Here is a 113,392-nt window from a genome sequence, read left to right as displayed (position 1 = left end):
CCATGCCCTGCCCCCGCCGCTCGAACAGCGGATCGTCGAACAGCGTACGAAGCCGCCCCAGCGCGTGGCTGACGGCGGGCTGCGTCAGGTTGAGCTGACGCGCGGCTGCGGTGATGCTGCCTTCGCTGTAGATGGCATCGAACACCACGAAGAGGTTGAGGTCGATCCGGGATAGCTGCATGGCAGGCATTCTGGCATGAAAATGCAGGACATTGATACTGTCCAATCCAGAAAATTCATTTTTCTTATTACGCGCAGTCCGCTAGAGTAGGCCCCAGTCGGCATCCTTCCCAAGCGATGCCTGCCGTCACACCCCCGAATGTAGCGAGGAGACCCCATGCAATTCGAGTACACGCCCAAGGTCAAGGACATGCAGGCCCGGCTGCTGGCCTTTTTCGACAAGCATATCTATCCGAACGAAAAGCGCTTCTACGCCGAGATCCAGGCCAACCGCGAAGCCGGCAACGCCTGGATTCCCACCAAGGTGGTCGAGGAACTGAAGCCGCTGGCACGCGAAGCCGGGCTGTGGAACCTGTTCCTGCCGCGCTCGAAGCGGGCGCCGGAGGGGCTGTCGAACCTCGAATACGCACCGATGTGCGAGATCATGGGCCGCGCGCCCTGGTCGCCCGAGGTGTTCAACTGCGCTGCGCCGGACACCGGCAACATGGAAACGCTGGAGCGCTACGCCACCGAGGAACTCAAGGACCAGTGGCTGGAACCGCTGCTGCGCGGCGAGATCCGCTCGGCCTTCCTGATGACGGAGCCGGACGTGGCCTCCTCGGACGCCACCAATATCAGCTGCCGCATCGAGCGCGACGGCGACCATTACGTGATCAACGGCACCAAGTGGTGGTCGTCGGGCGCCGGCGACCCCCGCTGCAAGGTCTACATCGTGATGGGCAAGACCAATCCCGATGCCGGCCGCCACGAGCAGCAGTCGATGGTCGTCGTGCCGGCGGACACCCCGGGCATCACGATCAAGCGCTTCCTGCCCGTGTTCGGCTATGACGATGCGCCGCACGGCCATATGGAGATCGAACTCAAGAACGTGCGCGTGCCGGCCGCCAACATCCTGCTGGGTGAAGGGCGCGGCTTCGAGATCGCCCAGGGCCGCCTCGGCCCGGGCCGGATCCACCACTGCATGCGCAGCATCGGCGTGGCCGAGCGCGCGCTGGAACTGATGTGCAAGCGCAGCCTGGACCGCGTGGCCTTCGGCAAGCAGATCGCCCGCCAGGGTGTGACGCAGGAGCGCATCGCCGAAGCCCGTTGCGACATCGAGATGGCCCGCCTGCTGACGCTGAAGGCCGCCTACATGATGGATACCGTAGGCAACAAGGTAGCCAAGGCCGAGATCGCCATGATCAAGGTGGTGGCGCCGAATGTGGCGCTGCGCGTGATCGACTGGGCGATCCAGGTGCATGGCGCCGCGGGTGTCTCGGGCGACTTCCCGCTGGCCAACTGGTGGGCGCACCAGCGCACGCTGCGCCTGGCCGATGGTCCGGACGAGGTGCACCGCAACGCCATCGCCAAGCTGGAACTGGCCAAGCACATGAGCCTGAACCCGGACAGCATCCAGATGCCGGTGACGCGCGGCTCCTGAGCCTCGCTGGTAGTCGTAATTCCCCGAAACGCGCGGCCTGTCGGTCGCGCGTTTTTTCATGGGAGCCGCCGCGATGACCGCACCGCCAGCAGGCTTATTTCTTCTGTGCTCTAATCGCTCGGACCCTGGCGACGCTGGTCGCCGGGCCCCTTCCCCATCGGAATTTTCCGAAAGTTTCCGAAGCAGCCAGGAGAGCGCTCCCTCATGATCGACGTCTACACCTGGGCCACGCCCAACGGTCACAAGGTCCACATCATGCTCGAGGAATGCGGCCTCGAGTACAAGGTTCATCCGATCAACATCGGCGCCGGCGACCAGTTCGGCGAGGCCTTCCTCAAGATCAGCCCGAACAACAAGATCCCGGCCATCGTCGACAGTGACGGGCCGGACGGCCAGCCCATCTCGCTATTCGAATCGGGCGCCATCCTGCTGTACCTGGCCGGCAAGACCGGCAAGTTCCTGCCGGAGGACGTGCGCGGCAAGTACGAGGCCCTGCAGTGGCTGATGTTCCAGATGGGTGGCGTGGGGCCGATGCTGGGCCAGGCGCATCACTTCCGCATCTACGCGCCGGAGAAGATCGAGTACGCGGTGAACCGCTACACCAACGAGGCCAAGCGGCTCTACGGCGTGATCGACAAGCAGTTGTCGCAGCACGCCTGGCTGGCCGGCGACAGCTACAGCGTGGCGGACATCGCCACCTTCCCGTGGCTGCGCAGCTGGCAGAACCAGGGCGTGGAGCTGGACGACTACCCGCACCTGAAGCGCTGGTTCAACGAGATTGCCGAGCGCCCCGCCGTGAAGCGCGGCGTGGAAGTGCTCGCCAAGGAGCGCAAGCCTATGCGGACCGACGCGGAGCGCGAGATCCTGTTCGGCGCCACGCAGTACCAGCGCCGCTGATCGCCTGCATCCCGGTCAGCCTTCAGGCCGCCCGGGGCAGCGCGACCACGGGTTCGGCTTCCAAGATTGGCGAGCGCGCGCAGCACAGCAGACCCGCGCCGGGCACCATGGCGTCGATGCAGTAGTCGTCGTGACGGTCCGGCGCGAAAGCCATGCCCGGCTGCAGGTAGACGGTGCGCACACCGGCCGTGCCGCGCGTGGCGCGCCATTGCAGGCACAACGTGCCGCGATAGCAGGTGGCCCACATCGTGTCATGCGCGTGCAGCTGCTGGGCCCAGTCGGGCTCGCCGGGCTCGATCACGACAAAACTCGGCGTGCCGGGCCGGCTGCCGGCCTGCGGCACGGTGCGCACCAGCACGCTGTCCAGCACGGCCTGGAGCATGACCGGCTGCCCCGGCTGGGGCGTGAAGACATCGCCTCCGGCCAGCGCGGCCAGTTCCTGCCCGGAGGACAGCACGCGCAGGCCGCCGCGCAGGCAGGCCCACCATTCGGACGGGGCGGAAACAATGCCGGATTGCACGTCGCCGGCACGCAGGAACACGTGGTGGCAGGCGTGGCCGAGCCCGGCCGTTGCCGGAATGACACATAACTGTAAACCGACGCTCAGGTCCGGAGAGTCCGGCAGGGGCGGCGTTGCACCGCACAACCCGGCGTCGAAAAACGAAAAAATCTGCATGGCATTCCCCAAAACGGAGCCTGGGACGCAGGGGTCCCACGGAATGCGCAATGGCGGCAGGCCCGATGCGGCGCGGATCTCCCGCCCGACGACCTCCCCCCTCACTGCGCGACTGCCCCGTTTCGGTACGGCTTAGGTGCCGTCCGGTAATACCATCGCTCCGTACCCGTTTTGGGCACATCCCTTATGATGCGGATCTGGTACCGATAGAACGACGAACTATAGGTTGTCGTGACGCTTGGGTCAAACCCTTAGGCTCTGAGCGACTTAAAATCCACAAAGCAGCATATGACAGGCGACCCTCTCAAGCTGTTCGGGCGACATCTGACCTGGTTGCGCAAGCAGCGCGGCTGGTCACAAGAAGCCCTGTCGCTGGAAAGCGGTCTGGCAAGATCGTACCTCAGCGGCATCGAACGCGGCACACGTAATGTGGCTCTTTATAACATATGTACTCTAGCTGACACACTCGGCGTGGCTCCGCCCGAGATGTTGGACTTCTCGCGCCACGAAACCGCCGCCGCGCCCGTGGAGGCGCCGCGCTCGCCGTATCAGGCCGACACCTCGCCGGCCGTGCAGGCAACGATGCGCTACATGGCCGAACTGAGCGATTTCGAGCGCGACGTGGTGGCCGGCGTGGCCCGCGCGCTGGCCCGCAAGCAGCCGCGCTGAGCCTTATACCGTCAGCAGGCCCTGGCGTTCGATGAAGGCGATGATCTGATCGAGCCCCTGCCCGGCCTTGACACTCCCCATCACGAACGGCCGCTCCCCGCGCATCTTGCGGGCATCGGCTTCCATGATCTCGAGTGAGGCCCCCACGTACGGCGCGAGGTCAGTCTTGTTGATCACCAGCAGGTCAGACTTCGTGATCCCCGGCCCGCCCTTGCGCGGGATTTTCTCCCCGCCGGCCACGTCGATCACGTAGATCGTCAGGTCGGACAATTCCGGGCTGAAGGTGGCGGCCAGGTTGTCGCCGCCAGACTCGATGAAGACGATGTCGGCATCGGGAAACTTCGCCAGCATACGGTCCACGGCCTCGAGGTTGATCGAGGCGTCCTCGCGGATCGCCGTGTGCGGGCAGCCGCCCGTCTCCACCCCCATGATCCGCTCCGCCGGCAGCGCGCCGGAGATCGTCAGCAGGCGCTGGTCTTCCTTCGTATAGATGTCATTGGTAATAGCGACCAGGTCGTAGCGGTCGCGCATGGCCTTGCAGAGCATTTCCAGCAGCGTGGTCTTGCCGGAGCCCACGGGGCCGCCCACGCCAACGCGCAGGGGCGGATTTTTCTTGGTTCGGGTCATGTTTGTGGCTGGGTCAGGAACGGAACAGCCGGGAGTACTGCGTCTCGTGGCGTGCGGAGAGCAGGCCCAGCATCGGGGAAAAAGTGGACAGGCGGGGCGGATCGGCGTCGGCGCGCTGCGCCGCTTCGTCGACCACGGCCAGCACGGCCGGGTGCAGCCCGCGCAGGATGTGCTGGCCGGCCACCTGGCCGAGCGGCACCGCCTTGAGCGCGGCGGCGACCTGGTTTTCGGCCCAGTTGAAGGCATAGGCCGCGAGACCGTCGCGCGCATCCACGCCAAGCGCCACGCAGGCGGCCGTGAACGCGGTGGGCAGGCAGATCGGCGCCAGTTCGGACAAGTCCGATGCCATGGCGGCCTCGCCCCACCCCATCTGGCCGATCAGTTTCGACAGCGACCAGCCCATCTGCTCGGTTTCAAGCCGAAGCTCCGCCGTCTCGCGCGTGGCGTGAAACCAGTCGTTCCAACGCCGTACAGCAGCCAGGTCGTGCGCCTGCCAGGCACGATGAAGCAGCAGCCAGACCGGCGCCTCGCAGTGCGCCTGCACATGCGTGAGGTTGTCCCGGATCCACCGCTCGGCGCTGGCCGCATCGCTAACCAGCCCGCAGTCGATGGCCGCCTCAAGCCCCTGCGAATAGCTGAAACCGCCAATCGGCAACGCCGGCGACGCCAGATGCAGCAGCGAAATCAATTGGGGGAGCGCGGTCATGGGTGCGGATGCGGTTTGCGCGGAGTGGACTTCGGCACGCGCCGGCCCTCTCCCCCGGCCCGTCTCCCTGAGGGAGAGGGGAGACAACCCACAGCATTTGCCGTGCCGAGGGGCTGCTCCCCTCTCCCGCTTGCGGGAGAGGGGTTGGGGGCGAGGGCGGGCGCGTCTACAAATCCGCGGGCGATCAAAGCCTGATGAATGGCCACCAGCACGGATTCAGTCTGCTGAAGCACCTCATTGTTCCAATACCGCAGGACGACATAGCCCTCGCGGCGAAACCACGCGTCGCGCTTCCGATCCGATTGGCCTCCGTGCTGGCCGCCGTCGGCTTCGAGCACGAGCTTGTATTCCATGCAGACGAAATCGACGATGTACGGGCCAAGCGGCACCTGGCGTTTGAACTTCAAGCCCAGGAAACGGTGGGCACGGAGGTGGTACCACAGTCGTTGCTCTGCCTCGGTCATGCCGGCTCTTAGCGCACGGACGAACGTTGGCTTCGGCGCGCGCCGGCCCTCTCCCCCAACCCCTCTCCCTGAGGGAGAGGGGAGACCACCCACGGCTTGCTCCCCTCTCCCGCTTGCGGGAGAGGGGTCGGGGGAGAGGGAAGGCGCCTCAACCTGCGTCATCGCGATTCAGTGCTTGTGGCCGCAGTGCTCGTCATGGACGTGACCATGGTCGTGACTGTGGTCGTGCCCGTGGGCATGGCTGTGGCCGTGGTCATGCCCGTGCGAATGCCCATGGTGATCCTGGAACACCGCCTGCGCCGCTGCGTAGTCTTCGGCGAAGGTCGCGTCGTGGCCGTGTTTGTGGCCGCCGCCGTAGGCGCCGGCTTCGGGTTCGAAGGGCAGTTCGGCGCGGGTGGCCTGCACGCCGAGGCGGGCCAGCATGTCGGCCAGCACGGCATCGAATTCGAGGCGGAGGTAATCGCGGCCGACTTCCACCGGGGTGTGGCGGTTGCCCAGGTGGTAGGCGGCGCGCATCAGGGCCAGCGGGTCGGCCGCCGTCACTTGCAGCACGGACTCGGGGGCCGCCTGCACTTCGACGAAAGTACCGTCCTCGGCTACCAGCAGGTCGCCGCCGCGCAGCACGGTGCCGCGCGGCAGGAACAGCGCTGCTTCCGCCCCGTTGTCGAGCACGGCGCGCAGGCGGCTCTTGCTACGCTCGCCGAACGGCAGCACGAGCTTCGGGGCGCGGCGCACCAGCACCGGCGCGATGCCGTGCGGGGCGGGGAGGTGTTTGTCGATCTTGATCACAATCCGGGGCCGTCAGAACAGGAAATAGCGCTGCGCCATGGGCAGCACGGTGGCGGGTTCGCACATCAGCAGTTGGCCGTCGGCCACCACCTGGTAGGTTTCCGGGTCCACGGTGACGTTCGGTTGCCAGTCATTGTGGACCATATCGCGCTTGCTCACCGTGCGCGTGCCGCGCACCGCCGCCAGCGTCTTGGCCAGCCCGTAGCGCCCGCCCACGTCCGCCGCCAGCGCCACCTGCGACACGAAGGTCAGCGACGAGCGCGGCAGCGCCCCGCCCGCCGAGGCGAACATCGGCCGATAGTGCACCGGCTGGGGCGTGGGGATCGACGCGTTGGGGTCGCCCATCGCCGCCGCCGCGATCATCCCGCCCTTCAGGATCAGGCTCGGCTTCACGCCGAAGAAGGCCGGCTTCCACAGCACCAGGTCCGCCCATTTGCCGACCTCGATCGAGCCCACCTCGTGCGCGATGCCATGCGTCAGCGCCGGGTTGATCGTGTACTTGGCGATGTAGCGCTTCACGCGGAAGTTGTCGTGGCCGCCGCGCGCGTCGTGCGGATCGCCGGGCAGCTTGCCGCGCTGCGCCGCCATCTTGTGCGCGGTCTGCCAGGTGCGGATGATGACCTCGCCCACGCGCCCCATGGCCTGCGAATCGCTCGAAATCATCGAGAACGCGCCCAGGTCGTGCAGGATGTCCTCGGCCGCGATGGTCTCGCGGCGGATGCGCGACTCCGCGAAGGCGATATCCTCGGCAATCGCCGGATCCAGGTGATGGCAGACCATCAGCATGTCCAGGTGCTCGTCCAGCGTGTTGACGGTGTACGGGCGCGTGGGATTGGTCGACGACGGCAGCACGTTGGCCTCGCCGCAGACCTTGATGATGTCCGGCGCGTGGCCGCCGCCGGCGCCCTCGGTATGGTAGGTGTGGATCGTGCGGCCCTTGAAGGCGGCGATGGTGGCCTCGACGAAGCCGCCCTCGTTGAGCGTGTCCGTGTGGATGGCCACCTGGGTGTCGGTGGCGTCGGCCACGGTCAGGCAGGTGTCGATGGCCTGCGGCGTGGTGCCCCAGTCCTCGTGCAGCTTCAGGCCGATGGCGCCCGCCTCGACCTGCTCGGTCAGCGGGCCGGGCTGGCTGGCGTTGCCCTTGCCCAGGAAGCCGATATTCATCGGGTAGGCATCGGCCGCCTGGAGCATGCGCTCCATGTACCACGGCCCCGGCGTGACGGTGGTGGCGAAGGTGCCCGTGGCCGGGCCGGTGCCGCCGCCGATCATCGTCGTCACGCCGCTCATCAGCGCTTCCTCGATCTGCTGCGGGCAGATGAAGTGGATGTGGCTGTCGATGCCGCCGGCGGTGACGATCATGCCCTCGCCCGCGATGACCTCCGTCCCCGGTCCCACGACGATGGTCACGCCGGGCTGGATGTCCGGGTTGCCGGCCTTGCCGATCGACGCAATGCGGCCGTGCTTGAGGCCGATGTCGGCCTTGACGATGCCCCAGTGGTCCACGATCAGCGCATTGGTGATGACGGTGTCGACGCAGTCCTTGGCCATGCGCTGGCTCTGACCCATGCCGTCGCGGATCACCTTGCCGCCGCCGAACTTCACTTCCTCGCCGTAGATCGTGTAGTCACGTTCGACTTCGATCACCAGCCCGGTGTCGGCCAGCCGCAGGCGGTCGCCGGTGGTGGGGCCGAACATCTCGGCATAGGCCTGCCTGGAAATTTTCACGCTCATTACAGCGCTCCCATGATCTTGCCGTTGAAGCCGTAGACGATGCGGTCGCCGGCAAGCGCCACCAGTTGCACCGTGCGCGACTGGCCGGGCTCGAAGCGCACCGCCGTGCCTGCCGCGATGTCGAGCCGGAAGCCGCGCGCGGCCTCGCGGTCGAAGTCGAGCGCGGCGTTGGTTTCGTAGAAGTGGAAGTGCGAACCCACCTGCACGGGGCGGTCGCCGGTGTTGGCCACCGTGACGCTCACCGTGGCGCGGCCCGCGTTCAGTTCGATTTCGCCGTCGAGCGGCATCAGTTCACCGGGAATCATCGCAAGGCTCCTTGATCGTGACGTCCGCCGCTCAGGCGACCAGCAGGCCGGCGCCGTACAGCGCCACGCCAGCCCCGGCCACGCGGGCGAGCCAGCCCGCATGGCGGCGCAGGAACAGGCCCGCACCGATGCCCAGGCCGTGCAGCGCCATCGTCGCCACGGCGAAGCCGCCCACATAGGCCAGCACCGCCGGCATCGCCCCGGCCGTGGCCGGGAGCTCGGCGCCGTGCGCGTAGCCGTGGAACAGCGCGAAGCCGCCGACGATGGCCATCCCGGCCATGGCCGACAGCCGCGCCCGCACGGCCACCAGCAGGCCGATCACCAGCAGCGACACCGCGATCATCGGCTCCACGGCCGGCAGCGTCACGCCGGCAAGGCCCAGCGCCGCGCCCACCAGCATCATGGCGACGAAGGCCAGCGGCAGGCGCAGCAGGTCGGCCTTGGCCGGCGCGCCTTGCCCGAAGGCGCCGCGCGAATTCGTGGCGAGCGCGCTCCACACGCCCACGGCCGCCATCGCCAGCAGGTGGTCGGCGCCGGTGAACGGGTGCAGCACGCCGGCCCAGAGGCTGGCGCCCACGGTGCCGGCGTCATGACCGGGGTGGGCGAAGGCGGAGGCGGTGGCCAGGGTCAGCACGGCGCCGGTGGCGGCGCGATGGAGGAATCGGTGCATGGTTGCTCTCTTGTTGTGGAATTGGGTGTCAGACGATGGGATGGTGCACGGTGACGAGCTTGGTGCCGTCCGGGAAGGTGGCCTCGACCTGGATCTCGGGGATCAGTTCGGCCACGCCGTCCATGACGTCGTCGCGGGTCAGCACGGTGGTGCCCTCGTGCATCAGGTCGGCCACGGTGCGGCCGTCGCGCGCGCCTTCCATGATCGCGGCGGTGATCAGGGCCACCGCCTCGGGGTAGTTGAGCTTGAGCCCGCGTGCGCGGCGGCGCTCGGCCAGCAGGGCGGCGGTGAAGATCAGCAGCTTGTCCTTCTCGCGCGGCGTCAGTTCCATCGTTCTGTTCCTCGTTCTTTGCTTGTCTTGTTGTCAGGTGGCCCAGAGGCGCAGCGGCCGCGCCGCCACGCCATGGATCGGCGCGCGCAGCGTGGCCCAGGCGCCGGTCATCACGCGCCGCACGGCTTCCATGTCGCGCCCGAGCACGCGCAGCAGCAGCATGGACTGCCCTGCAGCCCCGGCGAGGCAGGTCACGCCGGCGCGCAGGTCCGGGGCATAGGGTAATTGTTCAGCCAGGGTTTCCGCCAGGGCCGGCGTGGCGCCCTGCCCCACCGCCCAGAGCGTGCCGAGGATGTGCAGGCCGTCCATGCCCGCCACGGCGGGGCGCAGCGGCGAGGTGGCATCGACCTGCGATTGCTCGATCCACAGCGCGCGGTCGGGGCCGGCCACGCGGGTGTCCAGCCACAGCGCGCCGCTCGACCAGCGTTCGCCCGAGGCCTGCCGGCCCAGCACCACGGCATCCCAGCCGATGGCGCTGCCGGTGGGCGCCACGACGACGTCCGTGGCGATGCGGGCGCGTGCATCGTCGAACACGATGTTCTCTTGCGGCAGCCAGTCCAGCCGGGCGCCGTCGGCCACCTCGATGCGCACCTGCTGGGCGGCCTCGCGGCCGAGCGACTTGTACCATTTGGTGGCGCCCGGCGTGGCCAGCACGGCATGGGCGCCGGCTTCCACGGCGATGTCGATGTCGAGCCGGTCGCCACCAGCCACACCGGCGGGCGGATGCAGCACCACCACGTGGCAGATGCCGCCCTCGGGATACAGCGGCTTCTGCACCAGCAGCGGCCCCTGATGGCGGCGTTCGACCAAGGCCGTGCGGCCCGCGCGCGCGGCAAAGCGCAGGCGCAGGCTGGCATGCCAGGCAGGCATGGCGAGTTGGGAGGGGAAATCGGGGTGACGCATGGGCGAAGATTACACCGCGATCAGCTCCCGCACACCATCCTGTTCCATCGTGGCGCCCTCGCCCCGGGCCACCACCTCGCCCCGGCTCATCACGACGTAGTGATCGGCCAGATGGCGGGCGAATTCGTAGTACTGCTCCACCAGCAGCACCGTCATGCCGAACTCGTCCACCAGCAGGCGCAGCGCGCGGCCGATGTCCTGGATGATGGACGGCTGGATGCCTTCGGTGGGCTCGTCAAGGATCAGCAGCTGCGGCTCGCTCATCAGCGCCCGGCCGATGGCCAGTTGCTGCTGCTGGCCGCCGGAGAGATCGCCGCCGCGGCGCGAACGCATGGTGCGCAGCACCGGGAAGAGCTGGTAGATCCGGTCCGGCACGCCGTTCGGGCGCGCGCGGCTGGCGGCGCCGATCAGCAGGTTTTCCTCGACGGTCAGGCGCGGGAAGATCTCGCGGCCCTGCGGCACGTAGGCGAGCCCGGCCGAGACGCGCTCGTACGGGGCCTTCTTCTCGAGGGCCTTGCCCTCCCAGCTGATGTGGCCGCTGCGCGTGGGCACCACGCCCATCAGGCATTTGAGCAGCGTGCTCTTGCCCACGCCGTTGCGGCCGAGCAGCGTGGTCAGCTTGCCCTGCGGCACCTCGAACGAGATGTCGCGCAGGATGTGGCTGCCGCCGTAGAACTGGTTCAGTGCATTGACCTGCAGCATGGTTACCTTCCCAGATAGGACTCGATCACGCGCTCGTCGCGCTTCACGGCGTCTAGCGTGCCTTCGGCCAGCAGGCTGCCTTCGGCCAGCACCGAAACCTTGCCGGACTCGCCGGCCAGCGCCGCCACGAATTCCATGTCGTGCTCCACGACCATCATCGAGCAACTGCCGCGCAGGCTGTTCAGCAGGCCGGCCAGTTGCATCGTCTCTTCGTCCGTCATGCCGGCCACGGGTTCATCGAGCAGCAGCAGTTGCGGTTGCTGCATCAGCAACATGCCGATTTCGAGCCGCTGCTTCTGGCCGTGGGACAGCAGGCCGGCCGGGCGATACGCCTCGTCTTCGAGCCCGGTCAGCGCCAGCGTTTCCTCGATGCGGCGATGGCCCTCGCCGGTCAGCCGCGCGCGCAGCGACGACCACCAGCGCTTGTCCGCCTTCATCGCCAGTTCCAGGTTCTCCCAGACCTCGTGCTGCTCGAAGACCGTGGGCTTCTGGAACTTGCGGCCGATGCCGACCTGCGCGATGCGCGGCTCGGTCATCCGCATCAGGTCGATGGACTGCCCGAGGAAGACGCGCCCGCTGACGTTGGCGTTGCGCGGGCCGGTCTTGCCCGTGATGACGTCCATCATCGTGGTCTTGCCGGCGCCGTTCGGGCCGATCACGCAGCGCAGCTCGCCGTGATCGATGGACAGCGATAGCTTGTTCAGCGCGCGGAAGCCGTCGAACTGTACGGTCAGGTCCTCCAGGTAGAGGATGGGACCGTGCGAGGTGTCGATGACGCCGGGCTCCAGCACGCGGCCCAGGCCGGTGGCGTCGCCGCTCTCCGCCTGATCCGCGCCGTGTTTTGCACCTTGTTGCGAAGTGGCCGCGTTCATGCCTCGCTCCCTTGTTGCGGTGTCACGGCGGCCGGGTTCACCGGCTCGCCCGTGGCCGCCTGGATCTTCTGGGCGGCCGTGCGCTTGCCACGCAGGCGGCGCCACAGGCCCACCACGCCATCGGGCAGATACAGCGTCACGAGCACGAACATCGCGCCGAGCAGGAACAACCAGTATTCGGCGAAGTAGGCCGTGAACATGGTCTTGGCGCCATTGACCAGGAAGGCGCCGACGATCGGCCCGATCAGCGTACCGCGGCCGCCCACGGCCACCCAGACCGCCATCTCGATGGAGTTGGCTGGCGACATCTCACCCGGGTTGATGATGCCCACCTGCGGCACGTAAAGCGCGCCGGCAATCCCGCACAGCACGGCCGAGAAGGTCCAGACGAACAGCTTGTAGCCGAGCGGGTTGTAGCCGGAGAACATCACGCGCATCTCGGCATCCCGCACGGCGGTGACCACCCGGCCCAGCTTGGACGTGACGATATAGCGGCACGCCACGAACCCGGCCAGCAGCGCCAGGAAGGTCAGCACGAACAGCGCGGCGCGGGTTTCCGGCGCGGCCACGGCGTAGCCGGCGATGCGCTTGAAGTCCGTGAAGCCGTTGTTGCCGCCGAAGCCGGTCTCGTTGCGGAAGAACAGCAGCATCGCCGCGTAGGTCATGGCCTGCGTGATGATCGACAGGTACACGCCCTTGATGCGCGAGCGGAAGGCGAAGAAGCCGAACAGCCACGCCAGCACGCCCGGCACCAGCACCACCAGCAGCAGCGCGTACGGCAGGTGCTCGGTGCCGTGCCAGAACCAGGGCAGCTCCTTCCAGTCGAGGAAGACCATGAAGTCGGGCAGGTCGCTCTTGTACACGCCTTCGCGGCCAATCGACCGCATCAGGTACATGCCCATCGCATAGCCGCCCAGCGCGAAGAACAGGCCGTGGCCGAGGCTCAGGATGCCGCAGTAGCCCCACACCAGGTCCAGCGCAATGGCCGCCAGCGCGAAGCACATGATCTTGCCGATCAGCGTCAGCGCGTAGGCCGACAGGTGAAGCGGGTGGCCCTCCGGAATCACCAGCGCGCAGATCGGCACGCCGACCGCGACCACCAGCGTGAGGATGACCAGCGCCAGCCACACCTTGCGCGAGAAGAGCGGCTGGCGCTCGGGAACCGAGAGGCGGAACGGCGCCCCGTTCGAGGATTTCGATTGAAAGCTACGCATGTCATGCCTCCGCGCTGCGCCCTTTGAGCGCGAACAGGCCCTGCGGGCGTTTCTGGATAAACAGCACGATCAGCACCAGGACGAAGATCTTGGCCAGCACCGCGCCGTAGAACGGCTCGATGAACTTGTTGATGAGGCCGAGCCCGAAGGCGCCGACGATGGTGCCGGCCAGCTGGCCCACGCCGCCGAGCACCACCACCATGAACGAATCGATGATGTAGGCCTGCCCGAGGTCCGGCCCTACGTTGCCGATCTGGGACAGCGCGCAGCCGCCCAGCCCGGCGATGCCGGCGCCGAAGGCGAAGGCGTAGCTATCCACCTTCCACGTGCGCACGCCCACACAGGCCGCCATGGTGCGGTTCTGCGTGGTGGCGCGCACGAACAGGCCGAGCCGCGTGCGATTCAGCACCGCCCACGCCACGGCCACCACGGCCAGCGCGAAGGCGATGATGACGATGCGGTTGTACGGAATCACGAGGCCGGCCATCGCCGTGACGCCGCCGCTCATCCAGTTGGGGTTGGCTACCTCCACGTTCTGGGCGCCGAAGATGGTGCGCACGGCCTGCATCAGCAGCAGGCTGATACCGAACGTGGCCAGCAGCGTCTCGAGCGGGCGGCCGTACAGGTGGCGCAGCACGATCCGCTCGATGGCGAAGCCGACGACACCCGCTGCCAGGAACGACGCCGGCAGCGCCGCCAGCAGGTACCAATCGAACGCATTCGGCGCATAGGCGCGGAACAGCGTCTGCACCACGTAGGTGGCGTAGGCGCCGATCATCAGGAACTCGCCGTGCGCCATGTTGATGACGCCGATCAGCCCGTAGGTGATGGCCAGGCCCAGCGCGGCCAGCAGCAGCACACTGCCGAGGCTCAGGCCGGCGAACAGGTTGCCGAGCAGCTCGGCGCGGCCTTGCTCGCCACGCATCTTGTCGATGGCCTGCTGGGCGGCGGCGCGCACGTCGGCGTCGGGCTCCTTGAACTTGCCGGCTTCATCGCGCTCCACCAGCGGCGTCAGCTTCTGGCGGATCTGCGGATTGCTGTCCTGGCCGAGGATGCGGATGGCTTCCAGCCGCGCGTCGCGCGTGGCGTCGGTGCCCTGCGCCAGTACGGTGTTGGCCCAGATCACGTCGAGCCGGGCGCGCAGGCCGGCATCGGCCTCGGCCTTGCGGGCCGCTTCCACGACTTCGCGCGAGGCGCTCTCGGGTTGATCGGACAAGGTGTTGATGGCCTGCGTACGCACCGCGATGTCCGGCGACTGCAGCAGGAGGCTGCTCGCGGCGCTATCGACGATGGCCCGCAGGCTGTTGTTCAGCGTGAGGGACTCGAGTTCATCGGCCTTCACGGTCACCGGCTTGCCAGTGATGGCATCGACGGTCTTGTCGCCATCCTGGCGCACCATGCCCACCGATGGCGCAAATTGGAGTGCATCGTCCTGGAGCGCGCGCAGGATCGGGCCGGCCTGCTCGGGCGGCGCCTGGGTCAGCGCGGCGAGCGCGGCGGTCTTCGCGTCGAAGTCGTCTTCGACCAGCGGCTTGAGGTCAGCCTGCGTGAGCGGTGCCGCCCACAGCGGCGCGGCGGCCAGCAACAGCGCAGCCAGCATGGCGCGCAGCCACGGCAAGGCGGACGGGAATGGAGATCGGTGCATAGGGCTGGCTGGCGTCTGATATGGCGCGATGGTTCGCGTCTTTTATGCGTGGAACGACCGAGGGAGGGCTCCCCTCTCCCAAGGGAGAGGGGCAAAACACCATGGGTACGCTGGAGATCAGCGGCCGGCGACAACCTTGTCCGGCTTGCCTTCGTTACCCGCGATGAACGGGCTCCACGGCTGCGCGCGCACCGGCTTCGCCGTCTTCCACACCACGGAGAACTGGCCGTCGCCCTTCACTTCGCCGATCATCACCGGCTTGTACAGGTGGTGGTTCTCGCCCATGGTCAGCGTGAAGCCGTCCGGCGACTTGAAGGTCTGGCCGTACATGGCCTGGCGCACCTTGTCGGGATCGGTGGTGCCGGCCTTCTTGACCGCCTGCGCCCACATATGGATGCCGACGTAGGTGGCTTCCATCGGGTCGTTGGTCACGCGCTTGTCGCCGCCGGGCAGGTTGTTGGCCTTGACCCATGCCGCCCATTGCTTCTTGAACGCGTCGTTCTCGGGGTTCTTCACCGACATGAAGTAGTTCCAGGCGGCCAGATGGCCGACCAGCGGCTTGGTGTCGATGCCGCGCAGTTCTTCCTCGCCCACGGAGAAGGCCACCACCGGCACGTCCTTGGCCTTCAGGCCAGCGTTGCCCAGTTCCTTGTAGAACGGCACGTTGGAGTCGCCATTGATCGTCGAGATCACGGCCGTCTTGCCGCCCTGCGAGAACTTCTTGATGTTGGCGACGATGGTCTGATAGTCGCTATGGCCGAACGGGGTGTAGACCTCCTCGATATCCTTGTCGGCCACGCCCTTGCTCTTCAGGAACGCGCGCAGGATCTTGTTGGTCGTGCGTGGGTACACGTAATCGGTGCCGAGCAGGAAGAAGCGCTTGGCGCCACCGCCTTCCTTGCTCATCAGGTATTCCACAGCCGGGATGGCCTGCTGGTTAGGCGCGGCGCCGGTGTAGAACACGTTCTTCGACATTTCCTCGCCCTCGTACTGCACCGGGTAGAACAGCAGCGAGTTCAGTTCCTCGTAGACCGGGAGCACGGACTTGCGCGATACCGAGGTCCAGCAGCCAAACGTGACGGCGACCTTGTCCTGCGTGACCAGTTGGCGCGCCTTCTCGGCGAACAGCGGCCAGTTGGAGGCGGGGTCCACCACCACCGGCTCGAGCTTGCGGCCCAGCACGCCGCCGCTCTTGTTGATCTCGTCGATGGTCATCAGCGCCACGTCCTTGAGCGAGGTCTCGGAGATGGCCATCGTGCCCGACAGCGAATGCAGGATGCCGACCTTGATCGGATCCTTCGACTGCGCCAGCAGCGGGCTGGTACCGATCATTGCCGCGGCGGCTACCGCCGACAGCTTCAGCATGTCACGTCGTTTCATTGCAGCTCCCAGTTTGTCGTATGTGGTCAGGGACTCTACGCACCCCGGGTGATCCTTCTGCAACTAGCGTGCCATGGACTGCCGGGCCGGGAACGATCAAAGGTGGGAGAAAACGTCACGGCGGGTGATCCCGTCGCACCAATCCGGTGCCAATCGGGTCACCGGGGCCGGCGGGGGCGCGCCAACTCCCGCACCGGCATCGTGCATGGCCGCAAATCAGTGCAGGATCCGGGCCGGCGACAGTGCATCGCGCACCGCCGACAATAAAAAACGGGGCCCGAGGGCCCCGTCTTCGCTGCATGCCTGACGATGCTTACTTCATCATCGGCATCATGTTGGCATTCATGTTGTGCATGATCCAGAGCGAACCGGCCAGCACGATGAACAGGATCAGCAGCGTGAACAGGAACGCCATGACGTTCCAGCGCTGGCCCTTGGAGCCATCCATGTGGAGGAAGTACTTCAGGTGGACCACGATCTGGACCACGGCCATGCCGAGGATGATCCAGAGGATGGTGCCGCGGTCCATCGTGCCGTCCATCACGATCTTGAACGGGATCACCGTCAGGATCACGGCCAGCACGAAGCCGATCACATACGACTTGACGCTGCTGTGGCCGTGCGACTCGCCGTGGGCGGCCGTTGCATGTTGTTGTGCCATTACAGTGCTCCCATCAGGTAGACGACGGTGAAGACGCCGATCCAGACGATGTCCAAGAAGTGCCAGAACAGGCTCAGGCAGTTCAGGCGCTTTTCCATCGTCGGGGTCATGCCCTTCTTGTTCAGCTGCCACATCAGCACGAGCATCCAGACCATGCCGCTGGCCACGTGCAGGCCGTGGGTGCCCACGAGCGTGAAGAATGACGACAGGAACGCGCTGCGGCCCGGGCCGGCGCCTTCGTGGATCAGGTGATGGAACTCATAGATTTCCATCGACATGAACGCGGCGCCCAGCAGGAACGTCACGCCCAGCCAGATCAGCACGCGACCCTTGCTGCGGTTCTGCAGCGAGATCATCGCGAAGCCGTACGTGATCGACGAGAACAGCAGGATGAACGTCTCGACCAGCACGAAGTTGAGCTCGAACAGCTCCTTGCCCGACGGGCCGCCCGCCACTTCGCCGCGCAGCACGGCGTAGGCGGCGAACAGGCACGCGAACAAGATGCAGTCGCTCATCAGGTACAGCCAGAAACCAAAGACGGTGTTCTCGCTGGTGTCGTGATGGGCGTGGTCGTGGTCATGCGCGGCATCGTGCGCGTGGCCGTGGGCGGGGGCTTGCGCCCCAAAACGGTCTAGAACTTCAGTCGACATGATGATCAGCCCTGCGTAGCGATGCGCTGCTGGTGCAGCGTTTCGATCTGCTCGACCTGCTTGGCCGGCACGTAGTAATCGATATGGTCGTCGTTGGCGCGGCGGATGAACGCCACCACCATGCCAACCAGGCCCACGGCGGCAAGCCACCAGATATGCCAGGTCAGCGCGAAGCCCAGCGCGAGGCTGAAGGCACCCATGTAGAAGCCTGCAGCGGTGTTCTTCGGCATGTGGATCTGCTCGTAGCCGTCCGTGCGGATGGTCTCGCCACGGGCCTTCATGTCGGCAAACGCGTCCAGGTCACGCACCACCGGGGTGTGCGCGAAGTTGTAGAACGCGGGCGGCGACGACGTGGCCCACTCCAGCGTACGGCCACCCCAGGGATCGCCCGTGACGTCCGCCAGCGCCTTGCGGTTGCGGATCGACACGACGATCTGCAGCACCTGGAAGCCGATACCCATGGCGATGAACACCACGCCGATCACGGCCGCGTACAGGAACGGGGTCCAGGCCGGGTTGTCGGTATGGTTCAGGCGGCGGGTCATGCCCATCAGGCCCAGCACGTACAGCGGCATGAACGCGAAGTAGAAGCCAACCAGCCAGCACCAGAACGCGCACTTGCCCAGACGCTCGTCCAGCTTGAAGCCGAACGCCTTCGGCCACCAGTAGGTCACGCCGGCCAGGTAGCCGAACAGCACGCCACCGATGATCACGTTGTGGAAGTGGGCAATCAGGAACAGGCTGTTATGCAGCACGAAGTCGGCGGCCGGCACGGCCATCAGCACGCCGGTCATGCCACCGATCACGAAGGTGACCATGAAGCCCAGCGTCCACAGCACCGGCGACGTCAGCTGCACGCGGCCACGGTACATCGTGAACAGCCAGTTGAAGATCTTCACCCCGGTCGGGATGGAGATGATCATCGTGGTGATGCCGAAGAAGGCATTCACGTTGGCGCCGGAGCCCATCGTGAAGAAGTGGTGCAGCCAGACCAGGAACGACAGCACCATGATCGCGGCCGTCGCGTAGACCATGCCCTTGTAGCCGAACAGCTTCTTGCCCGAGAACGTCGAGATGATTTCCGAGAAGATGCCGAACGCCGGCAGGATCAGGATGTACACCTCGGGGTGGCCCCAGATCCAGATCAGGTTCACGTACATCATGGCGTTGCCGCCACCGTCGTTCGTGAAGAAGTGCATGCCGAAGTAGCGGTCCAGGCCCAGCAGCGCCAGCGACACCGTCAGCACCGGGAAGGCGGCCACGATCAGCACGTTGGTGCACAGCACGGTCCAGGTGAACACCGGCATGCGCATCAGGGTCATGCCCGGGGCGCGCATCTTGAGGATGGTCACGAGGAAGTTCACGCCGGTCAGCAGCGTGCCCAAGCCTGATATCTGCAAGGACCAGAGGTAGTAATCCACCCCTACGCCAGGGCTGTAGTCGATGCCCGACAGCGGCGGATACGCCAGCCAGCCGGTACGTGCGAATTCACCAACCCCCAGGGACACGTTGACCAGCATCGCGCCGGCCACGAACAGCCAGAAGCTCAGCGTGTTCAGGAACGGGAACGCCACGTCGCGCGCGCCGATCTGCAGCGGCACCACGAGGTTCATCAGGCCCGTCATCAGCGGCATGGCCACGAAGAAGATCATGATCACGCCGTGGGCGGTGAAGATCTGGTCGTAGTGCTCAGGGGGCAGGATGCCGGGGTCGCCGTTGGTGGCCAGCGCCAGCTGGGTACGCATCATGACGGCGTCGGCAAAGCCGCGCAGCAGCATGATCAGCGCCACCAGCGAATACATCACGCCGATCTTCTTGTGGTCGACGGACGTAATCCACTCGCTCCACAGGTAGTTCCACTTCTTGAAGTACGTAATCCCACCGAGCAGCGCCAGCCCGCCCAGGGCCACGCAGCTCAGTGTGATCATGATGATCGGCTCATGAAACGGAATCGCCGACAAACTCAATTTGCCAAACATCATTGCTCCTAGGATTGCGCGCCCAGCGCCGGCTTGGCCGGCGTGGTCATGGACACCCGCTCTTCGCCGAGCGTGTTACGCGACGTGCAGACCGGGCCGCCATCGAAGCCCTCGCGGGCCATGGCGCGGCCGTCGGCGCCCATGTACTGATGCAGGATGCCGGTGTACAGGCCGTCTTCGACCTTGCCGTAGAGGGCAACCGGTTCCGCTTCGCTCGGCTTGGCCAGGACCTTGTAGTCCGCGGCAGCGAGTTGGCGGTCAGAAGCGCGCACCTGGGCCACCCACGCGTCGAAGTCGAAGTTCGACATCGCAATGGCCTTGAATTTCATGCCCGAGAAGCCGCCGCCGCTGTAGTTGGCGGACATGCCGTCATACGTGCCGGCTTCGTTGGCGATGAGGTGCAGCTTGGTCTCCATCCCGGCCATGGCATACACCTGGCTGCCCAGCTGGGGGATGAAGAACGAATTCATGATCGAATCCGAGGTGATCTTGAAGTTCACCGGGGTACCCACCGGGAGCGCCAGCTGGTTGACCGTGGCGATCTTCAGTTCCGGATAGATGAACAGCCATTTCCAGTTCAGCGCGACCGCTTCCACCGTGATCGGCTTGACGTTCGATTCCAGCGGCTTGTAGGGGTCCAGGTCGTGCGACGACTTCCAGGTGATGTAGCCCAGCACCGCGATGATGATGCAGGGGATCAGCCAGACCACCACTTCGATCTTGGTCGAGTGCGACCAGTCCGGCTCGTACCGGGCAGCCGTGTTCGTGGCGCGGTACTTCCAGGCGAAGACCAGCGTCAGGACGATCACCGGCACCACCACCAGCAGCATGAGCCAGGTGGCGATCAGGATGATGCCCTTGATGTCGACACCGACCTGACCCTTCGGGTCGAGCAGCGTCATGTTGCAGCCGGCCAGCAACAGCAAGCCAAGGCTAGGCAGGAACCGCGTCCAGCGCGGCATTATGGGTTTTTTCATGTCACGACGGTCTGGTTGGGCCGCTCCCGACATGCAGGCGCGGCACCGCCATCCGCTGCACGGGGCAACTGGCTGGCTGGGCTGGGAAAAACCGGAGGACGTGTCCAAAGCTGGCGTTGCGGGACTGGCGATGCAAGCGCCTGCGGACCATGCGGCCGGGCAACGCCATGAACGCGGCTGGACAGCAACTGACGACTGCGTGCGCGGGATGCCGGAGGGGGCGGTGCGTGCGCTGAGGTAACCGACTGCCTGAACTGCGATCGATCCCGGCTCAAGACTGCCGCCGGGACGAGCGTTGTGTCACGACGCTCACGCGATTTCCACCGGTTTCGACCACCCCGCCAGCGCAGCGGGCACGGTCTTCGAGCGGATATCGCATAACATAAAGCATCGTGGGCGCGACTGTACCGCAACGCAACATTAGGGGTAAACCCACGGGGTGCGGAAACACTGTTCGGAAAATCGGACAATGACATCGGCCGCCCGAAAGTGTCGCGCGCAGGAAACAGTCATGTCGTGATGGATCGTTTTTCGACGATTCCGCTGGACAAACGACGAGGGCCGCGTTCTAGCGGCCCTCGTCGTTTTCCGATTCAGATCGGAACTGGCTGGCGCTCAGGAGTAGCGTCGGCTAATCGATTCTGCCACGCAGACCGGGCGATCGCTGCCCTCCCGCTCGACCGTCACCTCCCAGGTGGACTGGGCGCCGATCAGGCCGTTGGGCGTCGGGTCGAGCCGCTCGACCTTGAGCAGCTTCACGCGGGCGCGCAGGCGGCTGCCCACCGGCACCGGCGAAGTGAATCGCACCCGGTTCAGGCCGTAGTTGACGCCCATCTTGACGCCTTCCATATGGATGGCGTTCTGCATGAACTGCGGCAGCAGCGACAGCGTCAGGAAGCCATGGGCAACCGGGGCGCCGAACGGGGACTCGCGCTTGGCGCGCTCCACGTCGACGTGGATCCACTGATGGTCGCCAGTGGCTTCGGCAAACAGGTTGACCTGCTGCTGCGTAATCTCGGTCCAGTCGCTGACGGCCACTTCCTGGCCTTGCAGGCCCTCCAGCTCTTCCAGCGATGCGATGGTGCGCATGGTGTCTCCTCTCTTGCGTCGTCTCGATTCGGGGTTCGTATTATGCCGGCCGCCGGCCGTACATGCCCATGCCCTTGACCGTGCAAACCAGCTCGCCATGCTGGTTGGTGGCCTGCCACTGGGTCAGCACCACGCCGCGGTCCGGCTTGGACGAGGACGGCCGCGTCTCCAGCACCTTCAGCACGACCGTCAGCGTATCGCCAGCATAGACGGGCTTGATCCAGCGGATCTCGTCCACGCCCGGCGAGCCCATGCTGCTGCTCCGGTCGCCCATGGACTTCACCAGCAGCTTCATCATGATCGCGCAGGTCATCCAACCGCTCGAGATCAGCCCGCCGTAGATGCTCTTGGCGGCCGCGTCCTTGTCGATATGGAACGGCTGGGGGTCGTACTGGCTGGCAAATGCCACGATCTCCGCCTCGGTGACCGTGTAGCTGCCCAGCGGGTGCTCGCCGCCGACCTGGTAATCCTCGAAATACATCTTTGACATGTTCGCTCCGTAGATGGCGTAACCAGAAGCAAAAAACCGCGCCGGGGACAACGGGCGCGGTTTCTGTACTGCGGGGGCCTCAGGCGGCTGCCTGGAAACCCGGCTGGCTGGCGAAGCGACCCAGGTGATGGTCCACATCGCCAAACGTGGTGTTGATCAGCGTCAGGCGCTTGAACATGTGCGCGGCCGGCAGTTCGTCCGTCACGCCCATGCCACCGTGGATCTGCACCGCTTCCTGGCCAACCGTGCGAGCGGCCTGCCCCACGCGCGCCTTGGCGGCGGACACGTAGCGGCGGCGCGCCTCGGGATTCGACTCCTCGAAGCGGGCCGCAGCCAGCAGCGTGATCGAACGGGCCTGCTCGGCATGGATGAACATCTCGACCATGCGGTGCTGGAGCGCCTGGAAGCGGGCGATCGGCATGCCGAACTGCTGGCGCGTCTTGGCGTATTCGAGCGTGGCGGCGTTCAGCGTGTCGATCACGCCCACGGCTTCGGCGCAGAGCAGCACCGCGCCGTAGTCGGCGGTAGATTCGAGCACGTCCCAGCCCTGCCCTTCGGCACCCAGCAGCGTGGCCGGGGCGTCCTGGAAGGCCACGTCGGCAGCGCGCAGGTTGTCGATGGTGCGGTAGTCGGTCACGGTCACGCCGGCGCCCTTCGTATCGACCAGGAACAGCGAGATGCCGTTCGTGTCGGCATCGGCGCCGCTGGTGCGGGCGGACACCACGAGCTTGTCGGCCTGCGCACCGTGGATCACCACCACCTTGCGGCCGTTGAGCTTGCCGCCCTTGGCCGTCACGCGCACATCATTCAGCGTGTAGCGCGACTGCGGCTCGTTGAACGCCGTGGCCAGCTTGACCTCGCCACCGGCTACCTGCTCAAGCAGGGCGTCCTGGCCGCCAGCCAGCTTCAGCGCATGCGCAGCCACCACGGTGGCGAAGTACGGCTCCACCACCAGGCCGCGGCCCAGTTCCTGCTGCACCACCATCATGTCGACGGCCGTGCCCGAGAAGCCGCCCTGCGCTTCCGGCACCGGCAGCGCGGTCAGGCCCAGTTCGACCAGCGCGCCCCAGGTGCCCTCGCCGTAACCAGCCTCGGCCTTGATGTTTTTCTTGCGCGACTCGAAGTCGTAGCTCTTGTCGATGAAGCGGCGGACGGCGTCGGCCAGTTGCTTCTGTTCGTCGCTGAGATTGAAGTTCATGTTGCGTGTCTCCTCACAGCCCCAGAATCATCTGGCTGATGATGTTCTTCTGAATTTCGTTGGACCCGCCGTAGATGGAGGTCTTGCGATAGTTGAAGTAGTACGCGGCCAGCGGCGCGGCGTCGTCGAAACCGGTCACCGCGTGCGGCTGCTCGCACTCGAGGTAGGCCGTATCGAACGGCTGCGCGTACGGGCCGACGGCTTCCACCATCAGTTCGGTCAGCATCTGCTGGATCTCGGTGCCCTTGATCTTGAGCATCGATGCCTCAGGGCCGGGACCCTTCCCTGCCGCCTCGCTGGACACCACGCGCAGCACGGTCAGCTCCAGCGCCATCAGCTCGATCTCGAGCGCAGCCACCTTGGCGCCGAACACCGGATCTTCCAGCAGCGGCTTGCCATTCTTTTGCTGCTGGCGCGCCACCCGCTTCAGGAAGCCCAGTTCGCGCTTGGAGTTGCCCACGCGGGCAATGCCGGTGCGCTCATGGCCAAGCAGGTACTTGGCGTAGGTCCAGCCGCGGTTTTCCTCGCCCACGCGGTTCTCGACAGGTACCTTTACGTTGTCGAAGAAGACCTCGTTCACCTCATGCTCTTCGTCGAGCATGATGATCGGGCGCACGGTGATGCCGGGCGTCTTCATGTCGATCAGCAGGAAGGAGATGCCCTCCTGCTTCTTGGCTTCGGGATCCGTGCGGACCAGGCAGAAGATCATGTCGGCGTGCTGGCCGAGCGTGGTCCAGGTCTTCTGGCCGTTGACGATGTAGTGCTTGCCGTCCGAGGTCAGTTCGGCGCGCGTCTTCAGCGATGCGAGGTCCGAACCTGAACCTGGCTCGGAGTAGCCTTGGCACCACCAGTCGGTGCAATCGAGAATACGCGGCAGGTAGTAGGACTTCTGCTCGGCATTGCCGTACTTGATGATCACGGGCGCGACCATCGCCACGCCGAACGGCAGCACGCCGGGCGCGCCGACGCGGGCATTTTCCTCGTCCCAGATATGGCGCTGCGTAGCATTCCAGCCCGTGCCGCCGAACTCTACCGGCCAGTGCGGGGCCGACCAGCCCTTGCCGGCCAGCAGCTTGTGCCACGTCTTGAAATCATCGCGATTGGGGCGGCGATGATTGAGAACCTTCTCGCTGATTTGCGCCGGCAGGTTGGCTTCGAGCCAGCTACGCACTTCCTGTCGGAAGTCGTTGTCGGCCGCCGAGTAGTTGAGATCCATGCCCGTCTCCAGTGGTGCCGGCTCCCTAGTTGAGCGCGCGGCGAGTTGTTATCCCTGCGCATCACTGCGCGGGAAAACCGGGCACAGGATGCTTGTTCAGTGGGCCGTCTGCTTCAATGCGTCCGGCACGATGAGCGGAAAGGTCTCGATGCCCTCCTCGGCCAGCGCCTGCACATCCTCCGCCGAAGCCGAACCGCGAATGCCGCGTTCCGGTGCTTCGTCGTAGTGCATGCGCCGCGCCTCCTCGGCAAAGCGGTCGCCCACGTCCTCGGTCTGTGCCAGCACCTGCCGTACCGCCGACAGGTAGCGCGCCTGCACTGCCTGCAACGCTTGCTGGACTTCGGCATTCACCGCGCCCGGCGCATTGGCCGGCTTGGGTGTCTCCTGCCTGGCGGTGGCGCCCGAGAGATTCAGGCGCGGCGCGCTCGGCAGGCGACTGACCGCGTGGTCGCCACAGACCGGGCATTGGACGAGGTCGCGCGAGAACTGCGATTGCGCATCTTCCTCCGAGGCGAACCAGCCCTCGAAACGATGGTCTTGCGCACAGCGCAGGTCGAGCACCTTCATGATCTTTCCAGCCCGTCGGGCAAATATTAGCCGTGAATCGAAATTTTGTGAACGGTCGTGCTAATTTTTTCTCTGACCGTTTCGCCTAGCAGGATGCGTTGGAAACACAAACGGCCAAGGCGGGCCCGCCAGACCAGGAAAACCAAGGGAAAACCCCGGGATGTCCGGCTCGCAGCCGCCGCAAGCTTAACAGTAATGTGCAGATTCAGCCGACGCGGCTCACGGGGAACGGCGGCTCGGATTGTTCGCCCGGCTGCCAAGCTCCTGAGAGGATCTTTTCGAGCCAGAACGCGCCGATGATGGTCTTGACGTCGGTGATCCGGCCCTGCCGGACCCAGTCAATGACCTGGCCCGCCGGCGTGATGAAGGTCTCGAGAAATTCGCCGTCATCGAGCTTGGATTCGCCGGCCGTCAGGTCGCGCGCCAGGAACAGGTCGATGAATTCGGTAGAGTAGGAAATGACCGGGTGAATCCGCGTCAGATAGTCCCAGCGCTGGGCGGTATAGCCGGTCTCCTCCAGCAACTCGCGCTGGCCGCAGCGCAGCGCGCCCTCCTCCGGGTCCAGCTTGCCGGCCGGAAACTCGAGCATGACCTCGCCCACCGGGTAGCGGAACTGGCGTTCCATCAGCACGGTGCCGTCGTCGAACAGCGGGATCATCATGACCGCGCCCGGATGCAGCACGTACTCGCGGCCGGCTTGCTTGCCGTCCGGCAGCCTGACGATGTCTTGCTTGAGGGTGAGGAATTTACCGCGATGGAGGGTGGCGGACGCCACGCAGGTTTCGCTGAGATGCTCGTCGGCACCGCTTGCGGGCGCCGGGGGGGCCTTGTGGGTCTTGTCCGTCATGAACGCTCCGGTGAGGAAAGCACGGCCGGGGCGCGGGCAAGCCTTCAGGCCGTGCGATGTTTGACCAGGTATTGCCAAGTGAAGCCGGGGAAGGCGAACACCAGCATCATGCAAGCCGTAATGGCGTAGAACTGCCAGCCCTGCGGGAAGGCGTTGCCGAGGCCAGCCTCCACCGCGAAACCGGCGGCACCTGCCACCGCGTACCACACGATCAGTTCCGCCACCCGCACCCACAGCGGCTTGCGGGCATCCTTCCAGCGGAGGCCCACCGCCGCGAACAGGCGCTGGTTGACGAACGGCAGGTTGGCACACACCAGTGCCAACAAGATGACAAACCAGCCGCCCGCCGAGGAACTCATGATCCGGTGCCTATTCTATGGGTGACGATCAGGACGCCAGCGTGGCGCGGATCGCCTGGTAGCACAGGTTCATCAGCGCCGCCGGGAACAGGCCCAGCAGGATGATGGCCAGGCCATTCAGGCTCAGCACCGAGCGCAGGCCAATCGACGCTTCCAGCGGCTCTTCACCCACCGGCGCATCGAAGTACATCAGCTTGATCACGCGCAGGTAGTAGAACGCGCCGATCAACGAGAACAGCACCGCGACGATCGCCAGCCAGCTCATGCCAGCCGAAACCACCGCTTCCAGCACGGCCAGCTTGGCGTAGAAGCCAACGGTCGGCGGGATGCCGCTCATCGAGAACATCATCACCAGCATCAGCAGCGCGAACCACGGGTGGCGGCGCGACATGCCCTTCAGGTCATCAAGCGTCTCGGCTTCGAAGCCTTTGCGGGTGCGGATCAGGATCAGGCCGAACGTGCCGAGCGTGGTCAGCATGTACGTCACCGAGTAGAACATCGATGCGCTGTACGCATCGGCGGCACCATCCGTCTTGTTCGCCACCACGCCGGACAGCAGGCCCAGCAGGATGAAGCCCATGTGCGAGATGGTCGAGTACGCCAGCATCCGCTTCAGGTTGGTCTGGACGATGGCGGTCAGGTTACCGATCGCCAGCGACAGCACCGACAGCACGACCAGCATCATCTGCCAGTCATTGGCCAGCGGCAGCAGGCCTTCCACCAGCACGCGCATGAACAGCGCGAAGGCGGCGACCTTCGGGCCGGCCGCGATCAGCAGCGTCACGGCAGTCGGCGAACCCTGGTAGATGTCCGGAATCCACATATGGAACGGCGCGGCGCCGAGCTTGAACGACAGGCCGGCGACGATGAACACCACGCCGAAGGCCAGCATCGTCGTGTTGATACGGCCCGATTCCACGGCACGGAACACTTCGCCCAGATTCAGCGAACCGGTGGCGCCGTACATCATCGACACGCCGTAGAGCAGGAAGCCCGAAGCCAGCGCGCCCAGCACGAAGTACTTCATTGCCGATTCCGACGTCACGCGCGACTCGCGGCGCAGGGCCACCAGCGCGTAGGACGAGAGCGACAGCAGTTCCAGGCCCAGGTACAGGGTCAGGAAGTTGTTGCCGGTGATCATGACGATCTGCCCGCCCAGCGTGAACAGCGCGAGCATGTAGAACTCGCCCGCGAACATGTCACGCTCGCCGAGGTAGCTGCGCGTATAGACCAGCGTCAGGAACATGCCGGCCGAGCAGAACGCCGACAGCACATTGGCCATCGGGTCGATCACGACGAGGTTGGCGAAGGCGTAGTGCGTTTCGCCGGCGGCGGCGTCCATGCCGAACCAGACGGTAAGCACCAGAGTGGTCAGCAGCGACAGCGGGTACGCCACGCTCTTGCTGCCCTTGCCACGGGCAAGGTCGATCCAGTTGATCGCCGCGACGGCAATCGCCAGGAAGATGATTGGCGCCACCGGAGCCAGGCTAGAAGACGGTTGCATGTTGATTTCTCTCCCCCGCTGTTACAGCTTGGACTGCGCCACGTGGGACAGCAGGTTCGCGACCGACGCGTGCATCACATCGGTAAAGGGTTTCGGGTACAGGCCCATGTACAGCGTCATGACGGCCAGCAGGCCCAGCATGAAAAACTCGCGCTTGTTCAGGTCGATCAGCTCGCGCACGTGCTGGTGCACGATGTCGCCAAAGATCACGCGCTTGACCATCCACAGCGAGTACGCCGCGCCGAGGATCAGGGCCGTGGCAGCCAGCAGGCCGATCCAGAAGTTGTACTTCACGGCGCCCAGGATGACCATGAACTCGCCCACGAAGCCTGAGGTGGCCGGCAGGCCGCAGTTGGCCATGGCGAAGAACACCGACAGCGCTGCGAACTTCGGCATCGTGTTCACCACACCGCCGTAGTCGGCGATCTGGCGCGAGTGCACGCGATCATAGAGCACGCCGATGCACAGGAACATGGCGCCCGAGATAAAGCCGTGCGAGATCATCTGGATGATGCCGCCTTCCACGCCGATGTCGTTGAAGATGAAGAAGCCCAGCGTCACGAAACCCATGTGGGCGATCGACGAGTAGGCCACCAGCTTCTTCATGTCGGCCTGGACCAGCGCCACGAGGCCGATGTAGATCACCGCGATCAGCGAGATCGTGATGATGAACGGGGCGAGCGTGTGGCTGGCATCCGGGGCGATCGGCAGCGAGAACCGCAGGAAGCCGTAAGCACCCAGCTTCAGCATGATCGCGGCCAGCACCACGGAACCGCCGGTCGGCGCTTCCACGTGGGCGTCCGGCAGCCAGGTGTGGACCGGCCACATCGGCACCTTGACCGCGAAGGCCATGAAGAACGCCAGGAACAGCGCGATCTGCTCGTTCATCGACAGCTTGGCCTGGTGCCACGACAGGATGTCGAAGGTACCGGTCTTGCTGTAGAGATACAGCAGCGCAACCAGCGTCAGCAGCGAGCCGAGCAGCGTGTAGAGGAAGAACTTGAAGGCCGCGTAGACGCGGTTCGGGCCGCCCCAGACACCGATGATGATGTACATCGGGATCAGCGTGGCCTCGAAGAACACGTAGAACAGCATGCCGTCGAGCGCGCAGAACACGCCGACCATCAGCCCGGACAGGATCAGGAACGCGGCCATGTACTCGGCCACGCGCTCGGTAATCACTTCCCAGGCCGAGATCACGACGATCACGGTGATGAACGAGGTCAGCACGACGAACCACATCGAGATCCCGTCCACCCCGAGGTGGTAGTTGATCTTGAAGCGGTCGATCCAGTTCACGTTCTCGACGAACTGCATGGCCGCCGAGGCGGTCTCGAAGTGAAACACGAGCGGCAGCGTAACGACGAAGCTGGCCAGCGCGCCGAACAGCGACATCCAGCGCACGTAGCACTTGCTGCGATCAGAGCCCGAGGCGAGGACCAGCAAGCCGAAGAAGATAGGCAGCCAGATTGCGAAAGACAGAACCATTTCTTTGTTTTCCTTACTTGGTGCCTATCACTTGGTGCCTATCACGCCAGTGATCGTCAGCGTCAGGAGCACCAGCATGCCGAGGATCATCGCGAATGCGTAATGGTAGATGTAGCCGGACTGCAGGTAGCGGCTGGCGGCAGCGAAAGACGCCACCACACGGGCCGAACCGTTGACGAACAGGCCATCGATCAGGCCCTGGTCGCCGCCCTTCCACAGGCCGGTACCCAGCAGGCGCGCACCACGTGCGAACACCGCCTGGTTGAACGCGTCCATGTAGTACTTGTTGTCGAGCAGCTTGTAGAGGCCCGAGAAGCGTTGCTGGATCGCGGCCGGAATGTCCGGGCGCTTCATGTAGAAGAACCACGACAGCACCACGCCAGCGATGGCCAGCCACAGCACCGGGGTCGTCAACGAGTGGATCGCCATCGGCACCCAGCCGTGGAACGCTTCGCGCAGCTCTTCCATCGCATGGTGGTTCTCGCCCACGAAGATCACGTCCTTGAACGCGACGCCGTGCTTGAAGAACTCGCCGAACAGCATCGGCTCGATGGCGATGGCGCCGATGATGACCGACGGAATGGCCAGCAGCACCAGCGGCAGCGTCACCACCCACGGCGACTCGTGCGGCTTCTCGCCCGGTGCCAGACCATGGTGATGGTCGTCACCGTGCGATTCTTCTTCTTCCTCGTGATGATCGTGGTGATCGTGCGCGTGGGCCTTGCCGAAGCGCTCTTCACCGTGGAACACCAGGAAGTACATGCGGAACGAGTAGAAGGCGGTCACGAACACACCGGCCAGCACCGCGAAGTACGCAAAGCCCGAACCGGCGATATGCGACTCGGCGACGGCCTCGATGATCGAGTCCTTCGAATAGAAGCCCGCGAAGAACGGCGTGCCGATCAGGGCCAGCGAGCCCACCAGCGACGTGATCCAGGTGATCGGCATGTACTTGCGCAGGCCGCCCATGTTGCGGATGTCCTGGTCGTGGTGCATGCCGATGATGACCGAGCCGGCGCCAAGGAACAGCAGTGCCTTGAAGAACGCGTGCGTCATCAGGTGGAACACCGCCACCGAGTAGGCCGAAGCGCCCAGTGCCACGGTCATGTAGCCCAGCTGCGACAGCGTGGAGTACGCCACCACGCGCTTGATGTCGTTCTGGATGATGCCCAGGAAGCCCATGAACAGCGCGGTGATCGCGCCGATCACCAGCACGAAGGACAACGCGGTATCCGACAGTTCGAACAGCGGCGACATGCGCGCCACCATGAAGATGCCGGCGGTCACCATCGTTGCCGCGTGGATCAGTGCCGAGATCGGGGTCGGGCCTTCCATCGAGTCAGGCAGCCACACGTGCAGCGGGAACTGCGCCGACTTGCCCATCGCGCCGATGAACAGGCAGATGCAGGCCACGGTCAGCATCATCCAGTCGGTGCCCGGGAAGGTCACGGCGGCCAGTGCCTCGCGCTTGGCGAACACGGCGCTGTAATCCATGCTGCCGCTGTAGGCCAGCAGCAGACCGATGCCGAGGATGAAACCGAAGTCGCCCACGCGGTTGACCAGGAACGCCTTCATATTGGCGAAGATGGCCGTCGGGCGCGTGTACCAGAAGCCGATCAGCAGGTACGAGACGAGGCCCACCGCTTCCCAGCCGAAGAACAGCTGCAGGAAGTTGTTGCTCATCACCAGCATCAGCATCGAGAAGGTGAACAGCGAGATGTAGGCGAAGAATCGGTTGTAGCCGTCGTCGCCCTGCATGTAGCCGACGGTGTAGATGTGCACCATCAGCGACACAAAGGTCACGACGACCATCATCATCGCGGTCAGCGAATCCACCAGGAAGCCGACTTCCATCTTCAGGCTGCCGATGGCCATCCACTCGTAGACAGTGCCGTTGTAGCCGGCGCCGTCCAACACGTCGCGCAGCACCAGCAGCGAGAGGATGAAGGCGATGGCCACACCGAGGATCGTGGCGGTATGGGCCACGATGCGGCCGCCGCGCGTGTCCGAGGAGAACGTGCCGAAGAACTTGGTGCCGAACAGGCCGGCTATCGCGGCGCCGGCGAGCGGCGCCAGCGGAATCGCCAGCAGCAGGTTGGGGTTGAGCGTGGTTGCCATAGGACGCTTATTGGTGTGCGGTCGGGGAGCAGTCTTGGGTCATGGAGGTCATGGATCAGCCCTTGAGCGTATCCATGTCATCCACGTTGATCGTGTCCAGGTTACGGAACAGCACGACCAGGATTGCCAGACCGATTGCCGACTCGGCAGCGGCCACCGTAAGGATGAAGAAAACGAAAACCTGTCCGGCCAGGTCGCCCATATAGTGCGAGAAGGCGACGAAGTTCATATTGACCGCAAGCAGCATCAACTCGAGCGCCATCAGCAGCACGATTACGTTCTTGCGGTTCAGGAAGATGCCAACGATGCTGATTGCGAACAGGATCGCACCGAGCACGAGGAAGTGGGCGAGAGAGAGCACAGCGTTATTCTCCGGGCTTAGTTCTTATTGGCGGCTGCGTTCGCATCCGCTCCGGCCCGGCCCTCGGCCGGCATGTTCACCAGGCGCACGCGGTCGTCGCGGCGGGTACGCAGCTGGTTCGACACATCCTGTGCCTTGACGTCCTTGCGGCGGCGCAGCGTCAGCGCCACGGCGGCGACGATGGCCACGAGCAGGATGATGCCGGCCACTTCGAACGCGAAGATGTAGTCGGTGTAGATCAGCTTGCCGAGCGCGCCGGTGTTCGAGTAGTTCGGGTCCTGCGAGCCGGGCGGCAGCGCGGCGGCCGTGGTGCCGATGAAGTTGCGCACCAGCACGATCGCCATTTCGGCGATGATCAGCGCGCCCACCACCGAGGCCAGCGGCACGTAGGTCCAGAAGTCGCGGCGCAGGTGCTCGATATCGATATCGATCATCATCACCACGAACAGGAACAGCACCATCACGGCGCCCACGTAGACGAGCACGAGCAGGATGGCGAGGAACTCCGCCTTCAGGATCATCCAGATCGCCGCGGCGGTGAAGAACGCCAGGACGAGGAACAGTGCGGAATGCACCGGGTTCTTTGCCGTGATGACTTTCAGTGCAGAGAGCACCAGCACCAGCGCAAAGACGTAGAAGATGGCGGTCGTGAGTTCCATGGTCCCTATCGGATCCTCTTTGGGCCGCGCGGCACGAACCACCCCCGGGGTGGCCCGCGCCGTGCGCGGCATCCTTCTGGTGGCCCCTGTTCAGGGCCGATTCAAATTCAAATTCACTTCAGGTCCGGGTGCCGCTTCCGGCGCCCGCCCTGTTCAGCGAGGCTGACCTGCTTAGCGGTACTTGGCGTCCGCAGCCTTGCTCGCGGCAATCTGCGGCTCGTAGCGGTCGCCCACGGCCAGCAGCATGTCCTTCGTGAAGTACAGGTCGCCGCGCTTCTCGCCGTGATACTCGAGAATGTGCGTCTCGACGATCGCGTCGACCGGGCAGGCTTCCTCGCAGAAGCCGCAGAAAATGCACTTGGTCAGGTCGATGTCGTAACGCGTGGTGCGGCGCGTGCCGTCCGTACGCTGGTCCGACTCGATCGAGATGGCCACGGCCGGGCACACCGCTTCGCACAGCTTGCAGGCGATGCAACGCTCTTCCCCGTTCGGGTAGCGACGGAGCGCGTGCAGACCGCGGAAACGCGGCGACATCGGCGTTTTCTCTTCCGGGAACTGGACGGTGATCTTGCGCGCGAAGAGATAGCGGCCGGTCAGCGCCATGCCCTTGAAGAGTTCCTTCAGGAGCAGGCTGTTGAAGAAGTCCTTGATGGCGAGCAGCATGACGATTGCTTCCTAATTATTTCCGCGCGGCGCGCCCTGCCACTTGCAGCAGCGCGCCGTCGCCGGGCACATCAGTGCCAGATGTTCCACGGCGACTTGATCCAGATCGCCACGATGATCAGCCAGCCTACGGTCAGCGGAATGAAGATCTTCCAACCCAGGCGCATGATCTGGTCATAGCGGTAGCGCGGGAACGATGCACGGATCCAGATGAATACCGACAGCAGCAGGAAAACCTTGATCAGCAGCCAGAAGAAGCCCGGAATCCAGTTGGTCAGCGCGCTCGAGAACGGGGGCGCCCAGCCGCCAAGGAACATCAGCGCGGTCATCGTCGAGATGACGATCATGTTGATGTATTCGGCCAGGAAGAACAGCGCGAAGCCCATGCCCGAGTATTCGATCATGTGGCCGGCGACGATTTCCGATTCGCCTTCCACCACGTCGAACGGGTGACGGTTTGTTTCCGCCACGCCCGAGATGAAGTAGACGCCGAACATCGGCAGCAGCGGCAACCAGTTCCACGAGAGCACGTTGATGCCCATGTTGGCGAAGTAGCCGGTGTTCTGGCTGTTCACGATGGCCGACAGGTTCAGGCTGCCCGACACCATCAGCACCGTCACGAGCGCGAAGCCCATGGCGATTTCATACGACACCATCTGCGCAGCGGCGCGCATCCCGCCGATGAACGCATACTTCGAGTTCGAGGCCCAACCGGCCAGGATCACGCCATAGACGCCCACCGAGCTGATCGCCATCACATAGAGCAGGCCGGCGTTCACGTCGGCCATCACCACCTCGGCCTGGAACGGGATCACCGCCCAGATCGCCACGGCCGGCATCAGCACCATCAGCGGGGCCACCAGGTACATGCCCCGGCTGACCTGCGACGGCATCATGACTTCCTTGAGCAGCAGCTTCAGCACGTCGGCAATCGGCTGCAGCAGGCCGAGCGGGCCCACGCGGTTCGGACCGATCCGCACGTGCATCCAGCCAATCAGCTTGCGCTCCCAGAGAATCAGGTAGGCCACGCACAGCAGCAGCGGGACCACGATGACCACCGCGCGGATGAGAATCCACAGCGGCGTCCACGCGCCACCGAACACGGCCTGGCCTTGCGAGGTAATCCAATCGATCATGTTGCGTTCTCGCTCTTCTTATGCGGTGGCCGCCGGCGTTGCCGTGGCCTGCTGGCCCGGCAGCTCGATGGCTTTCTCGACGGTGACGTTACCGTACAGCGCACCCAGCGTCGCGGCGGCCACGGTAGCGGCCGGCACGCGCACGGTGTTGGCCGGCAGCGTGATTTCCAGTGCAGCCGGCAGCACCACGCTACCCTCGCCCTGCGTCACGCGCACCGGGTCGCCCACCTGCACGCCCAGCTTGTCGAACAGGTCCGACGACAGCGCCACCTGCATTGCACGGCGCGCAGCCGCGGTCAGCTGCAGCGAGTCGGCACGGCGCACGATCGGGTCGGCGTGGTAGATCGGTACATCGGCAATGCGCTCGATACCGTTGACGGCAGCTGCCGTCACGCGGATCGGGGCATCGGTGGTGTTATTCAGTTGCGGCGCCACCGGCTTGGCCAGCACTTCCTCGCGCACGGCTTCCGCCGTGTCGAAGTCGAAGCCCGGCACGTCCAGCAGGTTGCCCAGCACGCGCAGCACCTTCCAGCCCGGACGCGATTCGCCCAGTGCGCGCACCACGCCGTTGAAGCTCTGCGGCGTGCCTTCGGCATTGACGAAGGTACCGGCGGTTTCCGTGAACGGCGTCACCGGCAGGATCACGTCGGCGTACTGCATGGCCGCTTCCGAGCGGAACGGCGACAGCACCACGACCGTACCGGCCTGGTTTAGCGCAGCCAGCGCCTTGCGGGCGTCGGCGGTGTCGAACTCGGGTTCGGCGTTCAGTACGATATAGGCCTTGCGCGGCGTGTCGAGCATCGCCTGCGCATTGGCACCGCCTTGCTGCGGCAGCGCGCCAGCGATGTAGCCGCCGACGGTGTTGGCCGCTTCGGTCAGGAAGCCCAGCGTCGCGCCCGTTTCCGTGGCGATCCACTGTGCCAGCGCGTGCAGCGCCGAGAATTGCGGGTGGCGCACGGCCTCGTTGCCGAGGAACACCGCGCGGCGTTCGCCGGACAGCAGCGCTTCGGCCAGCTTGGCCGCGGCGTCGCCGCCATCGAAACCATCGGTACCGGCGGGAGCCGCCACGCCCTTGGCAGACGCCACGGCACGGGCCACACCGGCCAGGGCGGCGGTCCAGGCGGACGGGGCCACGTCGATGCGCGTTGCCGGCATCAGCAGGTCTTCACCGCCAGCGCCCAGCACCGTCAAGCGAGCGCCCTTCTTGCCAGCCTGACGCAGACGCGAGGCCAGCAGCGGGTGATCCTTGCGCAACGACGAACCAATCACGAGCACGCGTTGCAGCGTGGTCACGTCGGCCACCGGCATGCCGAGCCACGGCGTGCCCTTCAGGGCTGCCGAGAAATCGGTCTGGCGCAGGCGGAAGTCGATGTTGTCGCTGCCGAGGCCGCGCACCAGCTTGCCGAGCAGGTACAGCTCTTCGAGCGTGCTGTGCGGGCTGGCCAGCGCGGCGATCTGGTCGGCGCCATGGTCGCGCTTGATGCTCGCGAGGCCGTTGGCCACGTATTCCAGCGCGGTCTGCCAGTCGGTTTCCATCCATTCGCCACCCTGCTTCAGCAGCGGACGCACCAGGCGGTCCGGGCTGTTCAGGCCTTCATAGGCGAAGCGGTCCTTGTCCGACAGCCAGCACTCGTTGATCTCTTCGTTTTCCAGCGGCAGCACGCGCATGACGCGCTGGTTCTTGGTCTGGATCACGAGGTTCGCGCCCAGGCCGTCGTGCGGCGACACCGACTTGCGGCGCGCCAGTTCCCACGTACGGGCCGAGTAGCGGAACGGCTTGCTCGTCAGCGCGCCAACCGGGCACAGGTCGATCATGTTGCCGGACAGTTCCGAATCCACGGTCTGGCCGACGAAGGTCGTGATTTCCGAGTGCTCGCCACGGTTCAGCATGCCCAGTTCCATCACGCCGGCCACTTCCTGGCCGAAGCGCACGCAACGGGTGCAGTGGATGCAGCGGGTCATCTCCTCCATGGAGATCAGCGGGCCCACATTCTTGTGGAACACCACGCGCTTCTCTTCCTTGTAGCGCGACTCCGACGCACCGTAGCCCACCGCCAGATCCTGGAGCTGGCATTCGCCGCCCTGATCGCAGATCGGGCAGTCGAGCGGGTGGTTGATCAGCAGGAATTCCATCACGGACTTCTGGGCCTTGACGGCCTTTTCAGAGTTCGTGAAGACCTTCATGCCGGGCGTCACCGGCGTGGCGCAGGCGGGCAGCGCCTTGGGCGCCTTCTCCACTTCCACCAGGCACATGCGGCAGTTCGCCGCGATGGAGAGTTTGCGGTGGTAGCAGAAATGCGGGATGTAAGTGCCCAGCTTGCGGGCGGCTTCCATCACGAGGCTGCCTTCCGCAACCTCTACCTTCTTGCCGTCGATCTCGAGTTCAACCATGTTCTGCCACGCTTAAGAATGGGCCGGGACCATGCACTGCTTGTGTTCGACGTGATACTCGAACTCTTTCCAGTAGTGCTTGAGCATGCCGCGTACCGGCATCGCCGCTGCATCGCCGAGCGCGCAGATCGTGCGCCCCATGATGTTTTCCGCGACGTTGTTGAGCAGGTCCAGGTCTTCCTGGCGCCCTTCTCCGTGTTCAATGCGATTGACCATGCGATAGAGCCAGCCGGTGCCTTCGCGGCACGGCGTGCACTGGCCGCACGATTCTTCAAAGTAGAAATACGACAGGCGCAGCAGCGAGCGCACCATGCAGCGCGTTTCGTCCATGACGATCACGGCGCCCGAGCCCAGCATCGAGCCGGCCTTGGCGATCGAGTCGTAGTCCATGTCCGACGCCATCATCAGGTCGCCCGGCACCACCGGAGCGGACGAGCCGCCCGGAATCACTGCCTTGATGCGCTTGCCACCGCGCATGCCGCCAGCCAGCTCGAGCAGCGTCGAGAACGGCGTGCCCAGCGGGATCTCGTAGTTGCCCGGACGCTCGATGTCACCCGAGATCGAGAAGATCTTGGTGCCGCCGTTGTTCGGCTTGCCCAGCTTGAGATAGTTTTCCGGGCCCACTTCCAGCAGGAAGGGCACCGCGGCAAACGTCTCGGTGTTGTTGATCGTGGTCGGCTTGCCGTACAGACCGAAGCTCGCCGGGAAAGGCGGCTTGAAGCGTGGCTGGCCCTTCTTGCCTTCGAGCGACTCCAGCAGCGCCGTTTCCTCGCCGCAGATGTAGGCGCCGTAGCCATGGTGCGCATGGAGCTGGAAGTCGAAGTCCGAGCCCATGATCTTGTCGCCGAGGAACCCGGCCGCACGCGCTTCCTCGAGGGCTTCCTCGAAGATCTTGTACTCGTTCCAGATCTCGCCGTGGATGTAGTTGTAACCCACGGTGATGCCCATCGCATACGCGCCGATGGCCATGCCCTCGATCAGCGAATGCGGGTTGTAGCGGATGATGTCGCGGTCCTTGAACGTGCCCGGCTCACCCTCGTCCGTATTGCAGACGAGGTACTTCTGGCCCGGGAACGCACGCGGCATGAAGCTCCACTTCAGGCCCGTGGGGAAGCCAGCGCCGCCACGGCCGCGCAGGCCAGACGCCTTGACGTCCGCAATCACCTGCTCGGGCGGAATCTTCTCGGTCAGGATCCGGCGCAGCTGCTTGTAGCCGCCGCGCTTGACGTAGTCTTCGAGGTGCCAGTTCTTGCCGTCCAGGCCGGCCAGGATCAGCGGCTTGATGTGACGGTCGTGCAGAGAGGTCATGTTACTTGGCTCCCTTGGCAGCTTCGGTCTTCAGCTCGTCGACCAGCGCGTCGAGCTTGTCATTGCTCATGAAGCTGCACATACGGGTGTTGTTCACGATCATCACCGGTGCATCGCCGCAGGCGCCCATGCATTCACCCTCTTTCAGGGTGAAGCAGCCGTCGGCGGTGGTCTCGTTATAGTCGATGCCGAGCTTGCGCTTCAGGTAGTCGCCCGCGCGGTCGCCGCCGGACAGTGCGCACGGCAGGTTGGTGCAGACGGTGAGCTTGTACTTGCCCACCGGCTTGGTGTCATACATGTTGTAGAACGTGGCCACCTCTTCCACCCACACGGGCGGCATGTCGAGGTAGCTGGCGACGAACTGCATGACTTCGGGGGAAACCCAGCCCACCTCGCCCTGTGCCACGGCGAGTGCCGCCATCACGGCCGACTGTTTCTGGTCGGTCGGATACTTCGCGATCGCGCGATCGATTTCCTTGAGAGCTTCTGCTGATAGCATGGTCATTGCAGTAATACGGCGGACGCCGGCTCGCGGCCTCCGCTGGTTTGCAGCCGTCGCTGCCATGTTCCGCCGGCCAGGTCGCTCTGCGCCTCGCCGGTCCGTCGCAGGCATCGCCTGCCGCCCCCGTCACTCGCGGGGCCGGCCGCATGAACCCGAATCGTCGTCCGGGTGACGGCCTTTACGCCTGGGTGGAGACTCCCCGTCTCCGGATTCTCGATCGACTTAGCGGTCGATCTCGCCGAACACGATGTCCTGCGTCCCGATGATCGTCACGGCATCGGCGATCATGTGTCCCCTGGCCATTTCGTCCAGCGCGGCCAGGTGGGCAAAGCCAGGTGCACGGATCTTCAGACGGTACGGCTTGTTCGCGCCGTCCGAGATCGCATAGATACCGAACTCGCCCTTCGGGTGCTCCACCGCCGCGTAAGCCTCGCCAGCCGGCACGTGAATGCCTTCGGTGAACAGCTTGAAGTGGTGGATCAGCTCTTCCATGTTGGACTTCATGTCCACGCGCGAGGGCGGCGCCACCTTGTGGTTCTCGGTGATCACCGGGCCCGGGTTGCGGCGCAGCCAGTCCACGCACTGCTTGATGATCCGGTTCGACTGGCGCATCTCTTCCACGCGCACCAGGTAGCGCGCGTAGCAGTCGCCGCCGGTGCCAATGGGGATGTCGAAGTCGAGCTGGTCGTACACCTCGTAGGGCTGCTTCTTGCGCAGATCCCACTCGATGCCCGAGCCGCGCAGCATCGGGCCGGTAAAGCCCATCTGCAGTGCCCGCTCCGGGCTGACCACGCCGATGTCCACCAGACGCTGCTTCCAGATACGGTTATCGGTCAGAAGCGTCTCATATTCATCCACGTACGTCGGAAAACGATTCGTGAAGTCCTCGATGAAGTCCAGCAGCGAGCCCGAACGGGCTTCGTTCATCACCTTGATGGCACGCTCGTTGTGGATCTTCGACGCCCGGTATTGCGGCATCGTGTCAGGCAGGTCGCGGTAGACGCCGCCCGGACGGTAGTAGGCCGCGTGCATCCGCGCGCCCGACACCGCCTCGTACATGTCGAACATGTCCTCGCGCTCACGGAACGCGTAGAGGAACACCGCCATCGCGCCCACGTCGAGCGCGTGCGAGCCGATCCACATCAGGTGGTTCAGCAGGCGGGTGATTTCGTCGAACATCACGCGGATGTACTGCGCACGCACCGGCACCTCGAGGCCCAGCAGGCGCTCGATGGCCATCACGTAGGCGTGTTCATTGACCATCATCGACACGTAGTCGAGACGGTCCATGTACGGCACGCTCTGGATCCAGGTCTTCTGTTCGGCCAGCTTCTCGGTGGCACGGTGCAGCAGGCCGATGTGGGGGTCGGCACGCTGGATGACTTCGCCGTCCAGCTCGAGCACCAGGCGCAGCACGCCGTGCGCTGCCGGGTGTTGCGGGCCGAAGTTCAGGGTGTAGTTCTTGATATCTGCCATGACGTCGATCTCAGTGCTGCACGCCGCCGTAGTTTTCCTCGCGAATCACGCGAGGCGTGACTTCGCGCGGCTCGATCGTCACCGGCTGGTAGATCACCCGCTTCTGTTCCGGGTCGTAGCGCATTTCTACGAAACCAGAAACCGGGAAATCCTTGCGGAACGGGTGGCCGACGAAACCATAGTCGGTCAGGATGCGGCGCAGGTCCGGATGGCCTTCGAACACGATGCCGTAGAAATCGAAGGCTTCGCGCTCGAACCAGTTGGCCGAGTTCCACACGTCGATCAGCGACGGCACCACGGGCAGGTCGTCATCCGGCGCGAACACGCGCAGGCGCAGGCGCCAGTTGTGCGTGATCGAGATCAGGTGCGACACGGCCGCGAAGCGCAGGCCGTCCCAGGCGCCATCGGCGTAATCGGAATAATCGACGCCGCAGATATCCAGCAGCTGCTCGAAGCGCAGCGACGGTTCGTCGCGCAGCAGGCGGGCCACGTCGAGGTAGTCGTCGGCCTTGACGATCAGCGTCAGTTCGCCAACCGCTTCGACCAGGCTCTGCACGCGCTTGCCGAGAACCTTTTCGAGCGCGGCCTTGAGGGTGTCCAGGTTATTCGCCATGTCAGCCCTTGCGCGCAATGGTGTTGGTACGCTTGATCTTGTTCTGAAGCTGGATCACGCCGTAGATCAGCGCTTCCGCCGTCGGCGGGCAGCCCGGAACATAGATGTCGACCGGCACGATGCGGTCGCAGCCACGCACCACCGAATACGAGTAGTGGTAGTAGCCGCCGCCATTGGCGCACGAGCCCATCGAGATCACCCAACGCGGCTCGGCCATCTGGTCGTAGACCTTGCGGAGCGCGGGGGCCATCTTGTTGCACAGCGTGCCGGCCACGATCATCACGTCCGACTGACGCGGCGACGGGCGGAAAATCACGCCGAACCGGTCCATGTCGTAGCGCGCGGCGCCGGCATGCATCATTTCCACGGCACAGCAGGCCAGGCCGAACGTCATCGGCCAGAGCGAGCCCGTGCGGGTCCAGTTGATCAGCTTGTCAGCGGTAGTCGTGACAAAACCTTCGTTGAGAACGCCTTCGATTGCCATTTCACATCACTCCCAATCGAGCGCGCCCTTTTTCCAGATGTAGACGAAGCCCACGATGAATTCCAGCAGAAACACGCCCATGGCGATGAATCCCGGCCAACCGATTTCCTTGAGGGCGACACCCCACGGAAACAGGAAGGCAGTTTCGAGATCGAACAGGATAAAGAGGATGGCGATGAGGTAGTAGCGCACGTCGAACTTCATGCGCGCGTCCTCGAACGCTTCGAAGCCGCACTCGTAGGGCGACAGCTTCGCGGTATCAGGATTGTTGGGACCGAGTATCCGACCAATGGACATCAGTGCCACACCGAGCACGACGCCAAAGAGGATGAAGATGAGGACGGGGAAGTAGGCTTCGAGAGTCAAGATACGGCCAGCCTTATCTGGAATGTTGTCAACAGCACCAGCTGAAGCGGCGTCCTGTTGCCCACCCCAAGCGCCATCCCGTCTTAGCTACGGCGCCGCCTTGCGGACTGCCGGCGCCGCAATCCAAAGCATGGCCCGAGGGCCGGCTCCGGACGGACGCCGATCAAGTTGTTTGGTGCCGACGGCGAGACTCGAACTCGCACAGCTTTCGCCACTACCCCCTCAAGATAGCGTGTCTACCAATTTCACCACGTCGGCTGGGGGAGAAACAATATTGCCTTGCGCCGGGTTTTTACACCCTCCGGAGCCTGCGTGGAAGAAGCTTTCTTCCGCTTTGGGCCCCGTCGCTGGGGAATCGTTTCAAGCCTTGCATTCTAACCCAAGATCCCTGAATTGTTCAACGCACAACTTTAAAAAAACTCAGGAATCAGCCAGAACACAGGCGGATTATTTCGGTACAGCAGGACCTGCCGGAGCCGAGGCCGCAGCGGCCGCGGGCGCCGATGCACCAGCCGGCGCGGAGGCCGGCGTGGGCTGTTGCGCGGCGCCCATCACGCCCAGCGAAGCGCTGGGCTTGTAGTTGCCCAGCAGCGTCAAGCCCAGCGTGCAGACAAAGAACAACGATGCGAGCACGGCCGTGGTACGCGACAGGAAGTTCGCGGAGCCCGAGGCGCCGAACAGGCTGCCCGACGCACCGGAGCCGAACGCCGCACCGACATCGGCGCCCTTGCCGTGCTGCAGCAGGACCAGTGCGATCACGCCCAGCGCGGACAGGACCTGCACGATTACCAACAAAGTCTTGAAGATTGCCATTTGGTTGAATTCGTTTCGAACTTGCCTGATCAGACGATCGGAACCGGCATCAGGCGTTGCCGATCGCGAGGAAATCATCCGCCTTCAGCGAGGCGCCACCAATCAGGCCCCCGTCGATGTCGGACATGGAAAACAGTTCGGCCGCATTGTCCGGCTTCACGCTACCGCCGTACAGGATGGCCATGCGCGATGCCACGCCAGCGTCCTTGCCTGCCACCTGCCCACGCAGGACGGCATGCACGGCTTGCGCCTGGGCGCTGGTGGCGGTCTTGCCGGTGCCGATCGCCCAGACGGGCTCATAGGCCAGAACAATCCGACCCAGCTGCTCGATAGACAGCGTATCCAACACGGCTTGCAACTGACGACCGACCACGGCCTCGGTCTGCCCGGCCTCGCGCTCGGCCAGCGTCTCACCGACGCAGACCACGGGCACGATGCCAAATTCGAGCGCCCGTAGCGCCTTGGCCGCCACGGTGGTGTCGGTTTCGCCGTGATAGGTGCGACGCTCGGAATGGCCGACCAGCGCGTAGCTCACCCCGAACTCGGCCAGCATCGATGCCGCGACCTCGCCCGTGAAGGCGCCACGTGCTTCAGCCGACACATCCTGGGCACCCCAGGCCACTTGCGAGCCCGACAACAGCGTCTGGCACTGGGCAAGATAGGGGAACGGTGCGCAAACAGCCAGCGTCGCGCGGGCCGAAGCCGCCTTGATACCGTCGAGCAGCGCCGCATTGGCGGCCAGGCTGCCGTGCATCTTCCAGTTGCCGATGACCAGCTTTTGTCTCACAAGCGCCCCCTCTGAAATAAACCCGCTATTGTAGCGTGGCCGGAAGGGGTCCGCCACAACGGGCGGACAATTGCATACACGCCGCCGATCCGGCGCAACAGGACGCCCCGTCGCGCCGATCGGCCGTCCGTTACCAGGTCAGCACGATCTTGCCGATGTGCTCGCTCGACTCCATCAGGCGATGGGCGTCGGCAGCCTGCGCGGCCGGGAAGACCTGGTGGATCACCGGCTTGATCTTGCCGGCCGCCAGCAGCGGCCACACCTGCTGGTGCAGCGCTTCGGCAATCTTGCCCTTGAACGACGACGGACGGGGCCGCAGCGTCGAGCCCGTCACGGTGATCCGGCGGCGCAGGATGTCGCCCAGCGGAATCTCGGCCTTGCCGCCGCCCAGCAGGGCGATGATGACGATGCGGCCGTCATCGGCGATGCACGACAACTCGCGCGCCAGGTACGAGCCGGCCACCATGTCGAGGATCACGTCCACGCCCTGGCCTTCCGTCAGCGCCTTGACCTCGGCCACGAAGTCCTGGGTCTTGTAGTTGATCGCGCGATCGGCGCCCAAGTCCTCGCAGGCCTTGCACTTCTCGTCGCTGCCAGCCGTCACGAAGACCTTGAAGCCGAGCGCCTTGGCGATCTGGATGGCGGTCGTGCCGATACCGCTCGAGCCGCCCTGGATCAGCAGCGTCTCGTCCTTGCCGCGCGGGCCCTGGCCCAGCAGGCCACGGTCGAACACATTACTCCAGACCGTAAAGAAGGTCTCGGGCAGCGCGGCGGCCTCGATATCGGACAGGCCCGCCGGCACCGGCAGGCATTGCGCCACCGGGGCCGTGCACAGCTCGGCGTAGCCGCCGCCCTGCACCAGCGCGCAGACGCGGTCGCCCACCTTCAGGCCGAAGCGATTGTCGGCGTGCGACAGGTCGCCGCCCACCACCACGCCCGCCACTTCCAGGCCGGGCAGGTCAGAAGCACCCGGCGGCACCGGATAGTTGCCGGTGCGCTGGAACACATCGGGACGATTGATGCCGGCCGCCGCCACGCGGATCAGGACCTCGCCCGCCTTCGGCTCCGGATCGGGGCGCTCGGCCAGTTGCAGGACTTCGGGCGCGCCGTATTCACGGATCTCGATGGCTTTCATGATCGTTCCTCATCAGTGTGTCGTGCGTGGCATGCGGCCTGGGCAAACCCCATCCGCATGGAATGACCGGCAGTGTAAACAAAAAAGCGGCTGGACATCGCCAGCCGCTTTTTTGGTACTACGAGGACTACGGATACTGCCGAACCGGCTTACTGCTGGTCGGGCGAGGCCGGCGCCGCCGGGGCGTCGCTCTGGACGATCGGGCTGATGCTGCCGCCCTCTTCCGCCAGCGCTGCCTTCAGCGACAGGCGCAGACGACCCTTCTCGTCGGCCTGGATCAGCTTCACGCGCACCTGCTGGCCTTCCTTCAGCCAGTCCTTGATGTCCTTCACGCGCTCATTGACGATCTCGCTGATGTGCAGCAGACCGTCCTTGCCCGGCAGGATGTTCACGATGGCGCCGAAGTCCAGCAGCTTCAGCACGGTACCGGCGTAGATCTTGCCCACTTCGGCTTCCGCGGTGATGCCCTCGATGCGGCGCTTGGCTTCCGCCATGCCTTCGGTCGAGGTCGACGCGATCGTGATCGTGCCGTCTTCGCCGATGTCGATGGTCGTACCGGTTTCCTTGGTCAGGGCCTGGATGGTCGAGCCGCCCTTGCCGATGACTTCGCGGATCTTGTCCGGATGGATCTTCATCGTGATCATGCGCGGTGCGTGTGCCGACAGTTCGGTACGCGCATGGCCCATCGCGCCCTGCATGTTCTGCAGGATGTGGATGCGGCCTTCGCGGGCTTGCGCCAGCGCCACCTGCATGATTTCCTTCGTGATGCCCTGGACCTTGATGTCCATCTGCAGCGCGGTAATGCCCGCGTCGGTGCCGGCCACCTTGAAGTCCATGTCGCCCAGGTGATCTTCATCACCCAGGATGTCGGTCAGCACGGCAAACTTGTTGCCTTCGAGGATCAGGCCCATGGCCACGCCGGCCACGTGTGCCTTGACCGGAACGCCGGCGTCCATCAGTGCCAGGCAGCCGCCGCAGACCGAAGCCATCGACGACGAACCGTTCGATTCGGTGATTTCCGACACCAGGCGGATCGTGTACGCGAACTCGTCGTCCTTCGGCAGGACCGGAATCAGCGCGCGCTTGGCCAGACGGCCGTGACCGATTTCACGACGCTTCGGGCTACCCACGCGGCCCGTCTCGCCAGTGGCGAACGGGGGCATGTTGTAGTGGAGCATGAAGCGGTCGCGGTATTCGCCAGCCAGCGCGTCGATGATCTGCTCGTCGCTCTTGGTACCCAGCGTGGCCACCACCAGCGCCTGGGTTTCCCCACGCGTGAACAGGGCCGAGCCGTGCGCGCGCGGCAGCACCGACGAGCGGATCTCGATCGGGCGCACGGTGCGCGTGTCGCGGCCGTCGATGCGCGGCTCGCCGGCCAGGATCTGGCCACGGACGATCTTCGCTTCGAGGTCGAACAGGATGTTGCCGACTTCCACCTTCTCGGCTTCCACGCCAGCTTCGGCCAGACCAGCCGTCACCGAGGCGTAGACTTCCTTCAGCTTCTGGCTGCGGGCCGACTTCTGGCGCAGCTGGTAGGCTTCCTGCAGCAGCGGCAGGCCGATCTCGCCAACCTTGGCGATCAGCGGCTCGTTCTTGGCTGCCGGGGCCCAGTCCCACTCGGGCTTGCCGCCGTCGCGCACCAGGTCGTGGATCGCGTTGATGGCGATCTGCATCTGCTCATGGCCGTACACCACGGCGCCCAGCATCACTTCTTCCGACAGCTGTTGCGCTTCCGATTCCACCATCAGCACGGCACGCTCGGTACCGGCCACCACCAGGTCCAGGTCGGACGCGGCGATCTGCGAGCGGGTCGGGTTCAGCAGGTACTGGCCATCCTTGTAGCCCACGCGGGCGGCGCCCACCGGACCATTGAAGGGGATGCCCGACACGGCCAGCGCGGCGGACGCGCCGATCAGCGCGGGGATGTCGGCCGGCACTTCCGGGTTGATCGACAGCACGTGGATCACCACCTGCACTTCGTTGTAGAAGCCTTCCGGGAACAGCGGGCGCAGCGGACGGTCGATCAGGCGCGAGGTCAGCGTCTCGTTTTCCGACGGACGGCCTTCACGCTTGAAGAAGCCACCGGGGATCTTGCCGGCAGCGTAGGTCTTTTCGATGTAGTCGACGGTCAGCGGGAAGAAGTCCTGGCCCGCCTTCGGGCTCTTGGCGGCCACCACGGTGGCCAGCACCACGGTGTCTTCCACGTCGACGATCACGGCGCCGCCAGCCTGGCGGGCGACTTCGCCGGTTTCCATGCGGACCGTATGCTGGCCCCATTGGAATTCCTTGACGATCTTGTTGAACATGGTCATGAGCGTTTCCTTGATACATGCATGCGGGGCGCACACACGCGCGTCCCGCGACGCCTGCGCTCACAGCGGCAGGCGAACTGCCGGATTCATGCCGGTCGCAGTCTCAGGGAAGTGCTATGCCATTCCATCGCGGCACCACCAGGCTGGCGATGCGGCGATGGAATGACACAAAACCCCGGTTCCTTGGCCGACTCCGGTCACAGAGCAATATAAAGAGCGAGGTAACTTACTCCGTTACACGTCTTGGCGCAACGGGCGTCCGGGCCGCTTGGCCAGGACAATTTAGTGAAGCAAACATCACAATCAACGCCGACCCAGCGGGTGTGCCGCCGGGCCAGAAAAGCAAAATGCCTGCCTCAGCAGAGCTGACGCAGGCATCGCGGCCTCACGTGAAATCGTGCAGGAACAACTTGTGCAGGATTCGTGCTGCCATCCGCAGACCTTACTTACGCAGGCCCAGCTTTTCGATCAGGGTGCGGTAACGGTCGGCGTCGTTGGCCTTGAGGTAGTCCAGCAGGCGGCGACGACGGCTCACCATGCGCAGCAAACCGCGGCGGCTGTGGTGATCCTTCATGTTGGCCTTGAAGTGGGGGGTCAGTTCGTTGATGCGGGTGGTCAACAGAGCGACCTGAACTTCGGGGCTACCCGTGTCGTTGGTGCCGCGGGCGAACTGCTTGATAACTTCGGACTTGTTGGCGATTGCCATGATGTTTTCCTTTCACTTGCGAACGCTGCAGCGCGGAATGCGCCACCTGCGTCGTGCCTTGAAGCCTGGTATGGACTGAGGCATGTGCCGTGCGCAGGGGTCCTTGCACGACAGCCGCGGATTATAGCCGAATTTGCCGGCGCGGCGAAATTCATCCCCGCGGCCTGCCTGATCAGCCCGCCGGGCGCTCCATACGGCACGTGGTGGGCAGCGTGGTCTGGGCCGTCTTGAGCTTCTTTACCGTGCGGAAGCCGTAGCCAGAGCCTTCGTTGTCGAAGCGCACGTCCCCGCCCTGCTTCGCCATGACCGAGACATAGAGCGGTTGCAGCACCTGGTGGTCGTCCGCGCGCACGGTGGCGTCGTGGAAATCGTTGGTGAAGCGCATGTTCTCGAGCGCCAGCGCCACCTTGACCGCCTCCGTGGTACCAGCCTGGGTGATGGCCCGCGCCAGCATTTCCACCATCATCTGCATGCGCAGGTGCACGTAGTCGTCGCGCGGCTCGGGGTAGCGGGTGCGGAACGCCTGGTAGAAGGCGTCGGACGCCGCGCCGCCCACGTTCGGATGCCATTCGGCCACCGCCAGCACACGGCCCACGCCGGCATCGCCCATCGCCGCCGGCGCGCCCAGGCCGTTGCCATAGAAGGTATAGAAGCGGGCGCCCAGCCCACCCTCGCGCGCGGCCTTGACCATCAGCGTCAGGTCATTGCCCCAGTTGCCGGTGATCACCGCGTCGGCGCCACTGGCCTTGATCTTGGCGATGTACGGCGCGAAATCCTTGATCTTGCCGATCGGGTGGAATTCGTCGCCCACGATCTGGAGGTCCGGCCGCTTGGCCGCCAGCATCTCACGTGCCGATTTCGCCACTTGATGGCCAAAGCTGTAGTCCTGGTCGATCAGATAGACCTTCCGCACCGCGTGTTCGCCGCGAATCGCCTCGGTCAGCGCCTGCATGCGCATGTCCGAACTCGCGTCGAAGCGGAAATGCCAGAAACTGCAATTCTCGTTGGTCAGCGCGGGATCGACGGCCGAGTAGTTGAGGAACAGCACGCGTGCGTCCGGCTGGCGCATGTTGTGGCGGTTGATCGCCGCCACGAGCGCCCCGGCCACGGCCGAGCTGTTGCCCTGCAGTACAAACGGGATGCGCTTGTCCACCAGCGAGCGGAACTGGATCAGGCTCTCATCGACATTGCCCTTGCTGTCGAACGTGACCAATTCCAGCGGCCGGGCGCCCTCGGCGGTCTTCACCCCGCCCCGCGCGTTCACGCGGTCGATGGCGATGCGCAGGTTGCGCGCCACGGCGTCCCCTGCGTTGGCGAACGGGCCGGACAGCCCCTCGATCATGCCAAGCCGGATCGGCGCGCCAGCCTCGCCCTGGGCATGCCCGCTCCCCGCCAGGCACAGCAGCGTCGCCGCCAGCCATGCACGCCACGGGCCGCGCCGCCGCCCTTTTTCCGCTCCGGACATCCTCACTCCTGTTCTACATCGCACAACAAAGGCGTGGATGGTACGGCAGTGGGGCCGATGGCGGCAATCCCACCAAAAAAGCAGCGTGTGATGCACACCAGCGCCCGAGCGGACTACACTTCCAGCATTCGTACGATTGCCAGTCGAGAAAAAAATCCCATGACCTCCCCCCTCCGCTTCGCCGGCCGCCGGCTGGCCCAGACCGTGGCCCTGGGCCTGGGTGCCGCCCTGCTCGCCGCCTGTTCCGCCCTCGCCCCGGTCGATACCGGCCTGAAACTGGTCGGCCAGCCCGAGAGCGCCGTGATGGCCACCTTCGGCAAGCCCACCGACATCTTTAAGCTCGACGACGGCACCGTGCGCTGGTTCTATTCGAAACAGCCGCTGGGCCAGGAATCGTACGCCGCTGACTTCGACAAGAATGGCAATCTGACGAATTTCCGCCAGATGCTCCGAACGCCGGAACTGTACAAGGCGCAGGTCAATGTCTGGACCAAGAAAGACGTGCTCGAGCACTTCGGTGCCCCGCGCGAGCCAAACCAGTACTTTCCGCTGATGAAACGCGAGGTGTGGAGCTACCGGTTCCGTCACGAGGACCAGTGGTACTCGCTGTTCAACTTCTATTTCGATGACGCCGGCGTGCTGCGCCAGACCCAGATCACGCCCGATCCGCTGTACGACCGCTCCGATCGTCGCTGACCCGCATCGCTTGCAATACATCGCAATCCAACGAAAAACCGCCCGTCGTCGCGGGATAGGCGACTGACGGGCGGTTGATGGTCGCGGAGGCCTTGTGAGCCCCCGGCGCCGGCACGCGGATCGGGGATCAGATCTGCGGGTTGATCTTCTGTACGGCCTTGTCGTGCAGCTTGTTCAAGGCGGCCAGGTAGGCCTTGGCCGATGCCGCGACGATGTCCGGATCGGTGCCCACGCCGTTGACGATGCGGCCGGCCTTCGACAGGCGCACGGTCACTTCGCCCTGCGCCTGTGTGCCGGTGGTGATCGCGTTCACCGAGTACAGCACCAGTTCCGCGCCGCTGTTGACCTTGCCTTCGATGGCGTGCATGGTGGCGTCCACCGGGCCATTGCCCTCGGCTTCGCCGGTCTGCTCGCTGCCATCCATATTGAATACCACGCGCGCATGCGGGCGCTCGCCGGTCTCGGAGCGCTGCGACAGCGACACGAAACGGTAGTGCTCGTTCACGTCGTGCGCCTCATCCGAGACGATGGCCATGATGTCTTCGTCGAAGATCTCGGCCTTCTGGTCGGCCAGTTCCTTGAAGCGGCCGAAGGCGGCGTTGACTTCGCTCTCGCTCTCGAGTTCGATGCCCAGCTCCTGCAGGCGCTGCTTGAACGCATTGCGGCCCGAGAGCTTGCCCAGCACGATCTTGTTGGCGCTCCAGCCCACGTCCTCCGCGCGCATGATCTCGTAGGTGTCACGCGCCTTGAGCACGCCATCCTGGTGGATGCCGGAGGCATGCGCGAAGGCGTTGGCGCCCACCACGGCCTTGTTCGGCTGCACCACGAAACCGGTGATCTGCGATACCAACTTGGATGCCGGCACGATCTGCGTGGTGTCGATGTTCACGTCCATATCGAAGTAGTCGCGGCGCGTCTTCACGGCCATTACCACCTCTTCCAGGCTCGTGTTGCCGGCCCGCTCGCCGAGGCCGTTGATCGTGCACTCGATCTGGCGCGCGCCACCCAGTTTCACGGCGGCCAGCGAGTTGGCCACGGCCATGCCCAGGTCGTTATGGCAGTGCACCGACCAGACAGCCTTGTCGGAGTTGGGGATGCGCTCGCGCACCGAGCGGATCAGGTCCGCATAGCCTTCCGGCACCGCGTAGCCCACCGTATCGGGCAGGTTGATCGTGGTCGCGCCTTCGGCAATCACGCCCTCGAGCACGCGGCAGAGGAAGTCCATGTCCGAACGGCTGCCGTCTTCTGGCGAAAATTCGATGTCGTCGGTGAACTGGCGCGCGAAGCGCACGGCCAGGCGCGCCTGCTCGTACACCTGGTCCGGCGTCATGCGCAGCTTCTTCTCCATGTGCAGCGCCGAGGTGGCGATGAACGTGTGGATCCGGAACGAGTTGGCGGGCTTGAGGGCCTCCGCGGCACGGGCGATGTCCTTGTCGTTGGCGCGGGCCAGCGAGCAGATCGTCGAATCCTTGATCACCTGGGCGATCGAGCGGATGGCTTCGAAGTCACCATTGGAACTAGCCGCAAAGCCTGCCTCGATCACATCGACCCTCAGGCGTTCCAGCTGGCGCGCGATGCGAATCTTCTCTTCGCGGGTCATCGAGGCGCCGGGCGACTGCTCGCCGTCACGCAAGGTGGTATCGAAAATGATGAGTTTGTCAGACATTTTGTGGAGCTCCTGGGCTGTACCTTGTTGTGTGCCGTGCCGTCCCGTCCTTCTTGCCGTCGGGCGTCGCAGTCCTCGAAATCGAAATGCAAAACGCCCCGGCGTGCATGGTTGCAGGCCGGGGCGTTTGAAAACTAGGAAAATTCCTGGTGATTCCGCGCTAGGGCGATAGCGTCCCTTAGCGCGCGCGCGTCCCGACCCGATGGCCTAGTAGGCCACCTAGGGTGGTGCGGGCGAGTAGGGACTGGCGCGAAATCATGTCGGGGACTATATCCGGTTTGGCGCGCGCGTGCAAGGCGGGCTGACCCGAGCCGGTTTCAGCCCTTCGGCGGAATCCGCAGTTTCTGACCCGGATAGATCTTGTCCGGGTGCGAAAGCATCGGCTTGTTCGCTTCGAAGATCTTGTTGTAGTCCGCACCGTTGCCGTAGGCGGCCTGGGCAATGGCCCAGAGCGTGTCTCCCTTGACCACGGTATGCCACTGCGATTCGGTGGACTCCACGTTGACGGACATCTTGTCCTCCACCGACTCCACGCCCTCCACGTTGCCGGCGCACAGGATGATTTTCTCCCGGGTGGCCTGGTCCGGCGCCACGCCGAACACCGTCGCCTTGCCCTGCGACCCATCCACCTGGACCATCAGCCCGGTGGCGTCGAGCCCCATCTGCTTGATGTAATTTTCGATGGCATCGCCGGCGGCGCGGTTGGCGGCCTCCAGCTTCTCTGCCGAGGCATCCGCCTTGGCCGCATCCTGCGCAGCCTTGGCCTCGCCCTTGCCGAACAGCTTTTCGCCCGCTTCCTTGATGAAGTCAAACATACCCATGACATTCTCCTGACGGTGAGTGGAACGTAATGCGTAACGCGTGATGCGTGATGCGTGATGCGGATTGGGATACCGCTGGAACGACACAGGGCGCCCGAAGACGCCCTGTTGCCATGCTTGCTAGTTACCGCCGCCGAGACCGTCGGGTCCGCCGGCGCGTGCCTTGCGTACCTCGCCCGGCTCGCCGTGCAGCGCGCGCCAGGCCCACAGCAGGTAGCCCGACACGGCATAGGCCACGAACAGCCCGAACAGCGCTACCGGCGGATCGGTGGAAACCACCACGAACAGCACCAGCACGAGCACCATCATGCCGAAGGGCACGCGGTAGCGCACGTCCAGCGCCTTGCCGCTGTAGAACGGGGCGTTGGAGACCATCGACAGGCCCGCATAGAGCGTGATCGCAAAGGCGACCCACGGCATCCACAGCTCCCTGACCGGCAGCTTGTTATCGATGACCAGCCAGACAAAGCCGGCCACCAGGGCCGCCGCGGCCGGGCTCGGCAGGCCCTGGAAGAAGCGCTTGTCCACCACGCCGATATTGGCGTTGAAGCGCGCCAGGCGCAGCGCCGCGCAGGTGCAGTAGACGAACGCGGCGATCCAGCCCCACTTGCCGAGGTCGCGCAGGATCCAGGTGTACATGACCAGCGCCGGCGCCACGCCGAACGAGGTCATGTCCGAGAGCGAGTCGTACTGCTCGCCGAATGCGCTCTGCGTGTTGGTGATGCGCGCCACGCGGCCATCCATGCCGTCCAGCACCATGGCCGCGAAGATGGCGATGGCGGCCGAGTCGAAATGGCCGTTCATCGCCGCCACGATGGCGTAGAAGCCGGCGAACAGCGCGGCCGTGGTGAACGCATTGGGCAGCAGGTAGATGCCGCGCCGGCGCGGGCGCACGTACTCGATGTCCGGCCCTTCCTCGGCCTCGTCGTAGCCAGGGTCGTTGCGCAACTGGTTGCGGCGGAACGGTCGCAGATGCGTCACGTTGCCGATGCTGACGCGCTTGTTCCGTCGATTGAAGGCACCCATGCCAGCCTCTCCTATCAGTGTGGATGGCGGCGGCTTACTGCTGCGCGCCCTGCACGTCCAGTTCGGCCAGCACGGTCGACGAGGCGGACACCTTCTCGCCAATCGTCACGCGCGGCCGGGCATCCACGGGCAGGTACACGTCCACGCGCGAGCCGAAGCGGATGAAGCCGTAGCGCTGGCCACGCGAGATCGCGTCGCCCACCTTGGTGTAGCACAGGATCCGGCGCGCCACCAGCCCGGCCACCTGGACCAGCGTGACCACCTGGCCGTCCTGCGCGCGGCGGATCACGATGGCGTTGCGCTCGTTCTCCACCGACGCCTTGTCCAGATCGGCATTGACGAACTTGCCCGGGAAGTACTCGAGCTTCTCGACCTTGCCATCCACCGACGCGCGGTTCGAATGCACGTTGAACACGTTCATGAACACGCTGATCTTCAGCGCCTCGCGCCCGGCGTACGGGTCCTGGGTCTTCTCGACCACGACGATGCGGCCGTCGGCGGGTGCCAGCACGGCGTTGGGCGTCGACGGAATCGGCCGGGGCGGATCGCGGAAGAACTGGAGCACGAAGATCGTGAGAATCCACAGCGGCAGCGCCCACCAGAAACCTGCGCTGACATGCACCAGCAGCGAGATGACGAATGCGCCGGCCAGGAATGGCCAGCCTTCACGGGCGATCAGCGGATGAGGATAGTTCATGCAAGACTTGGTCTGAAGTTCAGGTAGAAACGATACGCCATGCCGCGCCGGCGCCAGGGGCTGGCCGCCGTGGGCAATTCAGGGGTATCGCCGCGAATAATAAGAAAGATTCGAGCCAACGCCCGAAAAAAGTCCGACAAGGATAACAAAAAGCCGTCCAGCCTCCGCCAAAATGCCTCACGCAACACTGCGCGGGGCCGGCGGCGGGCTGGACGGCCGAGGGCGGCGGGCCCGGGGGCCCCGCCCTGCCAGCTGTCGTCAGCTTAGTTCTTCGACTGGTCGACCAGCTTGTTCTTGGCAATCCACGGCATCATCGCGCGCAGCTTGGCACCCACTTCCTCGATCTGGTGCTCGGACGTCAGGCGACGGCGCGAGATCAGGGTCGGGGCGCCGGCCTTGTTCTCAAGCAGGAAGCTCTTGGCGTATTCGCCGGTCTGGATGTCGGTCAGGCATTGCTTCATGGCCTTCTTGGTCTCTTCCGTCACGACGCGCGGGCCGGTGACGTATTCGCCATATTCGGCGTTGTTCGAGATCGAGTAGTTCATGTTGGCGATGCCGCCTTCGTAGATCAGGTCGACGATCAGCTTCAGCTCGTGCAGGCACTCGAAGTAGGCCATTTCTGGCGCGTAGCCGGCTTCCACCAGCGTTTCGAAGCCAGCCTTGATCAGCTCGACGGTACCGCCGCACAGCACGGCCTGCTCGCCGAACAGGTCGGTTTCGGTTTCTTCGCGGAAGTTGGTCTCGATGATGCCGGCACGGCCGCCGCCGTTGGCGGTAGCGTACGACAGCGCGATGTCACGGGCGGCGCCGGACTTGTTCTGATGCACGGCGATCAGGTGCGGCACGCCGCCACCTTGCGAGTACGTCGAGCGCACCGTGTGGCCCGGGGCCTTCGGGGCGATCATGATCACGTCCAGGTCGGCACGCGGGATCACGGCGCCGTAGTGCACGTTGAAGCCGTGCGCGAAGGCCAGGGCGGCGCCTTCCTTGATGTTGCCGTGCACTTCGTTCTTGTACACGTCGGCGATCTGCTCGTCCGGCAGCAGGATCATGACCACGTCGGCGTTCTTGACGGCCTCGCCCACTTCCTTGACCTGCAGGCCGGCGTTGACGGCCTTGTTCCACGACGCGCCGCTCTTGCGCAGACCGACCGTCACGTTCACGCCCGAATCCTTCAGGTTCAGTGCGTGGGCGTGGCCTTGCGAGCCGTAGCCGATGATGGTGACGTTCTTGCCCTTGATCAGGGAGAGGTCGGCGTCCTTGTCGTAAAACACTTTCATGATGATTCCTTCGATTTTCTAAGTCTGCGTATAAGGGGTGGCGGCGTGGCGCGGGCGTTGGTTCCGATTCACGCGTCGCGCCGCCGGGGATACTGCGATTGGCTTGTGGCCGCTGCCGGGTGCGCCGGTCAGACCTTCAGGATGCGTTCGCCGCGGCCGATGCCGGAACCGCCCGTACGGACGGTTTCCAGGATCGCGGTGCGGTCGATGGCATCGAGGAACGCATCCAGCTTGCCGCCGTTGCCGGTCAGCTCGATGGTGTACGTCTTCTCGGTCACGTCGATGATGCGGCCCCGAAAGATGTCGGCGGTGCGCTTCATTTCCTCGCGCTCCTTGCCCACCGCGCGCACCTTCACGAGCATCAGCTCGCGCTCGATGTGCGCGCCTTCCGTCAGGTCCACCACCTTGACCACTTCCACCAGGCGGTTCAGGTGCTTGGTGATCTGTTCGATCACGTCGTCCGAACCGGTGGTGACAATGGTCATCCGCGACAGCGACGCATCCTCGGTGGGGGCCACCGTGAGCGTCTCGATGTTGTAGCCGCGCGCCGAAAACAGCCCCACCACGCGCGACAGCGCGCCGGGTTCGTTTTCCAGCAGGACCGAAATAATGTGTCGCATTACAGGTCCTCCGCGCCGAGCAGCATTTCGGAGATGCCCTTGCCCGCCTGGACCATCGGCCACACGTTCTCCGTGGGGTCGGTCTGGAAGTCCAGGAACACGGTGCGGTCCTTGAGGCGGAACGCCTCGCGCAGCGCCGGCTCCACATCGGCCGTCTTTTCCACGCGGATACCCACGTGGCCGAAGGCCTCGGCCAGCTTGACGAAGTCAGGCAGCGCGGTCATGTAGGAGTGCGAGTAGCGGTTGTCGTACTCGATCTCCTGCCACTGGCGCACCATGCCCAGATAGCCGTTGTTCAGCGAGCAGATCTTGACCGGGGTGTCGTACTGGAGGCAGGTGGACAGTTCCTGGATGCACATCTGGATCGAGCCTTCGCCCGTGATGGTCACCACTTCCTTGTCCGGGAACGCCTTCTTGATGCCCATGGCGTACGGCAGGCCCACGCCCATCGTGCCCAGGCCGCCGGAGTTGATCCACCGGCGCGGCTCGTTGAACTTGTAGAACTGCGCGGCCCACATCTGATGCTGGCCCACGTCGGAGCAGATGAAGGCGTCGCCCTTGGTCAGTTCCCAGATCTTTTCCACCACGTACTGCGGCTTGATGATCTCGCTCTTGCGGTCGTACTTGAGGCAGTCCACCGAGCGCCATTGCTCGATCTGGTCCCACCACTTGGCCAGGGCCTCGCGCTTGGGCTTGACGTCGCTGGCCTGCAGCTGGGCGATCAGTTCCTGGAGCACGTCCTTGACGTTGCCGACGATGGGAATGTCGACCTTCACGCGCTTCGAGATCGACGAGGGGTCGATATCGATATGGATGATCTTGCGCGCCTGCGCGGTGAAGTGCGCCGGGTTGCCGATCACGCGGTCGTCGAAGCGGGCGCCGATGGCGATCAGCACGTCGCAGTTCTGCATGGCCATATTGGCTTCATACGTCCCGTGCATGCCGAGCATGCCGAGGAACTGCTTGTGCGTGCCCGGGAACGCGCCCAGGCCCATCAGCGTGTTGGTGACCGGATGGCCCGTGATGGCGGCCAACTGGCGCAGCTCATCGCTGGCATTGGCCAGCACCACGCCGCCGCCCGTATAGATATACGGACGCTCGGCGCCCTGCAGCAGCGCGACAGCCTTGCGGATCTGGCCCGAGTGCCCCTTGTTCACGGGGTTGTACGAGCGCATGTCGATCGTCTTCGGGTACTCGTACTTACACGAGTTCCGCGACACGTCCTTCGGAATGTCGACCACCACGGGGCCGGGACGGCCGGTGGCGGCGATGAAGAACGCCTTCTTGATCGTCGCGGCGAGGTCGCGCACATCCTTCACGAGGAAGTTGTGCTTGACGATCGGGCGCGTGATGCCGACGGTGTCGCATTCCTGGAAGGCATCCTGGCCGATGGCATGGGTCGGCACGTTGCCGGTGATCACCACCATCGGGATCGAGTCCAGGTAGGCGGTGGCGATGCCGGTCACGGCATTGGTCACGCCCGGGCCGGAAGTCACCAGGGCGACGCCGACCTTGCCCGTGGCGCGCGCGTAACCATCCGCGGCATGGACCGCAGCCTGCTCGTGGCGCACCAGGATGTGCTCGAACTTCTTTTGCTTGTGGAGTTCGTCGTAGATGTACAGCACCGCGCCGCCGGGGTAGCCCCAGACGTATTCGACGCCTTCTTCGGCGAGTGCGTGACAGAGAATTTCCGCACCGATCATTTCGGGTGCGGCAGATGAATTGCTGTCTGCGTGGGAGAATTCCGCGCTGGGCATGTTCATTTCAGTCCTTTGCAATTTTCGGCAAAAAATTGTTTGGATGCTCTCTGCCGGGCTTGTGGCTCGGGTTCAAGCGGTGCGCGTCTGCATGAAGAGACCGCCTTATAAGCGGTCTGATGAGACAACCACTGATGTCGTGTGAACCGATGATGATACTGCAATGCACCAGCGTGGTCTATGGCCCCCTGGAGACTTTTTTGCAGACGCACCACGATGGCGCAACGGCCGCAAGCGACCCCTCCGTCATATTGTCTGCAAACTAATACAGCATCGCCCAAGCCGGCTGTTTTTTGCTAGCATCGCAGACATTTGCGACCCGCCGCGCGACTTTCGCGGCACATTCCTGCCTGCATGGCCACTGACCAGGAACTCTCAGACTTTCTCTCCAGCGTGGAACGACGTGCCTTCAAGCAGGCCGTATTCGCCGTGCGGGATGACGAAGCCGCGCTGGACATCGTGCAGGACGCCATGATCAAGCTGGCCGAAAAGTACGGCGACAAGCATGCCGCCGAGCTGGCGCCGCTGTTCCAGCGCATCCTGCAGAACACGATCCACGACTATTTCCGCCGCCAGAAAGTACGCAACACGTGGGTAACCCTGTTCTCGAACCTGCGCGACGACCGCGAAGGCGATGACAACGACCTGCTGGAAACTCTCGAGGCCCAGGCTGGGTCAGAATCCGCGGAAAGCAGCGCCGACAAGGTCGAGCGGGCACAGGTCATGCACATCATCGAGCAGGAAATCCAGCGTCTGCCCACGCGTCAACGCGAAGCTTTCCTGATGCGTTACTGGGAGGATATGGACGTGGCCGAGACGGCAGCCGCGATGGGCTGCTCGGAAGGCAGCGTCAAGACGCACTGTTCCCGTGCAACGCACACACTGGCGCAGGCCTTGCGCGCACGGGGGGTCCGACTATGAGCCGAAACGAACGAGATATACAGGAACGCCGCTTCGCCCGCGAGATCCGCTCGGCACTCGATGCCTCGGCGGATGCCGTGCCGGCGGACATTGCCGAACGGCTCGCCGCCGCGCGGCGCATGGCGCTGGCCGCGAAGAAAGCCGCCGCACCGGCCACGGTGCCACAATTCGCCCTGCCCGGCGGCCATGGCGCCATCTTCGACGATGAAGACGACTCGCCGCTGCACCGCGCTGGCGCATGGTTGCGCCGGCTCGCCCTGCTTTGGACGCTGGTGGCGCTGGTGGTCGGCGTGACCGGCATCTACCAGTGGCAGCAGCAGAAGCGCGTGGAGGAGCTGGCCGACGTGGACGCCGCCATGCTGCTGGACGACCTGCCGCCCACGGCCTACGCCGACCAGGGCTTCCACGTGTTCCTCAAGCACGACCGCGATCAATAGGATGGCGCGCGCTCACTTCCGCTCCGACGCCTCACCGCGCCGGCTGGCCCGATTCACCGCGCTGTGCGCCAGCCTTGGCGCCGTGGTTGCGCTGGCCTCGGGCGAGTTGACGCAGGCCGCCGAAGCCCACGAGGTCCGTGCGGGCGCCTCGGCGCCGGCCGTGGTCCATGTGCATCCGACCTGGGTCGAACTGACCCCGACGCACCAGCAGATCCTCGCCCCGCTGCGCCCGCTCTGGGACACCATCCCCGAACTCAACCGCCGCAAGTGGCAGCGTATTGCCGATCGCTACCCGTCGCTGAAGCCCGAGGAACAGGCCCGGCTGCAGGAACGGATGGCCGAATGGGTCAAGATGACGCCGCAGGAACGCCGCGTGGCGCGCGAGAACTACCAGATCACCCGTACGGTGCCGGCCGAGAAGAAGGCCGATGCGTGGGATCGCTATCAACAGCTTCCCGAGGCGCAGAAGAAGGAACTGGCGGCAGCCGAGAAGGTGCCGCGCCGCCCCGGCGCAGTGAGCGGCCTGCCTTCCGGCAAGCGTCTGCCGACCGATTCCGGCCACCAGATCCGCGTCAATAAACCCGCCAGCGATGCCGCCGCGCTGCCCCCAGCGCTGACAGCATCGACACCGGCGTCGCCGGCCTCGGCACCGGTCGCCGCCGCACCCGTGCCGGTCACGCCCGCAACGCCGCCGGAAGTTGCGGCTTCGGCACCCGCAGCACAACCGGCCACCGAGTCGCTTTCGCCGCCGGTCACCGGCGAGGCGGCGACCGACATCCCGATCAGTCCGCCCGACTCCCCCCGCCAGTAACACCTTTCCCGGCCACCTTCCCGGCCGCGCGGCGCGCCGCCCCGGATTTGGCATAATTGCCGCTCACCCGGAACCCGCGCCATGCCTGCCGCCAGCCCTGCCTCCCCCGCTTCTCCCGCTTCCATGCCGTCGCGCGCCCCGCGCACGCCCACGCTGCGCCGCCGCCTGACCTGCATGCTCTATGAGGGCGTGCTGCTGTTCGGCGTGCTGATGGCCGCCAGCGCGGTCTATCTGCTGGCGCGCCCGGTGCTCCAGCGCCTCGGTATCGACCAGCCCTATGTCGATCAGGCCTGGATGTTCGTCGTACTGGCCTGCTATTTCACGTGGTTCTGGCAGCGCAACGGCCAGACGCTGGCGATGCAGACGTGGCGCATCCGCCTCGAGACGGCTGCCGGCCAGCCGCCGCACTGGACCCGCGCGCTGCTGCGCTATGTGCTGGCCTGGCTGTGGCTGCCGCCCGCGGCGGCGGTCGGCCATGCGCTCGGGCTCACGCGCGGGCCGTTCGTCGGCGCGCTGGTGGCCGGTCTGCTGGTGTGGATTGCGCTGGCGTGGCTCGACCCGCGCCGCCAGTTCCTGCATGACCGGCTGGCCGGCACGCGCCTGATTGACCTGCGTGATCTGCGCGACCCGCGCCCGGCCGCGAAGTCATGAGCCTGACGGCGGCCGCCCTGCGCCGCGTGGCTGTGGCCGCGCAGACGCTGGCGGCCGGCGGCCTCGCAGCAGGTTTGGCCGAAGGGGCCGGCTGGCCGTGGCCGCTCGCCATCGGCGCGGCGCTGCTGGCCGTGCTGGTGGGCTTCGGTATCGGCGTCGGGATTGCTTTTGTCGCCACGCTGGGCGGCGCCGGCATCGCGCTGGATGCACGCCTTCCCCATCCCTCCGACACGCCCCCGCGCCAGCCGCTCGGCCTCTCCGGCGCGCTCGCCTGCTATCTTTCGGAATGCCGCGCGGTCTTCCGCATGTTCAACTGGCTCCAGCCATTCCGCTCGCGCATCACCTTTGACTCGCCCGCCAATGCCGACGCGCCGACGGTGCTGCTCGTACACGGCTACGGCTGCAATCACGCGATCTGGCTTGACATGGCGCCCACGCTGGCCGCCGCCGGCTATCGCTGCGAAGGGATCGACCTCGAACCCGTGCTGGGCGATATCGACGACTACGCGCCGACCCTGCTCGCCCGCATGCGCGGGATCGCCGCGCGCACGGGCCAGGCGCCGCTCGTGGTCTGCCACAGCATGGGCGGACTCGCCGCACGGGCCGCGCAGGTGCTAGCGTTGCGGGAGAGCGATGATCCGCCCTGCTCAGGCATCGTCACCCTTGGCTCGCCCCATCACGGCTGCGCCCTCGCCCGCTTCGGCGGCGGCCGCAATGCGCGGCAGATGCGCTGGCACAGCCCGTGGCTGAAGGCGTTGGCGCTGGCTGAGACGCCGGCCTTGCGCGCGCGCATCGTCTCGGTGTTCAGTTGGCACGACTCCATCGCCGGGCCCCCGGGCACCTCCTGGCTCGACGGCGCGCGCAACGTGCCGCTGGCCGGCATCGGCCATGTTTCCCTGCTGCGCCACCCGCGCGCCGTGGACGCCACGCTGGCCGCCCTCGCCTCGCTACGCACCCCGGCGCCACAACAAACCCCACAACAAACCCCGCAGCGCACCTCGATCTTCATGTGACATTCATGTTTCCGTCACGGCACCGTCACGCGGCAAGGGCTCAATGCACCCATCGCCGATACCGGGGCCGCCATGGTTCAAGCTCTCCAGTTTGCTCGGGGGCGTCTGTCGAGGGCCGCGCAACGCCTGCGCGGCAAGCCTGACACCACGCTCTCGCTGTCCGCCGCACTGGCGGCCTTCATGCCGCCGCCGACGGAACTGTCACCGGCCGCTCCCGCCGCCCCAGCCTTCCACGCCGAATCGGGCAACCGCCCCGCCTCCGCTTCGGAACCTCCCACACATCGCTACCGCGCCATCTGGCTGTCCGATATCCATCTCGGCACGCCCGGTTGCCAGGCCACGTATCTGCTCGATTTCCTGAAGCACAACGAGTCCGACGTGCTCTATCTGGTAGGCGACATCATCGACGGCTGGCAGCTGCGCCGTGGCTGGTACTGGCCGCAGAGCCACAACGACGTGGTGCAGAAGCTGCTGCGCAAGGCGCGCAAGGGCACGGAAGTGATCTACGTGCCCGGCAACCACGACGAAGTGGCGCGCCAGTTCGACGGCATGGCTTTCGGCGACATCACCGTGCGCGAGGACGCCATCCACGTGACCGCCACCGGCCGCCGGCTCTGGGTGGTGCATGGCGATTTGTTCGACGGCGTGGTGCAGCACGCGCGCTGGCTGGCGTACCTGGGCGACTCGCTGTACACGATGATCCTGGCGCTGAATCGCCATTTCAACCGCATCCGCACCCGGCTCGGCTTCGAGTACTGGTCGATCTCGCAATTCCTGAAGCATCAGGTCAAGAACGCGGTCAGCTACATCAACTCGTTCGAGCACGCGATGGTGGACGAGGCGCGCCGGCGCGGCTGCGACGGCGTGGTCTGCGGCCACATCCACAAGGCGGAGATCCGCGAGGTGGACGGCCAGCTCTACTGCAACGACGGCGACTGGGTGGAAAGCCTCTCGGCGCTGGTCGAGACCATGGAAGGCGAGCTCAAGATCGTCTACTGGACCACGCTGCTCGATCCGCCCGAGCCAGTGGGACGCCGGCGCCGCCGCGCCACCGAGATGGCGCTTTGACACGCCCCGCCCCCACGACACCTCACCCGGCCACACTGCCGCAAGGAGATTCGATGCGAGTCATGATTGTCACGGATGCCTGGGAGCCCCAGGTCAACGGCGTGGTGCGCACGCTCAAGTCCACGCGCCGCGAACTGGAGGCGATGGGCCACACGGTGGACCTGCTGACGCCGCTGGAATTCCGCACCGTGCCATGCCCGACGTACCCGGAAATCCGCCTGTCGCTGCTGCCGACGGCCAAGGTACGCGCCCGCATCGACGCCTTCCGCCCGGAGGCCCTGCACATCGCCACCGAAGGCCCGCTCGGCCTGGCCGCGCGCCGCTACGCCATGCGCCACGGCCTGCCGTTCACCACGGCCTACCACACGCGCTTCCCGGAGTACGTGCAGGCCCGCTTCGGCGTTCCGCTGGCCTGGACCTACCGCTTCCTGCGCTGGTTCCATGGTCCAGCGCGTGCTGTGATGGCGCCCACGCCGGTGGTGCTGCACGACCTGCACCAGTACGGCATCACCCACGGCGTGCTGTGGACGCGCGGCGTGGACCTCGACGTCTTCACCGCCGAGCGCGCCAACGTGCTCAACACCGCCCACCCGATCTTCCTCTACGTGGGCCGCGTGGCCGTGGAGAAGAACGTCGAGGCCTTCCTCCAACTCGACTTGCCCGGCTCGAAATGGGTGGTGGGCGATGGCCCGGCGCTGGCCGGCCTGAAGGCGCGCTATCCGTCCGCCAGCTATCTCGGCGTGCTCGAGCAGCCCGATCTGGCCAAGGTGTATGCTTCTGCCGATGTCTTCGTGTTCCCGAGCCGCACCGATACCTTCGGGTTGGTGCTGCTGGAAGCGCTGGCGAGCGGCCTGCCCGTGGCGGCGTACCCGGTTACCGGGCCGATCGATGTGCTGGGCGACAGCCCGGCCGGCGTGATGCACGAGGATTTGCGCGAAGCCTGCCTCGAGGCGCTGCGCATCGACCGCGTCACCGCTCGCGCCCACGCCGAGAAGTTCTCGTGGCGCGCGGCGTCCGAGCAGTTCCTCGCTCACCTGCGGCCGTTGCCAGCGTCGGCAGCCCCCCAAGACACCACGGCTCCCACCGCTGCGCACGATCATGCCAAAACCGCATCCCCCGCTGCCGTCCGCTCCGGAGACTGAGTACTCGGTCGAGAACAACCCCCACAAAGGCAATCGCGGTATCCGCCGCGCCTGGCACGCGGCGATCAACTCGCTGTCCGGCCTGCGCTACGCGGTGCTCGAAGAGAGCGCGTTCCGGCAGGAACTGACGCTGGTGGTGATTTTCACGCCATGCGCGTTCCTGCTGCCGATCTCGGCGGTCGAACGGATATTGCTGCTGGGGACGCTGCTGCTGGTGCTGATCGTGGAATTGCTGAATTCCAGCGTGGAGGCCGCCGTGGACCGGATTTCGCTCGAGCGGCACAGCCTGTCGAAGCGCGCCAAGGACTTTGGCAGCGCGGCGGTCATGCTGGCGCTCGTGCTGTGCGGCGGCACCTGGATCGCCATCGGCGGGCCGCACGTGGTGCGGTGGATCGGCGGCTGGCTGGGTTAGTTAGCCGCTAATCAGGGCGAGTCGGGACTGGCGGGCGCCAGTCCCGGCGGGTCAGGTCTCTTCGCGCTTCTCGATCCACTTGTCCACGCGTACGCGCGGCGCGGCGACCAGCTTGCCGAGCAGCGTGTTGGGCGTGTCGGACACGTGCAGCATGTCGGCGTGCACCTGCTTCAGGAACCCTTCGCCCACGGCGTGGTTCAGGAAAGCCAGCATGCCGTCGTAGAAGCCGGCCACGTTCAGCAGGCCCACGGGCTTGTCGTGGTAGCCGAGCTGGGCCCAGGTGAACGTTTCAAACAGCTCTTCGAACGTGCCGACGCCGCCCGGCATGGCGATGAACGCGTCCGAGCGGTCCGCCATCATCTGCTTGCGCTCGTGCATGTTACGCACCACGTGCAGTTCGGTCAGGCCGCGATGGCCGACTTCCTTCTGCATCAACGCATCGGGAATCACGCCGATGGCCGTGCCGCCGTGCGCCAGCACGCTGTCCGCCACGATCCCCATCAGCCCGACCTTGCCGCCGCCGTAGACCAGCGCCAGCCCCTGTTCAACCATGGTGGCGCCCAGCGCACGGGCCGCCTCGGCGTATTCCGGACGGAAGCCGGGGCTGGACCCGCAATAGACACAAACCGATTTCACTGTCTTTCCTTCTTCGCGGCAGCGGCGGCCTCGGCCTCCGCCTTGGTGACGGCATACTCGCGCGCCAGTTGATCGAATGCCTCGCGCGCCTTGCCGCGCAGGTACGGGGCCAGGATCGAGAAGATGTGATAGCTCGAGCCGTGCAGGTAGCCCCGGATCTGATCGGGATCGTTGTACTGGCGCGGATGCTGCACGAACTGGAACGACAGCCAGTACGTGGCAATCACAACAATATTGGTACAAATCGCGTCCACCTGCTCCGGCGTGGCTTCCATGTCGCCGTCTTCCTGGAACTGGCGGCAGATCTCCAGCGCGAAGCGCTTCTTCTGCTCCACGATGCGCTTGAAGTTGGTTTCCAGCATCCGGTTGCGCGCCAGCAGGTCGTTGATGTCACGGTACAGGAAGCGGTAGTTCCACAGGAACTCGGACATGTACTGGAGGTAGCCCCAGCTTTCGCCCAGCGTGGCCTTGTGGTCCTCCGGCATCTTCAGGCGGCGCTCCATCTCCTGCTCGAAGCGCACGAAGATGGAGTTGATGATGTCGTCCTTGTTGCGGAAGTGGTAGTAGAGATTGCCGGGGCTGATCTCCATGGCTTCCGCGATCGTCGTGGTGGTGACGTTGGGCTCGCCAAGCTCATTGAACAGGCGCAGCGAGACGTCGAGGATGCGGTCTCGGGTTCGGCGCGGGCCGGCTTGCGGTTTGGCTTCCATGGGGTCGGGCGGACTCTCGAATCGGCAGGATTGGGATTATAAGCAATCGGGTCGGGCGGCCGACCCGCCAAGCGGCGAAAACGCCACTGGCGGGCCGGCACCCCTCAAAACGAGGAACCGGGCTGCTTCAGGAACGCCAGTTCGTCGTCCGTGCTGGCGCGGCCCAGTACGGCATTGCGATGCGGAAATCGGCCGAAGCGCGCGATGATTTCCTGATGCTTGATGGCCCATTCCACGCCATCGACCTCGCCGGCGGTGTCTTCGCGCAGCGCGGTGTATTCGCGCACGGCGATGTCCTGCGCCTCGGGCGACTCGGCGTGCTCGAACGGCAGGTAGCAGAACATGCGATGCCACGGCGTGGGCAGTTCGCGGTCCCAGCCCTGGGCGAGCATCCGGCGGGCCAGCGCCTGGGCCTGCGCGTCCGTGGCGAAGCTGCGCGGATCGCCCCGGAACATGTTGCGCGGGAACTGGTCGAGCAGGATCAGGCGGGCGCAGGTGCCTTCGGGCGTGGCGGACCAGTCGTCCGGCGCGCCCTCATGTGCGGCCTGCCAGGTCGGCAGGAAGGTGTCGCGGACGGTGGCGTCGAAGGCGTCGCGCTTGGTGAACCATTCGCGCCGCGACGTATTCCAGATGGCCGCGTCGGGCGTGCCGAACCAGAAGTCCAGTACATCCCGCGCGCCCAAAATGCGCCTATCGCTGCACATTACGCATCCAGTCGGCGGTCTGGAAGAACGCCTGCATCAGCCGCATCTGCAGGTCTTCGGGCAGGCCGATGTCCTGCATCGCCAGCGCCATGGCACGCATCCACTGGTCGCGCTCCGTCGTGCCGATCTCGAACGGCATGTGGCGCGCGCGCAGGCGCGGGTGGCCAAAGCGCTCGATAAAGTGGTTCGGGCCGCCCAGCCAGCCACACAGGAACCAGAACAGCTTGTCGCGGGAGCCATCGAGTGACGGCGGATGGATGGAGCGGAGCTGCTTGAACTCGGGCTCCAGGTCCATCAGGTCATAGAAGCGGTCCACCAGCTCGCGCACGCGGGCCTCGCCGCCGACCAGTTCGTAGGCGGTCACCTCCTGGGTCGTGGCGTCGGTGGGTTCGGAAGGTTCGGTAATCATGTCAATTCGAGAGAATTCGCGGCTCGGCGGTCACTGCACATCGCGCAGCGTGGCCAGCGCAGGCTGCCGCAGCACCTCGCGCAGGCCCAGGTAGCCGCCGGCAAAAGCGCACAGCATGCCAGAAACCACCCCCACCGGTACGATCCACAGGTTGAAGCGGTAGGGGAAGTCGAACACGAACTGGGATAGCGCCCAGCCCACCACGATGGCGCCGAAGCTGGCCAGCAGCCCCGCCAGCCCGCCCACGACCAGGAATTCGGCGTATTGCGTCTGGCGCACCGTGGCGGCCGTCGCGCCGAGGGCCTTGAGCAGGCCGGCATCGCGCTTGCGCTCGTCGCGCGCACCGGAAAGCGCCGCATACAGCACCGTCACCCCAGCCAGCAGCGTGAAGACGAACAGGAACTCCACGGCGGCGATCACCTGATCGAGCACGGCCTGGATCTGCCGCAGGATCAAATCCGTGTTGACCACGGTGATGTTCGGGAAGCTGGCCGTGAGCCGGTTGCCGAGCGCCGCCTTGGCCGGCGGCAGGTGGAAGGCGGTGATGTAGGTCTCGGGCAGGCCCTGCATCTTGTCCGTGGGCAGGATCACGAAGAAGTTCACGCGCATCGAGCCCCAGTCGAGCTTGCGCAGCGAGGTGACCGGCGCCTCCACGCTCTGGCCGGCCACGTCGAAGCGCAGCGTATCGCCCAGCTTGATATGGAGCGTCTTGGCGATGCCCTCCTCCACCGATGCCCCGCCCGCGTCGCCGGTCCAGCGCCCGGCAATCACTTCGTTGCCCTCGGGCAGCTTGTCTGTATACGAGAGGTTGAATTCGCGTTCGACCAGATTGCGCGCCCGGCCGTCCGGGTAGGTGCTGGCCTGGATCGGGCGATCGTCGATATGCGTCAGCCGGCCGCGCACCATCGGGTAGAGCAGGTCGCGGATGCCATTGGTGGCCAGCATCGCGCGCAGCGGGTCGCGCTGGTCGGGCTGGATATTGATGATGAAGCGATTGGGCGCGTCGGCCGGCGTGGCGTTGCGCCAGGAATCGACCAGATCGTTGCGCGTCATGCCGAGCAGCAGCAGCGCCATCAGCCCCACGGCCAGTGCCACGGTCTGGAGCACGGTCACGCCGCGCCGGCGTTCGAGCACGGCCAGCGCGAAGCGCCACCCCACACTGCCGCGCGCCCGGCCGCGCATGCCGCGCGAGAGCGCCAGCAGCAGCCCAAGGGCCAGCACCGCGAAGGCCACCCCCGCGCCGACAAACCCGCCTGCCGTGGTCAGGCCGAGCTTCAGGTCGCGCGCGGCCACCATCAACAACGCCACGAAGGCGCCCAGCCCCAGCGCGTAGGCCACCCAGGCCGAGATCGGCGGCAGGCCGATGTCGCGCCGAAGCACGCGCAGCGGCGCCACGCGCGTCAGCGCCAGCAGCGGCGGCAGCGCGAAGCCCACCAGCAGCACCAGCCCCGCCGCCACGCCGGTCAGCGCCGGGATGACCGAGGGCTGCGGCAGCGACACGCGCAGCAATCCACCCAGCGACAGCAGCAGCCCGTAATGCGCGAGGTAGCCGAGCGCCACGCCAACGAGCGCGCCCCCGGCGCCAAGCAGGAGGAATTCGATGCCGAACGCGGCCAGCAGCTGCCCGCGCGACAGACCCAGGCATTTGTATACAGCACACGCATCGGTATGACGCTGCATGTATCGGCGCGCAGACATGGCGATGGCCACCGCCGCGATCATCGAAGACAGCACCGCCACCAGCGACAGGAAGCGCTCGGCACGATCCAGCGTGGCGCGCATCTGCGGCTGGCCGGAATCAAGCGATTCCACGCGCGTGTTGCGCAGGTGGCGCCGCTCGATCTCGTCGGTCGCCCAGCGCTGGTAGGCGGCGGCGCCGGCGTCCGGGCCGGCCACGAGCAGCCGGTAGGTCACGCGGCTGCCCCAGCCGATCAGCTTGGTGGCGTCGAGATCGGACAGCGGCAGCATCACGCGCGGCGCGAAGTTCATGAAGCCCGCGCCACGGTCCAGCTCCTGCGTGATCACGCGCTCGATGCGGAAGGTCTTGCTGCCGAGTTGGACGCTATCGCCCAGGCGCAAGCCGAGGCCGTCCAGCAGCGCCTGATCCGCCCAGACCGTGCCCGGCGCGGGGATGCCTTCGGCCTCCTGCTCCGGACCGCCATCGGGCGGCAGCACCTTGAGCCGTCCGCGCAGCGGATAGCCATCGGTCACCGCCTTCAGGGCGCCAAGCTGGCTCGGTGCCTCCCCGTTCGTGGGTGCACCGTTGATGCGGGCGGTGGCCATGCTGGGGAACGTTACCGTCTGCGCCACGCGCAGGCCGTCGCGCCGGGCCCGCTCGGCAAATGCGGGGTCGAAGGGCTGGTCGGATACCAGCAGCACATCGGCGCCGATCATCTGGCGCGCGTCGCGCTCCAAGCCCAGCCGCATGCGATCCGCGAGGAAGCCGACGCTGGTCAGCGCGGCCACGGCCAGCACCAGCGCGAACAGCAGCAGCGTCAGCTCGCCGGCCAGCCAGTCGCGCCGGGCCATGCGCAGCGCATGGTGCCAGGCGGAGAAACGGTGAGCGGCGGGCACGGCGGGGGAGTCGGTCGGCATCGGAAAATCGCTAAGGAGGCAGAGAGGGAGTCAGCGCGGGCCGCGCAGGCTGGCGTGCAGGCGTCGCACGCCGCGCCAGAGTTTCGGGATCAGCCAGATCGCCAGGATCAGGAACACGCCCAGCAGGATCAGGAACACCACGGGCAGGAAAAATGCCAGCAGCAGGCCGCTTATGGTGCCGACGTCCTCGGTGAACGAGGCCGCCCAGTTCGAGAACGGCTCCGGCGAGACATTGATCAGCGCCCGCGTGCCAGCCTTGGTGGCATGCGCCGCCCCGGCCAGCGTGCCGCCCACGAGCCCGGCGGCCACCATCCACTGGGGATCGAGTTCGCCGAACGCCGCGGCGGCCAGGATCGCGCCGGCGGGAATGCGGATGAAGGTCTGGATGCCGTCCCAGGCGGTATCGAAGCCGGGTACCTTGTCGGCGATGAACTCGGCCAGGGCCAGCACGCCGGCCACGCCGATGACCCACCACGACGACAGCACCTGGAGCCCCGTGGGCAGGTCCAGCCAGCCCAGGCGCGCCAGTACCCCGGCCGCCAGCACGGCCAGGTAGAGACGCAGGCCGCTGGCCCAGGACATGCCTGCAGCCAGCGCGGCGGTTTCCAGCATGGGGCGGGACTCCTCGTGGGTAATTGGGGAGGAGTGTAATACGGTCGGGGAATGGGGATCGGCGGACCGGGCGATGGCCCCGCTCAGGCGCCTTCCTTGCCGTCCGCGCCGAACCAGGGCAGCGCTTCCTGCGGGGTGAGGATGCCGGCCGGCTCGGCAGCCGTGTAGCCGGGCAGCGCCTCGATGCGGCGCGCGAAGGCCGGATCGGCCAGCAGCGCCAGCAGCGCGCCCATCCACGGCGCGGTCGCATCGTTCTTGCGCAGGGCCAGGTAGTACGCCTCGCGCGTGAGCGGCACGAAGCCCAGCCCGTGCTGCTCGGCGTTCATCCGCAGACCGAAACCCACCTGCGCGCGGCCGGCCTGCACGGCCTCGGCCACCTTGTCATTGCTGAATTCGGGGTCTTCGTAGCCGGTGATCTGGTCCGGATAGAGCCCCTGCGCGGCCAGCAGCTGGTCGAACAGCATGCGCGTGCCCGAACTGCGCTGGCGGTTGATAAAGCGTGCACCGGTGCGAACGAGGTCGCGCAGGTCGCGGATCTCGCGCGCCACCTCGGGCGCCACGATCAGCCCCTGCTCGCGCCACGCCAGCCGTACCAGCCGCACCGTGGCGGGCCGCAGCCATTTGCGCAGCGTCACATGGGCGACCGACCCGGCGGTCTGGATCGGCGAGACATAGAAGCCGGCCAATTCCGACTGGCGCTCCTGGAGGCAGATCAGCCCTTCCACGCTGCCGCAGAACACGGTGTCGAGCTGGAGCGCGCTCGGCGCGTCCCTTAGTGCCGTCGACAGCACTTCCATGGCCGGATCGTGGCTGCCGGAGAAATGCACCACGGTTTGCGGCTGCACGGCGTCGTCGAGTTCGAGCAGGAAATCGGCCATGGCCTTCTGCACGGCGGGATCGATGGTCTCCCGCAGCCGCGATTCGGCGCGCAGCAGCCGCTCCCCGAAGCGCGTCAGCGAGGCGCCCCGCCCGCGCTCCATGTCGAGCATGCTGCGGCCCAGCATCTCTTCCCAGTTACGCATCACGCCCCAGGCGTGCCGGTACGACAGCCCGATCTCCTGCGCGGCGCGGTGCAGCGACCCCGTCTCGCGCACCGCCTTCAGCAGCTGGAACACCTTGCCGTTGGCACGCGGATTGTCATCGGCGGCAATGACCGGGAACAGGTCAAACCTGAACGTCATATGAAATACCTTGCATATTTACAGGAACAATGTGGCCGGATAACAATCGTGTGCCCTGTGTTTCACGATGTTTGTCCACCCATTCTCCACGAAGCATCAGCGTCGTGGCAATTGTGTTTTCGAAAACATAATAAAGGAACGATCGATGTCCCGCACTGGCTTCCCCCTCCCCCGCGCGACCCACGTCGCCGCCGTGCTTGTGCTGGCGTCGGCACTTTCCGCTGCGCAGGCCGGCGAACTCAAGATGGCCACCACCACCAGTACCGAGAATTCCGGCCTGCTGAAATACCTGCTGCCGAAGTTCGAGCAGAAGTCCGGCGTCAACGTAAAGGTCATCGCGGTGGGCTCCGGCAAGGCGATGAAGATGGGCGAGATGGGCGACGTGGACGTGCTGCTGGTGCACGCCCGCAAGATGGAGGATGAATTCGTGGCCGCCGGCTACGGCGTGAACCGGCGCGACGTGATGTACAACGACTTCATCGTCGTCGGCCCGGCCGGCGACCCGGCACACGTCAAGGGCGGCAAGGACGTCATCGCCGGGTTCAAGAAACTGGCCGCCAGCGGCAGCAAGTTCATCTCGCGCGGTGACAACTCGGGCACCGATGTGATGGAAAAGGACTACTGGAAGCGTGCCGGCATCGAGCCGAAGGGCCAGCCGTGGTACGTGAATGCCGGCCTGGGCATGGGCGAGGTGCTGACCATGGCGGCGCAGATGCCCGGCTACACCCTGAGCGACCGCGCCACCTATGGCGCCTATCGCGCCAAGACCGGGCTGGCGATTGCCATCGAGGGCGATCCGAAGATGTTCAACCCGTACGGCGTGATCGCCGTGAACCCGGCCAAGCACCCGGGCACGAACTACACGGACGCGATGAAGTTCGTGGAGTGGGTCACATCGAAGGAAGGCCAGCAGACCATCGCCAGCTACAAGGTGGACGGCGAACAGTTGTTCTTCCCGAGCTACGAAGGGAAGTAAACCCACCCATTGCTCAGACTGCCGTGGCCTCCAGCCGCGGCAGCTGCGGCAGGTCGGCGGCCACCTCGGCGATCATCCGCCGCATCCACATCACATCGGGCGCTGCGTGGCAGCGCTCGTGCCATAGCTGGTAGAACCGCATGCGCGGGAACGGCACCGGCGACGCCACCATCCGGATCGGCAGGTACTGCGCATAATGCGCGGCGAACTGGCGGCCCGTGGTGAACACCATATCCGTCTTCATCAGCACGTAGGGCACCAGGCCGAAGTACGGCAGCGTGACCTGGATGTTGCGCTTGTAGCCCTGCTCGGCCAGCGCCTGGTCGATCATGCTGCGCTGCATCGACGCGTACGGCGCCGGGGCCAGGTGCGGCATCTCCAGGTAGTGGCGCAGCGTCAGCCCGTTGCGGGCCAGCGGGTGCTGGGCGCCGAGCATGCAGACCACTTCGTCGTCGAACAGCGGCGAGATATGGAGGTGCTCGGGCGGCGACAGCCAGTTGCCGACCACGATGTCCAGATGGCCCTGCTCCAGCGCATCGAGGAAATCGCTCGCCTGCGTCATCGGATGCACGAACAGCTTGGCCCCCGGCGCCAGCCGCCGCACCCGCTCGACGATATTCGGCAGGAAGAAGGCATCCAGATAATCGGGCGCGCCCAGGTGGAAGGTGCGCGTGGTGGTGGCGGGGTCGAATTGCTGCGGCGGCCGGGCGATGCGGTCCATTGCCGCCAGGCTCTGCTCGGCCAGCGCCAGCAGCTCGCGGCCGCGCTCGGTCGGCACCATGCCGCTCTTGCCGCGCACCAGAATGGCGTCGCCGGTGATCTCGCGCAGCCGCTTCAGCGTGTTGCTGATGGCTGGCTGCGACTGGCCCAGGCGCACGGCGGTGCGGGTCACGCTCTGCTCGGTGAGCAGGGTGTGCAGCACCCGCAGCAAATAGGTATCGAGATGGTCGCGTCCGTGCATGGCGAGAACCGGCGGCACCCGGGGGCGGGCGTGGCTGGCGTGGGGGATGGGAACGGCGCATAGTGTATGTCAGGCACCCCACGGGCGGTCAAATGCCGGCGCACTACGGGAAGACCCGGAGTCCGCCGGCAAGCCGCGCCCGCGCTGGGTTCCAGGCGGGGAAGACGGCGCCGGACCGCGCCAGCGGTCGCGCATTGATGGGGCATATCACCTGGGCCGAATATTGCATGAAAGTGGCCGGTGCTATGTTTCCGCCATCCCCGAAAGAGAGAAGACCATGGAGACGCAAACCATCCGCTTTTTCCACCGCGGCCAGGTCCAGGAAGTGTCCGACGCCCCGGTGACCCGCACGGTCCTGCAGTACCTGCGCGAGGACGTGCGCTGCACCGGCACCAAGGAAGGCTGCGCCGAAGGTGACTGCGGTGCCTGCACCGTCGTGATCGGCGAGTTGCAGGATGGCGGCGACGTGGCCTTCAAGGCCGTGAACGCCTGCATCCAGTTCCTGCCCACGCTCGACGGCAAGGCCCTGATCACCGTGGAAGACCTGCGCCAGGCGGACGGCACGCTCCACCCGGTGCAGGAGGCCATGGTGGAGTGCCACGGCTCCCAGTGCGGGTTCTGCACGCCCGGCTTCGTGATGTCACTGTGGGCGCTGTACCAGCAGCACACGCCCGGCGGCGAGCCCCCGGCGCGCCAGGAGATCTGCGACGCCCTGACCGGCAACCTGTGCCGCTGCACCGGCTACCGGCCGATCATCGACGCCGGCCAGCGCATGATGGCGCTGCCCGCGCCCGCCGCCAGCAAGCTCAATCCGAAGCAGATCGCCGACACGCTGCGCAACCTCAAGCGCGGCGAGACCTTCCACTACAGCGTGCGCGGCCAGCATTTCTACGCCCCGCGCACCGCCGCCGAATTCGGGGCGATCAAGGCCGCCGAGCCCGGCATCCGCATCCTGGCCGGCAGCACCGACGTGGGTCTCTGGGTAACCAAGCAGTTCCGTGAACTCGGCAACCTGCTCTACGTGGGGCAGGTGGAAGACCTGAACACCGTGGCCGAGCGCGACGGCTTCCTCGAGATCGGTGCCGCCGTGACGCTGGAGCGCGCCTACGCGGCGCTGACCGCCGCCCACCCGGAACTCGACGAGATGTGGAAGCGCTTTGCCTCGCTGCCGATCCGCAATGCCGGCACGCTGGGCGGGAATATCGCCAACGGCTCGCCGATCGGCGACTCGATGCCGGCGCTGATCGCGCTCGGCACGGAGGTGGTGCTCCAGCGCGGCGAGACGCGCCGCACCATGCCGCTCGAGGACCTCTACCTCGCCTACCAGAAGACGGCGATGGCCGAGGGCGAGTTCGTCGCCGGGCTGCGCGTGCCGACGAAGGGCTCCCGGGGCCCGCAGCATTTCCGGACGTACAAGCTGTCGAAGCGGTTCGACGAGGACATCTCGGCCGTCTGCGCCGCGTTTGCCATCACCGTGGAGGGCGGCATCGTCACGGCGGCGTGCGTCGCCTTCGGCGGCATGGCCGCCACGCCCAAGCGCGGCGCCCTCACCGAAGCCGCCCTGGTCGGCCAGCCGTGGAACGAAGCCACCGCCCGCGCCGGCATGGCCGCACTCGGCCAGGACTACCAGCCGCTGACCGATATGCGCGCCACCGCCGCCTACCGCGCGCGCGGCGCCGCCAACCTGCTCTATCGCTTCTGGCTGGAAACGCGCGCCGACGCGCTGCCCGCCGCCGTGGTCAACGTCCGCGCCCTCGGCGCCGGCGAACCCGTGAGCGCCTGAGGAGAGCCCGCACCATGAACAAGCAGACCGAACCCTTCCTGCTCGACGCCAGCGTGGCCGCCGAAGCCTCGCCGCAAGTCGGCATCTCGCGCCCGCACGAATCCGCCCACCTGCACGTGGCCGGCACCGCCACCTATACCGACGACATCCCCGAGCTGGCCGGCACGCTGCACGCCGCGCTGGGCATGAGCGCCCGCGCCCATGCCAGGCTGCGCGCCATGTCGCTCGACAAGGTGCGCGCCGCGCCCGGCGTGGTGGCCGTGCTGACCGTGGACGACATCCCCGGCGTGAACGACTGCGGCCCGATCATCCACGACGACCCGATCCTGGCGCGCGACGTGGTGCAGTTCATCGGCCAGCCGATCTTCGTGGTGGTGGCGTCGTCGCACGACGCCGCGCGCCGCGCCGCCCGCCTGGCCGAGATCGACTACGAAGACCTGCCGCCGTTGCTCTCGCCCGAGGCCGCCCACGCCGCCGGCAGCTATGTGCTGCCGCCGATGCACCTGACCCGTGGCGCGCCGCGCGCGCACATCGACGGGGCCACCCACCGCGATGCCGGCAAGATCCAGCTCGGCGGGCAGGAGCAGTTCTACCTCGAAGGCCAGATCGCCTACGCCGCGCCGCGCGAGAACGACGGCATGCACGTCTGGTGCTCGACGCAACACCCCACCGAAATGCAGCACGCCGTGGCGCATATGCTCAACTGGCACGCGCACCAGGTGCTGGTGGAGTGCCGGCGCATGGGCGGCGGTTTCGGCGGCAAGGAATCGCAGTCGGCCATGTTCGCCTGCTGCGCCGCGCTGGCGGCCTGGAAGCTGCTGTGCCCGGTGAAGCTGCGTCCGGACCGCGACGACGACATGATGATCACCGGCAAGCGCCATGACTTCGTGTTCGACTTCGAGGTCGGCCACGACGACGCGGGCCGCATCGAGGGCGTGCAGGTGGAGATGGTGTCGCGCGCCGGCTTCTCGGCGGACCTGTCCGGCCCCGTGATGACCCGCGCGATCTGCCACTTCGACAATGCCTACTGGCTGCCGAACGTGCAGATCGACGGCTACTGCGGCAAGACCAACACGCAGAGCAACACCGCCTTCCGTGGCTTTGGCGGCCCGCAGGGCGCGTTCGCGGTGGAATACATCCTCGACAACATCGCCCGCAACGTCGGCAAGGACTCGCTGGACGTGCGCCGCGCCAACTTCTACGGCAAGGGCGAGCGCAACGTCACGCCGTACGGCCAGACCGTGGAAGACAACGTGATCCACGAGCTGATCGACGAGCTGGTGGCATCAAGCGAGTACCAGGCCCGGCGCGCCGCCACACGCACGTTCAACGCGACGAGCCCGGTGCTCAAGAAGGGCATCGCCATCACGCCGGTGAAGTTCGGCATCTCGTTCAACGTGGCGCACTTCAACCAGGCCGGCGCGCTGGTGCACGTGTACAACGATGGCTCGGTACTGGTGAACCACGGCGGCACAGAAATGGGCCAGGGCCTGAACACCAAGGTGGCGATGGTGGTGGCGCACGAGCTGGGCATCCGCCTGGAACGCGTGCGCGTGACCGCCACCGATACCAGCAAGGTGGCCAACACCTCGGCGACGGCCGCCTCCACCGGGGCCGACCTGAACGGCAAGGCCGCGCAGGACGCCGCGCGCCAGATCCGCGAGCGGCTGGCCGCCTTCGCGGCGCGCAAAGCCGGCGTGGACGCCGACACGGTGCGCTTCGGCGATGACCTCGTGGTGGCCGGCGAACTGCGCCTGTCCTTCGGCGACCTGGCCCGCGAAGCCTACGTGGCCCGCGTGCAGCTCTGGTCGGACGGCTTCTACACCACGCCCAAGCTGCACTGGGACCAGAAGGCCCTGCAGGGCCGGCCGTTCTATTACTACGCCTACGGCGCGGCGTGCTCGGAAGTGCTCGTCGATACGCTGACTGGCGAATGGAAGCTGCTGCGCGCCGATGCGCTGCACGACGCCGGCAAGTCCCTCAACCCGGCCATCGACATCGGCCAGGTGGAGGGCGCATTCATCCAGGGCATGGGCTGGCTGACCACCGAGGAGCTGTGGTGGAACCCGAACGGCAAGCTGATGACGCACGCGCCGTCCACCTACAAGATCCCGACCATCAACGACTGCCCGGAGGACTTCAACGTGCGGCTGTTCCAGAACAGCAACGTGGAGGACAGCATCCACCGCTCGAAGGCCGTCGGCGAGCCGCCGCTGCTGCTGCCGTTCTCGGTGTTCTTCGCGATCCGCGACGCCATCGCGGCGGTAGGCGACTATCGCATCAACCCGCCGCTGCGCGCCCCGGCCACGAGCGAGGCCATCCTCGATGCCGTGGAAGCGGTGCAGGCGGCGCGCGCCTGAGGCGGCCATCATCATGCAGGACGCCCCGCTCAAACCCTTCCGCTTCGCCGACGCCGCCCGCTGGGTGCGCGCCGGCGTGCCTGTGACGATGGTCACCATCGTCGAGGTCAAGGGCTCCGCGCCGCGCGAGCCCGGCATCCGCATGCTGGTCACGGCCGGCGATCTGGTCGGCACGATCGGCGGCGGGCACCTTGAATGGCGCGGGATGGACATCGCCCGGTCGATGATGGCCGGCGAGGGTGCCCATGGCGCCGGCACCGCCGCCCGCCGCATCGAGCGGATTCCGCTCGGCCCGTCGCTGGGCCAGTGCTGCGGCGGCGTGGTGCAGTTGGCGTTCGAGGTGCTCGGCGCCGAGGACTTGGGCTGGCTCGAGGCCGTGGACGCCGCCTTCGCCAGTGGCAAGGCGCTGGAGCGGACCGTGCCGGCCGCCGGCCCCGTCACCGTGGCGCCGAGCCGCGCGCTGCTGCCGTCCGTGACCCTGCGCCCCGACGGCGCCTGGATCGACACGCTGGTGCCCGACGACATGCACGTGGTGCTGTTCGGCGCCGGCCACGTCGGCCATGCGCTGGTCAAGGTGCTCGCCACGCTGCCCTGCCGCGTGCATTGGGTGGACGAGCGCGACACGCTGTTCCCGGGCGGGCTGCCCGAGAACGTCGAGGCCGAGGCTTCCGATACCCCCGAGGCCGTGGTCGACCAGGCCCCGCCCGGCGCGTATTTCCTGGTCATGACCCACAGCCACGCGCTGGACCAGGCGCTCTGCGAGCGCATCTTCCGCCGCACGGACTACGCCTACTTCGGCCTGATCGGCTCGAAAACCAAGCGCGCGAAGTTCGAACACCGGATGGCGGAGCACGGGATCGACCCGGCCCGCTTCCCGGAAATGACGTGTCCCATGGGAGTCTCCGGCATTACGGACAAGGCACCGGCTATGATTGCGGTAGCCATCGTCGCCCAGCTGCTTCAGGTGCGCGACCAGCGCGCTGCGGCGCTGGCCGCCAGCCAGGCGGAAGCGATGCATCCGTAACTTCGGCCGCCGCGATCCGGCAGCCGCCCAAGACATAAAAGAGGCCCCATGACCATCGATGCCGCGCTCGCGGACAGCATCCGCCGTACTCCCAAGGCCGAACTGCACGTGCATATCGAAGGCACGCTCGAACCCGAGCTGATCTTCCGGCTGGCCCAGCGCAACCAGGTCAAGCTGGCCTACCCCGACGTGGAGGCGCTGCGCGCAGCCTACGCGTTCACCGATCTCCAGTCCTTCCTCGACATCTACTACGCCGGCGCCAGCGTGCTGCTGACCGAGGAAGACTTCTTCGACATGACGATGGACTACGTCAAGCGCGCCGCCGCCGACAACGTCCGCCATGCCGAGATCTTCTTCGATCCGCAGACCCATACCGAACGCGGCGTGCCGATGGGCGTGATCATCGACGGCATTGCCGACGCACTGGCGCAGGCCCGCACCGAGTACGACTTCTCCAGCAGCCTGATCCTCTGCTTCCTGCGCCACCTGTCCGAAGACGCCGCGCTGGAGACGCTCGAGGCGGCCCTGCCCTACCGCGACCGCTTTGTCGGCGTGGGGCTGGATTCGTCCGAAAAGGGCCATCCGCCCGAGAAATTCGCGCGCGTGTTCGCCCGCGCCAAGGCGCTCGGCCTGCATCGCGTGGCCCATGCCGGCGAGGAGGGCCCGCCGCAGTACGTGATCAATGCGCTCGACATCCTCGGTGTGGAGCGGATCGACCATGGCGTGCGCGCCGTCGAGGACGAGGCCCTGGTGCAGCGGCTGGCGCGCGAGCGCATCGCGCTGACGGTATGCCCGCTGTCGAACCAGAAGCTGATGGTCTACCCCGACCTGCGCGACCATCCGATGAAGCGCCTGCTCGATGCCGGCGTGGCCGTGACGCTGCATTCGGACGATCCAGCCTATTTCGGCGGCTACATGAACGCCAACTGGGAAGCCTCGTTCGCCGCGCTGCCGCTGGACGCCGCCGACGCCTACAAGCTGGCCCGCAACAGCTTCGAAGCGGCCTTCCTGCCCGCCAAGCAGAAGGCCGACTACCTGGCCGAGGTGGACCATTTCTGGTCCGCCACGCCCGAGAACCCGCCCGCGACGGCTCCCACGACCTGACCGGGCGCATAAACAAGACGCCGGACCCCCAGGTCCGGCCGCCCCTGAGACGAGAAGATGACCACCACTTCCCCCAATCCCGCCACGACCCGCGCCATCCGCGGCCGCATCCTCCACTTCCTGCGCGATCCGCAGTTCCATGAGGAGGCGTATCAATATTGGGAAGATGGCCTGATGCTCGTCACGGACGGCCGCATCGCCGCCGTGGGGCTGTACGAGGACCTGGCGCGCGACATCCCGGCCGGTGCCGAGGTGGTCGACCATCGCGGCAAGCTGCTCGTGCCGGGGTTCATCGACACGCACGTGCACTATCCGCAGACCGACATCATCGCGTCGCCGTCGCCGGGCCTGCTGCACTGGCTCGACACCTACACCTTCCCCGAGGAACGCCGCTTCAGCGAGCCCGCCTACGCGCGGGCCGTGGCCGAGTTCTTCGCCGACGAACTGCTGCGCAACGGCACCACCACGGCGATGGTCTGGAGCACGGTGCACGCCACCTCCGCCGACGCCCTGTTCGCCGCGAGCCAGGACCGCAACCTGCGCATGATCACGGGCAAGGTGATGATGGACCGCAACTGCCCCGAATTCCTGCGCGACACGGCCGAGAGCGGCGCGCGGGACTCCGCCGACCTGATCTCGAAGTGGCACAACAAGGGCCGGCTCGCCTACGCGATCACGCCGCGCTTCGCGCCGACCTCCACCGAGGCGCAACTGGCCGCCTGCGGCGAACTGGCGCGCGCGCATCCGGACGCCTTCATCCAGACCCACGTGGCCGAGAACCGCGACGAGGTGAAATGGGTGGCCGAGCTGTTCCCCGACGCCCGCAGCTACCTGGACGTGTACGACCGCTACAGCCTGTTGCGCCCCGGCGCGTTCTACGGCCACGCGATCTACCTCGACCAGGACGACCGCCGCCGGCTGGCCGACAGCGGCGCCGCCGTGGCGCACTGCCCCACCTCGAACCTGTTCCTGGGCAGCGGCTTCTATGACTTCCACCAGTCCGATGCCCACCGCCTGAACGTGACACTGGCCACCGACGTGGGTGGCGGCACCTCGTTCTCGATGTTCCGCACCATGAACGCGGCACACAAGGTGGCGCGCATGGGCGGCTACCACCTGACCGCCCTGCGCATGTTCTACCTGGCCACGCGCGGCGCGGCCGAGGCGCTGGGCTGGGCGGACCGCATCGGCAGCTTCTCCGTGGGCTGCGAGGCCGATTTCCTGGTGCTGGACCCCGAGGCCACGCCGCTGATCGCCCGCCGCAGCAGCCGCTCCGAGACGCTCGAAGAGCAGTTGTTCGCCTTCGCCATGCTCGGCGACGACCGCGTAGTGGACAACGTCTACATCATGGGCGAAGCCACGCGGGAACTGGCGGGTTGATCGCTTTTGGGCGACGGACGGCAGGCAAATACGTGTTGTCGCCCGTCCGCCTTGACCAGCATCAACACAACCGTCATCAAAGCCTTCTAGGCTGTCGCATTGCCCGCCCCCGGCTATCGGGTGCGCCAAGACAGACCCAAAAAGACTGACATGACTGCCCGATCTCTGGATGTATCGCCGGCCCAGACTGCTGAGCCGGCTTCCCACCCTGCCCACCCGCCCCGCAAGCTCGCCGGCGTTCCCCTGCCGGAACCCATCGCCTTCGAGGCCCCCTTCCCTAACCGCAAGACCATCCGTGGCTGGCTGATTCCGCTCGGCGAGCGCAGCGTGGCACGCGCGCTGACGCTGTTCGCGCTCGACTACGCGATCTTCGCCGCGGTGCTGGCCGGCGTGGTCCTGGCGCCGCAGTGGTGGGCCAAGCTCGGCCTCGGCGTGCTGCTGGGTCTGGTGATCGCCCGGCTGTTCATCATCGGCCACGATGCCTGCCACCAGAGCCTGACGGACCGCCGTGGCCTGAACAAATGGCTCGGCCGGCTGACGTTCCTGCCGTCGCTCACGCCCTACAGCCTGTGGGAAGTCGGCCACAACGTGGTCCACCATGGGTACACCAACCTCAAGGGCTTCGACTTCGTCTGGGCGCCCTACTCGCTCGAGGAATTCCGCGCGCTGCCGCGCTGGCGCCGGGTGATGGAGCGGGTCTACCGCAATGGCTTCGGCGCCGGACTCTATTACCTGATCGAGATCTGGTGGTTCAAGCTGTTCTTCCCGAGCAAGCGCCAGATGGCCACGCGCCGCGCGATCTTCATGTGGGACTGCACGCTGGTGGCCACCTTCGGCGCCATCTGGATCGGTGCGCTGGCCTGGCTGGCCGTGGCCACGGACCAGTCGGTCCTGGGGCTGGTCGGCGCCGGCTTCGTGCTGCCCTTCCTGATCTGGAACCTGACCGTGGGCTTCGTGCTGTATGTCCACCACACGCACACGAGCGTGGCGTGGTACGACACCAAGCCGATGTGGGCCAAGGCCCAGCCGTTCGTCTCGACCACCGTGCACCTGCGCTTCCGCTTCGGCATCGGCGCCGCGCTCCACCACATCATGGAGCACACCGCGCACCACGTGGACATGAGCGTGCCGCTGTACCGGCTCAAGCGCGCCCAGGCCCTGCTGGAGCATGCGCTGCCGGGCCGCATCATCATCGAGAACTTCTCGTGGCGCTGGTACTTCCGCACGGCGCGCCGCTGCAAGCTGTACGACTTCAAGGCCCTGTGCTGGACCGACTTCCGCGGCCGCCAGACCAGCGACAACTCGCCCGTGCCGGTCTGACCTGACCCGCATTGCCCAACAGCCATGCCAAAGGCGGTGGACAGTGTCCGCCGCCTTTTAGTACAATTACGACTTCCATTGGGGAGTAGCCGCCCTCGTCTCACCGCGCCGCGCAATGCGGCACACGGCAGACAGGGGCGTACGTCAACAGACTTGACCGTGGTGTCCAGCATCAACGGTTATGGCGTACGCAGCGCAGGACCCGAGCGGGCTTCGTGCCTGACTCCTATGTCCAACGCCTGGCGAGACCGATGACCATACCTTTCTGGCCGGGCCGGGAAAGGTGTGCGTCATTGGCATCTCGCGATGCGTGTGCGGCCCGGTATCAATCCTATAAGAATGGAATCGTTCCTCGTCTCCACAGGTATCGTCGCGCTCGCAGAAATGGGCGACAAGACGCAATTGCTGTCGCTCGTGCTGGCCGCACGCTATCGCAAACCCCTGCCGATCATCGCCGGCATCCTGATCGCCACCCTCGTCAACCATGGCTTCGCCGGCGCGCTCGGCGGCTGGATCACGCAGGTGCTCGGCGCCAACCTGCTGCGCTGGATCCTCGGCCTCGGCTTTATCGCCATGGCCGGCTGGATGCTGATTCCGGACAAGCTCGACGAGGCAGAGGAAGCCAAGCCGGCCAACGGTGCCCTGAGCATCCTCGGCACCACGATCGTCGCCTTCTTCTTCGCCGAAATGGGCGACAAGACGCAGATCGCCACTGTGGCCCTGGCAGCACGCTTCCATGGCGAAGTGCTGGCCGTCGTGGCAGGCACCACGTTCGGCATGATGCTGGCCAACGCGCCCGCCGTGCTGCTCGGCGACCGTTTCGCCAACCGGATGCCGATCGCCCTCGTGCACAAGATCGCCGCGGTGATCTTCCTTGTGCTCGGCTTGCTGGCGCTGTTCAACGTCGGCGGCCACTGAGACAAGCCAGAGTCGTCGCGCTATAAAAAAACGGGGCTTGCGCCCCGTTCAAACCCTCGCCGGTCCGGTACTGCCGGCCGCCGGGACTGCACAGCCCCGGACCGTCGATCACCGATGCCCGGTCAAATTCAGTTGGTGGTCTTCGCGCCGCCCTCGAACCACTGGCCCAGCAGCGCGCGCTCGTCTTCCGTGATCTGCGTGACGTTGCCCAGCGGCATGGCCTTCTGCTGCACCGCCTGCTGGTAGATCAGCTGCGCATGCGCCTTGATTTCGTCGACGGTATCGAGCTTGATGCCCTTGGCGGCAGTCGGCATCATCTTGGGCGCCTCCGCGTGGCACTGCACGCAGCGGGCGTTCACGATTTCCTGCACCTTGGCGAAGCTCACCGCGTTGGCGGCGTCGCCCGCGGCGTTGCTGGCCACTTGCGGACGCGGCTGCGGCGCAATCATCACCGCCACCACACCCAGCAGCGCCACGCCGGCAGCCGGCCACGCCACGTTGATCTTGCCCTTGTGCTTCAGGATGAAGAACTGGCGGATCAGCACGCCGGCCAGCATGATCAGGATCAGCACCAGCCAGTTCTGCTTGTGCGCGTACGTCATGCTGTAGTGGTTCGACAGCATCGCGAACAGCACCGGCAGCGTGAAGTAGGTGTTGTGCACGCTACGCTGCTTGCCGCGCTTGCCGTGGATCGGGTCCACCGGCTGGCCGGCCTTCAGCGCCGCCACGACCTTGCGCTGGCCCGGGATGATCCAGATCAGCACGTTGCCGCTCATGATCGTGGCGATCATCGCGCCGGTCAGCAGGAACGCCGCGCGGCCCGAAAAGATGTGGCAGGCCGCATACGCCGCCACGCCCACGAACACCGCCACCAGGATGCCCACCAGGCGGTCGCTCTTGCCGAACAGCCGGCAGATCGAGTCGTAGACCACCCAGCCGATGATCAGGTACGAGACCGCGAAGCCGACCGCCGCGCCGGGCGACATGTCGAACACGTTCTTGTCGATCAGGTAGGTGCTGGCGTTGAACAGGTACAGCACCACCAGCAGGCCGAAGCCGGTCATCCACGTGGAGTAGGACTCCCAATAGAACCAATGCAGGTTCTCGGGCAGCGACTTGGGCGCGGTCATGTACTTCTGCGGGTTGTAGAACCCGCCGCCATGCACGGCCCAAAGTTCGCCGCCGACGCCCTTCTCCTTCAGGGCCGGATCGCCGGGGGGCGTCAGGCTGTTGTCGAGCCAGACGAAATAGAACGAGGAACCGATCCACGCGATGGCCGTGATGACGTGCACCCAGCGCAACAGCATGTTGGCCCAGTCGAGAATGTAACCTTCCATGACTTGTCTCCTTTTCCCGTCCGCCTGGTACTCAGCTGCCGCGGTAGGTCGAGTACGACCACGGCGACACCAGCAGGGGCACGTGGTAGTGCGCAGCGGTGTCGGCAATGCCGAAGCGTAGCGTCACCACGTCGAGGAATGCCGGTTCGGGCAACTGCACGCCCTGGGCACGGAAATAGTCGCCGGCGCCGAACTCGAGTTCGTACACGCCTGCCACGAGCGCATCGCCTTCCAGCAGCGGCTGGTCGCAACGGCCATCGTGGTTGGTCACGAGGCGCTTGAGCGTCTCGCGGCGATTGTCGACAATTTTATGAAGGGTGACCGACATCGCCTTGCCGGGCGTGCCGGCGGCCGTGTCGAGAACGTGAGTGGTCAAGCGTCCCATCCTGTTCTTCCTTTGCGGGTGTGGGTTGTGAGGGGCGCCGCTGCCTTCACTAGCACCATTTGTGGGAATGATGCCCGCTCGGTACGTCATTTAACGCATCCCGGCGCTGGATTGGTGCGTGGCGACAATGCGCCCGCCCAACCCGGATGACAACTCGGGGATTTCCCGTACTTGTCGAAAACCTTCTCAGGTTTTGTTGACAATAGTGCTTGCATATCCAAATAATTGTCAACAATTTTTAGATCCACGCGATGACATGACCAGTATCAAGACGCCTGATGTCGGCTTGATACCCACTCGCCAGGATCGTTGCGCCTCCCGATCATCCCCTCTGTCTCCCTTGCGAGTGCCCTGGATGTCCAAGAATCTCAAACTGATTGCCGCCGTGGCCGATGCCCAGTCCACCCTCTCCGACAACAAGCCAGCCCGCAAGGGCTCCGTGGAGGAGCGCATGTACCACGAGATCTACGACGCGATCATGGAGCACCGGCTGCCGCCCCGCACCAAGCTGACCGAGCATTCGCTTTGCGAGATCTATGCCACCGCGCGCCACACCGTGCGCAAGGTGCTCTCCCGGCTGGCCGCGGACGGCATGGTCGACCTCGAACCGAACCGGGGCGCGTTCATCGCCAGCCCGTCCACCGACGAGGCGCACGACATGTTCGAGCTGCGCCAGATGCTCGAGCGCGCCGTGCTGGAGAAGCTCGCCAGCCTGCCCAACGTCCGCACCGTGATCGCCCCGCTGCGCAAGATGGTGGAGTCCGAGCGGCAGGCCTTCCTGACGCATGAGCGCCCGCGCTGGATCCGGCTCTCGGCTGAATTCCACACCGCGCTGGCCGAGCTGTCCGGCAATGCCCTGCTGGTGACGATGATGCGCCGGCTGGTCTCGCGCACCACGCTGATGATCGCCAGCGTGGAGGCCCCCGGCCACAACGCGTGCTCGTTCGACGAACACGACGACATTCTCGACGCACTGGAACAGGGCGACGCCGCCCTCGCCCAGTCACGCATGGCGCACCACCTTGGCGCCTGCGCGGACCGCGTGCAGCCGGACGAACCCGGCAATTTCGATCTTCGCAGCGTGCTGGGCCGCTCCACCTAGCGCGATGTTCCCGCCGCCGGACAACAGCACACCCCTGTTGCCGATGCCAGGCCCACAAATCTCGACGCCCCCAACGCCCGCCAGAGGCACGGCGCGAGACCCTCATAACAACAAGAGGCCATGGACCCCGGCGCGCGTTCCCATCAAAACCAAAGGAGAGGAGACACACCCATGACTTCCGCAAGCACCACGGTCCCCACGGACCTCACCAACGAGCGGCTGCCCTCCGGGCGCCTGCTGGCGCTGGGCCTGCAACACGTGCTGGTGATGTACGCCGGCACCGTTGCCGTGCCCCTCATCGTCGGCGGGGCGCTCAAGCTGCCCAAGGACCAGCTGGCGTTCCTGATCAATGCCGACCTGTTCGCGGCCGGGCTCGCCACGCTGATCCAGGCCATCGGCTTCTGGAAGTTCGGTATCCGCATGCCCGTGATGATGGGCGTGACGTTTGCCTCGGTGGCGCCGATGATCGCCATCGGCAACGACCCCAACGTGGGCCTGCTCGGCATCTACGGCGCGGTGATCGCGTCAGGGGTGTTCGGCGTGCTGATTGCGCCGATGATGGGGCGCATGCTCGGGCTGTTTCCGCCCGTGGTGACCGGCACGGTGATCACGCTGATCGGGGTGTCGCTGATGCGGGTGGGCATCAACTGGGCCGGCGGCGGGCAGCCGACCACGCGCAGCGTGATCGACGGCGTGGTCAAGGACGTGCCCAACCTCGCCTACGGCGACCTCGGCAACCTGGCCATCGCCGGCCTGGTGCTGCTGGTGATCCTGCTGCTCTCGCGCTATGGCCGGGGGCTGATCGCCAACTGCGCGGTGCTGCTCGGCATCGTGATCGGCACGGTGGTGGCGGCGGCGTTCGGCAAGGTCTCGTTCGAGGGCCTGGGCGACGCCAGCTTCGTGGCCGTCATCACGCCGTTCCACTTTGGCATGCCGACGTTCGAGATCACGGCCATCCTGTCGATGTGCATCGTGATGCTGATCACGCTGGTGGAGTCCACCGGCATGTTCCTGGCCCTCTCCGACATCACCGGCCGCAAGCTGAGCCGCAACGACCTGACCGCCGGCCTGCGCGCCGACGGCCTGGGCACCGTGATCGGCGGCATCTTCAACACCTTCCCGTACACCTCGTTCTCGCAGAACGTAGGCCTGGTCACCGTGACCGGCGTGCGCTCGCGCTACGTGGCGGCGGCCGGCGGCGTGATCCTGATCGCGTTCGGCCTGTTCCCGAAGATGGCGCACATCGTGGCGTCGGTGCCCCAGTTCGTGCTCGGCGGCGCCGGCATCGTGATGTTCGGCATGGTGGCCGCATCGGGCATCCGCATCCTGGGTAGCTGCGACTTCACGCGCAACCGGCACAACCTGTTCATCGTGGCGATCTCCATCGGCTTCGGCATGATCCCGACGCTCTCGCCCACGCTGTTCCAGTACCTGCCCAAGTGGACCGATCCGTTCACGCACAGCGGCATCGTGCTGGGCACCATCGTCGCGGTCGTGCTGAACCTGTTCTTCAACGGCATGCAGTCCGCCGACGAGGCCATGCGCAACGCGGCGGCCAACTCCCACGGCACGGAGTGAGCCCGACAATCCTGATCCAACAATCGTATTCAACATTTTTGTCCGACAGTTCTTGACGGTATTTGGCACGCAACCATCGCTAAAACATGTCAACAACGCCGGACTCGCATGAGACGCCTCTGGCACGCGCTTTGCGTAAGTGAAGTCGCTTCAGGCAGGGGCGATGACAACAATCGAAACCTTCGCTCATGCGAGCAGCAGATTTCTCCTGAAGCAGACATATAAGAGATGACACACGATAACTATCCACGCGATCTCATCGGCTACGGCGCCCACCCGCCGCACGCCCGCTGGCCGGGCGGCGCGCGCATCGCGCTGCAGTTCGTGCTCAATTACGAGGAAGGCGGCGAGAACAACGTGCTGCACGGCGACGCCGGCTCCGAGCAGTTCCTGTCCGAGATCATCGGTGCCGCGGCCTATCCCGAGCGGCACATGAGCATGGAAGGCGTGTATGAGTACGGCTCGCGCGCCGGGGTCTGGCGCATCCTGCGCGAGTTCGAGCAGCGCAAGCTGCCGCTGACGATCTTCGGCGTGTCGATGGCGCTCCAGCGCCATCCTGAGCTGACGCGCGCGTTCGTCGAGCTGGGCCACGAGATCGCCTGCCACGGCTGGCGCTGGATTCACTACCAGAACATCGACGAAGCCACCGAGCGCGAGCACATGCGCATCGGGATGGAAATCATCAAGGAATTGACTGGCGAAATGCCGCTCGGCTGGTACACGGGCCGGGACAGCCCCAACACGCGCCGGCTGGTGGTCGAGCACGGCGGCCTGCTATACGACGCCGACTACTACGGCGACGACCTGCCCTTCTGGACCGAGGTGGAAGTCACCGGCGGCAAGAAGAAGCCGCATCTGGTGGTGCCGTACACGCTCGACTCGAACGACATGCGCTTCGCCACGCCGCAGGGCTTCAACACGGGCGACCAGTTCTTCCAGTACCTGAAGGACGCGTTCGACGTGCTCTATACCGAGGGCGACCCCCAGGGCCAGGACCGTCCCAAGATGCTGTCGATCGGCATGCACTGCCGGCTGCTCGGCCGCCCGGGGCGCTTCCGCGCGCTGCAGCGCTTCCTCGACTACGTGCAAGCGCACGACAAGGTATGGATCTGCCGGCGCGTGGACATCGCCCGACACTGGATCGAGACCCATCCGCACGGGAGCCAGGCATGAGCACGACCTACACCCTCGCCCAACTCAATACGATGCCCGAGGCCGAATTCGTCGAAGTACTAGGCGGCATCTACGAGCATTCGCCCTGGTTCGCCGAGACGGCCGCACGGCAGCGCCCGTTCGCCGATGCCGCCGCGCTGGCCGCTGCGCTGCGCGGTGCCGTCGATGCCGCGGGCGAGGCCGCCCAACTCAAGCTGGTGCGCGCCCACCCGGAGCTGGCCGGCAAGGCCGCGGTGCGCGGCGAGCTGACTGCGGAATCCACGCGCGAGCAGGCCGGCGCGGGACTCGACCAATGCACGGCCGAGGAGTTCGAACGACTGCAGGCGCTCAACGCCGCCTACAACCAGAAATTCGGCTTCCCGTTCATCCTGGCCGTTCGCGGCTATGACCGCCACGGCATCATCGACGCTTTTGCAAGCCGCCTCGAAAACCCGCCCGAGGTGGAGTTGCAAAGTTGCATCAATCAGATTCATCGCATTGCGCAGTTCCGGCTGAACGACTTAGTATCCGCGACTTAGTCGCCGCGTCACCCATCGCGCGGCAACTGGAGAAGAGAGAGAGAAAGATAGGCAGCAACGTTCGGCACACCAGAGAGACCCAGAAGGGTTCCGGCACACACAAGAAACGTTCTGAGCAGGCATCACAACCACGGAGGTCTTTACCATGCAGAAGCAGTACAACTACAAGCCGGCGTCCAAGCCGGCGATCAAGCTGGCGGCCGTCGCCGCCATGCTCTTTTCCGGCGCGGCCATGGCCCAGTCCAGCGTCACGCTGTACGGCCAGGCCGACATGTTCGTCGGTGGCGTCAAGAGCCCGGGCAACGGCGACCGGGCCTTTGTGGCCAATTCGGGCGGCATGCAGACGTCGTACTGGGGGATCAAGGGTGTCGAGGACCTGGGCATGGGCACCAAGGCCATCTTCGACCTGAACGGTTTCTTCCGCACCGACACCGGTTCGATGGGCCGCTTCAACGGCGACTCGATGTTCAGCCGCAATGCCTACGTCGGCCTGCAGAACAACACCTACGGCTCGGTCAAGCTCGGCCGCAACACCACGCCGTACTTCGTCTCGACGATCCTGTTCAACCCGCTCGTCGACTCGTATGTGTTCTCGCCGCAGATCTTCCACACGTACTTCACGGTCAACAACGGCCGGCTGTACGATCCGGGCATCATCGGCGATTCGGGCTGGAACAACTCGATCGTCTACTCCACGCCGACGTTCGGCGGCCTGACCGCCAACTTCATCTACAGCCTGGGTGAGTCGGCCGGCAACAACAGCAAGAACAAGTTCGGCGCCAACCTGACGTACTTCGCCGGCAACTTCGCCGCGACGGTGGCCTACCAGCAGGTCAAGTTCGACAGCACGCCGGGCGACCTGACCGGCTCCACCGGTAGCCCCAACAGCCCGTACATCCAGGGCTTCGACAAGCAGAACGCCGTGCAGGTCGGCCTGTCGTACGACTTCAAGGTCGTGAAGGTGTTCGCGCAGGGCCAGTACATCAAGAGCGACGTCAACGCCAACGTCAACGGCGACATCAAGCACATGGACGGCCAGGCCGGCGTCTCGGTGCCGGTGGGCGCGGGTAACGTGCTGGCGTCGTACGGCTACGTGAAGACGCTGAACGAAGTGGCCAGCTTCAAGCGCAACACGTTCGCGGTGGCCTACGACTACAACCTGTCGAAGCGCACCGACGTGTACGCAGCGTATTTCTACGACAAGATCACCGGCCTCGAGCACGGCGATACCTTTGGCGTGGGCATGCGCCACAAGTTCTGATCCGGGTCACCGGTCAGTAAGAGGCCGTTTCGGCGGCGATGCCGTCCAGCCAGGTGCTGGACGGCATTTTTTTTGGGCCGCACACGGACGGTGCATCATGATGCACGCCCCATCGCGTCCTCATTCCGGCTACCAGCGGCGATTGGCGCGATCGGGCCTTTCGGCCAAGCGAATCCTTGCAAAAATCCGCCTATAAATAGGTCAGGCTGGCGGCACTTTGCGAGGAACGACGCCTCATGAATCCGAATCAGATCGCCATCGAGAACGCAGCGGAAACACGCGAGCCCGTGCTCGATGTCGTCGATCGCGTGTCAGAGATGTTGTTTGGACTGTTCATGGCCCTGACGTTTGTGGGCGCCGTCTCCACTTCGGTCGGTCCAGACGCAGGGCACCTGATGCTACGCGCGGCCTTGGGCTGCAACCTTGCCTGGGGGCTCGTCGACGCGGTCATGTTCCTCGTGCGGACGCTGGCCAACCGCGGCCAGCGGATCAAGCTGGCGCTGGCGGTGCAGCACGCCGCCGATCCCGCGGAAGCCGTGCGGATCATCCGCGACACGCTGCCGCCGGTGATGAGGACGCTGGTCGACGACGCCGAACTCGAAGCCATCCGCACCCGGCTGGCCGGCGCGACCACCCTGCCGTCGCGCCCCGCCCTCGACGCCGCCGACTGGCTTGGCGCGGTGCGCATTTTCTTCATCGTCGTGCTGTCGACGTTCCCGGTGGCACTGCCGTTCGTTCTGATCGACCACGTGCCGCTTGCGCTGCTGATCTCACGCGCGCTCTCGATGATCATGCTGTTCGTGGGTGGCATGGCGCTCGGGCACTATGCAGGCTTTGGCGCCATACGCGCTGGCATCGGCATGCTGGCGTTGGGTCTGGCGCTGACCATGGCGGTCATCGCACTGGGTGGCTGACATGGGCCCCCGATGCCGGGCGATAGTCGGCGGCGTCGGCGGCGTCGGCATGGCAATGGCAATCGCCATGGCCTGCCAGGACGCGCATGCCGAAGCGGGGGAAAACGAGAAGGAAGCCGGCGGCCCGGAGAAAAGCCTCGCCGCCACGGCCTACTGGAACATACCGCGTCATGGCGAGCAGTATGTGACCGGCATCGTCGGCGCGAATGTTGGCGCGCTGCGTCTGGAGACGCGGGTCAACTACGAGGCGCGACGCGCGATGTCGGCCTTCGTCGGGTGGACGTTCGCCGGCGGCGAAGCCCTCACCTACTCCGCTACGCCGATCGTGGGCTGGGTCGGCGGCGACGTCCGAGGCCCGATCGGCGGCCTGGAGGCCAGTCTTGCCTGGCGGAAGTTCGATTACTACATCGAGATCGAATACGTGCATGACCAGCGCGAGCGCGAATCGAGCTACGTCTACGCGTGGAGCGAACTCGCCTATCGGCCGGCGGACTGGCTCCGGCTCGGCCTGGCGGTGCAGCGGACGCGCGCCTATCAGTCGGATCGCGACATTCAACGCGGTCCGTTTGCGCAGGTGACGTTCAAGCGGGTCACGGCGGGCGTGTACTGGTTCAATCCTGCTTCGTCGGCGCAGGTGGTGGTGGTGTCGATGGGGATCGCGTTCTAGCGCAGCGGATGGCCAGGACGGCGGCGATTGCTGCGCTGCGGGATAGATGCCAGGATCGGAAGCCGGCGCTCCATAGGCGGATTCAATTGGCGACTGCCCCGCCCGCTGCATAGATTAATTGTCCGGACTGTGGGCCGGACCACGAACCAGCGCGAATCCCGCGGCGAACCAAAGAGGTGACTCATGAGGCGCTATGCGAAGACCCGGTCGGAATTGATGGCTATCCTGAGCCAGTGCCTGGACAACAACCCTGAATGCGGCGAGGCGGAACTTCACGCGATGCGCGTGCACCAGCCGGACCATACGGGTTGCAACTGGAGCGCTGAGGTTGATTTTCGCGAGGATACCTTCGACGACCTGTCCCATCGCATGGCAGCGGCACGCTCGATCATCGTGGTAATGCGGGAGCAGTACAACGTGCTGCAATAGTGCAATCGCCCCGCCGACGCGCTGGCAACCCCGGCAGACGCTGCCAGCGCACCGACATGAAAAAACCGGGCCTGAGTTTCCTCAGGCCCGGTTTTTCTTTGGTACCGGCGGTTTCGGCAGGTAGCGCGGCTTAGCGCACCGCGCTCGACTCCGCGACGGCCACGGCCGTCATGTTGATGATACGCCGCGTGGTGGCCTGCGGGTTCAGGATGTGCACCGGCTTGGCCGCGCCCAGCAGGATCGGGCCCACCGTCACGCCCTGTCCGCCCGTGATCTTGAGCAGGTTGAAGGCGATGTTGGCGGCATCCAGCGTCGGCATGACCAGCAGGTTGGCGCTGCCGGCCAGCTTGGTGTTCGGCAGGAAGTGACGGCGCACGTCCTCGACCAGGGCGGCATCACCCTGCATCTCGCCTTCCACTTCCAGTTGCGGCGCCACCTTGGCCAGGATCGCGGCGGCGTCGCGCATCTTGCGTGCCGACGGGCGGTTCGACGAGCCGAACATCGAGTGCGACATCATCGCCACCTTCGGGTGCAGGCCGAAACGCTGGATTTCCTCGGCGGCCAGTTGCGTGATGGCGGCCAGTTCCTCGGCGCTCGGGTCGTCGTTCACGAACGTGTCGGTGATGAACAGCGTGTACTTCTCGAGCATCAGCGCGTTCATCGCGGCGAACACCTTGGCGCCCGGCGCCAGGCCGATCACGTCGCGCACGTGCTCCAGGTGGGCTTCGAAGCGGCCCACGGTGCCGCACAGCAGTGCATCGGCATCGCCCATATGCATCAGCATGGTGCCGATCAGCGTGTTCGAGCGGCGCAGCGCCACCTTGGCCATGTCCGGCGTCACGCCATCGCGGCCGCGCAGCGTGTGGTAGGCCTCGTGATAGGCGCGGTAGCGCGGATCATCCTCGGGGTTGATCAGCTCGAAGTCCACGCCCGGGCGCAGGCGCAGGCCGGCCTTCTCGATGCGCATCTGGATCACGTGCGGACGGCCGATCAGGATCGGCTTGGCCAGGCCCTCGTCCACCACGCCCTGCACGGCGCGCAGCACGCGCTCTTCCTCGCCCTCGGCGTAGGCCACGCGCTTCGGCGCAGCCTTGGCGGCCGAGAACACCGGCTTCATGATCAGGCCGGTGTGGTAGACGTAGTGCGTCAGTTGCTGGCGATAGGCTTCCAGGTCCTGGATCGGACGCGTGGCCACGCCCGATTCCTCGGCGGCCTTCGCCACGGCCGGCGCGATCTTCTCGATCAGGCGCTGGTCGAACGGCGTCGGGATGATGTAGTCCGGGCCGAACTTCAGCTCACGGCCACCGTAGGCGGCGGCCACGGCGTCGTTCAGCTCGGCTTCGGCCAGCTCGGCAATCGCCTTCACGCAGGCCAGCTTCATTTCCTCGGTGATCTTCGTCGCGCCGCAGTCCAGCGCGCCACGGAAGATGTACGGGAAGCAAAGCACGTTGTTGACCTGGTTCGGATAGTCCGACCGACCCGTCGCGATAATGCAGTCCGGGCGCGCGGCCTTGGCCACTTCCGGGCGGATTTCCGGTTCCGGGTTCGCCAGCGCCAGGATGATGGGCTTGTTGGCCATGGTCTTGACCATCTCGCCGGTCAGCACGCCGGCGGTGGAGCAGCCCAGGAACACATCGGCGTTGTTGACGATGTCGGCCAGCGTGCGGTTGGACGTGTCCTGCGCGTAGCGGGCCTTGTTGACTTCCATGTTGGCGTCGCGGCCCACATAGATCACGCCCTTCGAGTCCACCACGGAGATGTTCTCGCGCTTCAGGCCCAGGCTCACCATGGTGTCCAGGCAGGCGATGGCAGCGGCGCCGGCGCCCGACACGGCCACCTTCACGCTGCCGATTTCCTTGCCCACCACCTTCAGGCCGTTCAGCAGCGCCGCGGCCGAGATGATGGCCGTACCGTGCTGGTCGTCGTGGAAGACGGGGATGTTCATGCGCTCGCGCAGCTTCTTCTCGATATAGAAGCACTCGGGCGCCTTGATGTCCTCGAGGTTCACACCGCCGAGCGTGGGCTCCAGCGCGGCGACGATCTCGACGATCTTGTCCGGGTCGCGGGCATCGAGTTCGATGTCGAACACGTCGATGCCGGCGAACTTCTTGAACAGGCAGCCCTTGCCTTCCATCACCGGCTTGCCGGCCAGCGGGCCGATGTCGCCCAGGCCCAGCACGGCGGTACCGTTGGTGATCACGGCCACGAGGTTGGCGCGCGAGGTGTACTCGGCGGCCATCGACGGATCCTTGGCGATCTCCTCGCAGGCGTAGGCCACGCCCGGCGAGTAGGCCAGCGACAGGTCGCGCTGGTTGGACAGCGCCTTGGTGGCGGTTACCTGGATCTTGCCCTTGGTCGGGCTGCGGTGATATTCCAGCGCGGCGAGACGCAACTGCGCTTCAGGGCTATTGGGGGCATGTTGCGGTGCATCACCGCTTGTCTTGCTGCTCATTTGCTCGTACCGGAAAAAATCGAGGAGCCATTCTAGCCCAGCCATTTCGCGGCTGGTTGCGCTTTGCCGCGTGCTGGCGGGGGTTTTTGCGCGATTCACGCGCAAAACTCCTTTTACCGCACGGTAGGCAATCGCCTTGTCTTATGGATGAACCAGCGCGCGTCCCATGCGCCGCGCCGGGGATTACTTCTTGTCCTTGTCGACTTCCAGCGTCACGCGCCGGGGCCGGCCGCTCTCGGACGGGAATTCGGTCAGCGCGCTGCGGATCATGTACGGCATCACGCCCGCCAGGCTGCCGCCCTCGGTGGTGTTGCGCGCCGTGATCTGGTACACGCGCTTGCCGCTCGCGGCGTCCTTGAAGAAGATGCGCAGGCTGGAGAACGTCACCGGCACGTCGCGCACCACGGTCTGCGGCGGCCAGTAGCCCGGATAACCCGGCCCCCATCCCCACGGGCCATAGGGCCGGTAGTAGCCGCCGTACGGCCCCCAGTACGGTCCCCACGGGCCGTACCAGGGATCGGAATAGTAGGTTTCGGCCACGCGCACCATGCCGGGCACGGCGCCGTAGTCCATGCTGACGAGGTAGCGCGCCTGCGCCGGCGGCTTCTGCTCGAAGCCCACGCCGGCCAGCGCGTCGACCAGCCACGCCTGGTAGGTCTCATATTCGAGCTGGGAGTCCTGCGCGGAGAACTGCTGGGCCTGCGGCTGCTGGGCGGCGGGTTGCCCGGCCTGCCCTGCCTGACCGGCCGGTGCCGGCATCGGCGCACGCTCGAAGGCGTAGGTGCGCGGCGCGTCGTTTTGCCACCCGGCCTGCCGGAAGGCGGTGACCTCGGTGGTCACCGTGCTGGCGCAGCCAGCCAAACCCAATACCCCCAGCGCTCCAAGCGCCACCACGGCCCGTCGACCCATCCCTGCCACGGCATTCCACATCGCGATACCTCGTTCTTGTTCGTTCGTCCTACCAGACTTCAGACACGGGCGCTCTCCCGGAATTCCCCGCCGCCCTTGGCTACAATGGGGACTTCCGCGGAACCTCCGCACCGCCACCCGCCGTGGCGCCCGCCCCCGGTCACTCCGAAGACAGGATTCCCCATGCTGCGCACCGATACGCCCGTTACCGTCTATCGCAAGGACTATACTCCGCCCGCCTTCGCCATCGACCACGTCGACCTGGTGCTGGAGCTGGACCCGCAACGCACCGTCGTCGCCAGCACGCTGCGCTTCCAGCGCGCGCCCGGCGCGGCCGGCGACGCCCCGCTGGTCATGGTCGGCGAAGCGCTGGAGCTGCTCGGCGTGACCCTCGACGGCCAGCCGTTCGCCAGCGCGAAGGAAGACGCCGGCACGCTCACGCTGACCGGCCTGCCGGCGCAAGGCACGCTCGTCATTACCACTGCCTGCAATCCGGCGGCGAACACCACGCTGTCCGGCCTCTACGTCTCCAACGGCAACTTCTTCACTCAGTGCGAAGCCGAAGGCTTCCGCCGCATCACCTATTTCCTCGATCGCCCCGACGTGATGGCGACCTACCGCGTCACGCTGCGCGCCGACCGCGCCGCCAGTCCGGTGCTGCTCTCCAACGGCAACCTGCTGTCGGAGCGCGCCTTGCCCGATGGCCGCCACGAGGCCGTCTGGGAAGACCCGTTCCGCAAGCCGTCCTACCTGTTCGCGCTGGTGGCCGGCAAGCTGGCCTGCATCGAGGAACGCATCACCTCCGCATCGGGCAAGGAAAAGCTGCTGCAGGTCTGGGTGGAGCCGCAGGACCTCGACAAGACCCGCCACGCCATGGACTCCCTGATCCATGCCATCCGCTGGGACGAGCGCCGCTTCGGCCTGGAACTCGATCTCGACCGCTTCATGATCGTCGCCGTGAGCGACTTCAACATGGGCGCGATGGAGAACAAGGGCCTGAACATCTTCAATACGAAGTACGTGCTCGCCAATGCGCAGACGGCCACGGACGTGGACTTCGCCAATATCGAGTCGGTGGTGGGGCATGAGTACTTCCACAACTGGACCGGCAACCGCGTGACCTGCCGCGACTGGTTCCAGCTCTCGCTCAAGGAAGGGTTGACGGTGTTCCGCGACCAGGAGTTCTCGGCGGACATGATGGGCTCCGAATCCGGCCGCGCGGTGAAGCGGATCGAGGACGTCCGCGTGCTGCGCCAGGTGCAGTTCCCCGAGGATGCCGGCCCGATGGCCCACCCGGTGCGCCCGGACAGCTACGAGGAAATCAACAACTTCTACACCGTCACGGTCTACGAGAAAGGCGCCGAAGTCGTGCGGATGTACCAGACCCTGCTGGGCCGCGACGGCTTCCGCAAGGGCATGGACCTGTACTTCCAGCGCCATGACGGCCAGGCCGTGGCCTGCGACGACTTCCGCGCCGCCATGGCCGACGCCAACGGCCGCGACCTGACCCAGTTCGGGCTCTGGTACAGCCAGGCCGGCACGCCGGTGGTCAGCGTGAAGACCGCGTGGGACGGCGCCGCCGGCACGCTGGCGCTGACGCTGACCCAGCGCTGCCCCAAGGTCGGCATCGAGACCCGCGCGGGCACGCCCGAGAAGCAGCCGTTCCACGTCCCGTTCGCGGTGGGCCTGATCGGTGCCGATGGCGCCGACCTGCCGTTGCACCTCGAAGGCGAGTCCGCCGGGGAAGCCACCCAGCGTGGCACCACCCGCGTGCTCGACTTCACGCAGGCCGAGCAGACCTTCCGCTTCACCGGGCTGCCGCGCGGCGACAAGGCGCCCCTGCCCTCGCTGCTGCGCGACTTCTCGGCGCCGGTCATCGTCGACTATGAATATTCCGATGCCGAACTGACCTTCCTGCTGGCCCACGACAGCGACGCCTTCAACCGCTGGGAAGCCGGCCAGCGCCTGGCCACGCGCGCGCTGCTGAAACTGGTGGGCGAGGTGCAGGCCGGCCGCGAACTGAAGCTCGATCCGGCGCTGGTGGCCGCCTTCCGCGCCGTGCTGACGGACGGCTCGCTGAGCCCGGCGTTCCGCGAGCAGGCGCTGATGCTGCCCGCCGAAGCCTATCTGGCCGAGCGGATGGGCGTGGCCGACCCGGCCGCGATCCACCATGCCCGCCTGTTCATGCGCGAAGGCCTGGCCAGCGCGCTGCAACGCGAGTGGCTGGCCGCATATGAAGCCAACGCCACTCCGGGGCCGTACAGCCCCGATGCGGACGCGATGGCCCGCCGCGCGCTGCGCAACCTCGCGCTTGGCTATCTGGCCGACAGCGGCGACGCCGCCATGCAGGCGCTGGCCGACACCCACTACCAGCAGGCCGACAACATGACCGACCGCGCCGCGGCGCTCTCGGCGCTGGTCAACAGCTTCGCGCCGGGCCGCGAGCACGCGCTGGCGGACTTCTACCAGCGCTTCGAGCAGGATGCGCTGGTCATCGACAAATGGTTCTCGCTCCAGGGCATGCAGCGTGGCGACGTGGGCCCGCACGCCGGCAAGCGCACCATCGACACCGTGCGCGCGCTGATGGACCATCCCGCCTTCAACCTGCGCAACCCGAACCGGGCGCGCTCGCTGATCTTCAGCTTCTGCTCGGGCAATCCGGCGCAGTTCCATGCCGAGGACGGCTCCGGCTACGAATTCTGGGCCGATCAGGTGCTGGCGCTGGACGCCATCAACCCGCAGGTGGCCGCCCGGCTGGCGCGGGTGATGGATCGCTGGCAGAAATACGCGCTGCCGCTGCGGGACCGCATGCGCGCCGCGCTGGAGCGCGTGGCGGCGTCCCAGACGCTCTCGCGGGACGTGCGGGAGATCGTCGGCAAGTCACTGGCTGCCTGACCCCGCCGGCTGAGGACGGAGCGGCAACCATTCGTAAAACTGCGATGTCTGTAGCGGCAGACATGTAGAATTGCGGCCATCGAAGGAGAACCCACATGACACGCATCAGCCTCACCCGCTATCTGGTCGAGGAGCAGCGCAAGCACAACACGATCCAGCCGGAGCTCCGGCTGCTGATCGAGGTGGTGGCGCGCGCCTGCAAGGCCATTTCCAACGCCGTGAGCAAGGGCGCCCTCGCGGGCGTGCTCGGCTCGGCCGGCACCGGCAACGTGCAGGGCGAGACCCAGCAGAAGCTGGACGTCATCGCCAATGAAGTGCTGCTCGACGCCAACGAGTGGGGCGGCCACCTGGCGGCGATGGCCTCGGAGGAAATGGACTCGTTCTACGAGATCCCGAACCGCTATCCGAAGGGTGAGTACCTGCTGCTGTTCGATCCGCTCGACGGCTCGTCGAATATCGACGTGAACGTGTCGATCGGCACGATCTTCTCGGTACTGCACATGCCCAAGCCGGGCCAGACCGTGACCGAGCAGGACTTCCTGCAGCCAGGCACGCATCAGGTGGCGGCCGGCTATGCCGTGTACGGCCCGCAGACCACGCTGGTGCTGACGGTCGGCAACGGCGTGCACATGTTCACGCTGGACCGCGAGGCTGGCAGCTTCGTGCTGACCCAGTCGGACGTGCAGATTCCGGAAGACACCAAGGAATTTGCGATCAATATGTCGAACATGCGTCACTGGGCCCCGCCCGTGCGCGAGTACATCGACGAATGCCTGGCCGGCGAGGAAGGCCCGCGCGGCAAGAACTTCAATATGCGCTGGGTGGCGTCGATGGTGGCCGATGTGCACCGCATCCTGACCCGCGGCGGCGTGTTCCTCTATCCGTGGGACAAGCGCGAGCCGGAGAAGCCGGGCAAGCTGCGTCTGATGTACGAGGCCAACCCGATGGCGTTCCTGGTCGAACAGGCCGGCGGCGCGGCCACGAACGGCCACGACCGCATCCTGGACGTGCAGCCGACGCAGCTGCACCAGCGCGTGTCGGTGGTGCTCGGCTCGAAGAACGAGGTGGACCGCATCACGCGCGCCCACCGGGAAGCCGAAGGCAAGGCGTAAGCCAGTCCCTCTCTATATATAGGGGGATGCAGGACAAGACAGGGCGCTCCGGCGCCCTGTTTGCATATCAGCGCGGCACCTCGATGAGCCACTGCATGCGGAACGTGACCGACTCCCCGGGCGCCAGCGCGCGCAGGCCGGTGCCCTCCCAGCCCCGGGCGCACAGGTTGACGGCGTCAGCCACGTGCGAGACCGGCTCCAGGCAGACGAAGTCGCACCCGCCGGGCGCATGGAGGATCAGATGCTCGAGCGGCTCGGCGGCGCGCAGGGTCAGCGTGGCGCCGTCCGCGCGTCGCAGTGTGGCCTGGCGCTTCCAGCCGCTGTAGTAGACGGAGAGGTCCGCATCGGGCAGATGACGCTCGCGCAGGAAGGCCTCGCGCCGCCCGATGGCCGCACGGCCCGTGGCCACCCCGCCGCCGTCCGCCGGCCAGACGTGGGCCGCATCGAACTGGATACGCAGACCGGGCGGCCGGGCGAAGAACGGATGGAAGCCGCCGCCCACCGGCATCGGCGTATCCCCCACGTTTCGGATGTCGAGCGCGGCGGCGAGGCCCGCCTCGTCCAGCACCAGCGACTGCCGCGCCAGCACGGCCCAGGGCCAGTCGGTGCCGGGCGGATGCTGGAGCGCCAGCGTGATCGCATTTTCCTGAGATTCCACCACCTGCCACGGCCGGACGTGCCCGAAGCCATGCATCGCGTGCGGCTGGCCCGGATGCGGCGGCAACTGGACCTCGCGCCCCTGCCAGCGGAAGCGGCCATCGCGGATGCGGTTCGAGTACGGCAGCAGCGGACAGCTGCCGGCCTTGGGCCAGGCGCGGGCCTCGAAGCCCTCGCGCAGCGCCTCGGCCGGCATGGGTGCGAGCCAGTCGATGGCGGTGCCATCGGCGCGCGTGGTGGTCAGCGCGGCCATGCGGCCACCGGCGGCGGGCGCCACGGTCAGGACGTGGGCGCCCGCGCGCACGGTGTGCAGTGCGCCGGGGGTCAGCCAGCCGCTCACTTCAGCAGCAGGTCCGGCAGCCACATCGAGAACGCCGGCACGTAGGTGACCATCAGCAGGGCCGCCAGCAGCGCCCCGTAGAACGGCCAGATCGTCTTCATCACCTGCCCCACCGACACCCCGCCGATGGCGCAGCCGACGAACTGCGTCGTGCCAACCGGCGGCGTGTTCAGCCCCAGCGCGCAGTTGATCAGCATCATCATGCCGAACTGCACCGGCCCCATGCCGAAGTGCTGGCAGATGGGCAGGAAGATCGGCGTGCAGATCAGGATGGTCGCGGCCATGTCCAGGAAGGTGCCGAGGATGAACAGCATCACGTTCACCATCAGGAAGATCATCCACGGACTGGTGGACAGCGAACTCAGGAACTGCCCGGTCAGCTCGGCCACGCCATAGAGGCTGATCAGGTAGCCGAAGGTGCCGGAAATGCCGATCAGCAGCAGCACCACGCCGGTGGTCTTGACCGCCTTGGCCGCGGCCTTGACGAACTGCTCGCGCGTCAGCGAGCGGTAGACCAGCACAGTCAGCGCCAGCGCGTAGAGCACCGCCACCGCCGCCGACTCCGTCGCCGTGAACACGCCCGACAGGATGCCCACCAGGATCAGCACCACCACGAACAGCCCGGGCAGCGCCGCCGCCAGCGAGTGGCCGACGATGTCCCAGCCCGGGAACTTGCCCGCCGGATAGCCCCGGCTGCGCGCCACGAAGTAGGCGGCGGCCAGGTTGCAGATCGTCAGGATCAGCGCCGGCAGCACGCCGGCCAGGATCAGCGCGGCAATCGACACCTTCCCGCCCGCCGCCAGCGTGTAGATGATCATGTTGTGGCTGGTCGGCATCAGCGCGCCGACCAGCGCCGCGTGCGTGGTCACGTTGACCGCGTAGTCGGCGTGGTAGCCCTCGCGCTTCATCATCGGGATCATCACCGCGCCCATGGCCGACACATCGGCCACCGGCGAGCCGGAGACGCCCCCGAACAGCGTGCACGCCAGCACGTTCGACATGCCCAGCCCGCCGCGCACATGGCCGGCCATCGACTTGGCGAAGTTGACGATGCGGTCCGCGATGCCGCCGTACAGCATCAGCTCGCCGGCGAAGATGAAGAACGGGATGGCCAGGAACGAGAACGCGTTCATGCCCGAGGTCATCTGCTGGAACACCACGGCCAGCGGCAGGCCCTCGTACAGGATGGTGATGACCGCCGACAGGCCGATCGAGAACGCCACCGGCACGCCAAGGACCAGCAGGCCGAAGAAGCTGATGGAGAGAATGATCAGTGCCATGCCGGCTCCACTTCCGTGCCTTTCAGCACCGCAATGATGTGTTCGATCGAAAACAGCACGATCAGCGCGCCGGCGATCACCGGCGGCAGATAGCGCCAGCCCTCGGAGATGCCGAGGGTGGGCAGCTTGTAGTCCGCCACGGACAGCGCCAGCAGCGCGCAGTTGTAGGCCATGACCGCGCCGAAGGTGCCGACCAGCACGTGGATCAGCAGCTCGATCTTGGTACGGATGCGTTCGGGCAGCAGCACCAGCAGGGACTCCAGGCCGATGTGGCCGGCGTCGCGCACGCCCACGGCCGTACCGAGCATCGTCACGTAGAGCACGAGCAGCATGGCGATGGTTTCGGCCCAGGTGGGCGTGTCGTTCAGCACGTAGCGGCCGAACACCTGCGTAAGCACGGCAAGGACCAGCAGCACGAGCCCGGTCACGCCCAGCGCCATGCAGGCGCGGGCCAGCGTGGCGCAGAAGCGGGTGTAGAAGTTGACGCCGGCGGGGCCAGCGGGGCTGGTGACAGGCGCCGGAGCGGGCCCCGGCGTGCCGTCCACCGGCGTGGCCGGGGTGGGGGAAGACGAAAGCATGATGGGGCCCTTACTTCGTATCCTGCGCGCGGCGCACGAGGTCCTTCATCTGGGCGCTGGTGATGAAGCGGTCATAGACGGGCTTCATCGCGGCCTGGAACGAGGTCTTGTCGACGCTGATGATCTGCACGCCGGCGGCCTCCACCATCTTGCGCGACTTCAGCTCGCGCTCGTCCCACAGCTTGCGCATGTACGGCACCGAGTCCTTGGCGGCCTGGCGGACCATCGCCTGGTCATCCTTGGACATGCGGTCCCACATCACCTTCGAGAACAGCAGCATTTCGGGCGCCATCGAGTGCTCGGTCAGCGAGTAGTACTTGGCCACCTCGAACTGGCGCGAGCTTTCGTAGCTGGGCCAGTTGTTCTCGGCGCCATCGACCAGGCCGGTCTTCAGCGCGGTGTAGACCTCGCCCCACGGCATCGGCGTGGCGTTGGCGTGCATCGCCTCCAGCAGCGAGACCCAGAGGTCCGACTGCTGCACGCGGATCTTCATGCCCTTGGCATCGGCCAGCGTGCGGATCGGGCGCTTGGTGGTGTACATCGAGCGCGAGCCGCTGTCATACCAGGCCAGGCCGATAAAGCCGTTCTTCTCGCACGACTTCAGGATGTCGTCGCCGATCGGGCCGTCCAGCACGTGGCGCATGTGGTCGGTAGAGCGGAACAGGAACGGCATCGTCGGGACGATGGTCGCCTCGCAGATGTTGTTCATGGCCGCCGAGTTCACGCGGACCATCGAGAGCGCGCCGATCTTGGTCTGCTCGATCGCATCCTTCTCGCTGCCAAGCGAACCCTGCGCGAACACCTTGACCGTCAGCCGGCCATTGGAACGCTGCTTGAGCAACTCGCCCATGTGGCGCACGGCCTGCACGGTCGGGTAGTCCTCGGGGTGGATGTCAGCCGAGCGCATGTCCGCGGCCTGCGCGGCCATCGGCATCGCCACGGTGGCCAAGGTGGCAGCAGCGGCGGCCATGGCGGCCATCAGGGCGCCCAGGCGGACGCGCGGGAGTTGGGTAGAAAACATGAAGTGCCTCCGGATTTGTAGTTTTTCGATCAAGACTTCAAGACTTGGGGCTTGCGGGCAAGCAATGCGGTGATACGGCAATACGGGTGTCAGGCGCGCAGCGTGGGCTCCTCGAGGCCGCGCACGCCCGGTTGCAGCGCGAACACCGCGCCCGAGAGCGGATCGGTGTCATCGGTGCGGATCGACGTGACATAGAGGGTGTCCAGCCCGGCGCCGCCGAACGCGCACATCGCCGGCTTGGCCACGGGCACCGCCAGCGACCGGTCCAGCCGGCCGTCGGGCGTGAAACGGTGGACCTGCCCGGCGTCGTTGCCGCAGATCCAGTAGCCGCCCTCGGCATCCACGGCGGCGCCGTCGGGGCGGCCCGGGTAGCGGTTCATGTCGATGAACAGGCGCGGGTTGGTCGGCGTGCCGGTGTCGGTGTCGTAGTCGTACGCCCACACGGCCTGCCGCGCGGGGTGCGAATCGGACAGATACATGGTGCGGCCATCGGGGCTGAAGGCGAGCCCGTTGGGGGTGATCAATTCGTCACGCATGACGTCCAGTGCGCCGGTGGCGGGGTCATGGCGATAGAGCTTGCCGTCGGGCGCGGCCAGCGACATGTCCATGACCATCGTGCCGGCCCAGAAGCGGCCTTGGCGGTCACAGCGGCCATCGTTGAAACGCATGCCGGCGCGCGCATGGTCGACCGTGGCCACGCGTTGCAGCGACGGTGTGGCCTGCCCCGGCACCAGCCGGGCCACACGGAACAGCCCGGTCTCCATCGCCAGCAGCCAGCCGCCGTCCGGCGTCATCGCCATGCAGCCGGCCATCTCGGGCAGGCTCCAGTGGTCGGTCTGCCCGCTGGCCGGGTCGTATCGCCACAGCGTGCGGCCGGGAATATCGGTCCAGTACAGCGCGGCCTCGGCGGCGTGCCAGACGGGGCTTTCGCCCACGCCGCAGCGCATGTTGCCGATGCGTTCGATCGGGGTGACTTGCGAAACTTGGTCGCTCACGGCGTCAGTCCCCGAACGGGCCGGCCTTGACGAAGGCGCCGCCCTGGTACCAGCCCGCCGAATCATCCGCCGGCAGCGGCGGCACCGATTCCACCTTGGCCCGGAACTGCTCCGACGACTCCACCGGCCGGAAACCGAGCCGCGCCGCCTTGCTGTTGTCCCACCAGCTATCGCGGTTGGCCGAGGCGCCGTAGACGATCGTGAAGCCCACTTCCGGCACGAAGACCGCGCGCTTGATCAGCTGCTCCAGATCGTCGTAGCCGAGCCAGGTGACCAGCATGCGGCGGTCCTTCGCCTCCGGGAACGACGAGCCGATGCGCAGCGCCACGGTCTCGATGCCGTAGCGGTCGAAATAGAAGCTGCCCAGCTGCTCGCCGAACGCCTTGCTCACGCCGTAATAGCCGTCCGGGCGCGGCGGCGAATCGGCGTCGAGCACCTCGCCCTGCTTGTAGAAGCCAATCACGTGATTGGAGCTGGCGAACACGATGCGCCGCACGCCATGGCGCCGCGCCGCCTCGTAGAGGTGGTAGGTGCCCTGGATATTGGCCGGCAGGATCTCCTCGAACGGACGCTCCACCGACACGCCACCCAGATGGACGATGGCATCGACGCCCGCCACCAGCGCGTGGACGGCCTTGGGATCAGACAAATCGCAAGGCACGACTTCTTCCTGCGCGCCTGCCGGGCCGAGGTCGGCGATATCGGAGATACGCACCACATCGGCATAGCGCTTCAGGCGGTCACGCAGGACCTTGCCGAGGTTGCCGGCCGCGCCGGTCAGCAGGATGCGATGGCAACGGGTGACGACACCGTCGAGCGGATCTTTGGGGGCGAGGGACATAGGTTCGGGATGCGCTGGCGTGGCCCCGCCAAGGGCCTCGCGGGATATGTGGATAGGTTGATTGATCTGTCGTCATACAACGTGACTGGAATCTAATCGTCCGTCAACCTGCGGTCAAGGCGGTGCAACGTCAGTGAATTCCCTAGAAGTTTTAGTTTGCAGACAACTGAAACGGATTGGCGCGTATTGGGGTTTAGGATGATTTTGGTGCTTTGAAAACGGTGTCTTTTGACAGGGGCCGGCGAGACCCATCGACCGGAGATCGGCCATCCATATGGATTGGCTCAAATCCATCGGCAGCGTCCAGGCTTTCGTGCATCGTCCCTGCATCGACGACGGCATCTCGGCGGAGATGCCGAAATGTCTGCCATCCGACCATCCTCCCGCAAAACTGACAGGCGGCTCTAGTGTTGCGCGCTGACTAATGTCTCGTCCTATGTCTTGCGATGTTATTTTTCTGTAAGGTACGATGTCATAGGACATCTGACGACTTGGGTTGCCTTTCCCAACCCCGGAAATCAGCGGTCCCGGCGCCCCGGATAGCCAGTCCGGGGCTGCCTTCACGCCACGCCGGTGCAGGTCAACGCCTGAGCCAAGGACGTCGCAGAAGTCCACAAAGAAACAGGCACCGGCCATTCCGCAACAACAACCGATAACGAGCCAGGATGGAGACGCAAACCATGAAGCGAGCCCTCGCGCCCTTCTTCACTACCGCAGCACTCGGCGCCGCCGCACTGGGCGCCACGGCGCCCGCCCACGCGCAATCCAATGTCACGCTGTACGGCATTGTCGATACCACGATCCGCTACACCTCGAACGAATCCGCCGCCGGCAACGGCAAGGTCCAGATGACCGACGGCGTGCTTACCGGCAGCCGCTGGGGCATGTACGGCCTGGAAGACCTGGGCCGCGGCTACCAGGCGCTGTTCGTGCTCGAATCGGGCTTCTCGCCCGACGCCGGCCAGAGCCTGCAAGGCAACCGCCTGTTCGGCCGCAAGGCATACGTCGGCCTGCAGGGCGACTTCGGCACGGTCACGTTGGGCCGCCAGTTCACCGTGATCCACGAAGTCATCGCCAGCTACGACGCGATGGCGCTGGCCAACCTCGCCATCGTCGGCTTCCAGGGCGGCAACTACACCGGCGGCGTGCGCCAGGACAACATGATCAAGTACTCGGGCCGGTTCGGCGGGTTCTCGATCGCGGCGCAGCACGCCTTCGGCGAGGTGGCGGGCAGCTTCTCAAACTCGTCCTCCACGGGCGCCAGCGTGAGCTACGCCTCGGGCCCGTTCATGGTCGGCGGCGGCTACCAGATCATGCGCGACACGGCGGCGTACTACGGCGTGGCCGTACCCGTAAGCGACCAGAAGGTCTGGACGCTCGGCGGCACCTACAAGGTCGGCCCGGCCACGGTCTACCTCGGCTACACCAACAGCAACGTCGACAACGCCGGCTACAAGAACCAAGCCGGCTACCTGGGCCTGCAATACGCGTTCACCAACGCGTGGTCCGTGATCGCGACCGGCACCTACGACCACCTGAAGCACGGCGACGACTCCGGCAACCGCTTCACCGGCGCCCTGATGCTCGACTACGCGTTCAGCAAGCGCACGGACGTGTACCTCGAAGCCGACTACACGAACCTGACCGACGCCTGGCGCACGCTGGGCGGCCAGTCCACCTTCCAGACCCCCTTCTACGGCCACGGCAGCCGGGTTGGCGTGATGGCGGGCCTGCGCCACAAGTTCTGATGTGACGCCTGTGGCGCGCCGCCGGCTTTCCGTGTTGTTCCGGCGGCGTTGCCACAGCAAGAATCGCGCAAAAAATCCGCACAGGGGTCTTGCCAAACCCAAAACTCACCGCTAAGATTGCGGGCTCAGTTCGATTGTTTCGCAAGCAACGCAAGGCGCTGCAAACACTCAACGGTGTTGCCGAAGTAGCTCAGTCGGTAGAGCAGCTCATTCGTAATGAGAAGGTCGGGGGTTCGATTCCTCTCTTCGGCACCAACAGCATTACCGGCGACGCCAGTTTTTCCGCGTCGCCTTCAAAAACCCGCACCGCGCAAGCGCTGCGGGTTTTTTCATGGGCGGCGCACTTGGGGCGAAGCTCAGGTCGCGGGCTGGAGCGAGCGCACGCGCAGCTCGCTGCGGTACTGGTCCACCTGCCACAGGTCGTACGCGGCCTGATGCGCGAGCCAAGACTCGGCGCTCTTGCCGAACGCCAGTTCAAGCCGAACCGCCATCTCCGGCGTGATGCCAGCCCGGCCATTCACGATCTCGGAAACCGTCTTCCGCGAAACATCGAGCGCCGCGGCGGTATCGGTAATCGTCAGCCGCAGCGGCTCGAGCCAAAGCTCCGCAAGCAACTCGCCCGGATGCGGTGGATTGTGCATGCGCATGGCGCCCCTCTCACTAGTGATAGTCAATGTAGTTGACGATGTGCGCGTCCCCGTTCTCGAACCGGAAGGTCACCCGCCAGTTCGCCTGCACCGTCACGGCCCAAAGCTCCGCGCGGTCGCCCTTGAGCGCGTGCAGTCGCAAGCCGGGCGCATCCATATCGCGCGCCGAGGCTGCCTCGTCCAGCAGCGCCAGGATCAGCCGCAACCGCTTGGCGTGCATCGCGGGAATCGCCGCCGTGCTGCCTGTGGTGAAGAAGCGTTCGAGACCCTTGTGCGCAAATGAGCGAATCATGGTGAGACGGCAATCGTCGGCGGAGAGTGTAACCCCTAGGGTTACGTAACGCAAAGATTCCTCTCAATCGCCACGTTCGCGACCCGCCAAAAAGAAAAGCCAACCCGCTAGCAGGTTGGCTTTTCTGATTCCAGTGCCTCGTGATCCGGTTCCGCGTAACGCCTTCGCAGTGTGCTGGACCGCGTCTTCATTCGCTGCCCGGAACTAGCTGTCGCGGATCCTGCGGCACCCCAGGACACGCTTCCAGCTTAGTCCAGATTTCCCGCCATGGTGAGCGTGGTTCAGCGGGCGTCGTTCAGCATGCTCGGCGCGCCGCCGGGACGACGATGGCGTGGGGTGGATGCAGCGGCTGCCAGGCTTCCGAGCGGGGTGCCGGCTGGGGCATGGCGCCCGTGTCGCCCAGCAGGTGCCGGATGCTTGCCTCCAGCCGTTCGATCGAGGCCGATTTCGGCGCGTGCGCCATCACCCTGCAGACCTGTAGCGATGACGGCACGTGCAGCCAGATGTTGTCGGAGAGCAGCAGGATGCGCGCCTGCGGCATCCTGCGATGCAGCCGGCGCAGCAGCGCCCAATTGTCGGTGGACTCGCTCGACATGCCGTACACCACCAGCACCCGCTCGTCGGCCACCGCCAGCGTCCCCACGGCCTCCGGGTCGATGCTGAGGACGGGACCGATGTCCGGCAGGTGCTCCAGCATCCGCAGGATGCCGACCCGCACCAGCGGCTGGCTGTCGATGATGATCGCGCGCATGGCTGTCTCCCCGTTGGTCTTGCCGGGGAGCCATCCGCAAGGGCCATGCCAAAGGAAGAAGGGCAAGCCGATCGGCCCGCAAACCCTTGCCGGACAAGGGAAGACCGCCGCCGGGAAAGCGCGCCGGCGGCGCCGTACAGATGTTACGACAGCCGTAACGTCCGCCCAATCCGCCGTAACACCACGCCGGTCAGGTCACCGAGATCCGGTCGTCCACCACGCGCACCTGGCCACCGGTCTTGTCCTCCATCACCTTGAGGATCTTGTGGCCCACCTGCATCGTCACGCCGCCATGAATGCGCCTTCCCACGGCGATCACCGCCTCGTCGGATGGCTTCATCTGCTCGGTCAGCTTGGCGATCTCGGCGTCCAGTTCGAACAAATCTCGGTTGATCTTGTACATCGTCGCGCGCGCTTTTTCGCGGATGTCGCCGACGGCGCGCTCTGGATGTTTCGCGAAAAACGCGGCCAGTTGCTGGAGCTTGGCCTGCTCCTCCAGGATCTTGCGCCGTTGCTCCTCCAACTCCGCCTTCTGCTGGTCGGCAAACGGGTTGAGGCCCACCTGCACCGTCGTGGCCGTGCCGGCTGGCGCGCCTAGCATGGCGGTGCTGACGCTGGCCAGTGCGCGCGTGCGGCCGCCGCTGATGCTGCCCTGCCCGGTCGGGCTGCCCACGGTCACGCGCTCGCCCGCGGAGACGTCGCTCTGGCGGATGCCGCTTTCCACCACGACCTCGGTGGCCGCCTCGACAATCGCATTCTGGATATAGCGCGCATGCACCGCGCCCTTGCTGCGCACACTCGCAATCTCGCCAGAATCGGCGCCGTGCGCGGTCTCGGCCTTGCCGATGATGCCGCCCTTGACGATGACGTCTCCGCCGGCTTCCACGTGCGCCGCCTCGATCGTGCCGCTGACCACCACGTCGCCGGTCACGCGGACCGACATGCCGGTGCGAATGTCGCCTGACACGCGCAGCGAGCCGTCGAACGTGACGTTGCCGGAGTGCAGGTCCACCGCCTCCACGTCCACTACGGGGCTCACGATCACGCCACTCGGCAGGACGCGCGGCGATCCGGCGATCACGGCCAGCAGCAGCAGCGGGTCGTTGGGGTCGATGGCCACGCCGGTCAGGTCCGCGGCGAACGGCGTATCGATCATCGGGTCAGCCGGGATCGGCTTGCCCAGGATGTCCATGCCGTCCTGGCCCGGGCGGGCCGGGGTGCGGCGCATCAGCGCCGTGCCGGGGTTCACCAGCAGCAGGCTGCCCAGGTCGCGCAGGTCGAAGCGGTCGTCCTCGTTCTCGGTCTGCGCGGGCTTGCGCGGCTGCACCAGGCTGTCGAAGCGCGCTGCCTGGCCCTGCACCGGCGCCACACCGCGCGCGATTTCGCGCCCTTCGCAGCTGCCGGCCTCCAGCGCCACTTCGATGGCCGCCTTGTCGAGCAGCGCCACCACGTTCATCGAGGTCGCCGCGGCGGCAATGTCCTCGATATTGATCGCCCGGCCGCCCTCGGGCGGCATCAGCGTCAGCAGCAGGGACAGCTTGTCAGCAGTGATTTCGAGTTCGAAGGCCCCGTCGAGCAGGCTGCCGATCACGCCGTCGACCTCGCCGTCAGCCAGTTGGCACTGGGTCAGGAAGGCGTTCACCGCGCCCTGGTCGAGCCGCGCGCCGCGCCAGCCATGTTCCTCGAGGCTGGCTTCGAGGGTGGCGCGGTCGGGCGGCAGGCGTCCCGGCTCCGGTGCAAAGCACGCGCGTACGTGGTCCCCTGGCTGGCTCAGTTCCAGGCGTAGTCCGGCGTCGGCTGTCATGTGTCCCCGCTTCTGTGTGGCAGGCGATGGCAGTCCGGCCGGGCCGTGGCCCCGATCCTTCCGCAAGGATCGCCGTTTGCTGCCGCCAACTCTGCTTGTCGTCGATCTTTGATCAACGGCAGTGGGCGGAGTGAACTTTAGCCCACAAAAGTGGGGTATCACTCCTGCTGAGCCCCCCGGAAATCGGGCGATGACGGGCCGGGCGGCGGGATTTCGGTAAACTGTCGCCCTCCGATGTCCCCCGCCGCAGGTTTTGCCCTCCATGTCCAATAGTTACGAAGTCCGTCCCGGCCAGTCCATCGAGCTGCTCAAGGCACTCCACATCCTGACGCGCGACGGCAAGATGAACCAGGACAGCCGCCGCAAGCTCAAGCAGGTCTACCACCTGTTCCAGTTCATCGAGCCGCTGCTGCGCGAGGTGGCGGACGCGCGCGGCGCCGTCTCGCTGGTGGACCATGGCGCCGGCAAGTCCTATCTGGGCTTCATCCTCTACGACCTGTTCTTCAAGGATCTGCCTGAGGAACAGGGCAAGAACTCGCACATCTACGGTATCGAGACCCGCGAGGAGCTGGTGAAAAGCTCACAGGAGCTGGCCGCGCGCGCGGAATTCCCGGGCATGTCGTTCCTGAACCTGTCGGTAGCCGAATCCATCACCTCGCCCGCCCTGCCCGCCACGGTGGACGTGGTGACCGCGCTGCACGCGTGCAACACCGCCACGGACGATGCCATCCGCTTCGCCCTGGCCCGGCAGGCACGCCACATCGTGCTGGTGCCGTGCTGCCAGGCCGAGGTGGCCAGCGTGCTGCGCAAGCACAAGGGCAAGCTGCTGGCCGGCAATCCGCTGACGGAGATCTGGCGCCATCCGCTGCATACGCGCGAGTTCGGCAGTCAGGTGACCAATGTGCTGCGTTGCCTGCAGCTCGAGGCGCACGGCTACCAGGTCAGCGTGACCGAACTGGTGGGCTGGGAACATTCGATGAAAAACGAGTTGATCATCGCCCAGTACAAGGACCTGCCGCGCAAGCGGGCGGCCGACCGGCTCCAGAACGTGCTGGAAACGCTGGGACTCGAGGAAATGGGCGAGCGGTTCTTCACCGCGCCCTGACGGGGCCGCCCGGGCAGGCTGGGGTCAGCCTTCGTCTTGGGATTTTTCCGACATCCACTGCCGATAGCCGTCGACGCCCAGCCGCCGCATGGTGGCCTGGTTGCGCTCGTAGATATCGGCGGCGTCCGGAAACGCCTCGGCGGCGCGCGCGATGCTGTCTTCCCGCAGCAGGTGCAGGATCGGATACGGCGCGCGGTTGGTGTAGTTCTCGATGTCGTCCGGCTCGGTGCCTTCGAACTGGTAGTCCGGGTGGAAGCTGGCGATCTGGAGTGTGCCGGCCAGCCGCAGGCTGCGCAGCAGGCGCTCGGCGAAATACAGGAAGTCGTTGTAGGTGAGGAAGTCCGCCAGCGCGTGCGGCACGATCAGCAGCGTGGTGTCGGTCTGTGCCGGATCGGCGTCCGCCAGCCCGCGCAGTTCACCCTCAAGTTCCTCGAGCAGGTCTTCCGCCCCCATGGCCGGGCTGACCACGTAGCGCACCTGATCCTTCACATAGACGCTCTTGGCGAACGGGCACAGGTTCAGGCCGATGACGGCGCGCGACAGCCAATGGCGCACGGCCTCGACGATCTGGGCATCGGTGGCATCGGCAGCATCGGCGGAATCAGGAAAGGCAGGCATGGCGGGGACAGCGGCTGGCAAAGCGCCATTCTACGCCCCGCCCCTGCCTCCCAAGTCAGGCCATGCGCGCCTTTTCTCGCCCCACCCGCTTGAGCGGCCGGCCATTGAACAGGTCGCCGATGGGCCCCATGCGATCCAGCATCCAGGCGATGGCGCACAGCAGCCCCAGCTCGATCAGCGCCATCACCCACCACCAGTTGCCCAGCCGCGCCACTTCCACGCCGGCGCGGGTGGCCGTCTCGAACACGACCTTGTTGACGAGGTAGTTGAAGCCGAACACGGGCAGCGTATGCGTGCCGAGCCAAACCACCGCGCGGGAGGTTGGCAGCAGCACCACCACCTGCCACAGCAGCGCGGTGCCGGCGAAGGCTGCGAGCAACGTCATCGCCATCGCCATGGGCGTGGTGCCGATGCGGTTGCGCGACACATTCAATACATCCGGCGCATGCCGGACGGCCAGCACCCAGACCGCCAGCGTGACCACCAGCAGCAGGGCGCGCCGCATGGTCAGCGAGGCCGGCGTGAACTGCATCGGCCCCACCGCCGCGGCACGGGGCCCCTTGCCGCCGCCCATCCAGAGCCCGGCGCCGTAGAACACCATGGCGCAGCCCACGTTGCGCAGCGAAAACGGCCACTCCACCGGGTTCACGTCCGACCACGTACCGCCACCCTGCGTGAAGACGATCCAGACCAGCCCAACGCTGGTCATCAGCGCCCCGGCCACGCTCGGGCCCAGCCGCGACAGCGCGGTGGCCACCACGTCCAGCCAGAACAGGCAGAACAGCGACCACAGCGGCGTGCTCAGGAAATTCCATTCGTTGATGGCGGACCCGGTCATGGTGCCGACAAAGCGCATGGTGAACTCATCGTGGGGAAAGCGGCCGAGCGCCCACGCGACGATGTAAGGTACCGCCAGCACCAGCCCCATGCCCCAGGCCGGCACCACCAGCCGCATGAACTTGCCCCACAGGTGCGAGGCCGGCGCGGCCACCGCCCGCGAGGGCTGGAACACGAGCCCGGCCCGCAGCAGGAAGGCGGGAAAGGCCATCGAGTAGATCGCCCGATACACCGGATCGGGCAAGGCCCAGGCATGGCTGAAGACCACCAGCGCGATGCCGATGCCCCTGCACATGTCGATGGTGGGATTGCGCGGTGCTGAGCTCATGGAAGCCTCCTCTGTTTCGCACGAGTCTGGCCGGCGCCGGGAGCGCCCGCTGTGCGCCACCGCACGTCCGCGCACGGTCGTGGTGCCGGGGCGCTGTCACCTATAATGCGCGGCGTCCCGCGTCTCTTCCCCCTGCTCCGCCAACCGGCAACCGCCCATGTCCGCCTCCTCCATTTCAGCATCCGCCCCGTCTGGCACGCCCCACGCCGTGGTCATCGGCGGCGGGCCGGCCGGGTTGATGGCGGCCGAGGCGCTGGCCGGGCGCGGCGTCGCGGTAGACGTCTACGACGCCATGCCCTCGGTCGGCCGCAAGTTCCTGATGGCCGGCAAGGGCGGCATGAACATCACGCATGCCGAGCCCGCGCCGGCCTTCCTGGCGCGCTACGGGCAGCGGGCCGACCGCATCGCGCCACTGCTGGCCGAGTTCGACGGCCCGGCGCTGCGCGCCTGGGTGCACGGGCTCGGCATCGACACCTTCGTCGGCAGCTCAGGCCGTGTCTTCCCCACCGAGATGAAAGCCGCGCCGCTGCTGCGCACATGGTTGCATCGGCTGCGGGAATCGGGCGTGCGCGTGCACACCCGACATCGCTGGCTGGGCTGGGACGATGCAGGCCAACTCCGCTTCG

At 65.9% G+C, this 113,392-nt stretch carries 111 protein-coding genes, 2 tRNA genes, 1 pseudogene and 1 riboswitch (2 of these 115 running past the window's edge); of the genes and pseudogenes, 35 read left to right on the top strand and 79 right to left on the bottom strand.

Features of this window, described 5'->3' with window-relative positions; translation table 11 throughout:
• On the bottom strand, positions 1-181 hold the beginning of the coding sequence (locus BM115_RS08075) for a LysR family transcriptional regulator (protein ID WP_092292467.1). It extends 761 nt beyond the left edge of the window; only the first 181 of its 942 coding nucleotides appear in the window; it begins with the start codon at positions 179-181; its stop codon lies beyond the left edge, outside the window.
• A gap of 156 nt (positions 182-337) precedes the next feature.
• Here BM115_RS08075 and BM115_RS08070 point away from each other — a divergent pair, with 156 nt between their 5' ends.
• Both BM115_RS08070 and BM115_RS08065 read left to right on the top strand, forming a co-directional pair.
• The gene (locus BM115_RS08070) at positions 338-1,600 is read left to right on the top strand and encodes an acyl-CoA dehydrogenase family protein (protein ID WP_092292465.1); all 1,263 of its coding nucleotides are present in this window, start codon (positions 338-340) and stop codon (positions 1,598-1,600) included.
• A gap of 204 nt (positions 1,601-1,804) precedes the next feature.
• Positions 1,805-2,497, top strand: coding sequence for a glutathione binding-like protein (locus BM115_RS08065; RefSeq protein ID WP_092292463.1), 693 nt, complete (start codon positions 1,805-1,807; stop codon positions 2,495-2,497).
• Between the two features lie 22 nt (positions 2,498-2,519).
• Here the strand turns inward: BM115_RS08065 and BM115_RS08060 are convergent, their stop codons facing one another.
• Complete coding sequence (locus tag BM115_RS08060; RefSeq protein WP_092292461.1) at positions 2,520-3,173, bottom strand: hypothetical protein; 654 nt, start codon at positions 3,171-3,173, stop codon at positions 2,520-2,522.
• Between the two features lie 288 nt (positions 3,174-3,461).
• On the opposite strand from BM115_RS08060, the pseudogene BM115_RS27590 reads away from it, so the two are divergent.
• Positions 3,462-3,602 (top strand): annotated as a pseudogene (locus BM115_RS27590) (helix-turn-helix domain-containing protein); the annotation flags it as partial.
• A gap of 57 nt (positions 3,603-3,659) precedes the next feature.
• Positions 3,660-3,842, top strand: coding sequence for a hypothetical protein (locus BM115_RS27585; protein WP_369823399.1), 183 nt, complete (start codon positions 3,660-3,662; stop codon positions 3,840-3,842).
• Between the two features lie 3 nt (positions 3,843-3,845).
• On the opposite strand, the gene ureG is transcribed toward BM115_RS27585, so the two are convergent.
• From ureG to BM115_RS07825, 46 genes are all read right to left on the bottom strand, one after another.
• A complete protein-coding gene (ureG, locus tag BM115_RS08050; protein ID WP_092292457.1) occupies positions 3,846-4,469 on the bottom strand; it encodes an urease accessory protein UreG in 624 nt (207 codons plus the stop codon).
• A 13-nt stretch (positions 4,470-4,482) separates the two neighbouring features.
• Positions 4,483-5,175 carry an urease accessory protein UreF gene (locus tag BM115_RS08045; protein ID WP_092292455.1) on the bottom strand — a complete coding sequence of 231 codons (693 nt, stop codon included), beginning with the start codon at positions 5,173-5,175 and terminating at the stop codon, positions 4,483-4,485.
• Complete coding sequence (locus BM115_RS08040; protein ID WP_255370740.1) at positions 5,172-5,732, bottom strand: endonuclease domain-containing protein; 561 nt, start codon at positions 5,730-5,732, stop codon at positions 5,172-5,174. The genes BM115_RS08045 and BM115_RS08040 overlap by 4 nt, the downstream gene beginning before the upstream one ends.
• Before the next feature lie 75 nt (positions 5,733-5,807).
• Positions 5,808-6,428: an urease accessory protein UreE gene (gene ureE, locus BM115_RS08035; protein WP_092292451.1), complete on the bottom strand. Its 621-nt coding sequence runs from the start codon at positions 6,426-6,428 to the stop codon at positions 5,808-5,810.
• Between the two features lie 12 nt (positions 6,429-6,440).
• The gene (gene ureC / locus BM115_RS08030; protein WP_092292449.1) at positions 6,441-8,159 is read right to left on the bottom strand and encodes an urease subunit alpha; all 1,719 of its coding nucleotides are present in this window, start codon (positions 8,157-8,159) and stop codon (positions 6,441-6,443) included.
• A complete protein-coding gene (locus BM115_RS08025; RefSeq protein ID WP_092292447.1) occupies positions 8,159-8,464 on the bottom strand; it encodes an urease subunit beta in 306 nt (101 codons plus the stop codon). The genes ureC and BM115_RS08025 overlap by 1 nt, the downstream gene beginning before the upstream one ends.
• Before the next feature lie 31 nt (positions 8,465-8,495).
• Entirely contained in the window at positions 8,496-9,134 is a 639-nt protein-coding gene (locus BM115_RS08020) for a HupE/UreJ family protein (RefSeq protein ID WP_092292445.1), read from the bottom strand.
• A gap of 28 nt (positions 9,135-9,162) precedes the next feature.
• Positions 9,163-9,465 (bottom strand): urease subunit gamma, encoded by a 303-nt coding sequence (locus BM115_RS08015; protein ID WP_092292443.1) that lies wholly within the window; start codon positions 9,463-9,465, stop codon positions 9,163-9,165.
• 33 nt (positions 9,466-9,498) lie between these two features.
• Positions 9,499-10,368: an urease accessory protein UreD gene (locus BM115_RS08010; protein WP_092292441.1), complete on the bottom strand. Its 870-nt coding sequence runs from the start codon at positions 10,366-10,368 to the stop codon at positions 9,499-9,501.
• A gap of 9 nt (positions 10,369-10,377) precedes the next feature.
• Entirely contained in the window at positions 10,378-11,070 is a 693-nt protein-coding gene (gene urtE, locus BM115_RS08005) for an urea ABC transporter ATP-binding subunit UrtE (RefSeq protein WP_092292439.1), read from the bottom strand.
• A 2-nt stretch (positions 11,071-11,072) separates the two neighbouring features.
• Complete coding sequence (gene urtD, locus BM115_RS08000; RefSeq protein WP_092292437.1) at positions 11,073-11,942, bottom strand: urea ABC transporter ATP-binding protein UrtD; 870 nt, start codon at positions 11,940-11,942, stop codon at positions 11,073-11,075.
• Complete coding sequence (urtC, locus tag BM115_RS07995) at positions 11,939-13,156, bottom strand: urea ABC transporter permease subunit UrtC (protein ID WP_092292435.1); 1,218 nt, start codon at positions 13,154-13,156, stop codon at positions 11,939-11,941. The genes urtD and urtC overlap by 4 nt, the downstream gene beginning before the upstream one ends.
• A gap of 1 nt (position 13,157) precedes the next feature.
• On the bottom strand, positions 13,158-14,801 hold the full coding sequence (gene urtB / locus BM115_RS07990) for an urea ABC transporter permease subunit UrtB (RefSeq protein ID WP_092292433.1): 1,644 nt from the start codon (positions 14,799-14,801) through the stop codon (positions 13,158-13,160).
• A 117-nt stretch (positions 14,802-14,918) separates the two neighbouring features.
• Positions 14,919-16,181, bottom strand: a complete 1,263-nt coding sequence (gene urtA / locus BM115_RS07985) for an urea ABC transporter substrate-binding protein (RefSeq protein ID WP_092292431.1) — start codon at positions 16,179-16,181, stop codon at positions 14,919-14,921.
• Positions 16,182-16,494: 313 nt separating this feature from the next.
• Positions 16,495-16,842, bottom strand: a complete 348-nt coding sequence (gene cyoD, locus BM115_RS07980) for a cytochrome o ubiquinol oxidase subunit IV (RefSeq protein ID WP_092292429.1) — start codon at positions 16,840-16,842, stop codon at positions 16,495-16,497.
• Positions 16,842-17,492, bottom strand: coding sequence for a cytochrome o ubiquinol oxidase subunit III (gene cyoC, locus BM115_RS07975; RefSeq protein ID WP_092292427.1), 651 nt, complete (start codon positions 17,490-17,492; stop codon positions 16,842-16,844). Before cyoC ends, cyoD begins: the two co-directional genes overlap by 1 nt.
• A 5-nt stretch (positions 17,493-17,497) precedes the next feature.
• Entirely contained in the window at positions 17,498-19,471 is a 1,974-nt protein-coding gene (gene cyoB, locus BM115_RS07970; RefSeq protein ID WP_092293285.1) for a cytochrome o ubiquinol oxidase subunit I, read from the bottom strand.
• Positions 19,472-19,479: 8 nt separating this feature from the next.
• Positions 19,480-20,448: a ubiquinol oxidase subunit II gene (gene cyoA, locus BM115_RS07965; RefSeq protein WP_092292425.1), complete on the bottom strand. Its 969-nt coding sequence runs from the start codon at positions 20,446-20,448 to the stop codon at positions 19,480-19,482.
• 615 nt (positions 20,449-21,063) lie between these two features.
• Positions 21,064-21,537, bottom strand: coding sequence for a MaoC family dehydratase (locus tag BM115_RS07960; protein WP_092292423.1), 474 nt, complete (start codon positions 21,535-21,537; stop codon positions 21,064-21,066).
• Between the two features lie 40 nt (positions 21,538-21,577).
• On the bottom strand, positions 21,578-22,027 hold the full coding sequence (locus BM115_RS07955) for a MaoC family dehydratase (protein WP_092292421.1): 450 nt from the start codon (positions 22,025-22,027) through the stop codon (positions 21,578-21,580).
• Positions 22,028-22,106: 79 nt separating this feature from the next.
• Positions 22,107-23,225 (bottom strand): acyl-CoA dehydrogenase family protein, encoded by a 1,119-nt coding sequence (locus BM115_RS07950; RefSeq protein WP_092292419.1) that lies wholly within the window; start codon positions 23,223-23,225, stop codon positions 22,107-22,109.
• Positions 23,226-23,238: 13 nt separating this feature from the next.
• On the bottom strand, positions 23,239-24,441 hold the full coding sequence (locus tag BM115_RS07945; protein WP_092292417.1) for an acyl-CoA dehydrogenase family protein: 1,203 nt from the start codon (positions 24,439-24,441) through the stop codon (positions 23,239-23,241).
• 96 nt (positions 24,442-24,537) lie between these two features.
• On the bottom strand, positions 24,538-25,008 hold the full coding sequence (locus tag BM115_RS07940; protein WP_092292415.1) for a DUF1178 family protein: 471 nt from the start codon (positions 25,006-25,008) through the stop codon (positions 24,538-24,540).
• A 205-nt stretch (positions 25,009-25,213) separates the two neighbouring features.
• Positions 25,214-25,855 (bottom strand): NUDIX domain-containing protein, encoded by a 642-nt coding sequence (locus tag BM115_RS07935; protein ID WP_092292413.1) that lies wholly within the window; start codon positions 25,853-25,855, stop codon positions 25,214-25,216.
• 44 nt (positions 25,856-25,899) lie between these two features.
• The gene (locus BM115_RS07930) at positions 25,900-26,214 is read right to left on the bottom strand and encodes a DUF2818 family protein (RefSeq protein ID WP_092292411.1); all 315 of its coding nucleotides are present in this window, start codon (positions 26,212-26,214) and stop codon (positions 25,900-25,902) included.
• A 28-nt stretch (positions 26,215-26,242) separates the two neighbouring features.
• On the bottom strand, positions 26,243-27,718 hold the full coding sequence (nuoN, locus tag BM115_RS07925; RefSeq protein ID WP_092292409.1) for an NADH-quinone oxidoreductase subunit NuoN: 1,476 nt from the start codon (positions 27,716-27,718) through the stop codon (positions 26,243-26,245).
• Between the two features lie 21 nt (positions 27,719-27,739).
• On the bottom strand, positions 27,740-29,206 hold the full coding sequence (locus BM115_RS07920; RefSeq protein WP_092292407.1) for an NADH-quinone oxidoreductase subunit M: 1,467 nt from the start codon (positions 29,204-29,206) through the stop codon (positions 27,740-27,742).
• Positions 29,207-29,233: 27 nt separating this feature from the next.
• Positions 29,234-31,324: an NADH-quinone oxidoreductase subunit L gene (gene nuoL, locus BM115_RS07915; protein ID WP_092292405.1), complete on the bottom strand. Its 2,091-nt coding sequence runs from the start codon at positions 31,322-31,324 to the stop codon at positions 29,234-29,236.
• Positions 31,325-31,379: 55 nt separating this feature from the next.
• Entirely contained in the window at positions 31,380-31,685 is a 306-nt protein-coding gene (gene nuoK, locus BM115_RS07910) for an NADH-quinone oxidoreductase subunit NuoK (protein WP_029050842.1), read from the bottom strand.
• Positions 31,686-31,702: 17 nt separating this feature from the next.
• Positions 31,703-32,344 carry an NADH-quinone oxidoreductase subunit J gene (locus BM115_RS07905; RefSeq protein ID WP_092292403.1) on the bottom strand — a complete coding sequence of 214 codons (642 nt, stop codon included), beginning with the start codon at positions 32,342-32,344 and terminating at the stop codon, positions 31,703-31,705.
• A 171-nt stretch (positions 32,345-32,515) separates the two neighbouring features.
• Positions 32,516-33,004 (bottom strand): NADH-quinone oxidoreductase subunit NuoI, encoded by a 489-nt coding sequence (gene nuoI / locus BM115_RS07900; protein WP_177219886.1) that lies wholly within the window; start codon positions 33,002-33,004, stop codon positions 32,516-32,518.
• Between the two features lie 74 nt (positions 33,005-33,078).
• Complete coding sequence (nuoH, locus tag BM115_RS07895; protein WP_092292399.1) at positions 33,079-34,143, bottom strand: NADH-quinone oxidoreductase subunit NuoH; 1,065 nt, start codon at positions 34,141-34,143, stop codon at positions 33,079-33,081.
• An 18-nt stretch (positions 34,144-34,161) separates the two neighbouring features.
• A complete protein-coding gene (gene nuoG, locus BM115_RS07890) occupies positions 34,162-36,534 on the bottom strand; it encodes an NADH-quinone oxidoreductase subunit NuoG (protein ID WP_092292397.1) in 2,373 nt (790 codons plus the stop codon).
• A gap of 12 nt (positions 36,535-36,546) precedes the next feature.
• Positions 36,547-37,842, bottom strand: coding sequence for an NADH-quinone oxidoreductase subunit NuoF (nuoF, locus tag BM115_RS07885; protein WP_092292395.1), 1,296 nt, complete (start codon positions 37,840-37,842; stop codon positions 36,547-36,549).
• A 1-nt stretch (position 37,843) separates the two neighbouring features.
• Positions 37,844-38,341, bottom strand: coding sequence for an NADH-quinone oxidoreductase subunit NuoE (nuoE, locus tag BM115_RS07880; protein ID WP_092293283.1), 498 nt, complete (start codon positions 38,339-38,341; stop codon positions 37,844-37,846).
• Positions 38,342-38,566: 225 nt separating this feature from the next.
• Complete coding sequence (locus BM115_RS07875; RefSeq protein WP_092292393.1) at positions 38,567-39,820, bottom strand: NADH-quinone oxidoreductase subunit D; 1,254 nt, start codon at positions 39,818-39,820, stop codon at positions 38,567-38,569.
• A 10-nt stretch (positions 39,821-39,830) separates the two neighbouring features.
• The gene (locus tag BM115_RS07870; protein WP_092292391.1) at positions 39,831-40,433 is read right to left on the bottom strand and encodes an NADH-quinone oxidoreductase subunit C; all 603 of its coding nucleotides are present in this window, start codon (positions 40,431-40,433) and stop codon (positions 39,831-39,833) included.
• A gap of 1 nt (position 40,434) precedes the next feature.
• Positions 40,435-40,917, bottom strand: a complete 483-nt coding sequence (locus BM115_RS07865) for a NuoB/complex I 20 kDa subunit family protein (protein WP_008643342.1) — start codon at positions 40,915-40,917, stop codon at positions 40,435-40,437.
• A gap of 6 nt (positions 40,918-40,923) precedes the next feature.
• Positions 40,924-41,283: an NADH-quinone oxidoreductase subunit A gene (locus BM115_RS07860; protein WP_092292389.1), complete on the bottom strand. Its 360-nt coding sequence runs from the start codon at positions 41,281-41,283 to the stop codon at positions 40,924-40,926.
• 173 nt (positions 41,284-41,456) lie between these two features.
• Positions 41,457-41,541: transfer RNA gene (locus BM115_RS07855), tRNA-Leu, on the bottom strand.
• Between the two features lie 189 nt (positions 41,542-41,730).
• Positions 41,731-42,096 (bottom strand): preprotein translocase subunit SecG, encoded by a 366-nt coding sequence (secG, locus tag BM115_RS07850; protein ID WP_092292387.1) that lies wholly within the window; start codon positions 42,094-42,096, stop codon positions 41,731-41,733.
• Positions 42,097-42,145: 49 nt separating this feature from the next.
• Complete coding sequence (gene tpiA / locus BM115_RS07845) at positions 42,146-42,883, bottom strand: triose-phosphate isomerase (RefSeq protein WP_092292385.1); 738 nt, start codon at positions 42,881-42,883, stop codon at positions 42,146-42,148.
• Between the two features lie 130 nt (positions 42,884-43,013).
• The gene (locus tag BM115_RS07840) at positions 43,014-44,018 is read right to left on the bottom strand and encodes an NAD(P)H-quinone oxidoreductase (protein ID WP_092292383.1); all 1,005 of its coding nucleotides are present in this window, start codon (positions 44,016-44,018) and stop codon (positions 43,014-43,016) included.
• Positions 44,019-44,167: 149 nt separating this feature from the next.
• Entirely contained in the window at positions 44,168-46,330 is a 2,163-nt protein-coding gene (pnp, locus tag BM115_RS07835) for a polyribonucleotide nucleotidyltransferase (protein ID WP_092292381.1), read from the bottom strand.
• A gap of 442 nt (positions 46,331-46,772) precedes the next feature.
• Positions 46,773-47,036 carry a 30S ribosomal protein S15 gene (gene rpsO / locus BM115_RS07830; protein WP_092292379.1) on the bottom strand — a complete coding sequence of 88 codons (264 nt, stop codon included), beginning with the start codon at positions 47,034-47,036 and terminating at the stop codon, positions 46,773-46,775.
• Between the two features lie 172 nt (positions 47,037-47,208).
• Positions 47,209-48,501, bottom strand: a complete 1,293-nt coding sequence (locus BM115_RS07825) for a branched-chain amino acid ABC transporter substrate-binding protein (RefSeq protein WP_092292377.1) — start codon at positions 48,499-48,501, stop codon at positions 47,209-47,211.
• A 159-nt stretch (positions 48,502-48,660) separates the two neighbouring features.
• On the opposite strand from BM115_RS07825, the gene BM115_RS07820 reads away from it, so the two are divergent.
• A complete protein-coding gene (locus tag BM115_RS07820; RefSeq protein WP_092292375.1) occupies positions 48,661-49,197 on the top strand; it encodes a hypothetical protein in 537 nt (178 codons plus the stop codon).
• 127 nt (positions 49,198-49,324) lie between these two features.
• Here BM115_RS07820 and BM115_RS07815 read toward each other — a convergent pair whose 3' ends face one another.
• The 7 genes from BM115_RS07815 to BM115_RS07785 all read right to left on the bottom strand — a co-directional run bounded on the left by BM115_RS07815 (position 49,325) and on the right by BM115_RS07785 (position 57,070).
• Complete coding sequence (locus tag BM115_RS07815; RefSeq protein WP_092292373.1) at positions 49,325-50,863, bottom strand: 2-isopropylmalate synthase; 1,539 nt, start codon at positions 50,861-50,863, stop codon at positions 49,325-49,327.
• Positions 50,864-51,180: 317 nt separating this feature from the next.
• On the bottom strand, positions 51,181-51,684 hold the full coding sequence (gene lysM / locus BM115_RS07810) for a peptidoglycan-binding protein LysM (protein ID WP_092292371.1): 504 nt from the start codon (positions 51,682-51,684) through the stop codon (positions 51,181-51,183).
• Positions 51,685-51,804: 120 nt separating this feature from the next.
• A complete protein-coding gene (gene pssA / locus BM115_RS07805; RefSeq protein ID WP_092292369.1) occupies positions 51,805-52,710 on the bottom strand; it encodes a CDP-diacylglycerol--serine O-phosphatidyltransferase in 906 nt (301 codons plus the stop codon).
• Between the two features lie 34 nt (positions 52,711-52,744).
• Positions 52,745-53,407, bottom strand: a complete 663-nt coding sequence (locus BM115_RS07800; protein ID WP_092292367.1) for a phosphatidylserine decarboxylase — start codon at positions 53,405-53,407, stop codon at positions 52,745-52,747.
• Between the two features lie 263 nt (positions 53,408-53,670).
• Positions 53,671-54,687, bottom strand: coding sequence for a ketol-acid reductoisomerase (gene ilvC, locus BM115_RS07795; RefSeq protein WP_092292365.1), 1,017 nt, complete (start codon positions 54,685-54,687; stop codon positions 53,671-53,673).
• 128 nt (positions 54,688-54,815) lie between these two features.
• A complete protein-coding gene (gene ilvN, locus BM115_RS07790; RefSeq protein ID WP_008643328.1) occupies positions 54,816-55,307 on the bottom strand; it encodes an acetolactate synthase small subunit in 492 nt (163 codons plus the stop codon).
• A complete protein-coding gene (locus tag BM115_RS07785) occupies positions 55,307-57,070 on the bottom strand; it encodes an acetolactate synthase 3 catalytic subunit (RefSeq protein ID WP_092292363.1) in 1,764 nt (587 codons plus the stop codon). The genes ilvN and BM115_RS07785 overlap by 1 nt, the downstream gene beginning before the upstream one ends.
• A 348-nt stretch (positions 57,071-57,418) precedes the next feature.
• Between BM115_RS07785 and BM115_RS07780 the strand changes: the two genes are divergently transcribed.
• The 8 genes from BM115_RS07780 (at position 57,419) to BM115_RS07745 (ending at position 63,519) form a co-directional block, all read left to right on the top strand.
• Positions 57,419-57,985 carry an RNA polymerase sigma factor gene (locus BM115_RS07780; RefSeq protein ID WP_092292361.1) on the top strand — a complete coding sequence of 189 codons (567 nt, stop codon included), beginning with the start codon at positions 57,419-57,421 and terminating at the stop codon, positions 57,983-57,985.
• Positions 57,982-58,422 carry a DUF3619 family protein gene (locus BM115_RS07775; protein WP_092292359.1) on the top strand — a complete coding sequence of 147 codons (441 nt, stop codon included), beginning with the start codon at positions 57,982-57,984 and terminating at the stop codon, positions 58,420-58,422. The genes BM115_RS07780 and BM115_RS07775 overlap by 4 nt, the downstream gene beginning before the upstream one ends.
• A 1-nt stretch (position 58,423) precedes the next feature.
• On the top strand, positions 58,424-59,233 hold the full coding sequence (locus BM115_RS07770) for a DUF3106 domain-containing protein (RefSeq protein WP_092292357.1): 810 nt from the start codon (positions 58,424-58,426) through the stop codon (positions 59,231-59,233).
• 81 nt (positions 59,234-59,314) lie between these two features.
• Positions 59,315-59,884 carry an RDD family protein gene (locus BM115_RS07765; protein WP_092292355.1) on the top strand — a complete coding sequence of 190 codons (570 nt, stop codon included), beginning with the start codon at positions 59,315-59,317 and terminating at the stop codon, positions 59,882-59,884.
• Complete coding sequence (locus BM115_RS07760) at positions 59,881-60,897, top strand: lipase family alpha/beta hydrolase (protein ID WP_092292353.1); 1,017 nt, start codon at positions 59,881-59,883, stop codon at positions 60,895-60,897. The genes BM115_RS07765 and BM115_RS07760 overlap by 4 nt, the downstream gene beginning before the upstream one ends.
• 72 nt (positions 60,898-60,969) lie before the next feature.
• Positions 60,970-61,965, top strand: a complete 996-nt coding sequence (locus tag BM115_RS07755) for a UDP-2,3-diacylglucosamine diphosphatase (protein ID WP_092292351.1) — start codon at positions 60,970-60,972, stop codon at positions 61,963-61,965.
• A 53-nt stretch (positions 61,966-62,018) separates the two neighbouring features.
• Entirely contained in the window at positions 62,019-63,107 is a 1,089-nt protein-coding gene (locus tag BM115_RS07750; RefSeq protein WP_092292349.1) for a glycosyltransferase family 4 protein, read from the top strand.
• A complete protein-coding gene (locus BM115_RS07745; protein ID WP_092292347.1) occupies positions 63,064-63,519 on the top strand; it encodes a diacylglycerol kinase in 456 nt (151 codons plus the stop codon). Before BM115_RS07750 ends, BM115_RS07745 begins: the two co-directional genes overlap by 44 nt.
• A gap of 51 nt (positions 63,520-63,570) precedes the next feature.
• Here BM115_RS07745 and BM115_RS07740 read toward each other — a convergent pair whose 3' ends face one another.
• From BM115_RS07740 to BM115_RS07710, 7 genes are all read right to left on the bottom strand, one after another.
• On the bottom strand, positions 63,571-64,155 hold the full coding sequence (locus BM115_RS07740) for an LOG family protein (RefSeq protein ID WP_092292345.1): 585 nt from the start codon (positions 64,153-64,155) through the stop codon (positions 63,571-63,573).
• Positions 64,152-64,865: a TetR/AcrR family transcriptional regulator gene (locus BM115_RS07735; protein ID WP_092292343.1), complete on the bottom strand. Its 714-nt coding sequence runs from the start codon at positions 64,863-64,865 to the stop codon at positions 64,152-64,154. Before BM115_RS07735 ends, BM115_RS07740 begins: the two co-directional genes overlap by 4 nt.
• 104 nt (positions 64,866-64,969) lie before the next feature.
• Positions 64,970-65,569 carry a DUF924 family protein gene (locus BM115_RS07730; RefSeq protein WP_092292341.1) on the bottom strand — a complete coding sequence of 200 codons (600 nt, stop codon included), beginning with the start codon at positions 65,567-65,569 and terminating at the stop codon, positions 64,970-64,972.
• On the bottom strand, positions 65,556-65,978 hold the full coding sequence (locus BM115_RS07725; protein WP_092292339.1) for a group II truncated hemoglobin: 423 nt from the start codon (positions 65,976-65,978) through the stop codon (positions 65,556-65,558). Before BM115_RS07725 ends, BM115_RS07730 begins: the two co-directional genes overlap by 14 nt.
• Before the next feature lie 30 nt (positions 65,979-66,008).
• Entirely contained in the window at positions 66,009-68,573 is a 2,565-nt protein-coding gene (locus tag BM115_RS07720; protein ID WP_092292337.1) for an ABC transporter permease, read from the bottom strand.
• 30 nt (positions 68,574-68,603) lie between these two features.
• Positions 68,604-69,185 (bottom strand): DUF4126 domain-containing protein, encoded by a 582-nt coding sequence (locus BM115_RS07715; protein WP_092292335.1) that lies wholly within the window; start codon positions 69,183-69,185, stop codon positions 68,604-68,606.
• 83 nt (positions 69,186-69,268) lie between these two features.
• The gene (locus BM115_RS07710) at positions 69,269-70,366 is read right to left on the bottom strand and encodes a substrate-binding domain-containing protein (protein WP_092292333.1); all 1,098 of its coding nucleotides are present in this window, start codon (positions 70,364-70,366) and stop codon (positions 69,269-69,271) included.
• Positions 70,367-70,511: 145 nt separating this feature from the next.
• Between BM115_RS07710 and BM115_RS07705 the strand changes: the two genes are divergently transcribed.
• Positions 70,512-71,342: an ABC transporter substrate-binding protein gene (locus BM115_RS07705; RefSeq protein WP_255370739.1), complete on the top strand. Its 831-nt coding sequence runs from the start codon at positions 70,512-70,514 to the stop codon at positions 71,340-71,342.
• 13 nt (positions 71,343-71,355) lie between these two features.
• Here the strand turns inward: BM115_RS07705 and BM115_RS07700 are convergent, their stop codons facing one another.
• The gene (locus BM115_RS07700; protein ID WP_092292331.1) at positions 71,356-72,303 is read right to left on the bottom strand and encodes a LysR substrate-binding domain-containing protein; all 948 of its coding nucleotides are present in this window, start codon (positions 72,301-72,303) and stop codon (positions 71,356-71,358) included.
• Positions 72,304-72,580: 277 nt separating this feature from the next.
• On the opposite strand from BM115_RS07700, the gene xdhA reads away from it, so the two are divergent.
• The 7 genes from xdhA to BM115_RS07665 all read left to right on the top strand — a co-directional run bounded on the left by xdhA (position 72,581) and on the right by BM115_RS07665 (position 82,192).
• Positions 72,581-74,086 carry a xanthine dehydrogenase small subunit gene (gene xdhA, locus BM115_RS07695; RefSeq protein WP_092292329.1) on the top strand — a complete coding sequence of 502 codons (1,506 nt, stop codon included), beginning with the start codon at positions 72,581-72,583 and terminating at the stop codon, positions 74,084-74,086.
• Between the two features lie 14 nt (positions 74,087-74,100).
• Positions 74,101-76,446 (top strand): xanthine dehydrogenase molybdopterin binding subunit, encoded by a 2,346-nt coding sequence (gene xdhB, locus BM115_RS07690; protein WP_092292327.1) that lies wholly within the window; start codon positions 74,101-74,103, stop codon positions 76,444-76,446.
• 13 nt (positions 76,447-76,459) lie between these two features.
• Entirely contained in the window at positions 76,460-77,470 is a 1,011-nt protein-coding gene (gene xdhC, locus BM115_RS07685; RefSeq protein WP_092293279.1) for a xanthine dehydrogenase accessory protein XdhC, read from the top strand.
• A 48-nt stretch (positions 77,471-77,518) separates the two neighbouring features.
• Complete coding sequence (locus BM115_RS07680; RefSeq protein WP_092292325.1) at positions 77,519-78,574, top strand: adenosine deaminase; 1,056 nt, start codon at positions 77,519-77,521, stop codon at positions 78,572-78,574.
• Positions 78,575-78,631: 57 nt separating this feature from the next.
• The gene (guaD, locus tag BM115_RS07675; protein ID WP_092292323.1) at positions 78,632-79,954 is read left to right on the top strand and encodes a guanine deaminase; all 1,323 of its coding nucleotides are present in this window, start codon (positions 78,632-78,634) and stop codon (positions 79,952-79,954) included.
• 150 nt (positions 79,955-80,104) lie between these two features.
• Positions 80,105-81,274: a fatty acid desaturase gene (locus BM115_RS07670; RefSeq protein WP_092292321.1), complete on the top strand. Its 1,170-nt coding sequence runs from the start codon at positions 80,105-80,107 to the stop codon at positions 81,272-81,274.
• 68 nt (positions 81,275-81,342) lie between these two features.
• Positions 81,343-81,549: riboswitch (yybP-ykoY riboswitch) on the top strand.
• Between the two features lie 64 nt (positions 81,550-81,613).
• Complete coding sequence (locus BM115_RS07665) at positions 81,614-82,192, top strand: TMEM165/GDT1 family protein (RefSeq protein ID WP_092292319.1); 579 nt, start codon at positions 81,614-81,616, stop codon at positions 82,190-82,192.
• A 128-nt stretch (positions 82,193-82,320) separates the two neighbouring features.
• Here the strand turns inward: BM115_RS07665 and BM115_RS07660 are convergent, their stop codons facing one another.
• Positions 82,321-83,529 carry a urate hydroxylase PuuD gene (locus BM115_RS07660; RefSeq protein ID WP_092292317.1) on the bottom strand — a complete coding sequence of 403 codons (1,209 nt, stop codon included), beginning with the start codon at positions 83,527-83,529 and terminating at the stop codon, positions 82,321-82,323.
• 31 nt (positions 83,530-83,560) lie between these two features.
• Entirely contained in the window at positions 83,561-83,914 is a 354-nt protein-coding gene (uraH, locus tag BM115_RS07655) for a hydroxyisourate hydrolase (protein WP_092292315.1), read from the bottom strand.
• A gap of 355 nt (positions 83,915-84,269) precedes the next feature.
• On the opposite strand from uraH, the gene BM115_RS07650 reads away from it, so the two are divergent.
• From BM115_RS07650 to BM115_RS07615, 8 genes are all read left to right on the top strand, one after another.
• A complete protein-coding gene (locus BM115_RS07650; protein ID WP_092292313.1) occupies positions 84,270-85,016 on the top strand; it encodes a GntR family transcriptional regulator in 747 nt (248 codons plus the stop codon).
• Between the two features lie 171 nt (positions 85,017-85,187).
• The gene (locus BM115_RS07645; protein WP_092292311.1) at positions 85,188-86,594 is read left to right on the top strand and encodes a nucleobase:cation symporter-2 family protein; all 1,407 of its coding nucleotides are present in this window, start codon (positions 85,188-85,190) and stop codon (positions 86,592-86,594) included.
• A gap of 228 nt (positions 86,595-86,822) precedes the next feature.
• Entirely contained in the window at positions 86,823-87,767 is a 945-nt protein-coding gene (gene puuE / locus BM115_RS07640; protein WP_092292309.1) for an allantoinase PuuE, read from the top strand.
• Complete coding sequence (gene uraD / locus BM115_RS07635) at positions 87,764-88,285, top strand: 2-oxo-4-hydroxy-4-carboxy-5-ureidoimidazoline decarboxylase (RefSeq protein ID WP_092292307.1); 522 nt, start codon at positions 87,764-87,766, stop codon at positions 88,283-88,285. The genes puuE and uraD overlap by 4 nt, the downstream gene beginning before the upstream one ends.
• A gap of 145 nt (positions 88,286-88,430) precedes the next feature.
• A complete protein-coding gene (locus BM115_RS07630) occupies positions 88,431-89,546 on the top strand; it encodes a porin (protein ID WP_092292305.1) in 1,116 nt (371 codons plus the stop codon).
• 236 nt (positions 89,547-89,782) lie between these two features.
• Positions 89,783-90,460 (top strand): VIT1/CCC1 transporter family protein, encoded by a 678-nt coding sequence (locus BM115_RS07625; protein WP_092292303.1) that lies wholly within the window; start codon positions 89,783-89,785, stop codon positions 90,458-90,460.
• A 49-nt stretch (positions 90,461-90,509) separates the two neighbouring features.
• Positions 90,510-91,127: a hypothetical protein gene (locus tag BM115_RS07620; RefSeq protein WP_255370738.1), complete on the top strand. Its 618-nt coding sequence runs from the start codon at positions 90,510-90,512 to the stop codon at positions 91,125-91,127.
• 183 nt (positions 91,128-91,310) lie between these two features.
• Entirely contained in the window at positions 91,311-91,556 is a 246-nt protein-coding gene (locus BM115_RS07615; protein WP_092292299.1) for a hypothetical protein, read from the top strand.
• Between the two features lie 130 nt (positions 91,557-91,686).
• Here BM115_RS07615 and BM115_RS07610 read toward each other — a convergent pair whose 3' ends face one another.
• A complete protein-coding gene (locus BM115_RS07610) occupies positions 91,687-94,008 on the bottom strand; it encodes an NADP-dependent malic enzyme (protein ID WP_092292297.1) in 2,322 nt (773 codons plus the stop codon).
• A 183-nt stretch (positions 94,009-94,191) separates the two neighbouring features.
• Positions 94,192-94,917 carry a DUF4136 domain-containing protein gene (locus tag BM115_RS07605; protein WP_092292295.1) on the bottom strand — a complete coding sequence of 242 codons (726 nt, stop codon included), beginning with the start codon at positions 94,915-94,917 and terminating at the stop codon, positions 94,192-94,194.
• A 183-nt stretch (positions 94,918-95,100) separates the two neighbouring features.
• On the opposite strand from BM115_RS07605, the gene pepN reads away from it, so the two are divergent.
• Positions 95,101-97,812, top strand: a complete 2,712-nt coding sequence (pepN, locus tag BM115_RS07600) for an aminopeptidase N (RefSeq protein ID WP_092292293.1) — start codon at positions 95,101-95,103, stop codon at positions 97,810-97,812.
• 95 nt (positions 97,813-97,907) lie between these two features.
• A complete protein-coding gene (locus BM115_RS07595; RefSeq protein ID WP_092292291.1) occupies positions 97,908-98,924 on the top strand; it encodes a class 1 fructose-bisphosphatase in 1,017 nt (338 codons plus the stop codon).
• 67 nt (positions 98,925-98,991) lie between these two features.
• Here BM115_RS07595 and BM115_RS07590 read toward each other — a convergent pair whose 3' ends face one another.
• The 6 genes from BM115_RS07590 to BM115_RS07565 all read right to left on the bottom strand — a co-directional run bounded on the left by BM115_RS07590 (position 98,992) and on the right by BM115_RS07565 (position 104,636).
• The gene (locus BM115_RS07590; RefSeq protein ID WP_255370737.1) at positions 98,992-99,945 is read right to left on the bottom strand and encodes an aldose 1-epimerase; all 954 of its coding nucleotides are present in this window, start codon (positions 99,943-99,945) and stop codon (positions 98,992-98,994) included.
• Complete coding sequence (locus tag BM115_RS07585) at positions 99,918-101,201, bottom strand: TRAP transporter large permease (protein ID WP_092292289.1); 1,284 nt, start codon at positions 101,199-101,201, stop codon at positions 99,918-99,920. Before BM115_RS07585 ends, BM115_RS07590 begins: the two co-directional genes overlap by 28 nt.
• Positions 101,192-101,641, bottom strand: a complete 450-nt coding sequence (locus tag BM115_RS07580; protein ID WP_092293275.1) for a TRAP transporter small permease — start codon at positions 101,639-101,641, stop codon at positions 101,192-101,194. The genes BM115_RS07585 and BM115_RS07580 overlap by 10 nt, the downstream gene beginning before the upstream one ends.
• Positions 101,642-101,789: 148 nt before the next feature.
• Positions 101,790-102,758: a TRAP transporter substrate-binding protein gene (locus tag BM115_RS07575; RefSeq protein ID WP_369823397.1), complete on the bottom strand. Its 969-nt coding sequence runs from the start codon at positions 102,756-102,758 to the stop codon at positions 101,790-101,792.
• A 131-nt stretch (positions 102,759-102,889) separates the two neighbouring features.
• Positions 102,890-103,747, bottom strand: coding sequence for an SMP-30/gluconolactonase/LRE family protein (locus tag BM115_RS07570; protein WP_255370759.1), 858 nt, complete (start codon positions 103,745-103,747; stop codon positions 102,890-102,892).
• Positions 103,748-103,799: 52 nt separating this feature from the next.
• Positions 103,800-104,636 carry an NAD-dependent epimerase/dehydratase family protein gene (locus BM115_RS07565; protein WP_092292283.1) on the bottom strand — a complete coding sequence of 279 codons (837 nt, stop codon included), beginning with the start codon at positions 104,634-104,636 and terminating at the stop codon, positions 103,800-103,802.
• 680 nt (positions 104,637-105,316) lie between these two features.
• Between BM115_RS07565 and BM115_RS07560 the strand changes: the two genes are divergently transcribed.
• Complete coding sequence (locus tag BM115_RS07560) at positions 105,317-106,384, top strand: porin (RefSeq protein WP_092292281.1); 1,068 nt, start codon at positions 105,317-105,319, stop codon at positions 106,382-106,384.
• A gap of 179 nt (positions 106,385-106,563) precedes the next feature.
• Positions 106,564-106,639, top strand: a tRNA-Thr gene (locus tag BM115_RS07555).
• A 101-nt stretch (positions 106,640-106,740) separates the two neighbouring features.
• On the opposite strand, the gene BM115_RS07550 is transcribed toward BM115_RS07555, so the two are convergent.
• The 4 genes from BM115_RS07550 to BM115_RS07535 all read right to left on the bottom strand — a co-directional run bounded on the left by BM115_RS07550 (position 106,741) and on the right by BM115_RS07535 (position 109,878).
• Complete coding sequence (locus tag BM115_RS07550) at positions 106,741-107,025, bottom strand: HigA family addiction module antitoxin (RefSeq protein ID WP_369823392.1); 285 nt, start codon at positions 107,023-107,025, stop codon at positions 106,741-106,743.
• 19 nt (positions 107,026-107,044) lie between these two features.
• Positions 107,045-107,323: a type II toxin-antitoxin system RelE/ParE family toxin gene (locus BM115_RS07545; RefSeq protein WP_092292277.1), complete on the bottom strand. Its 279-nt coding sequence runs from the start codon at positions 107,321-107,323 to the stop codon at positions 107,045-107,047.
• Positions 107,324-107,618: 295 nt separating this feature from the next.
• Positions 107,619-108,074 carry a response regulator gene (locus BM115_RS07540; RefSeq protein ID WP_177219871.1) on the bottom strand — a complete coding sequence of 152 codons (456 nt, stop codon included), beginning with the start codon at positions 108,072-108,074 and terminating at the stop codon, positions 107,619-107,621.
• 190 nt (positions 108,075-108,264) lie between these two features.
• Positions 108,265-109,878 carry a DUF342 domain-containing protein gene (locus BM115_RS07535; protein WP_092292275.1) on the bottom strand — a complete coding sequence of 538 codons (1,614 nt, stop codon included), beginning with the start codon at positions 109,876-109,878 and terminating at the stop codon, positions 108,265-108,267.
• A 262-nt stretch (positions 109,879-110,140) separates the two neighbouring features.
• Here BM115_RS07535 and BM115_RS07530 point away from each other — a divergent pair, with 262 nt between their 5' ends.
• Entirely contained in the window at positions 110,141-110,983 is an 843-nt protein-coding gene (locus BM115_RS07530; RefSeq protein ID WP_092292273.1) for a class I SAM-dependent methyltransferase, read from the top strand.
• 24 nt (positions 110,984-111,007) lie between these two features.
• Here the strand turns inward: BM115_RS07530 and BM115_RS07525 are convergent, their stop codons facing one another.
• Positions 111,008-111,601, bottom strand: coding sequence for a DUF1415 domain-containing protein (locus tag BM115_RS07525; protein WP_092292271.1), 594 nt, complete (start codon positions 111,599-111,601; stop codon positions 111,008-111,010).
• Between the two features lie 55 nt (positions 111,602-111,656).
• On the bottom strand, positions 111,657-112,766 hold the full coding sequence (locus tag BM115_RS07520) for an acyltransferase family protein (RefSeq protein ID WP_092292269.1): 1,110 nt from the start codon (positions 112,764-112,766) through the stop codon (positions 111,657-111,659).
• A gap of 157 nt (positions 112,767-112,923) precedes the next feature.
• Between BM115_RS07520 and BM115_RS07515 the strand changes: the two genes are divergently transcribed.
• On the top strand, positions 112,924-113,392 hold the beginning of the coding sequence (locus tag BM115_RS07515) for a TIGR03862 family flavoprotein (protein WP_092292267.1). Its footprint extends 794 nt past the window's final position; the window shows 469 of its 1,263 coding nt (coding positions 1-469); the start codon lies at positions 112,924-112,926; the stop codon falls past the right edge of the window.

It is taken from the genome of Cupriavidus sp. OV096, from assembly GCF_900115455.1.
GTDB lineage: Bacteria > Pseudomonadota > Gammaproteobacteria > Burkholderiales > Burkholderiaceae > Cupriavidus.
The sequence above is the reverse complement of the archived record's forward strand: the minus strand, read 5'-3'. Positions and strand labels throughout refer to the sequence as shown.

Coding starts and splice junctions, on each gene's coding strand:
- urtB (WP_092292433.1), bottom strand. CDS start 14,801: ATGCACCGATCTCCATTCCCGTCCGCCTTGCCGTGGCTGCGCGCCATG.
- BM115_RS07765 (WP_092292355.1), top strand. CDS start 59,315: ATGCCTGCCGCCAGCCCTGCCTCCCCCGCTTCTCCCGCTTCCATGCCG.
- BM115_RS08025 (WP_092292447.1), bottom strand. CDS start 8,464: ATGATTCCCGGTGAACTGATGCCGCTCGACGGCGAAATCGAACTGAAC.
- guaD (WP_092292323.1), top strand. CDS start 78,632: ATGACCACCACTTCCCCCAATCCCGCCACGACCCGCGCCATCCGCGGC.
- BM115_RS07720 (WP_092292337.1), bottom strand. CDS start 68,573: ATGCCGACCGACTCCCCCGCCGTGCCCGCCGCTCACCGTTTCTCCGCC.
- BM115_RS07575 (WP_369823397.1), bottom strand. CDS start 102,758: ATGGCCGCCATGGCCGCCGCTGCTGCCACCTTGGCCACCGTGGCGATG.
- cyoA (WP_092292425.1), bottom strand. CDS start 20,448: ATGAAAAAACCCATAATGCCGCGCTGGACGCGGTTCCTGCCTAGCCTT.
- xdhB (WP_092292327.1), top strand. CDS start 74,101: ATGAACAAGCAGACCGAACCCTTCCTGCTCGACGCCAGCGTGGCCGCC.
- BM115_RS07680 (WP_092292325.1), top strand. CDS start 77,519: ATGACCATCGATGCCGCGCTCGCGGACAGCATCCGCCGTACTCCCAAG.
- ilvC (WP_092292365.1), bottom strand. CDS start 54,687: ATGAAAGTGTTTTACGACAAGGACGCCGACCTCTCCCTGATCAAGGGC.
- BM115_RS07645 (WP_092292311.1), top strand. CDS start 85,188: ATGACTTCCGCAAGCACCACGGTCCCCACGGACCTCACCAACGAGCGG.
- BM115_RS07545 (WP_092292277.1), bottom strand. CDS start 107,323: ATGATTCGCTCATTTGCGCACAAGGGTCTCGAACGCTTCTTCACCACA.
- xdhC (WP_092293279.1), top strand. CDS start 76,460: ATGCAGGACGCCCCGCTCAAACCCTTCCGCTTCGCCGACGCCGCCCGC.
- nuoL (WP_092292405.1), bottom strand. CDS start 31,324: ATGGCAACCACGCTCAACCCCAACCTGCTGCTGGCGATTCCGCTGGCG.
- BM115_RS07825 (WP_092292377.1), bottom strand. CDS start 48,501: ATGTCCGGAGCGGAAAAAGGGCGGCGGCGCGGCCCGTGGCGTGCATGG.
- BM115_RS07820 (WP_092292375.1), top strand. CDS start 48,661: ATGACCTCCCCCCTCCGCTTCGCCGGCCGCCGGCTGGCCCAGACCGTG.
- BM115_RS07775 (WP_092292359.1), top strand. CDS start 57,982: ATGAGCCGAAACGAACGAGATATACAGGAACGCCGCTTCGCCCGCGAG.
- BM115_RS07920 (WP_092292407.1), bottom strand. CDS start 29,206: ATGGTTCTGTCTTTCGCAATCTGGCTGCCTATCTTCTTCGGCTTGCTG.
- BM115_RS07530 (WP_092292273.1), top strand. CDS start 110,141: ATGTCCAATAGTTACGAAGTCCGTCCCGGCCAGTCCATCGAGCTGCTC.
- BM115_RS07595 (WP_092292291.1), top strand. CDS start 97,908: ATGACACGCATCAGCCTCACCCGCTATCTGGTCGAGGAGCAGCGCAAG.
- uraD (WP_092292307.1), top strand. CDS start 87,764: ATGAGCACGACCTACACCCTCGCCCAACTCAATACGATGCCCGAGGCC.
- pepN (WP_092292293.1), top strand. CDS start 95,101: ATGCTGCGCACCGATACGCCCGTTACCGTCTATCGCAAGGACTATACT.
- uraH (WP_092292315.1), bottom strand. CDS start 83,914: ATGGGACGCTTGACCACTCACGTTCTCGACACGGCCGCCGGCACGCCC.
- BM115_RS07670 (WP_092292321.1), top strand. CDS start 80,105: ATGACTGCCCGATCTCTGGATGTATCGCCGGCCCAGACTGCTGAGCCG.
- BM115_RS07705 (WP_255370739.1), top strand. CDS start 70,512: ATGTCCCGCACTGGCTTCCCCCTCCCCCGCGCGACCCACGTCGCCGCC.
- BM115_RS07780 (WP_092292361.1), top strand. CDS start 57,419: ATGGCCACTGACCAGGAACTCTCAGACTTTCTCTCCAGCGTGGAACGA.
- lysM (WP_092292371.1), bottom strand. CDS start 51,684: ATGGGTATGTTTGACTTCATCAAGGAAGCGGGCGAAAAGCTGTTCGGC.
- BM115_RS07770 (WP_092292357.1), top strand. CDS start 58,424: ATGGCGCGCGCTCACTTCCGCTCCGACGCCTCACCGCGCCGGCTGGCC.
- BM115_RS07870 (WP_092292391.1), bottom strand. CDS start 40,433: ATGGCGAATAACCTGGACACCCTCAAGGCCGCGCTCGAAAAGGTTCTC.
- BM115_RS07745 (WP_092292347.1), top strand. CDS start 63,064: ATGCCAAAACCGCATCCCCCGCTGCCGTCCGCTCCGGAGACTGAGTAC.
- BM115_RS07540 (WP_177219871.1), bottom strand. CDS start 108,074: ATGCGCGCGATCATCATCGACAGCCAGCCGCTGGTGCGGGTCGGCATC.
- BM115_RS07525 (WP_092292271.1), bottom strand. CDS start 111,601: ATGCCTGCCTTTCCTGATTCCGCCGATGCTGCCGATGCCACCGATGCC.
- BM115_RS08060 (WP_092292461.1), bottom strand. CDS start 3,173: ATGCAGATTTTTTCGTTTTTCGACGCCGGGTTGTGCGGTGCAACGCCG.
- BM115_RS07565 (WP_092292283.1), bottom strand. CDS start 104,636: ATGTCCCTCGCCCCCAAAGATCCGCTCGACGGTGTCGTCACCCGTTGC.
- nuoE (WP_092293283.1), bottom strand. CDS start 38,341: ATGCTATCAGCAGAAGCTCTCAAGGAAATCGATCGCGCGATCGCGAAG.
- pssA (WP_092292369.1), bottom strand. CDS start 52,710: ATGGGTGCCTTCAATCGACGGAACAAGCGCGTCAGCATCGGCAACGTG.
- BM115_RS08020 (WP_092292445.1), bottom strand. CDS start 9,134: ATGCACCGATTCCTCCATCGCGCCGCCACCGGCGCCGTGCTGACCCTG.
- BM115_RS07935 (WP_092292413.1), bottom strand. CDS start 25,855: ATGACGGACAAGACCCACAAGGCCCCCCCGGCGCCCGCAAGCGGTGCC.
- BM115_RS07630 (WP_092292305.1), top strand. CDS start 88,431: ATGCAGAAGCAGTACAACTACAAGCCGGCGTCCAAGCCGGCGATCAAG.
- BM115_RS07570 (WP_255370759.1), bottom strand. CDS start 103,747: ATGCGCTGCGGCGTGGGCGAAAGCCCCGTCTGGCACGCCGCCGAGGCC.
- BM115_RS07535 (WP_092292275.1), bottom strand. CDS start 109,878: ATGACAGCCGACGCCGGACTACGCCTGGAACTGAGCCAGCCAGGGGAC.
- BM115_RS08065 (WP_092292463.1), top strand. CDS start 1,805: ATGATCGACGTCTACACCTGGGCCACGCCCAACGGTCACAAGGTCCAC.
- ureG (WP_092292457.1), bottom strand. CDS start 4,469: ATGACCCGAACCAAGAAAAATCCGCCCCTGCGCGTTGGCGTGGGCGGC.
- BM115_RS07930 (WP_092292411.1), bottom strand. CDS start 26,214: ATGAGTTCCTCGGCGGGCGGCTGGTTTGTCATCTTGTTGGCACTGGTG.
- BM115_RS07840 (WP_092292383.1), bottom strand. CDS start 44,018: ATGAAAGCCATCGAGATCCGTGAATACGGCGCGCCCGAAGTCCTGCAA.
- urtC (WP_092292435.1), bottom strand. CDS start 13,156: ATGCGTAGCTTTCAATCGAAATCCTCGAACGGGGCGCCGTTCCGCCTC.
- BM115_RS07715 (WP_092292335.1), bottom strand. CDS start 69,185: ATGCTGGAAACCGCCGCGCTGGCTGCAGGCATGTCCTGGGCCAGCGGC.
- BM115_RS07620 (WP_255370738.1), top strand. CDS start 90,510: ATGGCAATGGCAATCGCCATGGCCTGCCAGGACGCGCATGCCGAAGCG.
- BM115_RS07650 (WP_092292313.1), top strand. CDS start 84,270: ATGTCCAAGAATCTCAAACTGATTGCCGCCGTGGCCGATGCCCAGTCC.
- BM115_RS07660 (WP_092292317.1), bottom strand. CDS start 83,529: ATGGAAGGTTACATTCTCGACTGGGCCAACATGCTGTTGCGCTGGGTG.
- secG (WP_092292387.1), bottom strand. CDS start 42,096: ATGGCAATCTTCAAGACTTTGTTGGTAATCGTGCAGGTCCTGTCCGCG.
- BM115_RS07560 (WP_092292281.1), top strand. CDS start 105,317: ATGAAGCGAGCCCTCGCGCCCTTCTTCACTACCGCAGCACTCGGCGCC.
- xdhA (WP_092292329.1), top strand. CDS start 72,581: ATGGAGACGCAAACCATCCGCTTTTTCCACCGCGGCCAGGTCCAGGAA.
- BM115_RS07750 (WP_092292349.1), top strand. CDS start 62,019: ATGCGAGTCATGATTGTCACGGATGCCTGGGAGCCCCAGGTCAACGGC.
- urtA (WP_092292431.1), bottom strand. CDS start 16,181: ATGAAACGACGTGACATGCTGAAGCTGTCGGCGGTAGCCGCCGCGGCA.
- BM115_RS07700 (WP_092292331.1), bottom strand. CDS start 72,303: ATGCACGGACGCGACCATCTCGATACCTATTTGCTGCGGGTGCTGCAC.
- ureC (WP_092292449.1), bottom strand. CDS start 8,159: ATGAGCGTGAAAATTTCCAGGCAGGCCTATGCCGAGATGTTCGGCCCC.
- BM115_RS07955 (WP_092292421.1), bottom strand. CDS start 22,027: ATGTCAAAGATGTATTTCGAGGATTACCAGGTCGGCGGCGAGCACCCG.
- BM115_RS07875 (WP_092292393.1), bottom strand. CDS start 39,820: ATGGCAGATATCAAGAACTACACCCTGAACTTCGGCCCGCAACACCCG.
- BM115_RS07585 (WP_092292289.1), bottom strand. CDS start 101,201: ATGGCACTGATCATTCTCTCCATCAGCTTCTTCGGCCTGCTGGTCCTT.
- BM115_RS27585 (WP_369823399.1), top strand. CDS start 3,660: ATGTTGGACTTCTCGCGCCACGAAACCGCCGCCGCGCCCGTGGAGGCG.
- BM115_RS08070 (WP_092292465.1), top strand. CDS start 338: ATGCAATTCGAGTACACGCCCAAGGTCAAGGACATGCAGGCCCGGCTG.
- BM115_RS08010 (WP_092292441.1), bottom strand. CDS start 10,368: ATGCGTCACCCCGATTTCCCCTCCCAACTCGCCATGCCTGCCTGGCAT.
- BM115_RS07785 (WP_092292363.1), bottom strand. CDS start 57,070: ATGAACATGCCCAGCGCGGAATTCTCCCACGCAGACAGCAATTCATCT.
- BM115_RS07940 (WP_092292415.1), bottom strand. CDS start 25,008: ATGAAGGTGCTCGACCTGCGCTGTGCGCAAGACCATCGTTTCGAGGGC.
- BM115_RS07580 (WP_092293275.1), bottom strand. CDS start 101,641: ATGGCGCTGGGCGTGACCGGGCTCGTGCTGCTGGTCCTTGCCGTGCTT.
- BM115_RS07625 (WP_092292303.1), top strand. CDS start 89,783: ATGAATCCGAATCAGATCGCCATCGAGAACGCAGCGGAAACACGCGAG.
- BM115_RS07665 (WP_092292319.1), top strand. CDS start 81,614: ATGGAATCGTTCCTCGTCTCCACAGGTATCGTCGCGCTCGCAGAAATG.
- BM115_RS07735 (WP_092292343.1), bottom strand. CDS start 64,865: ATGGAAGCCAAACCGCAAGCCGGCCCGCGCCGAACCCGAGACCGCATC.
- BM115_RS07760 (WP_092292353.1), top strand. CDS start 59,881: ATGAGCCTGACGGCGGCCGCCCTGCGCCGCGTGGCTGTGGCCGCGCAG.
- urtD (WP_092292437.1), bottom strand. CDS start 11,942: ATGAACGCGGCCACTTCGCAACAAGGTGCAAAACACGGCGCGGATCAG.
- nuoF (WP_092292395.1), bottom strand. CDS start 37,842: ATGACCTCTCTGCACGACCGTCACATCAAGCCGCTGATCCTGGCCGGC.
- BM115_RS08045 (WP_092292455.1), bottom strand. CDS start 5,175: ATGACCGCGCTCCCCCAATTGATTTCGCTGCTGCATCTGGCGTCGCCG.
- urtE (WP_092292439.1), bottom strand. CDS start 11,070: ATGCTGCAGGTCAATGCACTGAACCAGTTCTACGGCGGCAGCCACATC.
- cyoC (WP_092292427.1), bottom strand. CDS start 17,492: ATGTCGACTGAAGTTCTAGACCGTTTTGGGGCGCAAGCCCCCGCCCAC.
- puuE (WP_092292309.1), top strand. CDS start 86,823: ATGACACACGATAACTATCCACGCGATCTCATCGGCTACGGCGCCCAC.
- BM115_RS08015 (WP_092292443.1), bottom strand. CDS start 9,465: ATGGAACTGACGCCGCGCGAGAAGGACAAGCTGCTGATCTTCACCGCC.
- BM115_RS07520 (WP_092292269.1), bottom strand. CDS start 112,766: ATGAGCTCAGCACCGCGCAATCCCACCATCGACATGTGCAGGGGCATC.
- pnp (WP_092292381.1), bottom strand. CDS start 46,330: ATGACCATGTTCAACAAGATCGTCAAGGAATTCCAATGGGGCCAGCAT.
- BM115_RS07905 (WP_092292403.1), bottom strand. CDS start 32,344: ATGGAACTCACGACCGCCATCTTCTACGTCTTTGCGCTGGTGCTGGTG.
- BM115_RS07725 (WP_092292339.1), bottom strand. CDS start 65,978: ATGATTACCGAACCTTCCGAACCCACCGACGCCACGACCCAGGAGGTG.
- nuoH (WP_092292399.1), bottom strand. CDS start 34,143: ATGATCGATTGGATTACCTCGCAAGGCCAGGCCGTGTTCGGTGGCGCG.
- BM115_RS07710 (WP_092292333.1), bottom strand. CDS start 70,366: ATGACGTTCAGGTTTGACCTGTTCCCGGTCATTGCCGCCGATGACAAT.
- BM115_RS07960 (WP_092292423.1), bottom strand. CDS start 21,537: ATGCGCACCATCGCATCGCTGGAAGAGCTGGAGGGCCTGCAAGGCCAG.
- BM115_RS07615 (WP_092292299.1), top strand. CDS start 91,311: ATGAGGCGCTATGCGAAGACCCGGTCGGAATTGATGGCTATCCTGAGC.
- BM115_RS07945 (WP_092292417.1), bottom strand. CDS start 24,441: ATGGATCTCAACTACTCGGCGGCCGACAACGACTTCCGACAGGAAGTG.
- nuoG (WP_092292397.1), bottom strand. CDS start 36,534: ATGGTTGAACTCGAGATCGACGGCAAGAAGGTAGAGGTTGCGGAAGGC.
- nuoN (WP_092292409.1), bottom strand. CDS start 27,718: ATGCAACCGTCTTCTAGCCTGGCTCCGGTGGCGCCAATCATCTTCCTG.
- BM115_RS07730 (WP_092292341.1), bottom strand. CDS start 65,569: ATGTGCAGCGATAGGCGCATTTTGGGCGCGCGGGATGTACTGGACTTC.
- BM115_RS07865 (WP_008643342.1), bottom strand. CDS start 40,917: ATGGCAATCGAAGGCGTTCTCAACGAAGGTTTTGTCACGACTACCGCT.
- cyoD (WP_092292429.1), bottom strand. CDS start 16,842: ATGGCACAACAACATGCAACGGCCGCCCACGGCGAGTCGCACGGCCAC.
- cyoB (WP_092293285.1), bottom strand. CDS start 19,471: ATGTTTGGCAAATTGAGTTTGTCGGCGATTCCGTTTCATGAGCCGATC.
- BM115_RS07605 (WP_092292295.1), bottom strand. CDS start 94,917: ATGGGTCGACGGGCCGTGGTGGCGCTTGGAGCGCTGGGGGTATTGGGT.
- BM115_RS07800 (WP_092292367.1), bottom strand. CDS start 53,407: ATGAACTATCCTCATCCGCTGATCGCCCGTGAAGGCTGGCCATTCCTG.
- ilvN (WP_008643328.1), bottom strand. CDS start 55,307: ATGCGACACATTATTTCGGTCCTGCTGGAAAACGAACCCGGCGCGCTG.
- BM115_RS07610 (WP_092292297.1), bottom strand. CDS start 94,008: ATGAGCAGCAAGACAAGCGGTGATGCACCGCAACATGCCCCCAATAGC.
- BM115_RS07755 (WP_092292351.1), top strand. CDS start 60,970: ATGGTTCAAGCTCTCCAGTTTGCTCGGGGGCGTCTGTCGAGGGCCGCG.
- rpsO (WP_092292379.1), bottom strand. CDS start 47,036: ATGGCAATCGCCAACAAGTCCGAAGTTATCAAGCAGTTCGCCCGCGGC.
- BM115_RS07815 (WP_092292373.1), bottom strand. CDS start 50,863: ATGTCTGACAAACTCATCATTTTCGATACCACCTTGCGTGACGGCGAG.
- BM115_RS07950 (WP_092292419.1), bottom strand. CDS start 23,225: ATGAACTTCAATCTCAGCGACGAACAGAAGCAACTGGCCGACGCCGTC.
- BM115_RS07550 (WP_369823392.1), bottom strand. CDS start 107,025: ATGCACAATCCACCGCATCCGGGCGAGTTGCTTGCGGAGCTTTGGCTC.